Here is an 83400-nt window from a genome sequence, read left to right on the forward strand (position 1 = left end):
GCTTGCTGACTTCTTGAGGTGTATAAAACTCGCCGGCTTTTTTGCCTGATTCGCTGGCAAAGTTAGATATCATATATTCGTAGGCATCTCCTAGGATGTCTCCAGAATATTCTGCAAGGTTGATACCTGATATTTGTTTCATAACATTGGCTATTCTTTTGTTTTTGTCTTGTAAAGACTTGCCAAGTCTATTTGAGTATAGGTCGACATCATCAAAAAGCCCTGCAAAGTTTTCATCTGATCTTTCTATATCATTAAAAGCTTGCTTTAGATTATCTAGCTGAAAAGTTCCCTCATTTATTTCCTTGATTAGATTGGTAAAGGTGTACTGAGGTTTTATAATAAAACTATCTTGATATTTGAGTTCTTCTAAAAGTAAGTCAGCGTCCTTTGTTTGTAGATAATCTTCATAGGCTACTTGGATTTGCTCTAAAATATATATTATAACAGAGGCAGTATATCTATTTGATTGACTTCTTAATATAGCATTTATAATTCCCCAATATAGGCTCTTGCTAATAGCCCAACAGTTTCTAAACTTATTTTTTTTACTACATTCGCCTCTATCTAAGTCTCTAAGAAAAAGTAGGCATAAAAAAACTATCGTTTTCGTCTGAGAACGTAAACACGCAATAACTTAATAACATTTTAACTAGTAAATTTGTGATATATATTTTTTGAAATTAAAAAACCCCTAAATCCATATTATAGATTTTGGGGTTGAGGCAAGAAGAATTTGACACATTTTTCAATTTTTTAATCTAGACCTATGCTTCTTAAAGATTGGTGTTTGCTTGCTTCTTTAATAAGCCTATTGTAAGTATTTTAGAAATTATATATCTATTTTTCCCTTACTATTTCTTTGGCCATTTCTCTCATTTCTTTTGTCCACCCAAACATTCCTCCTGTATGGATAAATAAATGATTGCCTTTTTTGTCGAACTTGTTTTCAATATTAGAAATAAATCCTTCAAATGCTTTTCCTGTGTAACATGGATCAAATAATATGCCTGTTTTTCTCGCTATATCTAAATAAAATTCTATATCTTCTTTTCTATATTTAGCATAGCCAGGACCTATAAACTTGTCATTTATATAGATTTTTGAAGTATCAATTTCATCTTTGCTATCCTTTAAAATTTCTCTTACTTTTTTTATAAAAAATTCTTCGCTGTTATTAACAGATATGCCGTAGATTTTCTTTTTGCCAGCTGATAATTTTTCATTGGCATGATAAATACCTGCATATGTTCCAGCTGATCCAATTGCAAAAGTAATAGTATCGAACTTTATATTATTTTCATTTTCGTAAGATAAAATTTCTTTGTATTGATCAAAGTATCCTTTTGATCCTATATAATTGGATCCTCCCATAGGAATTATATATGGTTTTTTTCCTATGTCATAAAGCTTAGCTTCAATTTCCTCTATTGAATCTTTTACATTGCTTGTAAAAATAATTTTTGCTCCAAAGGCCTCATCCAGAAATAAATTGCCTTCAAATTCTTTTTCCGCACCTTCAAGTACTAAATAACAATCTAGTCCATACATGGCAGCAACTACAGCAGTAGCCCTGGCATGATTTGATTGAACTCCTCCACTTGTAATCAAAACATCACATTCTTTATCAATCGCATCATATACCAAATATTCCAATTTTCTTATTTTGTTTCCCGAAACTTCTAAACCAGAAAAATCATCTCTTTTTATATAAATATTTGTCCCATAATAATCAGACAAGCTATCTATTTTATAAACGGGTGTCGGAAAGTTTCCTATTTTCAATTTATTCATTTATAATTCACCTTTTTCTATCCAATCTTTTCCATAAGCTATTCTTGTAACCATCGTAGATGATGCAAGTATCTCCATATACATATATATTTAATAAAATAAGTTGACAAATTCTTAGAAATTTTAGAATCATATATATAAAGTCATCATTAGTATAATTATAACAAAAATGTTGTAAAATAAGCAATTAAATAGGGCTCGGATTAAATTTGATAGTATTAGAATATGATTAGATATATAAAAACAATTAATGAATTTAATAATTAAAACTTATATAGGATAAAATTGACTAGGTAAATATACTTTTTATTAGTATATTTGCCTAGTCGATATTTTTATCTTTCTTTCTTAAATATATAATAAAAGACTATAAAGGGTGATATTATAAAAATCACAGGCAATATCAATTTTGAAAAAGGTCCAGCAGATATACTGCAAGCCCTTTTATTTCGTAAGTTTTCAAATACTATTTTTCTATAATCTCAATTTGATATCCATCTGGATCTTTTACGAAAAAGTATTTGTCTGAATTGTCACTTAGACCTCTAAGTTCTGTAACTTCATAGCCTTTCTTGCTTAATTCTTCTCTAAAGGATTTAATATCTGGGTTAGAAATTGCTATATGTCCGTAGCCATTTCCTAGGTCATAGTCTTCTTCTTGGTCGTAATTATAGGTTAATTCCAATTCATAATCGGAAGATTCAGGAAGTTTTAGGTATACAAGGTCGAATTTCTTGTCTGGAAATTCCTTTCTTCTACTTTCAACAAATCCCAACTCTTCTGTATAAAACTTATAGGACTTATCAAGGTCCTTAACTCTAATCATTGTGTGTAAAAATTTCATATATCCTCCTAATTTATTTATAACCAATTGCATTTTTATTATTCACTTGGCTTATTTTTTGAATTTGCTTTAGATAAGTGGTTTTATCTCTTTTTTAATCCAGTTTGAGTCTTTGAAAACTGATCTGCCTATGCCAACTAAATCGCATACGTCACGATTTAAAATATCTTCTACATCTTGGCCAGTTTTTACTCCACCTGTAAGGATTACGGGTATATCTACCTCATCATAGATAGGCTTTGATAAGTAATCAAAAAATCCAGCTGATGTATCATCAATTGAAAATTTGCACATACCACCAGAAATATCTAGGACATCGACACCGGCTTTTTTAAAAGATTTTGCGGCATATACTGAGTCTTCTTTAGTAAGACCTCCATCCATATCATCACCTGCACCTAGTCTTAAAAATATTGGATAATCTTCTCCAACTTTTTCTCTAACTTTTTTTATAATTTCTAAATGAATTTTGATTCTGTTTTTGATATCTCCGCCATATTCATCAGTTCTTTTATTGGTAAGGGGTGATAAAAATTGATCTAGTAGATATCCATGAGCAGAATGAATCTCAACTCCATCAAAACCTGCTTTCTTGACTCTAAGGGCAGCATCTGCAAACTTATCTTCTATTTTTTTTATTTCTTCAATTGTAAGTTCTCTTGACTTTGAAGCTTTTGCATTAGAAGGATTTTTTATTGCAGATGGGGCAACTGGACTCTCACCTATGACATCTTCATTTGTAGAACTACCTGCATGAGAAATCTGCACTACTGCGTGGGAGCCATTATTTTTAATAATTTTTGCAAGTTTTTTTAACCCCTCTATAGAAGAATCATCTGCTATTGAAACTTGATTGTGACTTGCTTTTCCAAGTGGGTCGATAAAATTATGCTCTATGATAACTGTTGAAAAAAGTTTATCACAAGTTTTCTCTTGATAATAGTCAAGTATATCTTGGGACACATGACCCTTTTCATCAGCCTTGGCAGTTGCCATAGGCGGCATAATAATTCTATTTTTAAAGCTTATATTTTTAGCTTTTAGTTTTTCAAATAACTTCATTTGGATCTCCATTTATGTTTGTGATTTATAAAACAACCTCTTTATATTAGCATATATTATTTAAGGTTTTATTTCTATGAGTAATTATAATTTAATATTTTAGCAAAATTATTTGTCAGTATAATCAATATTTGGAAAGGCCTCGATATTATAATCTGGGAAGTGATGTTTTACATCCTCTATTACTTCCTTTAATACTTTAAGCCTATCCTTGGCATCAAGGCTGATGATAAGATCAAATCTTATTTCTTTGTCAATTTCATCAACATACAATCCATGGAGACCATTTATATATTCATGAGAATATATTATTTTTTTAATTTCATCTTTCACATTTATAATTTGACGGTCACTTGCATTTATAGGATAAACACCAATGGCGGTTAGTTCTATTTGGTATTTATAGTATATATCTAGTTGTATATCTCTAATTATTTCATCTAACTCCTCAGCTGTGTAATCATCTGGCACACCTATATCAATAGATCCATTCCAATCATTTGGCCCGTAATTATTTAGTACGAGAGCGCTTGCTCCCTCTACTCCTGGAAATGCTTCTACACTTGCTATGACTTTTTTTGCAAGTTCCGGATCAATTTTTTCGCCAAGAAGTTGTGAAATAGTTTTGTTAAGCATATCTATTGCTGATTTTATAATAATTATAGATATGATAGCACCAAGATAGGCTTCTAGGTATATACCAAGCCAGACATATAATCCTGCAGCTAGTAAGATAGATAGGGAAACAATAGAATCTAGTTTTGCATCCTTGCCTGAGTTTATTAAAGAATCAGAATCTACCTCATTACCAACCTTATTAAAATAATAAGCTATAGCTAATTTTACTATTACTGATAAAATAATTACTACAATTGTTATATAGCTATATGATGGTGTTGTAGGATTTATAATTTTTTTACCAGCTTCTACTAGCGAAGACACACCTACATATAAAATAATTACGGAAATTATCATAGCACTTAGGTACTCGATTCTTCCATAACCAAAGGGGTGGTCTTTATCAGGATCTTTTCCAGCAAGTTTTGTACCAACTATTGTAATAATAGAGCTAGCTGCATCTGATAAATTGTTGATTGCATCAACTAAGATTGCAATGGAGTTAGCACTCATGCCAATGATTATTTTAAGTAAAGCAAGCACACCATTTCCTATTATGCCAAAAATACTTGTTTTTATTATTTTATTTTCGCGCTCTTTTTGTAATTTGTCTAATTTTCTAAAATCTTCAAAATTTTTCAAATTTCTTACACTCTCTCCTTTATTTAACATTTAGACTTAATTTATAAAGTAAATTTTGCAGCTAAAAATCGCAGGATAGTTATCTGCGATTTTTAGCATAATTACATTTATATTTTCTAATGATTTTATAGATTAGCAAAATTTCTAAATATTTTTATGGTGAGCTAGATATACAACTCTTTTTTCTTTAAATCATTTACAAGTTTTCTAGCTACTGCCCTACCAGAAAATGGGTTTTGACCGGTGATTAGTCTACCACATTTTACTGCGTTTGGTGTATATGGGAGAGTTTTTAGGAAGTTTGCTCCACGTATTTTTGCTTCTTGCTCCGCACTAAAGGGAACTTTTTCTTTTTTACCGCCTAGGAATTCTTCTTGATCAGTAAAACCTGTTATATATCTACCATCGATTAGGTAGTTATCGTTGCTATCTTTTATATTTAGTAAACCTACTACACCATGGCATACTGAGCAAATATAGCCACCGCTATTGTAAATAGTTTCTGCAATTTTTATAAGCTCGCGATTTTTTGGAAAGTCCCATAATACGCCGTGGCCTCCTGTATAATAAATTGCAAAATAATCAGCTGGATTAATATCTGATGGTTTTAAAGAATTTTTTATAGCACGTGTTTTAAAATCAAGGGAGTTTAGAATATCAAAATCTTTTTTACTAGCATATGGTTTTTTCATAGACCTAGGGTCTAGGGGTACTTGTCCACCCTCTGGACTTACATAATCTACTTTTATTCCATTTCTTTTTACCTTATCTACAAATTCTGTTGCTTCTGCTAGCCACAATCCTGTTTTTTCACTATCATTTCCATAGTGGTCTGTATTTGTCATTACTACTAGTACTTTTACTTTTTTATCCATTATTTACCTCATTTCTTCTTAAGTAAATATTTACCCAATAAAGGAAATAAATAAAAAACCGCAAACTTATGTTTACGGTTTTTCTTTAAATATAGTTGATTTTTGTAAATAATTGTAAGGATATTTTTCTAGAAGTATTTTTAAATATTCTAGTACCTCTTCTTTTTCGATTATATCTTTTTGGTAGAAGTCTATGAGGGATAGAAACTTTTCTTTCTCTGCTGGACTTGCATCTTCTTTAAAGTAGCCCCAGATATGTTGGTAGGCATTTACCACATCTTTTTTATTTTCTGGCAAATCCAAAGCTTTATCTATCAATTTTTTTACACTAGCTACTTCTAGGTCTTCCCCTTTTAAATAGTCTCTTATAGATAAATAATATTTATGAGACTTGGATAAGACCAAGTATTTATTTTGCGCCCAGAGATTTTCTGCTTTTTTTCTTTCTTCTTTACTCATCTACCACTACCATATAAACTCTTATAATTGGCTGTTGTTGATGATATCTTTAAGTGTTTTTGCAGAGTGTTCTAATTTTTCTTTTTCTTCATCTGATAGTGGAACTTCGATGATGTGTTTTACACCTGTTTTACCAATTACTGTTGGTACACCGATGTGGATATCGCTTAATCCGTATTGACCATCTAGGTATGATGATGTTAAGTAAACTGCGTTTTCATCATTTAAGATAGCTCTAACGATAGCAGTAAGTGCTGTACCAATTCCGTAGAATGTAGCTCCTTTTCTGTTAATAATTTCATAAGCTGCATTTACAGTTTGATCGAAAGCTTTATCTAATGCTTCTTGTGTTACATTTGGATGTGTGCTTTTCCATTCTTCGATGCTTAGTCCACCTACATTTGCATTTGACCATACTGGGAATTCTGTATCACCGTGTTCTCCCATTATGTAAGCATTTACAGATCTGTAATCAACATCTAAAAGGTTTCCAATTTGTTTTTGGAATCTTGATGTATCTAGTGTTGTACCAGAACCGATTACTTTGTGAGCTGGGAAGCCAGAGAATTTCATTGTAGCGTATGTTGTAACGTCTACTGGGTTGGAAGCGATTACAAATATTCCATCAAAACCGCTGTCTACTACTTTACCAATCATATCTTTAAAGATTGCTAAGTTTTTGTCTACTAATTGTAAACGTGTTTCACCTGGTTTTTGTGGGATACCAGCTGTAATTACTACAACTTCTGCGTCTTTACAGTCTGAATAATCAGCTTTGTAAACCTTTTTTGGATAAGCGAAGCTTAGAGCATCTGTAAGGTCTAATACGTCTCCTTCTACTCTTTCTTCGTTAATGTCGATGATTCCTAATTCACGGCCTACTCCTAATAATGATGAAGAATAAGCAAATGATGATCCTACTGCACCATCACCAATTAAAATTACTTTACTATCTTTCATAGCAACTCCCTTCATAAGTGTTTAATTTATCGTTATAATTTTATAACTATGCTAACATTATAACACACAAGAAATTTTTTTAAAAGTTAAAATGATATCTTAAAAATAAGAGCTAGACTGGTAAGTATGATTGCTATAGGCACATAAATATATTTACCTAGTCTATACCATCTGTCACCATAATGGTTTTTACTACTCAGATTTATCTCATTTACTAGCATATCTTTTTTAAGAACATAAAACCAAGTAATAGCACCTATGGATGCTCCAATTGGAATTATATAAATAGAAATAATATCCATATATGGTCCAAAATCATCTATGCGTTCTAAATTAATTCCTATTAAAAATACCACTAACCCTAAGAAAATAAATACCATATTACGAGATAAATTTTTAAACCTATGGGTAAGTGATTCTGCTATTACCTCAAACATATTTTGTAAGGATGATATACCTGCAAATACAACTGCAAGGTATAAAAATATAGCAAAAATCCTGCCAAATTTTATATTATTTAAAATTTTAGGTAAAGTTACAAAAAGTAATGATGGTCCCCCTACTTGTTCCATATTATAAACACTTACTGCTGGGATAATTACAAATGATGCAAGTAGACCAGAAAGAGTATCTAATATACCTGTATGCACAGATGAACTAACTATATCTTCTTTTTTGCTGATATATGCACCTACTACAATCATTCCAGATCCAGTAATAGAAAGGGAGAAAAAAGCCTGTCCCATGGCAGTCACTATTGTATTAATGTTTAAAGTCGCTGGATTATATTTAAACATATTGTCATAACCTGCGATAGCATTTGGTAGGGTTGCTACTTTTATAGCAAGAATAACAAATAAAATAAAAAATGTAGGCATCATAATTTTATTTGATTTTTCTATGGAAGACGCACCTCCTAAGCAGGTAATGATAGTTAAGACTATGGCTATTAAATGATAGGAAATTACAGAATATTTTTCACCTGCAAAGCTATCAAACCAGATATCAGCATCTGTTGCAAATATTTGTCCAGTGAGTGAATCTACAAATCCTTTTAGCACGTAGGCAACTATTACACAATATCCGATAGCAATCAAAAATGTACCTATAAGAGGGATAAGTCCTAGTATTCTTCCAAGTTTTTTATTATTTTTACTGGTATCAAAGGCATACTCATAAGCTCCAAGAGTACCAGTTTTTGCCATACGACCTATGGCAAACTCTGATGAAAGTCCTACATAGGAAAAGAGGGCTGCAAATATTATGTAAAAAATTAAAAAAACAAGCCCTCCTGCTTGAAATTTATAAGGGAAACCCCATATATTGGCCATACCTACTGCAGAACCAACTGCAGATAGGACTATGCCTATTTTTGAAGAGAATTCTTTATTCATACTTTACTCCTTTAAAGCGAGATTAGTCATAGAAGAATTATATCATAATATAAATTTTTCGCAAATAAAGGAGGGTAAGATATACCCTCTGGTGTTATAAATTATAAAATATATCTAATTCTTGCAATTAAAATAATAAGCTATTTCAAGATATTATCTATCATCTCTTTTAATTCTGGTAGGGTTTCTTCTTCAAACCATGGATTTTTCTTAAGCCAACCAATATTCAAAGGACTAGGATGAACTATTGGAAAATATTCTGGCAAATATTCTTTGTAATTTTTTACAGTTTCAGTTAAATTTTTCTTACGATTTTTACCTAGATAATATTTTTGTGAATAAGCTCCTATAAGGATTGTAAGCTCTATATTTGGCATAAGTTCTAATATTTTTTTATGATAAGTATTTGCTATTTCTTTTCTAGGTGGTAAATCTCCTTGTTTGGCCTTACCTGGATAATAAAAATCCATTGGAAGTATGGCAATCTCTTTTGAGTAAAAAGTTTCTTTGTCAATTCCCATCCAAGTTCTAAGTTTATCTCCAGACTTATCATTAAAAGGAATCCCTGTTTCTTCTACAACCCTACCTGGAGCTTGACCTATCAAAAGTATTTTAGCATCCTTATCTACTTGAAAAATAGGATCTATACCGCGTTTTGTGTATTCTTCGTTTATTGGGTCATTTTTTATTTCTTCTATGATTTGTTCAAAGATCATTTTTCCTCCAAAAAAACCACCAATAATTGGTGGTTGTTTTATTTATATTTATCCTTAATCTCATCTAAAAATCTGCTATCAGCAAAATAATCTATGCCCATAGCTTCTTTTACTTGCTTTATTTTCGCTCTTCCTACTTCTCTAGCATCTTCTGTTCCGCGTTTTAAAATATCAATAACCTGGTCTAGGTTTTGCTCATAATACGCCCTACGTTCTCTAATAGGTTCTAGTTCTTCTTCTAAAACTTTTATTAGAAATTTTTTAACTTTTACATCACCTAGGCCACCTCTTTTATAGTGGTCTTTTAATTCATCTAAATTTTTATAATCTGACAGGTATTTTTCAAAGTGACTATCATTTGAAAATACATCTAAATAAGTAAATACTATATTGCCCTCTACTTTTCCAGGGTCATCTATATTAATATGGTCTGGGTCTGTGTACATGGACATTACTTTTTTCTTTAAAGTTTTTTTATCATCAGCAAGATAAATAGCATTGCCTAATGACTTACTCATTTTTGCTGCCCCATCTATACCCGGCATACGTTGAGCCTTTTTATTTTCTGAAAGAATTGCATGTGGTTCTGTAAATACATTTCCATAAATATTATTAAAACTTCTAGCTATTTCTCTAGCTTGCTCTAGCATTGGCTCTTGGTCTACACCAACTGGAATTATGTTTGCATCAAAAAGTAAAATATCTGCAGCTTGGCTTACAGGATAGATTAAAAATCCTGCAGGTAGGCTTGTTTCAAAACTTTTTTGTTTAATTTCAGTTTTTACTGTAGGATTTCTTTCAAGTCTTGAAAGGGTAACTAGGTTTAAAAAATAAAAGGTAAGTTCTGTTAACTCTTCAACTTGTGACTGAACAAAGATAGTTACTTTTTCTGGATCTATACCTAGACTTAAATAATCCAGTGCTACTTCTATTAGATTTTCACGAATTTTTTCTGGATTATCAAAATTATCTGTTAGGGCTTGGCTATCGGCAATCATGACATACATTTTTTCATAATTGCCCTCATTTTGCATTTTGACCCTATTTTTTAAACTACCTACATAATGGCCTAGGTGGAGTCTGCCAGTTGGCCTATCTCCTGTCAAAATTATATTTTTTTCTTCCAAAATATTCTCCTTTTAAAAAAGAGAGGATAAAATCCTCCCTGTTTAGTTTTCTTTATTACTTTCTGCAAGGTATGCATCTATAAAGGCCTGTATATCTCCATCCATTACTGCTTCTATGTTTCCTACTTCATAGTTTGTCCTATGGTCTTTTACAAGAGTGTAAGGTTGGAAAACATAGGATCTAATTTGACTACCCCATGCAATTTGGGTGTATTTACCTTGGATATCAGAAATCTTTTCTCTTTGTTCTTCTTCTTTTATTTGAATAAGCTTTGATAAAAGAAGTTTCATAGCTGTATCTCTATTTAATAATTGGCTACGTTCTGCTTGAGAACTTGCAACTACTCCTGTTGGAATGTGGGTGATTCGTACTGCAGAATCAGTTTTATTTACGTGTTGGCCACCTGCCCCACTAGCTCTGTAGGTATCAATCCTTAAATCATTTGGATCTATTTCTACATCTGTATTATCAGGTAGTTCTGGGAAAATATCTACAGAAACAAAAGAAGTATGGCGGCGCGCTCCACTATCAAAAGGAGATATACGAACAAGTCTATGAACTCCTTTTTCTCCTTTTAGATATCCATAAGCGTAAGGGCCACTTACTTTTAGAGTGGCAGACTTTATACCGCCTGCTTCTTCATTATTTAAGTCTGTAAGTTCATATTTGAAACCATTATGGTCAAAATATCTTGTATACATACGAAGAAGCATCTCTGCCCAGTCGGTTGCTTCAAGCCCACCTGCTCCGGCATTTATCGACATAAAGGCATTATTTTTATCATATTCACCATCTAATTGAGTTTTAAGTTTCATTGAAGAAGCTTCTTTTTTTAGATTTTCCAAATCAGATTCAATTTGATTAAGGGTAGAAGCTTCTGCATTTTCGCTCATTTCTACTAAATCAATGAGGTCAGTATTATCCTCTAAGGCAGTGATAATTTCTTGATATTTTTCAAGGTCTTCTCTTTTTGCTGCCAAATCTGCCATTATATTTTGTGCCTTGTCACTATCATCCCAAAAATCAGGAGCAAAGGTCTTTTTTTCAAGGTCTTTTACTTCATTTGAGAGATTTTCTGGGTCAAAGAGAGTCTCCGATAAGCTTCATAGTTTCTGTTAATTCTTCAATTGTTTCTCTTAATTGATATATTTCTGCCATATTATTTCTTTACGTTAGACTTTTTGCTTTCGCGTTCTAGTCTTCTGCGCTCAGCTCTATTTAAACCTTGCATCTCTTCGTCGCTAAGGCCATCAGCTGATTGAGCTCCCCCTTGATTGTCACCGTCAAGTTCTGGTCCCAATTCTGTTTGAGGAGTCATTACTTGTTTTCTTTCGATATTTTGTTTAATTTCTACATTCATCATGTATCTAACAGTTTCTTCTTGGATAGATCTTGTCATTTCTTCATACATGTTAAAACCGTCGTTTGTATATGCACGAACTGGGTCTTCGTTACCCATTGCACGAACACCGATTTCTTTTCTCATTTGATCCATGGCATCGATGTGGTCCATCCATTTTTGGTCAATTACTCTTAGCATAATTACACGTTCTACTTCTCTCATATTTTCTGAGCCAAATTGTGCTTCTTTATCTTCGTATTTTGCAAGTGCAGCTTCAGAAATATAATCAATTAGTTCTTGTTGGGTGTAATCATTTATATTTTCAAAGTGTAATTGAGTTACTGGCATGCCTAAGCTATTTAAGTGGTTTAGTAGGGCTACCATTTCCCAGTTTTCTGGTTTTACTTCTGGATTTGTAAATGTATATACGCTTTCAGCTATTACATCTTTAATCATTCCTACGATAGTTTCTTTCATGTCACGACCATAAAGAACATCTGCTCTTTCGTTATAGATAATGGTTCTTTGTTTGTTCATAACATCATCGTATTGTAGGACTCTTTTACGAGTTGCAAAGTTGTTTGCTTCTACTCTAGTTTGAGCTTTTTCTACTGACCTACTTACCATTTTTGAAACGATAGGTTCATTTTCATCAAAGTTTGAGTTTGCAATAAATTTTGCTACTTGTTCCCCACCATTTAATCTGATTAAGTCATCTTCAAGAGAGATAAAGAATCTAGAGTGTCCTGGGTCTCCTTGACGGCCTGAACGACCTCTTAACTGATTGTCTATACGGCGAGATTCGTGGCGTTCTGAACCGATGATATATAAACCACCTGCTTCTTTTACTTTTTCAGCTTCTTCTTTTACAGTTGGTCTGATTAAATCTTTATAATGTCTAAATTTCTTACGAGCATCTAGGATTTCTTGATCATCTGTTTCTGCATATGAGTCTACTTCTTCAAGTAATTCATCACTCATACCTTCTCTTTTTAATCTTTGTTTAGCCATATCATCAACATTACCACCAAGCATGATGTCTGTACCACGACCTGCCATGTTTGTTGCAATTGTAACTGCACCTAAACGTCCAGCTTCTGCAACTATTGCAGCTTCTCTTTCGTGGTTTTTGGCATTTAGTACGGTGTGTTTGATGCCAGCTTTTTTAAGAGCATTTGATAATCTTTCACTTGATTCGATTGAGATTGTACCAATAAGGATTGGTTGGCCTGTTGGGTGGATTCTATTTATTTCATCGATAATAGCGTTAAATTTACCATTTTCGTTGATATATACATAATCAACATCATCTACCCTTTGAATTGGTTTATTTGTTGGTATTTCTACAACGTCTAGGTTGTAAATTTCATCAAATTCTTCTTCTTCTGTTTTTGCTGTACCAGTCATACCAGAAAGCTTATCATACATTCTAAAGTAGTTTTGGAAAGTAATTGTAGCTAGAGTTTTACTTTCTGCTTTTACTTCTACTTCCTCTTTAGCTTCTATAGCTTGGTGAAGACCATCTGAGAATCTTCTACCTTGCATGATACGACCTGTAAACTCATCTACGATTTCTACTTCGCCATTATTTACAACATAGTCTATATCACGGTGCATAGTTGTATTTGCTTTTAGGGCATTGTTAATGTAGTGAGATAATTCTAGGTTTTCTGGATCTGATAAGTTTTCTATGTCAAAGTATCTTTCAGCTTTTTCTGTACCTTTTTCTGTAAGGTTTGATGTTTTTCTTTTTTCATCTACTAAGAAATCTACATCTTCTACTTTAAACTCACGGTCAAATGGATCGATGTCTGCATCTTCATTTGGATCTAGGATTCTACCTTCTAGAGTTTGGATAAAGGCATTTGCACTTGTATAAGTATCTGTAGATTCATCACCTTGACCAGAAATAATAAGTGGTGTACGAGCCTCATCGATTAAAATAGAGTCGACCTCATCGACAATGGCATAGTTTAGTCCACGTTGAACCATATCATCTTTGTAGATAACCATATTATCTCTTAGGTAATCAAATCCAAATTGGTTGTTGGTACCATAAGTAATATCTGCAGCATAGTTTTCTTGTCTTTCACTATTTGTAAGACCATAAACTATACAACCTACTGTCATACCAAGAAAAGTAAATATTTTACCCATCCACTCTTGGTCACGCTTTGCTAGGTAGTCGTTTACTGTAACTACGTGTACACCCTTGCCTGATAGAGCATTTAAGTATGCGGGACAAGTTTCTACTAGTGTTTTACCTTCACCAGTTCTCATTTCGGCAATTTGACCATTATGTAAAACAATACCACCAAGTAATTGGACTGGATAATGCTTCATACCTAAAACTCTATCACTTGCTTCACGTACTGTAGCAAAAGCTTCAGGTAATAGGTCATCTAATGTTTCGCCGTTTTTTAATCTTTCTCTAAATTCTACTGTTTTGTGTTGTAACTGTTCATCAGTTAATTGTTGCATAGACTCATCTAGGCTAAGGATTTTATCAACTAATTTTTGGTTGTTTTGTATTTCCTTTTCACTAAATGACTTGAATAAATTAAATAATGCCAAATCGTTCACTCTCCAATTCTCTTAATTATTAATGCATATCTTTAAAATAATTAAGTTTTACCATTCTTATATTAAAGGATAATAGTTAATTTGTAAACTGAAATATAAGCGGATTTTATTTTTAAATCTTATTTACTTAACATATAAAAAACGCAGTAGACTTAGTCACTTAAGACCCTGCGCTTTACTTAAGTATTTTTATAACATTCTTTAATTAATAGTACCTTTTTAATGGCAATTTTTCAAACAAAAAAGCTGGTGTAGGTTAAACAAATCATTTTAATATAATAAGTTTAACATACACCAGATATTTTACCTAGAAGGCACTATCAAACCATAGTCCCCCTTGCGTCTTTTATAAACTACTCTTACTTCTAAATCCTCTTGGTCATAATATACAAAAAAGTCATGGCCTAAAAGCTCCATTTGCATGATAGCTTCTTCTGTACTCATTGGTTTTAGGGAAATTTTCTTAGTCCTTGCAATATTTATTTCAGAATCATAAGAATCATCTATACTGTACTCGTCATCAAAAGACTCGTTAAAATTTTCAAATTTTATTGAATCTTCATGCCTATCCTTTATTAACCTTGTTTTATGTTTTCTAATTTGCCTTACCAAAGCATCTATAGTTTTATCAATAGCGTTTTGATAAGTTTCATCACTTGCCTCTGCCCTAAGGATAGGTCCTTTGTCAAGAAACATAGTAACCTCAGTCTTATAGCCATTACCCTCTTTGGAAATTAGAAGATTTACCTCTTTTTCATTAAAAAAATATTTGTCAAGTCTGTCATATTTTCTTTCTGCTTCATAGCGGATATCATCTGTGATATTGATATTTTTTCCCTTTAGATTAATCTTCATAATATCATCTCCCCTTTTCTTTTTATATAAATACCCTAATTTAGTTTGTGCAAACGTATTCAATTTCAAATCTTTCTAAAATATTGTATAATTAAACTAATATACATGGAGGAAATAATGAGTAAAACTAAATTAAAAGACATATTGGACTATGAGTTTTTATCAGATCTTGAAATTTCAAAAGATGGATCAAAGTTAGCTTATAAAAAAACCATAGCAAACTATGAAGATAACAAATACGACACTGACTTATGGGTTTACGATATAAATAAAGAGAATACATACCCAATTACAGATAATAACAGCATTTCTACTTATACATTTGATAAAGATTCAAATATTATCTACAAGGCAAAATCAAATGATAAAAAAGATAGCTTGTATATATATGATGGCTATGGCATAGGTAAAAAAGCCTTTGACTTTGACCTAGATGTAAAAAATATCAAATGGTTAGAAGATGAGCTTTACTTAATCCACGCATCTGATAAAAAGGATGAAAAAACTAAGAAAAAAGAAGAAGAAAATAAATACTTTGAAAAACTAGATACACTTCCATTTTGGTTTAATGGCCAAGGTTATTTAAAAAAAGAAAAAAGTGCCTATTATTTTTATAATGCAGCTGAAAATAACTTAGAAAAGATAGTAGATTCTAAGTTTCCAAGTGAAATTTATCAATTAACTCTTAACGATGACAATAATAAAGCTTTACTAATAAAAGCTAATTATGATGATAATAATGTAGCTGAAACTCGTGAAAATTTAGTACTTTTTGATATAAAAACTAAAACTGAAAAAGTAATAATTGAAAATAAATTTTCTTTCTACACAGCTGAATTTTTAGCAGATAAAATTATCTTTGTGGGAACTGATATGAAAAAAGGCGGTATCAATGAAGATTCTTTTATCTATACTTGTGATTTTGATGGTAATTATGAAAAGATTACAAATGATGACTTTGATATGTCCTTTGGTAACTCCCTAGGTACCGATGCTAGATTTGGCGGAGTAAAAAGTTTCTATAAAGCAAATGATAGACTATATTTTGTGGTCACTGAAAAAGAAACTACAAAACTTTATTCTATTGATATAAATGGTGATTTAAGGCTTGAAATAGATGATGAGGTAGAAGATTTTGCTATAAACAATAATGAAATCTACTATCTATCTATGGATAGGGATACTTTATCTCAACTAAAGAAAAAAGATGAGGATAAGATTTTAGTTGAAAATAAAATAGAATCAAAAGTTGGAGAAATTGAAACTTTTGAATTTGAATCAAATGAGGATACTTTAACAGGTTTTGTAGTTTTACCTCCAAAATTCAATAAAAATAAGAAATACCCTACACTTTTAAGCATCCACGGTGGACCAAAAACAGAATTTGGAGATATATTCCACCACGAACACCAAATGTTTGCTAGCAATGATTATATAGTAATTTATACAAATCCCCATGGGGCAAGCGGAAATGGTGTTAAGTTTTCAGATATCCGTGGTAAATATGGAGATATAGACTACAAAGACCTGATGACTTTTGTAGATGAAGCAATTAAAAAGTATCCGCAAATTGATACTGAAAATCTAGGAGTATACGGTGGATCCTATGGTGGTTTTATGACAAACTGGATTATAGGCCATAATGATAGGTTTAAGGCAGCATGTTCACAAAGATCTATTTCAAACTGGACAAGTTTTTATGGTGTAAGTGATATCGGATATTATTTTGGTTCTGATCAAACTAACTCAAATCCATGGGATAGTTTAGACAAAATGTGGGACCAATCTCCAATAAAATATGCAGATAAGGCAACAACTCCTACCTTATTTATCCATTCAGATGAAGACTACCGTTGCCCACTAGAACAAGGTTTACAAATATATACGAAACTAAAATTAAATGGTGTTGATACAAAAATGTATGTTTTCCACGGAGAAAACCACGAACTATCAAGATCTGGTAAACCTCACGGTAGAATAAAAAGACTAAAAGAAATAAAAAAATGGTTTGATGGGCATCTAAAATAATGAAAACATCGACAAAATTAAAGCTTAAAAAGACCCTAGTTGACCTGGCTAAAAGATTTAAAAATCATGATATTATCAATAATTCGGCAGCCCTATCTTTCTACTTTTTACAAGCATCCATCCCTTTATTGATGGTGCTTGTATCAGTAGTTTCAAGAATATTAAAAAATAATACAGAAGCAATTTATTCTCTAATAGAATTTTTACCAACTGCTGCTCAAGATATGGCAAAATGGGTTATAGATACTATGTTTGTCAATACAAGTTCAGCATCAGTTACTATAATTACGATTTTATTTGCACTTTGGTCAGCTACTAAGGGGATTAATAACCTAATGCTTTCTATAAACAAAGCATACGGTGTAGAAGATAATAGTAAATTTGTTAAACAAAGAATTTCATCATTACTTTATACAATTATATTTGTTGTTTTTATAGTATTTATCCTAGTGTCACAAATATATGGACCAAGCATCTTAACATTTATAAACAATCAGATTCTTACAAGGTTATCTGATGGAGCTTTTGGTGGAGTTTTTGATAAAGTCATAAAAACTTTATCATCACCTTTATTTAGAATAACTCTTACCCTAGTTCCCATATTTATAATATCAGTAGTCCTCGCTATATTTTATAAATTTGCACCCAATAATAAAGAAGACAGGGTACCATTTAAAGAATCACTTTTAGGCGGGATTTTTGCAACCCTTACTATATATATAGCAACATTTATTTACTCATTCTTTTTAACTAATTTTTCTAAGCAGTCTGTAGTATACGGAGCCTTGGCTGGTATCCTTGCCCTATTTATTTGGCTAAACTTAGTAGCTACTATCCTAATCCTAGGTGCGGAGCTAATCGATACTGTAAGAAAAAATTATAAAATAGAATCACATGATGAAATACAAAAATTTGAAAAAGAAAATAAAACTTTAAAAGAAACTGTAGAATCCACACTAATAGATCCTAATGAACTAGTTAATAAAAAGGAAACAGAAAAAATGGACAAAAAATCATTAAGAAAAAGATTTAGAGATATAAGGTATCGTATGGACTATGACCATAAAAATATGGTAGATTACAGTATATATACTAAATTTTTAAATTCACAATTATTTGCTGATGCTAAGACAATATTTATATATGTATCTGTAGCAGATGAAGTGGATACCTATGAAATAATTAAAAAAGCTTTAGACTTTGGTAAAGAAGTTTATGTACCTCATATCACCGATCCAGAAAATTTTCAAATGAAAGCTGTAAGAGTTTATTCCCTAGATGACTTAGGAATAGGTGAATTTAATATTCCTACATCAGGCACTTTAGAATATATTGAAAATCCAGATCTTACTGTAGTGCCAGGGCTAGGTTTTGATAGAAAAAAACATCGTGTAGGCTACGGTGGTGGCTACTATGACAGGTACTTAAGTAAAAATCAAACAACATCAATAGGATTTTTCGCCAGTGACTTTGAAGTAGAAGCCATAGATACTAACGAATATGATCAAAAACTTGATTATATCCTAACAGAAAAAGAAATATTTTAAACAAGGGGTCCATATGGACCCTTTTTTGGAGGCAAAATGAGAAAAATTTTTGCAATAATGCTCACACTTTTAAGCTTAAGTTCTTGTGCAAAAAAGAACGAAGCTGAATTACCAGAAAATGATGGGAATAAACTAGTTTATAGCAATCTGGTAACTAAAAAATCTAAAAATGATTTAAAAAGTATTATGAAAAACACTGATCTATATAAGAAAAATACTGATAGATTTTTTAAACAAGTAGATTTTTTTAATAAGCAAGTATATAAAAATTTGCTAGTTAATAAAGATTATGAAAAAGCAGATAAGATTAAAGACTATGATTTTTATGCTATCCAGGACGAGCTTTTTAAAAAACACCCAGACTTCACAGGTACAAATTGCAGGATAACTACCTTTGGATTGGTAGTTGATAAAATAAAAGTAGCAAATACAAATAATCCAAATCTTTCGGTAGTGGAGATAGATAATACAAGCTTTAATAGTAATCTAGTCCCAACTTTAAACAAAGAGGAAATTGAAAAATTTAATAAATTTTATTCAGCAATTCCAACAGAAAATAAGAATGATGAGAATTTTCAAATTAAGAAAATAAGAGAATTTTGGAAAAAAAATGGTATTACTTTTCCAAATAATAATGATTATAAGGTAATCTCAGTATTTGTATTCTCAAACATAGATGAAAAAACAAATGAGCTTTTTATAGGTCACACCGGTTTATTATTTAATATGAAAGACGGTAGATACATGCTAGTAGAAAAATTAGCCTTTACATCTCCCTATCAAACAGTAATATTTAAAAATAAGAATGATTTATATGATTACCTAATGGATCTATATGATTTTTCAAACGATGAGTATCCTATAAAACCTATAATATTTGAAGATGATAAAGTTTTAGAAAAAAAATAAAGGCCACCTTTTTATAAGGTGGTCTTTTTTAGCTTAATTTTTCTTTAAGTTTTAAAATATTATCTTCTATTACATTAATTGTTTTTCTAAAATCATCATCACTCTTCCCACTAGGATCCTCTAGTCCCCAGTCCTCGCGATAGTCACTTTCAATTATAGGACAAGTTACATTGCAACCCATAGTAATGAGAATATCTATTTTTGGTAAATCATCTATGGACTTAGGATATTGAGTTTTTTCCATATCGATGTTATATATATCTTTAATAAGCCTTACTGCATCTTGATTAATTTGATCAACTATTTCTGTGCCAGCAGAGTAACTTTCAAAAACATCACTTGCAAAAAGTTTGCCAAGAGCCTCAGCCATTTGCGACCTACATGAATTATGCACACATATAAAAGCTACTTTTGGTTTTTGTTTTTCCATTATAACCTCTATTTTATAATATTAACTTAAGGAGAATGCTTATATTTCTCTAATCGCAAAAGTTTCTTTGCTAAGCTTATCTAAGTATTTTTTCATTTTTAATTTTCTTTTGAAATTTAAATCTTGTTTATAAACAAGTGGGTTTGCCGAGTTTGCTTTTCTTGCTTCATTTTCAAAGTCTACTCTAAATTCAGGATCTAGATTATCGATTGTTTGACTTAAATCTAGGTTATAATATCTAAACTTTTTATCCCCTATAATCTCTTCTTGCTTATCAAAAACTAAATCATCTATGGCAAGTTTTGATGTATTTACTCCATTTAAAGTCGCAAAATAATGGCTGCGACCTTGACGTAGATTTACTTCAAAAGCATAGAACTTACCAGTTTTGGCATCTTTTTTAAAGTCAATATTAAACAATCCATAAATTCCTAAAGTTTCTACTATATCCCTTGCATAATCAAAGAGGATTTTTTCATCAGAATCAATTTTTGCAACAAAATTTCCTATCCATTCTACACGCTTGTCTAAAAGAATATTTTTTGACATAGCCAAAGATGTGCTCGATTTTGACCTATATCCTTCTACAGAATATTCTGATCCATCTCCTCCAGATAAAAATTCTTGGACTAAAACATTGTAGTCATAGCCATTTTCAAAAATAGTTTGTAATATTTCTAAAGTTTGCTCTCTGGATTTTGAGTGGTAGCCCTTTTGCCATCCATCAAAATCTAAAGTTTTATAAAAAACATCATTGTCTGGTTTTATAAAAACATCTGCTGGATAGTCTAAGTCTTTGTAATTTTTGCTATTTGCCACATAAGTTTTTGGTGCAAGATTTAAGTCTTTTATTTTTTCATAAAAATCATTTTTAGTGCCTAGTCCTTTTATAACTTCTTGGTCTGCATAAGGTATAAGAGGGTTAAAGTTTAATTTGTCTACGTTACTTAAAACAAAGGTCCTCATAACATCGTCTGGGGCAAAAATTATAAATTTTTCATGAGTATCTTTATAATCTTCATAGATTTTATCTAGTACCTCTTTAAAAACTGCTGGGTCTTTGGAAAAGTTTTCTTTTTTGTAAAAATCAATTATTTGCGAATTTATACAAGGTAATAAAATCATAGATGTAGCCACAACAGATTTTATGCCGTATGCCTCATGGATTTCCCTTGCTATTGAATATGTATTTAGGTCTGAGCCTAGAATTATTGGTAAAAATTTGTTCATTTTTCTCTCTCCTATTTGCTTAAAACGCTTGCTAATAGTGATAACTATTATATAATCGTATAATGTAAAAAGCAAATCCTATAAATAAGGAGAACTTTATGAAAAAATTAGGAATCTTAGGTGGTATGGGTCCCCTATGTACGGCTATGTTTTATCAAAAATTGGTAAAAAATACTAAGGCAAGTAAGGACCAAGATCATATACCCACAGTAATAATTTCAGATCCTCAAATCCCAGATAGGACCGAAGCAATCCTTACTGGAAAAAATGAGGAAATTTTACTTAAAAATATAAAAAAAGACTTAGAAAATTTAGAACAACAGGGTGTTTCAAATATTGCTATCCCCTGCAATACTATGCACTATTATTATGATACTTTTAAAGATTATACCAGTGTAAATATCATAAACATGGTAGAGAAAACTTTATTATATTGTAAGGAAAAAAATGCAAAAAATATTGCAGTTTTGGGCACTCTTGCTACTATGAATTGTGGCATATATGAAAAATATGCCACACATATAGGTATAAAGATCATACCTATGGAAGAAAAAGTTAAAAACTTCACTATGGATACCATATACCAAATAAAAGAGACCAATGAAACTTCTAATCAGGAATTTTTGGATATGGTAGAAAATTTAAAGAACACAAAGGTGGATGCTATCATCCTAGCTTGCACAGAACTATCGTTAATCGATGATATTTCTACTTATGATTTTGTTATTGATGCTATGGATGTCTTATCCTACGAAGCTATAAAAAAATCAGGTTTTGAAATTAAAGAATAATTATAAACTTCAAAATTTCTTAATAAAACCTTAACCCCATCTTTGTTATAATATGTATGTTAACGAGGTGGAATAATAAATGAGAAAAAGAAGAAAATTAAATAAAAAATATGATTACCTAACTATATTAAGAGCCATAGCCTTTTTTGGCGTATCACTCTTTCATACATATTCCCACTTTGTTCCAGGCGGATATCTTGCGGTAATCATATTTTTAGTCCTATCAGGGTTTTTGACATTAAGAACTGCTGATAGAAAAAATACTGATACCTTATCAAAGCTAAAGGCAAAATTTATCGGAATACTAAGTCCAGTTTACCTAATAATGGCCATTTCTTTAATAATTTCTTTTAAATTTGCAAGAAATATCTTTGATGATAGTATCAAGTCAGTATTGCCAGTTGCACTAAATTTTGAAAACTTAAGGCGTATAGCTGCTGGTGATGATTATTTTAACCAACTGGGAAACTTTAATATGTTTTTGCATATGTGGTATGTATCGCTTTATATGCAATTTATAGCCATATTTTTACTAATAGATCAGTACTTATTAAGTCCCAAAAAAAATAACAAAAGAATAGTAGTCTATGGGCTAATGACTATCATTAGCTTTATTTTAATTATAATCTTAGGAAAAAGTGCTGAAGATATAACTAGAATCTATTATGGAATAACTACTAGGTTTTCAGCTTTTGGTGTAGGTATCTTAGCATATATAATAAATGAAAAAATTGATAAAGATACTATTGACCTAAAAGTTGATTTACGAATAATACTATCGATACTAGGCCTTCTAGTAATTGTTCCATTTTTTGTAGTCAATGGAAAAAATATATCATCCTACCACGGTTTTTTTATTTTTTACACTTTAGCGGTTGGTATATTAATAGCATTTTTATATAACTACGAGGATAAAAATCGCTATCTTCCTAAGAAACATGGAATAGCATATAAAATACTTTTATATATTGGAGATAGGTCTTTTCACTTTTACCTATGGCAGTATATAGTGCAAATTTTTGCTCTATACTTCTTTCCTAGCCTAATGGATAATATAATCTTAAACTTATTTATACAATTTGTTTTTATTATAATTTTAGGAGAGATTAGCTATCAAATTTTAAAAATAAGAAAATTACGTAGATATATATTATTAACATCAATGATAATATTTGTAATATTTACGATTACTTCAAAAATAATTGGTAATAATAAAGATGATAAGATAAATGATTTAAGAAAAGATATAGCGCAAAGTCAAGAAGAAATTGACAAAGCTAATAAAGAAATAATAGAAAAGAATAAAATTAACAAAGATAAAAACGTTGAAAGGGATAAGGATAATAATAAATTAGAAGAAAATAGCCAAGCTAATAATAAAGTTCCTGAAACAAAAAAATTAGATGAAAAATTTGTAGAAAAGCCTTACGATGATTTCAATTTCACCGAAAATGAACTAGCTTATTTGAGTAATTTAGGAGTAACTGCTGTGGGTGATTCGGTTATCATAAATGCCGACTCCTACATTAGAAAATATATTCCAAATTTTTATTTAGATGGTGAAGTTGGTAGAGATATGGTTTCAGGACCAGATATCCTATCTTCCATTAAAAATAACTACGGCTTAGCTGATATAGTTTTAATTTCCCTAGGATCAAATGGATCAGCTAATGAATCTGACCTTGAAAAAATAATGCAAATAGCAGATGGACGTGATGTATATTTTATAAATACATCTCATACCCAATCATATATGGATGTTGTAAATAAATCTCTAGCAAGTTTTACAGAAAAAAATGATAAAGCTCATTTAGTAGATTGGAGAGAATTTGTAAAAGACAGACCAGACTTATTGGCACCAGATAGGACCCACCCAAATGTAGAGGGATCAGATGATTTTGCAAAACTAATTATGAGAAAAATTCTTAATGTAAATAAGGTTGCTGAATAAATAAAAAATCCAAGCTTAATTGCTTGGATTTTTTATTTACTTATTTTTCAACAGGCTCTAATTTTTCTTTACCACCCATATACATTCTAAGTGGTTCAGGGATTTTTACTGTGCCATCAGCTTGTAATAGATTTTCTAAAAATGCGATTAACATTCTTGGTGGGGCTACTACTGTATTATTTAATGTGTGAGCAAAGTATGTGCCATCTTCTCCACGTAATTTGATACCTAAACGTCTTGCTTGAGCATCGCCTAAATTTGAGCAGCTTCCTACTTCAAAGTATTTTTGTTGGCGTGGGCTCCACGCTTCAACATCTACAGATTTAACTTTTAAATCTGCTAGGTCACCTGAACAGCATTCTAGAGTTCTTACTGGAATTTCTAAGCTTCTAAAGAAATCTACTGTGTTATTCCATAACTCATCATAGAATTTTTTAGAATCTTCTGGTTTACATATTACAACCATTTCTTGTTTTTCAAATTGATGGATACGGTATACCCCACGTTCTTCTATACCGTGAGCTCCTACTTCTTTTCTAAAGCATGGAGAGTAGCTAGTCATTTTTAGTGGCATCTTAGATTCATCATTGATAGTGTTTATAAATTTACCTATCATTGAGTGCTCAGATGTACCGATTAAATATAGGTCTTCTCCCTCGATTTTATACATCATATTTTCCATTTCTTCAAAGCTCATAACTCCTGTTACTACTTCTGATCTAATCATAAATGGAGGAATATAATATGTGTATCCACGATCAATCATAAAGTCTCTAGCATAAGAAAGAATTGATGATTGTAATCTTGCTATGTCTCCTTTTAGATAGTAAAAACCTGATCCTGATGTTTCTCTTGCAGCATCTAGCTCAATACCATCAAAACTTTCCATAATATCAACATGGTATGGTACTTCAAAATCTGGCACTACTGGCTCGCCATATCTATCATTTTCCACATTTTCGCTATCATCTTTACCTAGAGGTACAGATTCGTCGATAATTTGTGGAATTTTTTGCATTCTAGTTTTGATTTCTTGTTCAAAATTTCTAGTTTCTTCTTCGATATGAGTCAATCTATCGTTGATTTCTCCTACATGGGCCTTTGCTTTTTCTGCTTCATCTTTCTTGCCTTGGCCCATTAGAGCACCAATTTCTTTTGAAACTTTGTTTCTTTCTGCTCTCAGATTATCTCCCTCAGTTTTTACTGCTCTTCCCTTTTCATCAAGTTCTAAAACTTCATCAACTAAGTGTAATTTTTCTTCTTGGAATTTCTTTTTGATATTCTCTTTTACTAGCTCAGGGTTTTCTCTTACTAATCTAATATCTAACATTTTTTCTCCTTTTTTTTGGCATAAAAATAGACCATCATCCTACATGGGACGAAGGTCTCGTGGTGCCACCCAATTTTTATGTATAACACATACTCAAATTTAAAAAGCTAAAGGTAGATTCACTACTTGCCACCAAAGATTTTCACCAACCATCTTCTCTCTAAAGGCTTTAAAATAGCTACTAGGTCTTATCATTGCTCATATTAAGTTATTTATAGTATACAATGAATATTTACTTTAATCAATCCCTTTTTTATTTTTTGTAAAAATAAGGCCAAGGATAAGGCAAAGTATAAACATAAATACAAAGGCAAATCCTGACTCTGCAAGTGGTAGCTTACTTATAGCATTGACATATAAGTTATTATCAAAGCCTAGGGCAGTTATGCTGTCAGCAAAACTAGTAAGACCTACACCTATAATTGTTATTTTATAGACTAAAGAATCTATATTACCTCTATCAATTAAATTTAAAATATAAAGACTAATAACTATTGGATATACAAATAGTAAAATAGGTATGGATATTTCCATTATTTTCTCTACACCTAGTATAGATAAAATAAAGCTAATTACAACTCCAAGCCTTACATAAAATTTATAAGAAAATCTAGGTAGACTTTCAGAAAATATTGTAGCAAAGGCCAATAACAAACCAACAGCTGTTGATAAACATGCAAAACCCACTATAAGGCTAAGGATTATTTGAACATCACGTCCTAGTATATTTTCTGCAATGCTTATAAATAAGTCTGTCCTTGTCATATCATAGCTAGCAAAAGCAATTGATTTAGCTCCTATATAGGTAAGTCCTGTATAAACTATAACCAGTCCCAGTACTGCAATCAGACAAGAATAAATTGTTGCTTTTATCAAGTCCTCATTTTCTTTAAATCCCTTATTTTCTAGATCTTTAAGAACCATGCTCGTTAAGAATATTGGGCCTAAAGAATCCATAGTTTGGTATCCCTCTATAAATCCTAGGGAAAATTTATTACCAGGTAATGACTCAAGATTGACATTAGGATATCTAATAGCTTTGATTATTAAAACCGCTAGAATTAAAAGTAGTGCAGGAGTGAGATATTTTCCTACCCTATCTATAACCTTAGATCCATTGATGGTTAGTATATAAACTATAGTAAAGAATAAAAAGGAAAATATTACCTTATTAAAATTAGGATAGAAAGGTATCATTCCGACTTCAAAAGTGGTCGCTCCAGTACGGGGTATGGATAAAAGCGGACCCACTAAAGTTATGGATATAAGGCTAATAATAGTACCAAAGTTTTTATTTACCTTACTTGCAAAGGCAGTCAAATTTGCTGACTTTAAACTAATTGCTAACGTCCCTAAAAGAATTAAGAAACTATCTGATAAATTAAAGCCGAGTGAAGCTAAAAACCAGCCGTCTCCAGCATTGAGCCCCAGAAAAGGGGGGAAAATCAAGCTACCCGCACCAAAAAATATGGCAAAAAGGGCTAAACCTGATATTAATATTTGTTTAGTATCTGATTTTTTTTTATTCATTAATATTACCTGCTTTTTTTGATATACTATATACTATACAAGTAAATTTTAAAAAGCACATATTATATATCATTATTTTTTTGATTTAGATTTTTTTCTATTTGGTCAAGGTGCTTATGAATGTCTCTTATAATTATTTCAGTTTTAAGATTTACTATATAATCATCCTCTGCCCTTTGCCTGTCTTTTTCTTCTTGACGGTTTTGGCTCATCATTATTAGAGGTGCTTGAATTGCTGCCACACAAGATAAAACTAGGTTTAAGAGGATAAATGGATATGGATCAAAAGCCTTATCTCCCATTTTACTATTTATTATCATCCATATGGCTAGAACAGTAATAAAAATAATAATAAAGGTCCAAGATCCAGCAAATTTTGCAATTTTATCTGCGGCTTTTGCCCCAAAAGAATAATCTTCCTTTGAATTTCTTTTTTGCTTAGATAAGCTATCCTTTATTAGCATTATAATTTCTTCATCATCTAGACCCAAGTCATTATCTAAAATAGACTTTAAAACTTCTTCTTCATTTTCAGTATAGTTTTGCATAATTAGCTCCTTAAATTTATATTTATCTTTATTCTATCCATTTTCTACAAAAATAAAAGATGGCTAATCTGCCATCTAAGATAAAATTTCGTTAATTGCTTTTTGAGGTATGCCTATATCTTCTACGACACATTTATTTTTATAAATAGACCTTTCAAAAACTCCTTGTTTCATTAACTGCATAGAAACTATCAGGTCACAATCTACAATCTCTCCCCAGCTATCACCACTTGTAGAATCAAGTCCTGAAGGGACATCTATAGATATAATATATTTTAAAGAACGATTTATGAGAGATATGACATAGGCATAGGTTCCAGAAATAGTTCGGTCAAGGCCTGTACCAAATATTCCTTCTATAATTGTAGTAACATTTGATAAATTTTCTTCCATAAACTCTAAATCAGCTATGGTATCTACCATGTAGATATTTTCCGTAAGATTTTTGATAGCTTCATAGTTTAAAATAAATTCATCACTAGCTTTTTCTAAGTTCCCAATTATATAAATATCTACATAAAAGTCTCTTGCCAAAAGATTTCTAGCAACTGCTAGGCCATCTGCCCCATTATTGCCAATGCCAACCACAATAGCAAAAGACTTTCTTACATCTAGATTTATATTTTTTATAACTGCAAGGGCAGCTCGCTCTACCAAACATAGGGCCGGTATTTTTAGCTCTTCTATGGCGTACTTATCGATTGCAATCATCTGGTCCTTATCTACAACTAGCATAATCACCTCAAAAATTTCTTGTTTTTAGCCTCAAATCTTCCCCAAATATTTCATATACTTCACTATTGCCAATTATTCTTGAAAATATCCTATCTCCGTAGGTTTCTGATAACATGGACTCATCAAAGTTTGTTGAAAAAATTATTGGTTTGCCAGCAATCATTCTATTATTTACAACTTCAAATAAGTTTGCAGAGTCATTTTTGCTGGATGGTTCGCTTCCTAAATCATCTATAATAAGTAAATCACAATCTAGGATAAAGTCAAATTGTTCTTGGTGTTTGGCACGAGCTTCTTCAAAGGCCCAGTTATAGTCGTTTAAAAATTTAAAGAGTTTTGATGATGTCATATAAAGAACTGAGTAATTGCGGTCTAGGATTTCTTTGGCAACTGCATTTAGAAGATAAGTCTTGCCACGGCCGACATCACCGAATATATATAAATTTTCAGTTTGCTTATCAAAATTATTTATAAAACTATATAAAGATTTTTTTATATGCTTTATATTTTGATAAGGAGTAATGGGATAATCCTGGTAGGGATTGTCAGAAAATAATGAATCATCAAAGTTTCTAAAGTTTTCTTTAGAAATTAAGCTTCTAATATTCGATTGGCTATAATTTTGATCAATTATAAGTTGCTTACGACAAGAGCAAACTTTAGTACCAACAAATCCTGTATCCTTACAAACTGGGTGATGATAACGGATTTCCATATAGTCTTTAGGAAAGCCATGCCTGTTTAACAAGTTTGCCTTTTGGTATCTTAATTTTTTAAGGTCATTTTCTTTTTTTTCTGTATCATAGCCCCTTAAACCCTCTTGGATTATAGAATAACCTAATTCTTTGATATTTTTTTCTAGAGATTTCATACTAGGAATTTTTTCATACACTTCATTGATACGATTTTGCTGGTCAATGAGATTTTGCTCACGTCTTTGAGCTAGGATACTTGTAACCTTGCTATTAGTTTCCATTATTATCATCTCCTAGCATCCTTCTAAAACGCTCTTCACGGGCTTTTTGGGCATAGTTTTTTACATCATCGTTTGTCCTAGCTTTTTTCCTATATTGTCTTGGAGAATTTTTCCTAGCTAATTTTTGACGTTCTTCCCTCATTTTTAAATCATTTAGAGTAAAAATTCCTTGGTCACGCCAGGTTTTTATATAACCTAAGACATATTTTACATCCATATTGCCATTAGCCTTACCTTGGCGAAAGGCTTCAGTAACTAGTTCTGGGTCTGAATCATAGTCCATTAGGGTTTCTTGGATACGGGTAATATCTGCTGGAGTTAAACTTCTATCTAATATTCTTTCAATGTTATCAAACATGATTGATTTTCTGCCAGCCTTATCAAAGCTAATTTCATTGGTTGATTTGCTATTATCCCCATAATACATTTGTCTTAGAGATACTATTTCTATATAATTTTCTCCAGATGGGTCTCTTTTTTCTCTAAAAACACCCATATTTATCCAAAATTCTATGCACTCATTAAATTTTTCTTCTGTAAATGATAGTTGCTTTTGAATTTTTTTGGTATCTACCAAGCCAATATTGTAGGCATCTTTATAGACTAAAAGAAAAACTTTAAGAGCGTCTCCGTCAGCCATTTGGACATAGGTATTTAAAAACATATTTTCAAAAGCCGTCATACCTAAATCTAGTTTAACATCTTGCATCTTAAAGTTCATAATAATCATCCTTTGTTAAATTCATTATTAGTATCTTAGAATATATAATATCTCTTTTTTCTTCAAAATATCTTTCATCACAGTCTATATTTTGATTTTCAAAAATTTCAGTTGTTTGCCCGCATTCTTTAAAGCCTAGTTTTTCATAAAGTCTTATGGCTCTTTCATTAAATAAATTGACTTCTAAAATCATTTCCCTAAATTTTAACTCGTTAAAATAATAATCTAAAAACTGGCCCATGGCTTCATAGCCGTAGCCAGCTGATACAAAGTTCGGGTCAAAAACTATACCTAGCTTTGCCTTTTTTATTAAGGGATTATAATTTTTTAGCCCCATAAAACCTATAAACCTATCATCATCAGTTCTTTTAACTGCAAAATATGTTTTGCGGGGTGTTGTTACAGAATTGTACCAAAAGTTTATTTCAAAATCTGATAGGTTTCCATAGTTATAACCTGCTAGCCTAGGGTCTTCAAACTCGCCCCAGTATTTGAAATCAAAGGCTGTTTCACGATTTATTTTCTCTATATAAACTCTAGGATTTTCTTGCATCTTATATATTTTCTTCCTTATAACTTAGGTCTCTAAAGGTAGTACAAGGTTTATTAAAAAATAAATCTAGTGTTCCTGTAGCCCCGTTTCTGTGTTTTGCTACTATAACCTTGGCTATATTTGGATTGTCTTCCTCATCATAATAATCTTCCCTATATAAAAGCATAACCACATCAGCATCTTGCTCGATTGCACCTGATTCTCTTAAATCTGATAATATCGGTTTGTGATCTGCTCTTTTATCAGCCTCACGGGATAATTGGGCAAGAGATAAAATAGGGCAATTTAGTTCTTTGGATAAAGTTTTTAATCCTCTTGATATAGAAGCAATCTCATTTTGCCTGTTTTCTTGGCGGCTATCTGCTTGCATTAGCTGTAAATAATCTATTACTACTAAGTCTACTCCTACTTCTGCCTTTAGCCTTTTAAGTTTAGATCTCATTTCTGATAGGGTAATGCCTGGGGTTTCGTCTACATAAAGGTCTTTATCAGCTATTTCTTTTGTAGCTCTAAATAATAATTCCCACTCATCATCCTTTATCCTACCATTCATAACCTGCTCTAAGTCTATCATACTTACCATGGATAATAATCTATAATTTAATTGTAAAACAGACATTTCAAGAGAAAAAAAGGCTACAGATTTGCCTTCTCTTGCTGCATTCCAAGCCATAGTTAGTCCTAGGGCAGTCTTTCCCATCGCAGGACGGGCTGCAAGTAAAATTAATTGAGATGGTTGTAAACCAGAAAGTTTTAGATCAATAGTTTCAAGTCCAGTGGTAACTCCTGTTATATCACCATCATTTAAGGATAATTCATTTATCACCTGAACAGTTTCATCTAGGGTATCTCCTATTTTTACCAAACCTTCGTTAAGTTTGCTTTGGGAAATATCAAAGATTTTACTTTCTGCCATTGATAGGATACTAGAGACATCATCATTTTGCCTGTAGCTTACATCCATAATATCTTCACTTGCCCCTATTAGACTTCTAAGCAATGATTTTTCTTTTACAGTTTTTGCATATGTATCGATATTTGGAGTATAAAATGAGGAGAGGGTAATCTCAGTGATAAACTCCTCCCCTCCAACTTCTTGTAATATATTTTCGTTTCTAAGTTGGGATAATAAACTTACTTCATCAATCTTGATATCTTTTTCTACCATAGTGATGATTGATTTATATATCCTCTGTGTCCTAGAATCATAAAAGTCTACAGGTTTTATTATTTGATTTACCTTATCGAAAGTTTCATTTCTTTTTAAAATACTTCCGATAATAGCTTTTTCTGCTAAGAAGTCGTATGGAAGAGGCCTATTTGCCTCTGTCACTATTCTACCTCAGCTACAACTTCCACTTTTAAGTTTGCGTTTACTTCTGGATAAAGTCTAACGTTTAGGTTAAATTCACCAGTACCTTCGATTTGTTCAACATCTTCGATTCTTTTTCTATCGATTTCGATTCCTTGTTCAGCTAATGCTTCTGCAAGGTCTTTGTTTGTTACAGAACCAAATAGTTTTCCATCTTCACCAACATTTACTTTTTGAGTAATTGTAAGTGCCTCGATTTTTTCTTTTAATTCTTCAGATTCTTTTCTGTTTTCTGCTTCTTCAGCTTTTAGTTGTGCTTGCATTTCTTCAAGCTCAGCCATATTTTTCTTTGTAGCTTCTACAGCTAGTCCTTGTGGGTTAAGGTAGTTTCTGAAGTATCCTGGTTTTACGTCTACTAGGTCTCCTTTTACACCAACTCTTACAATGTTATCTTTTAGTATTACTTTCATTTTCTTCTTCCTCTCTTAAATATTCATTTATTGCTTTTTTTAGCATATTTTCAGCATTTTCCATGCTCATGTCTAATTGGGTAGCAGCAGCTGTTAAGTGACCGCCCCCACCGATACGTTCTAGTATTAATTGTACCGATATATCGCCTAAGCTTCTACCAGAAATGTGGATTTTATTGTTAGCCTTTGTTAGTACAAATGATGCTTTTACACCCTTTATAGTTAGCAAATCATCAGCAGCCTGACTTGCAATTAAGCTTGATCCATCAATATCTCTATTAAAATGAGCTATGGCAATCATATCATTTACTATACTCGAATCTGCTATAACTTCCGACTTATATTTTACAATTTCAAAGTCATCTTTAAACATACGTTTAATGTAGACAGAATCAGCTCCCCAGCGTTTTAAGATACTGGCTGCCTCAAAGGTACGAACTCCTGTTTGATAAACAAAATTTTTGGTATCTACAGTTATTCCTGCAAGCAGACTTTCTGCTATAGATGTTCTTGCCTTAAAATCTTCATCAAGATAATTTAAAATCTCTGTTACTAGCTCAGATGCACTTGATGCATAAGGCTCGATGTAGGCAATTGTTGCTTTTTTGATATAGTCATTACCACGTCTATGGTGGTCGATAATAAATATTTGATCAGTTTTTTCAATTAAGCTTGGTGCTTCGGTTGAATTTTTCCTGTGATTATCTACTACAACTACCAGAGATGATGATTTTATGCGAGCTAGGGCTTGGTCTTCTGATAAAATATTATCTTTTAGTTCTTCTAAGCTCCCAGTTGTACTATTATACATATTTTCGATTTGTCTAGGTACTTCGTTTAAAACTATATAGGCATCTTTTTCTAAAAATCTGACGCCTTCATAAACTCCTAGAGATGATCCAAAAGAATCCATATCTGGGTTATTATGACCCATAATATATACATCGCTTGATGCATTTATCATTCTACGTAGGGCGCCGGATATTACCCTAGATTTTACCTTGCTCGTTTTTTCAGTTGCCTTTGATTTTCCACCAAAGTATTCGTAGTTATCATCTATCTTTACAACTGCTTGGTCCCCTCCACGGGATAGGGCAATATCAATAGCTACCCTTGAATCACCATATATTTCATAAGGATTTGCTCCAGATATACCAGCTCCTATTGATAGAGTAGGATTTATAGTATTTCCAACTTCTATTTCTCTTACATCATCTAGAATAGAAAACTTATCTTCATGGATATCCCTATAATCTTGGTATTCCATAACCACCATAAATCTGTCATTTTCATATTTTCTTACAACACCATTATGGTTTGTAAAATACTCATTTATCACCCTATCAACAGCTCCCAGCACTTGGGGACGATTAACAGACTCTGTAGAACTTCTTAAATCCTCATAGTTATCTAAAAATATTGTAAAAAATACTAGCCTTTTATCTTTAAATAACTGTTTTATAGACTCATCATAGGTGTTATCTATAGCATAGACAAAGTTTTCGTTTGTCTTTAAATCTTCATTATATACTGTAGAAAAATAAAACTGCATAGACTTATCATCTACTTCTATGGTAACAGGTTGGATAAAGTCTTTATCAGTAAAATCAATATCATCAAAGTTTGGTATTAGTTTTGCTATATCAACTCCAACTAAATCCTCTCCTGGAAAGAGATTTCTAAAATAACCATTGTGCCACTTAATATTTGCCCCATCAGTTAAAACTGCAATAGGAAAAGGCATTTCAAAAACCAGATTTTTTGTTATACTATCAAAACTTGAGTGTACATCATCCACATATCTTTGGATAGCACTTTGATTGTCATCTCTTACTCTTTGTAAGTAAAAAAACAAAACTCCACAGCCAAGTATAGCAATAGCTCCAAGTATTTGATTATAATAAAAAACTATTACAGATGTTATAACCGGTAGGATCATTGTATATAAAATGTGTTCATTATCCTTATTTGAATTACTTTGCATCTATCCTCCTTGGTTTACTTCTAAAGTCAACAAAAATATCAGCTAATCCTATAATAAAGAAAATTATCATAAAAAAGTAAAAGAAGATTATGATAAAAAACCACTGCATACCTCTAGATAGGATTCCACCAGATCTTGCCATATTTAAGTAATCATAGGTTAAAATACCATTTAAAATTACTAGCAAAATAACTATACTAATTAAATTTGTACTTATATATGTAGGCTCTATGCTAAGCACTGTACTTAGTATAAAGTATACCCCTCCTGCAATTATAAGAAGTATAACAAATTCTTTCTTATTAATCCTAAATTTACTAAGATTTTTTATATCAGCAGCTTTATTTTTATATGCCAAATAATTTCTAATTAATTTTAAAGAAAATAGACTATAAAGCATAGCCAAAGCTGATAATATAGAAGGATACATAGCAAAAGATGTTTTATAAACTTCATCTGGAATGTCATAATCAATGCTAGGCGCTAGAACTTCTTTAAGTTCATTTGCCATGTCATTTATAGTAAGGCCTTCTTCTAACATCTGATATTTATAAATAGCAACAAAAATAAAACTTGTAATAACAAAGTTTATTAAAATTTGCTTTTTATCGCTAAATTTTGACTTTATAAGTCCAATCTGGATTAAAGATAAGATTAATATCGGTAGATAAAATAAAGTAACTGATTTTATACTTTCAAATATCAACCCTATCAAAAATGAACCAAGCAATATTATAAAAAAATCCTTTGGCCCATAATCAAGCCCAATAGCAGCAAATAAAATAGGGATGGTAGCAAGCATTAAAAAGCTATCGCTAGCTGCTAAAGTTAATATACTAATCAAGCAAATAATAAATAATATATTTACTTTCTTATTTATATTTTCACTAATGTTCATAAATTTCCTTTCACTTAATATTATCATAAAGGCTAAAGTTGAACAATCTTTGCCCAAATTGACTTTATATATTTTACTCTTAACTTACTAAGTATCAATTTTAATATAAATAGTTAATATTAAATAATTGTTGTAAATCATGATAGTATAATTTTAAAATGGCATAACATGATTTTTGAAGTAATCGATGTAGAATTAAGTGAAAAATAAGTTTAAAAAATAAAAATAGCGATATAAAAAACGAGGAAATAAAATCCTCGTCTTTTTTATATATCCAAAGTATTTAGTAAGTCATTTCTATAGTCTGTAAATTCTTTGCTTGTTCTATTTCTAGGATATTCTAAATCTATAGGAACTACCTTTTTTATTCTACCAGGTCTAGGTTCCATAACTATAACTTTTGTTGACATATATACAGCTTCATCAACATCGTGAGTTACCATAATACTTAAGTTTTTTTCTTCATTCCAAAGCTTTAATATCTCATCTTGCATATTCATCCTTGTAAAGGCATCAAGAGCACCAAGTGGCTCATCTAATAGCAAGACTTCTGGCTTGTTGATAAGAGTTCTAATAAGAGAAACTCTTTGAGCCATACCACCAGATAAGTTTGATGGATAGGAATTTTTAAAATCAAGTAGCCCTACCTTTTTAAGCATCTTATCTACAGTAGCCTCATCAATTTTCTCTTCATTTTTAAGAGTTCCAGAAAATCCTACATTCTCCTTTACAGTTAGCCAAGGAAATAGAGTAGATTTTTGAAACACCATACCTCTAGAGCTAGATGGGCCTGTGATTTCTTTTCCATCTAAGCTAATATTTCCAGTAGTGGGAAATATTAGGCCTGCTATAAGTCTAAGTATAGTAGACTTACCGCAACCAGATGGTCCTACTATACTAATAAATTCTCCATCGTGGACTTCAAAGTTTATATCTGAAAGAGCATTAGTTATAGTGTCACTATCACTTCTAATAAAGGATTTAGATACATTATTAAATTCTAGTTTACTCATCTACTAACACCCCCAGTTCTCCATTTTAAAGCATTTGTACTGATTCTTTTTATTACACTATTAACTAATATAAAGGTAATAGCTAATAAAATGATAGCTCCATACATTGCTGAATAATTAGCCCATGAACTCTTCCAAGTTATATACCAACCTAATCCACTTTCTACACCAAGCATTTCAGCAACTATAAGAGCATTACAAGCTGCAGACATACCAGCTACCAAACCTTGGAATATGTTTGGAGAGGCAGATTTTATAGCAACTTTTCTTACTAGCTCTGAATTTGTAGCTCCTAATGTTTGTGCAGCTTCATAATAGGCAGGATCTACGTTGTGAATACCTGTTATAGTTGCAAGAGTAGTTGAAAACCATACACCAAGTGAAATTATAAATATTGCTCCTTGGAATAGGTTTATTGCTAGTACCATTACTACCGGTAACCATGTAGTTGTAGGAATTGGTCCAAGTAATTTTAAAAATGGATCAACCCAATAGTTTACTTTGTCAAAATATCCTGCAAGTATTCCTGTAATAATTCCAAGTCCTGCTCCTATAAAGTAACCAGTAAATAATAGCTTTAATGAACTTAAGACTGATTCTATCAAGAAACTCTGATCTTCTTTCATAGAATTAAATATCATATCTATCCATGGGAAATATGGTAAAGCAAGTTTGCCAGTCTTTAAAGTTAGAACATCATACAATATTAGTAGGATAAAGACAAAAGTATAAAAGGGAGACCTATAAACAAGTCTCTCCCTTAAACTTTCTTTCTTTGTAGAAACAACTAAGGCTATGCCATATATTCCTAGTAGAATCCACAAAAAACCATTGTATAAATTTGTCTTTTGGGCACTAGGATTATGGTCTGGTAGATATACATATTCAAATATAGCTATTAAACCAGCTAGGATTGGAAGAATCAGTCTAAATCTTTCACGGCCCTTATTCCTAGGCTTAGATTCAAGTTTTATTAATTCTTCTTTAGTAAGTTTCTTATTTTGATTGTTCTTACTAAAGCCATTAGATTTTTTACTTTCTTCCATTTATTTCTCCTTAGTTCTTTTTAATTACTTCAACTTCTCCATTTCCAAATGGTCTCCAGAATTCTTTTATTAAATCATCTGTTGATTTAGAAGCATCAATTAATCCAAGTTCTTTGTAATCATCAAAGTATCTTCTAAGTGTTTCTTCACCATCTTCATTTGTTAGTGAATAGTCATATGCAGCAAGTAGGTCAGTTGCAACTTCTGGATCACCTTCAGCCATGTTGTTTTCTTGAAGTAACTTGATTGATTCTTCAGGATTTTCAGCTGCATAGTCATTACCCATATCTATAGCTTCACCTAATAGTTCTGCAAGCATTGGGTTTTGTTCAGCAAAGTCTCTGTTAAATGCAGCTACACAGCATACTTCTTTACCAAAATCTTCATCAGTTGTAAGTGATCTGATTGGTCTAATAATTCCACTTTCTAGGAATTCTTGAGCAAATTGGTCATCAAGAACTGCACCTTGGATTTCTCCTTTTTGTAGAGATTGGATTACAGCTGATTTATCAACTGGTTTTACACTAACATCGTCTGGATTAACATCATCATGTAATAAGAATCTAAGTAGTGTGTTATGGCCACTTGCACCAATACCATTTGTTACTGCAACAGATTTACCTACTAAATCTGATGTTTCTTGGAACTCTTCGTTTTCATCAAGTACATATAGTGACTTACATCCGGAGTGAGAAGCTGTAGAGAATACATAGTTTAGACCTTGTGTTGCTGGCACTATCATTGAACCAAATTCTCCTGTAAGAACATCGATTTGTCCAGTTGATAGGGCATCTTTACCATTTTGTGTGTTTACAAATTCTACTTCTATACCTTTTTCTTTGTAGTAACCATTAATATCTGCAAGGTTTTGGCCTGCCATACATAAATCACCATCAAAACCTATTTTTATTGGTGTTCCGTATCTTGGTTCTTCTTCTATAGAAGCAGCTTTTACTACTGTATCTTCTGTTTTGCTTGTATCTGTGTTATCAGCAGTATCTTTTTCAGTTGTTTCTGTTTGTTCAGTTTGTTCTGTATCAGGAGCTGTATTTTCATCTGCATTGTTATTGTTGTTTACACAACCTGTTAGAGCTATACCTCCAACTAGTAATAAAGCTAAAAGTTTGTTATTTTTCATTTTGTTCTCCTATAAAATATATTGATTTTAACAAGAATTTAATCTTATTAATAAGATTAAATTTTATCATAAAGCCAACTTAGTTTAACCACAATATACATATAATGGCTAAATATTGTGATAATTTTTAATAAGTAGTTACTTTTACTAGTTATTTGCTTGATTATGTCATTGTATTTAGCTAGAATTCTGCTAGATAAAGATGATCAAGCATTTTTACACGGGCCAGTTAAAGTATTTTAGTTTTTACAATAATTATTACTTATCCTTTCTATATAATATTACATGAACATAAAAAAATCCTCGCCCAGATAAAGGACGAGGTAATCGTGGTTCCACCTTAATTTGTTTTAAGAAAATCTTAAAACCTTGGTGTGCTTAACGGGCACTAGCGTTATAGCCTACTATAATTTCGGTATAAAACTCAAAGATGCACTTCCATAAATAATTTAACGATTATTCTCAGCCAACAAATCTCTCTGTAGATAAATATAAATATGTACTCTTCTTCTCACTGTTATTCATGTAAGACAAATATACCATATATAAATTTCTGTGTCAATATTTTTTTGTAATATTTTGTCATTAGAATAATATTATAAAAAAATTTGTATTTGTTTAGTCTATGTTTAAGATTTTGCATTTGCTGGTATATTATTTATGATGAACGTTATGAGGAATATATGAATTTACAAAAAATAAATAATTTTGATATATCAATCATAAGTGATCCTCATGTGCTTGCTTATGATTTGATAGCAGATACAGAAGATTTTACAAAAGAAATAAAAATAGATAGAAAGCTTTTAGTAGAAAGCGAAGCTCTTTTAGATCAAGCTTTAAAGATGGTTGACAAAGTAAATAGTCAATTTCTATTTTTACCTGGTGACTTAGTAAAAGATGGTGAATACAAATCGCATGAAATAGTTAAAGATTATTTATGCGACTGGAAAAATAGCAAAGAAGGTCGTCAGATCTTTATGATACCGGGCAACCATGACTTAAATAATCATAAGTCCTATGATTTTAAAAATCATCAGAAAACAAAGAATATAAATCCAAAAGAATTTTATGATTTATATTCTTTTATTTATGAAAACCCCTATGTACTAGAGATGTACAAAGACTCAAATATTTTTAAAAATTATTTAAAAGAGGTAAATGAAAAATATGACAGAGAAGAAAAATACCAATATTATGCTCATGGATATTTTTCTTATGTATCCAGGATACCAAGTGAAACTAGCGATAGCGGTCTAACAATAATAAGCTTAGATACATCAATCTATTCAGCAGATACTGAACAATCACACAGAGATAATAGAGAAAATGTACCAGGCTCTATAACTTTAGAGCAAATAAGATGGTCTGTAGAAAAAATAGAAGAAGCAAAAAAGCGAAAAGATCTCATTTTTGTGATGGCCCACCATGCTCTTATGCCAAATTTTAGAAATCAAGAATTAGTCTTCTCCCCTTTTTTTATAAAAGAATGGAGAACAAAATTTATAGATGATGATCCTAGAATAAATAATAAAACTCCAATAGAAGTTTTGGCTGATAATGAAGTGAAATTTGTATTTACCGGTCACCTACACGAAAATGGAACAGCTAAATACGTTTCTGAAATGGGCAATGAAATCTATGATGTGCAAACAGGATCCACTGTAACATATCCCTTACCAATTAGGCATATAAAGATTATTAATAAGCTAGAAGAGAATAGTGGATATGAAGTTTATATAAAAACAGAACTTATAAAAGAATTCACCTATAGAAATCTAGCTGATGAAATTGAAGTTGTAGATGATGCTATAAATTATACAATTGAAAAACAGCTTTCATTAAAAGATGTATTGCACAATTATATAAGAATTCAGGCAAATAATCCAAAATATGCTCATATAAATTCTAAGGCTCTTTTAGTAGAAAAAGCTAGCGACTTTTTAGATCAGGATATACCAAATCATGGATACATGAATGACATAGTATTTCCAATGATTTATAAGTACTTCCCATTTAAAAAGAGATATGTAGGAAAAATTGATGTAGCCAGAATAAATGGAGAATTTGAGTTTCAAATTAAAGCAGCAAAAAATCTTTTGACTATAAAAGCTAGTAATCTTGAAGAAGCTATTGATATTATTCTTAAGCAATTTGATAATAAAATTTTGATTCCCTATCAAATTGTAGGATACTGGGATAAGATAATTAATAAGGCTTGGAAAATGCCAATAGATGATGACGGCCATACTTTCTACGATTTTGCAAATTATATCTACCAATATAAGCCACTTGGAGAAGATGAGCGTCCTGAATTTGTATCAAAAATGATTGATAATCTAAATAATCCTAGCTATAATATTACAAATATTTTAATAGACTATTGCAGGGAAGAAATAAATGAGGCTTTCAATAAATTTGCAGGATCAATAGAGCTTAAAAAAGATGGAAGTAAAGAAAAGTTTTTTAAAGACCTAGTCCAAACTAAGGGACGTCTTTCAGGATTTATTTATAAAAGTTTTATCAAAAGAGTGGATACTTTAAGAGACTTACTAGATTATTTCTCAATCTATATTACCCATGAAAAAGATTTGACTGGTGCTGGTTTTGCTAAAAAAATCTTAAATACAAAATCTGTAAGAGTTGCTAAAGAAAACTTTTCAAATCATATGTTTGGTCAATCAAGCCTAAGAAAATTTGTAATAGATTTGGTAAACTCTATGAGTGAAGAAATGGTAGAAATATATCAAAATGAAGACTTAAATGAATTAGAAAAATACTTTAACTATATCGAATATGATGATACAAGCTTAACTAATACAGATATAAAAAAGGACTTTTAGAAAATACTAAAAGTCTTTTTTATTTTAATATTGACTATCCTCACCAAAAACTGCATCTTGGGTAAAGTTTAATCCTAATTTTCTAAGATCTCTTTTCTCACTATCATTTAAAATAACTGTGCTGTGAGCATCTAAGTTTTTTAAATTCTTAATCTCCTCCATGGCCATGTGGGTCAATGGATTTGTAGTAGCTGAAATAGCTAGGGCTATTAGCATTTCATTTATAGAAAGAGAAGGTTCGTTTTCTCCTAGTGAATCTGTTTTTAACTTAGATACTGGTTCTATAATGTGAGGGCTAAGTAAAAGTATTTCATCATCTATTTTTCCTAATTTTTTAAGGGTATTTAAAATAGCTGCAGCAGGCGCAGAAAATAGGTTGGACTTTTTACCTGTAATCAATCTTCCATCCTCAAGTTCTATGGCAAAAGACTCCTTGCCTGTTAAATCTTGTTTTTTCTTTGCAGCTATAGCTACTTTCCTATCTTCTGGTTTTATATCCAAGTTACTCATCAAAGTTTGGATTTTTTCTACACTGGTATAGGATTCTTTAGCAAAACGAAAATCAACCAAAGAATTGTAATAACGTCTAATAATTTCTTCTTTGCTGGCTTCTATGGCAGCTTCTTCATCTACTATACAAAAGCCAACCATATTTACCCCCATATCTGTAGGTGACTTATAAGGGGCATCTCCCATTATTTTTTCTAACATCTTTTTAAGAACTGGGAAAGCTTCTACATCACGGTTATAATTTACTGCAGAAGTGCCATAGGCTTCTAAGTGATAAGGGTCTATCATATTTATATCATTTAGATTTGCAGTTGCTGCCTCATAAGCCATGTTTACAGGATGCATCAAACCTAGATTCCATATAGGAAAAGTTTCAAATTTTGAATAAGATGATCTTTGTCCTTGTTCATGGTCTAAGTACATTTGTGAAAGACAAGTTGCCATTTTTCCTGATCCTGGTCCTGGTCCTGTAACCACTACAAGTGGTCTTGTGGTTTTTACATAATCATTTTGACCAAATCCATCTTTTGATAATATATGGTCAATATCATTTGGGTATCCATTGATATTGTATGTTCTATAATGATTTATGGAAAGATTATCTAAATATTTTTCAAATCTGACAGCCTTATCTTGGTAGGAAAATTGGGTGATTACTATGCTATTTACTAAAAATCCTTTTTGTTCAAAGGCTTGTTTTAGCCTGATACTTTCTATATCATAGGAAATATCATTATCTCCCCTAATTTTGTTATTTTCTATATCATTTGCATTTATAGTTATAATTATCTCCGCCTTATCTTTGATACTATCTAGCATTCTTAATTTACTATCAGGTAAAAATCGTGGCAATACCCTAGAGGCGTGACCATCATCAAAAAGTTTGCCCCCAAATTCCAGATAAAGTTTATCAAAGTGGCTAATGCGTTCTAAGATTTTTTCAGATTGTAATTTTATATATTTATCATTATCAAAGGCTATCTTTTTCATAATCCCTCCATTTACTATTCTAATTATAACAGATAAATTTTAAAATAAAAAAATCGGAATAATTAATCTTCCGATTTTACTTCTAAATTTTCGTAGCCTTCTGTTTTATAAACATTATCATCATGGTCTATCCATAAGACTTCTGCATCAAATTCTTCGGCTACTTTTTTACCAGTATCAAGGTCTACTATAAATAAATAAGTGCTTAAAGCATCTGCTAGGGCTATATCAGGATGAACTACTGATACTGATTTAAAATACTTTGATGGATAATTAGTATCTGGATCTATGATATGGTGGTAGACCTTTCCATCAACCTTGTAAAATCTTTGGTAATCCCCACTTGTTACAACAGTTGTATTTTTTAAGTCTATGATACTGGAATAAGGATTTTCCTCATCCATATTAGGGTTTTGAATGGCTATTCTCCATAAACCATTTTTTTTAGCTGGATTTTCACCAATTATTACATCATCTCCACCTACTGATAAAATTCCATGGGATAGGCCTGCATCTTTTAAATCTTCTGCTATTTTTTTGATAGCATAACCCTTTCCTAAAGCTCCAATATCTATTTGTAAATTAGGATCTGCAATAAATACCGTATTATTTTCTTTATCAATTTCTATTTTATTTATATCTTTATTGCTAGCAGCTTTTTCTAGCTCTTCTGCACTTGGAATTTTGGCATTTTTTGGATTATCTAGACCAGCTTCTCTGTATTCATGCCATAAGCCTAAAAGATTTCCCAAAGCCATGTTTATTTTACCATCGGTTATATCATAAATATACTTACTATATTCCATTAGTTCGATTATAGCTGGGTCTACTTTTACTGGCTCTTTTCCTGCATTTTCATTTATAGTTTTTACGTTATTTACCCCTTCAAAGTTATTGTATGTATTAAATAACTGGTGGTATTTTTTTAGATCTTTTTCTAGAATTTCTTTGTATTTTTCAAATTCTTCTTCATCTTTAGCATAGACCAAAAAATCTGTAACCGTATCAAAATATTGGTAAATAACGGTATTATATTTTTTTAAATCTGTATTTGTTTCAGTAGTTTCTTTTACTTCAGCTCCTTGTTGTTGCTTAATATCATCTTGAACTTGGCAAGAAGTTAAAGCTAAAACTAAGGCTAGCGACATTAGTATTTTTTTATAATTCATATTTTATTTATATTAATTGTCTCCATATCTTTTTTTATGTGTATACCTGCATCATCTGCCCAATATAACAAAATATTACCAGCAGCTTTTGATCTAAAATCGTAATAGTTATTTTCAAGTCCAAGGGCATATACCGTATCTAAAAATTCTTCACTTGGTGAATAACCATCAAATTCGTCGATGAATTGATCTTTTTGAAACCTATCTAAAGTTTCTATAAAAGCTTCGCGAATATTTGCTCTATCAAATTCATCACGGCTAGGCATCAGTACATAATTTTCTATATCGTTTTCTATATCTAAATAATCTCTTATTATATCTTCTTCTGTTTGACCTTGGTTAATGCGGACAAAGTCTAAGCTTTCAGTATTTATCCAAATAGCTTTTAAATAAGAATCCTCATCTAAAAGAGTCCACTTTTCTACCAACCAAGATAAATTAATTGGTTTTTTCATTTTTTTCTCTTATTTCAAAAACTGCTGCTTCATATTCCCAAAGCTCCAGCTTTAAAACCTCTCCCTTTCTAATCTCCATCTCTCTATTTTCTTCCCTAGCACCCCCATAGGCACTAGCAAAGGTATTTAATTTTTCAATAAATATTAAATCTTCATCAAAAGCAAATTCATAAGCCTTGTGATAAACATTTGCCATATTTAAAACCACTAAAAATCTGGAATTATCTGCGATTCTTTCGTAGGCAAATACCGATGTTTTAGCATCATCTACCGCTATCCACTTAAAACCTTCTTCATCATAATCTCCAGCAAAAAATGCCGGATTATTTTTGTAAATATAATTTAAGTCTTTGATGTAGCGGTTAAAATCATCATGGACAGGATAATTTTTTATATCCCAATTTATAGATTCATTTTCATTCCACTCATCAAAAGTAGCTATTTCATTACCCATAAAGTTAAGTTTTTTGCCAGGATGAGTCATTTGATAGGTATTTAAAAGCTTTAATTGTTTAAACTTATCTTCATAAGACCCATTCATCTTATTAATCATAGGTTTTTTTAGATGAACAACCTCATCATGGCTTAGGGGTAATAAATATCTTTCGTTATAAAAATAATACATGGAAAAAGTTACTTTGTTATGGTACATAGACCTATTGTAAGAATCAACCTCAAAATATTTTATAGTATCATTCATCCAGCCCATATCCCACTTATAATCAAAACCTAAACCCTCATTAGAATTTTTATTAGTTACTAAAGGATATGATGAAGAGTCCTCTGCAATGAGCATAACATCAGGATAATTTGTAGCCAAAGTTTTATTTAAATCACTAATAAAATTTATATTATCCTTATGGACTCCACGATTTTCATTGCCATTATAATAAATCATATAAGAAACTGCATCTACCCTGATGCCATCTAAGTGAAAATTTTCTATCCAATATGAAAAACTTGATTTCATAAAACTTCTGACATGGCCTTTGGAATAATCAAAATTTATAGATCCCCACTCAGAATAAGTAAGGTCTTCATAGGCTGATTCATACAAATGAGTTCCATCAAAAGTTTTTAAACCGTAATAATCATTGGCAAAATGTACTGCAACCACATCTAGAATAACACCTATATCATTTTGGTGCATTAGGTCAACAAATTTTTTAAAATCTTCTGGTCTTCCATAACGAGATGATGTAGCAAAAAATCCTGTAGATTGATAACCCCAAGATGGATAAAATGGATATTCTGTAACTGGCATAATTTCTACATGGGTATAGTTCATTTCTTTTATATGGGCAATTAATTTATCCACTATATCTAAAAAATTAACATCTCTGCCATATCTAAGCCAGCTACCTATATGTATCTCGTAGATATTCATAGCTTTATCAAAATTTTTGCTGCGATTTTTTATAAAATTATCATCAGTGAAATTATAGTTTTCATCTACAATTAAAGATGCAAAGTCCCCCTCATAGTCCATAGCCCTTGCAAATGGATCAGTATGTTCTACCCAGTTTCCATCTTCCACAACAACTAGCTTATAAAAATCTCCTATTTTCGCCTTTAAAAATATATAAAAGTATCCGTATTCGGAATTTTTGCTCATTTCATGATTTTCCCAATTGGTAAAGTCACCCTTTATAAACATCTGATCAGCATTTGGAGCATAGACCCTAAAAATATATCCATCTTCATGGGGAATTGGACCAAATAATTCATGACCATTGCTGGCATGACCGGCTATATAATTTTCTATTTGCTTATGGTCAGTTTCAATAATATTTATTTCCATTATTGTTAATTATCCTCTATCATGTCAGTAATATGTCTTACTAATATTTCTATTCCTTTGGTATTTTTTGCCCCACGTGGGATAATGATATCTGCATATTTTTTGGTAGGTTCTACATATTTTTCATGCATTGGCTTTACTTGTTTGATAAATTGCTCTAAAACAGAATCAAGAGACCTGCCACGTTCTTTTGTGTCTCTTAAGATTCTTCTTTGAAGTCTCACATCACTATCTGCATCTATAAAAACTTTAGTATCAGTGATTTCTCTTATACGCTTATCTTCTAAAACTAGGATACCTTCTATAAGGATAATCTTTGTCGGATTTATTGTTATAGTTCCCTTGCTACGGGTGTGAACTGTATAATCATAGGTTGGCATTTCTATAGAATTGCCTTTTTGTAATTTTTTTAAGTCTTCATAAAATAAATCATTATCAAAGGCGCCCGGATAATCGTAATTTAGCTTTGCTCTCTCATCAAAACTTATATCATCATGAGCCTTGTAATAATTATCATGACCTATAACTATTAAATCATCTTTAAAGTACTCATCAATGTGTTTTACTATAGAAGACTTACCTGAAGCAGACCCTCCCGCAACGGCAATTATTTTTAAATGACTCATAGTTTTATCTCATTTATAACGTTGCCATTAAGGTATTCATAAATATTGTTAAATACTATTTCAGCGCGATTTGCCATAGCCTCTTTTGTATAAAATCCTACGTGATTAGTAAGAACAGTATTTTTTGCATTTCTTAGTGGATAATCTTCTGGAAGAGGTGGTTCCATATCAAAAACATCTATACCAGCGCGTAGTTTATCATCATTTAAAAGTTCTGCTAGGTAGTCATTATCTACAACTGGTCCTCTAGCACAATTTATAAGAATAGCATTTTCTTTAATCTTATCAAGTTCTTCTTTGCCTAAGAAATGTTTGGTTTCCTTATTATTTGGAATGTGGAGGGAAATAACATCAGACTCTTTTAAAAGTGTATCTAAATCAACATAGCTTACTCCAAGATCTTTAACTTCATCTTTTTGAGTACGAGAATAAGCTAATATTTCACAATCAAAGGCTTTTAATATTTTTATTAATTTTATACCAATATTACCAGTACCAATTACTCCAAATTTTTTACCCTGTATGGTTTCTCCCATTAGATTATAACTTTGCCCATCAAAAATATTTGCATTATTGGCATTGAATTTTCTCATAACAGCAATAGTTAGACCAATTACAAGTTCTGCTACAGAATCATCTGAGTAACCACTTGCATTTACTAGGGTAATACCATTTTCTTTTACTGCATCTAAATCTACATGGTCAACACCTGTAAAGGCAACATCAATTAGTTCTAGATTTTTTGAAGCATCAATAACTCTTGCTGATAGTGGTTTATTAGTGATAATAGCTATATCAGTATCCTTTAATCTTTCTATAAGCTCATCATCATCTTTGGCATTATCATCATAAGAAATAAACTCATGGCCCATTTCTTCCAATTTTTCTTTATGGTTATTAATTATTTTATCATCAACTTCTAATGGATTTACTAAAGATATTTTCATAGAACTCTCCTTAATTTTTCTTCTATTTTGATTATACTATAAAATTTTTAATTATCGGGATAAAAAAACTCCAACTACTGTTGGAGTCTAGCTTGTAAATTACTTTGAGATTTTTCTTTTAATTTATTTTCTTTATTTCTCGCTCTTAGCAGCTTAAAAAAGCTTTGAAGCTCAAATAAACATTCGTCTGCCATAAGTCCAAATTCTGCATCAACAAAATGAAGCTGGGACCTATCTCCTGTGATATTTGTATTAGATCCAGATGCTCCTCTTTTATAATCAGGAATACCAATTATTAATCTATCAATACGGGAATTTATAATGGCACCTGCACACATAGAGCAAGGCTCCATAGTTACATACATAGTACAATTTTCAAGTCTAAAATCATCGAAATACTCATTAGCCTGTTTTATAGCATTCATTTCCGCATGTAAGAGGGCAGATTTGCCTTTGTAGGTAAAATTGTGTCCACGCCCTATAATTTTCCCATCATAGACAATAACACAACCAACCGGCACTTCCTCTATAAATCGAGCAAGACGCGCCTCATAAAGTGCCTCATTCATAAAAAAATAATCAGCATCACTAAACTCTTTTTTATTAATCTCAGTCATAAAAATCCTTTAAAAATAAATACAAAAAAAATATCTTTTTAAAAAGATATTTCTTAATTAATTATAAATGGTGTTCCAGAGAGGATTCGAACCTCTGACACCCGCCTTAGGAGGGCGGTGCTCTATCCAGCTGAGCTACTGAAACAAAAGGTAGGCCTGTCCGGCCAGGAGATGACCCTCCATGGAATGGTCACAGGGCGCAGCCCGAGAATTTTATCCGGCTTCCTAAGAGGCCTCGTGCCATAAGCGCGAAACTACCGCAGGGAGCACGGCGACCGAGGACTAAGCCTCGCGGCACTTGAGCAGTCGGGCTGAAAGCCCGATATGTTGTTAATTAAAAATAAAAATGTGTAAGGTCCTCGAACTTCGCTCTGCGGTTTCTCATCGCCTATTGGGCGATGGTGCTCCCTAAGCCGCACGGGCTTCCTACCTAGCAATCAACACCTTTAGCAAAAAGTTAGCTGCTTCTTCACTAGTTCTCATAATTCTAGAAAATCTTGATGCTTTTTTTAAATCACTTTTGGCTTGAAGAGGTATGGCATATTCCTCGTTTTCATAGCTTATATAAGCTTCACCTAACTCATCTCCAGCCTTAATTGGTGCTTTTATATTATCCTTAATATTATACTTTATGGCAGCATGAGTTCCATCTTTTACTATAACATTTACATCTTCACTTGGATATAAATCTATATATCCTTGGGTAGTGGTATTATTTTTTATAGACTTTACCGCCACATTTTTATCTAGCACATTTTCAAGATTGTAATATCTACTTACATAATAAATTAAGTCGCTCATTACACTATCTCTAGTATCTTTTTGATCAGCTCCCATTACTACACCGATAGTTCTAAAATCATCTTTTTCATCGATTTTTTTCATATCAGCTGTACTTATTAGACACGCTCCAGCTTTATCTGTCGTTCCAGTTTTTAGTCCATCTACCCCTGGAATATCTCCTATAAGTGGTACTGTGGACTCTACATCTATATTGCGTCTATGATCTACAATTTCTCTAACGTCACCATATTCTAAAATTTCTGGATATTTTTCTATAATATGTTGAGTTAGTTTAAATAAATCACGAGCTGAGGATGAGTTCTCTTGTCCACTTTCTGTTTCTACTCCACTTGCATTATAGTAAATTTGACTATCTAGACCTAATTCTGATGCTTTCATAGTCATTTTTCTTGCAAATTCCGCTTCGGAATCAGCAACAGTTACTGCAAGTTGGTAGGCACAGTCATTTCCAGAAACTGCTATTAGTCCTTCTAATAATTCTTCTACTGTAAATACTTCTCCTTCTTCCAAACCAAGAGCAGAATATTCCCAGCTATTAAATTTTGCAGCTTCTTCGTCCACTACTACCTCTTGATCAAGGCTTATTTCTCCATCATCTATGGCTTCTTTGGTTAAAAGATAAGTCATCAGTTTACTGAGTGAAGCCATTGGCAAGGACTGGTCAGCATTTTTTTCGTAATAAATATCCCCTGTTTTTTCATTGCCTATTAGATAGCTTGTGACATTATCATCTAGGCCAACTACTTGTGTTTGGTCAGCAGCTAAAGATGGTAATGGAGCTAAAATTAAGATAAGTGATAAAAGCAAGGACAATACTTTTTTATTTTTCATATACTCCCCTAACTTAGGAATGACTCAAGTTTTTTGTAATTACTTCTTAAAACTTTAAGACTTTCAACATCTATTTCCCTTGGATAAGAATAACCTAATTCATTACATAGATTCATAGCAATCTTTCTAAATAAGACACAAGCCTTAAATAGAGAATTATAAATATCCATAAGATCTTCATGGTGGTAAGTTAAAAGAAAATCTTCTTTAGTATTCATATCTAAAGTACTCTTTAACTTTTGGCCATCATAACCCTTATCCATGGTGTAACCATACTTATTTTTTATATAGAAATCTATCATAGTTAGAAGATAATTTCTTACTTCCCCCATTTTTAGACTGGAAGCTATTTCATCCATTTCGTTAATATACAAAGAAACTTCCACAGCGCTTGCAAAAAAGTTTCTTATAGTAGATAAAAATTCGTATTCTTTTGGTACATCATATCTAAAGTTTTGATTTGCATCTAGTCTATCTGTGCCTATTTTTGTGTAGATAAATTCTATATCTTTTGGCAAAGTTTTTAGAAAAACATCAGCATAATCACTTGCTATGATACTTTCAGTAATTTTTGTATTATCTGTTTTATAAATATTTATGCTAGTAAAAGGCACATTAGCCTTATCAATAGTAAATTCTTCTTTTATTCTATTTACAAGGAATACATCATCAAATAAGCCCACTAATTCTTCTTCGAGTTTGCCAATTATAATATCATTTACAATGGTATAAAATTTATAAAAGGAGTCATAATTTTCATTTTTTATACAAAAAATAGACTCTATAGCATCATTAGTTTTGGCATAAGCAATGAGTTTGTTATTAATATCATTTCTCATATTAATCTAAGCTTTCTATATAATTTCTTAAAAAATTTGCAGTAATCCCCCATATTACTGGATCTGTATCATAAAAATATACATCATTAAAGGTTGTCCAAAAATCATAATCTCTGCCCTTATTAATTTTTTCAAAAGGGAAATCTTCAGGAAAATCCAATTTATATGGAGTGCGATAAAGTTTTGGTCTATTATTTTTTAAATAATCTATATCTACTGCAAAAACTCTTTCAACTTCTTCATTATACTTTATTTCTTCTATATTTTTATGTATTCTGCCATAAAAAGCTTTTATATGCATATAAGAAGCATTTAAAATCATAGAAGAATAGCCTTGATACTCTATATCTTCGTAATCAAGTAATAGCTCTTCCATAGTTTCCCTTACAGCAGCTTCTTCAAAAGTTTCACCCATTTCTACACGACCACCAGGAAAACTTACCTCTCCCGGTTGAGGAATATTTTGAGATCTTACTTCAAATAAAATGTGATCTCTTCCATTGACTTCTATTATAGGAATAAAGACTGCATAATTTCTAATTTTATCATAAAACTCGTCATCAACCAATAAATTTTTCATAATAACCTCTGTTACTTTATCTTATAAAAATATTAGCTGTTAGTCAAATAAAATAGTGTTTGTAATCTTACTATTCTGGTATAATATATAATGCATATAAAAAATATTTAAGAAAGGATTTATTATGTTTAAAGAATTTAAAGAATTTATTGCAAAAGGTAATGTCCTTGATATGGCAGTAGGTATTATCATGGGTACTGCTTTTACAGCAATAGTAAATTCAGTTGTAGAAGATTTATTAATGCCAATTATTACAGGACTTACAGCTGGAGTTGATTTTTCAGAATTAAATGTAAATATAGCAGGCGCTCAACTAAGATTTGGTAATTTAATTAACGCTATTATAACATTTTTAATCATATCTTTAGTTATGTTTTCTATAGTAAAAGCATTTAATAGAAACAATAAAGAAGAAAATGCTGAAGCAGAAAGCAAAGATTGCCCATACTGTAAAACTTCTATCCCAGTAGAAGCAACAAGATGCCCACACTGTACAAGTGAACTAGAAGGCTACCATAATGAACACACTCATGCTCACAATGACCGTGTAACAATTGTAGAATAATATTTTAAATTAAGGACCACTCATGTGGTTCTTTTTTTTGCCAAATTTTATTGACATTATAAATTTACCTGCTATAATTAAATTAAGATAGTTAGTTACTTAAGTAACTAACCGATAAGGAGGCTATATGAATGGATTCCAATAAGCTTATTTTTGAGCAAGTAGCAGAAATGGTAGAAAATCAAATTTTAGATGGAGTATTACAAGCTAATGACCAGTCACCTTCTACAACAGAATTCTCAAATGTATATGGGATTAATCCTGCAACAGCTAGGAAGGGACTAAATATTTTGGTAGATGAAGGAATACTTTATAAAAAAAGAGGAATGGGCATGTTTGTAACTGATAAAGCAAAAGATATTATTAAAGAAAAAAGAAGGCAAGAGTATCTAGATAACATACTTCCAGATTTAATTAAAAATATTAAGTTACTTGGAATAAGTAAAGATGAATTGATAAATGAAATTCAAAATATTTATAAAAAGGAGGATATGGATGATTGAGGTTAGAAATTTAAATAAATCATTTGATAATAAAGTCATATTTAAAAATGCAAACCTAAAGATAGAAGAAAATAGAATCTATGGATTATTTGCTAGAAATGGAGTTGGAAAAACTACTCTTCTTAAAATTCTAGCTGATCAACTAGTAAACTATGATGGGCAAATAACTTATAACCATAAGCCAATTAGAGAAAATAAAGACTATAAGAAAAGAGTATTACTAGTTGGAGAAAATCTTATAGCTGAAGGTTTAAAAGCCGAACGCCTAAATAAGATTATGGATTTAGTCTATATCCTTTTAGAAAACTTTAATAAAGAAAGATTTGAGGATTTAATTAATATATTTGATATTGATATGAAAACTAGGTATAGAAAGCTTTCATTTGGTAAGCAAAGTCTTTTTAGAAATGCTATAGGCCTTGCCAGTGGTGCTGATTTTCTATTTTTCGATGAACCAACCACAGGTCTAGATGAGATAAATAAAGATATTTTCTATAAAAAACTTATGGAATTTCAAGAAGTAGATGAATCTACTATAATTATATCCTCTCACAATGTAACTGATATAGAAAAAATGATTACTGATGTAATAATCTTAAAAAATAAAGATGTTATAGTAAATGAGCCTATATATGATATCGAAGAAAAATCGTATTCTATAACCCTTGACCCAAAAGATATAGATATCCTCGCTAATAAAAATATCCTAAGTAAAAAAACTTTTGCAAATCAAGTCATTGTTAATGTATACGATAAATTTAATGAAGAGGAAATAAATAATATTAAACAAAAAGCTAGAATTGATAGACTAGATTTACGAGACTTATTTATAGCAATAAATGAGGTGAATTAGTATGTATGGTGTAAAAAAATTACTAAAAACAGAAACAAAAGCCTATATTAGATATTTCTTAATATTTGCTGGAATCTCAATTGTCCTAGGAACTATTTTTGGCCTAATGGCTAAGGGTTCAAATACTACCTTAGAAAATATTAGAGCTACCATAGGAGGACTATTATTTATAAGTTGCCTATCTTTGCTACTGGCATCAGCAACAGAATCACTTGTAAAAACAAATAAATTAGGTCTGCAATTTGCAAATACTAGAAACGATATAATACTAGCAACATTTTTAAAGGATATAATAGGGATTATAATTTTTGGTCTTACTTCCTATGTAATATTATATTATTTAATGCCAAGACCTATGGATCAGAGTGGAGTATTTTTTATTACTAGAGCAGTATATGAAAAGTTTAATTTTACTAGCCTAGGTGAATTGCTCCTATATTTTACATTTTTAGTATCACTAATAAATAGTATTTCCATAATATTTTATATAGTAAATTTCAAAGACACTCTAATTTATGGATTGCAGGGAGCAGCGGGATATTTGGTTGTATTATTAGGTAATTTTATTCAGAATATACCTAACTATCCTATTATAATTATTATAATATTTGTGCTAGTGCAAATTATTAGAGCAATTATAATAAAAAAAGTCGACAGATATTAAGATTTGAATTGGAAACTAAAAAAATATTTTAAAAGACAGGAGATCTTATGAATCAAATCAACAAATTATTAAAAACTAATAGTAAGGATGATATAAAATCTTATTTAAAAGCTGTTTTAATAGCATTATTGGGTGGGGTTGCTCTAGCCCTTGCCACAAAAAAAGATTCGGCAAGCTTTACATCGGGTTATTTATTTTCTGCAGCAATCTTAATTATACTAGTAACAGCAGTATTTGCCTTTGTATCAGTGGTAGCATCATTAGATAAGACATATCCCCTAGCTAATAAACTAGGCATTACTAGAAAAGAAATATCGTATAGCTTAATATTAAAAGATATAATTTTACTAGTACTTACTAGTCTTATAATCTATGGGCTATCTTATGTATTTGTAGGACAAGTAGATGCTATGCCAAATTATGGTAGTCGCATATTAGAATTTTTTGCAAATGGTAGGCCAAGCTTTACTGCTATATTTACAGAAGTACTAATGGGTTTCAATTTTGCAATAATTGCCTCGGCTATAGCCTTCATAATTGGGTTTGCTCCTGGTCCTATTGGGATTATCCTATATGCAATATTTTCATCCCTTATAGGAAACCACACTTCAGCTAGCAATCCTATTTACTTACTAATAGGCTTTATAGTTTTTATCCTAGCAGTTGTATTTAGACACCTAGTAATATTAAAATTTGATCCAAAAAAATAAGAGATGAGTCAAACTCATCTCTTTTTTTCTTTTATATAGTCACAGTTAGCACATCTTATCTCGTCGACTTTTCTATTTTTCTTATGAACTAAGAGGTCGCCGCACTCTGGGCATTTTTCTCCTGTTGGTGGATCCCATACTGCATAGTCGCAGTCTGGATAATTATCGCAAGCATAAAATCTCTTGCCTTTTTTGCTAACTTTTTCTATTATCTCTCCAGTTTTACATTTTGGACAAGTCACTCCAGTTGTTTTTACAATTGATTTTGTAAAGTCACAGTCTGGAAAATTTGTACAACCTATAAATTTACCATTTCTACCGTGTTTAATAGCAAGGGCATGTCCGCATTTTGGACATTTTTCATCCAAAACCTTATCCTTTACTTTATAATCCGTAGAATCTTTTTTGACATTTGTCATATCTTTTTCAAAGTCTTTATAGAAGTTACCCAAAACATCTTTCCAATATATTTCATGTTCTGCGATTTTATCTAATTGATCTTCCATTTCTGCTGTAAATTCTACATTTATGATATCATCAAAGTTTTCTTGTAAAAAATTATTTACTGTTATTCCAAGCTCTGTTGGATAGATAGACCTACCTTCATATTCCACGTAATTTCTATTTACAATTTGATTTATGGTTGCAGAATATGTTGAAGGACGGCCTATACCAAATTCTTCTAAAACTTTTACTAGGCTTGCTTCTGTATATCTTGCTGGAGGATTTGTAAAGTGTTGGTCTTTTTTGATTTTTGTAGCAGATATTACATCTCCCTCATTTAGTTCTGGGAGGATATTTTCATTTTCCAATGCTCCACTTATTTTATTAAATCCTTCAAAGATAGTAATTTTACCATTTGACCTAAATATTAAACCACTGTTATCAAAATTAATAGTTGTTGATAGGTATTCATAATCTGTCATTTGTGATTGAACTACTCTGGTCCAGATTAATTTATAAAGCTTATATTGCTGGTCTGATAAGTATGGTTTTAAAGAAATGGGATCTCTATAAATTGATGTTGGACGGATGGCTTCGTGGGCATCTTGGCTGCCTTTTTTCTTTCCGCCGTGGTTATTTCCCTTAGATGCGTATTTCGCACCATATTTTTCATTTATATAGGTTAATGACTCATTTACAATCTCTTGGGAAATTCTTGTAGCATCTGTTCTCATATAAGAAATCAAACCAACTGACCCATCGCCTACATCGATACCCTCAAAAAGTTGCTGGGCAAGTTGCATGGTATATTTGGTTGAATAACCCAATTTATTTGAAGCATCTTGTTGGAGGGTTGAAGTTGTATAAGGTTTTGGTGGTTTACGAGATTTTTTGGTCTTTTTTACCTCTACTACCTTAAAATTATCTTTGTCTATGGCATCTAAAACCTTGTTTGCTCCAGCTTCATTAGAGATTTTCATCTTTTTGCTAGGTTTACCATAAAACTCTGATATAAATTTTGTATTATCATGCTTATGGTCAGCAGTTATAGTCCAGTATTCTTCTGGTACAAAGGCATCTATTTCTTTTTGTTTTTCTACAATGAGCATTAGAGCAACGGATTGTACGCGTCCTGCTGATAGGCCAGATTTTACTCTTTTCCATAAAATAGGGCTTATTTCATAACCTACTATCCTATCCATAACCCTTCTTGCCTGCTGGGCATCTACTAGGTTTTGGTCAATTTGCCTTGGGTTTTTGATGGCATTTTTTACATTATCTTTGGTAATTTCGTGAAATTCTACTCGGTTTTTATCTTTTGGATCAAGTCCTAAAAGATATTCTAAATGCCAGCTAATGGCCTCACCTTCCCTATCCGGGTCAGTCGCCAGATAAACTTTATCTGCCTTATCTGCTTCTTTTTTTAATTCATTTATAGTTTTTGCCCTGCCCCTAACTTTTATATATTCAGGTTCAAAGTTATTTTCTATATCTACACCAAATTTTGATTTTGGTAAATCGCGCAAGTGACCAATGGTTGCCATTACCTTGTAATTGCTCCCTAGCATCTTACCGATTGATCTTGCTTTTGTTGGAGATTCTACTATCACTAAATTTTTAGCCAAGCTTTTCACCTCTTTGTTGTAAATTCATTATTTCCAATATTTTCTATATAATATCTAAGTTCAAGTGATGTTAAAAGATAATTAATTTCTTCGATATTATATGATAAATTTGCTGCAAGTAAATCTGCACTTGTGTTTGGATTTTCTTCGATATATCTTACTATTTCTAGCTCATCTTTTGCAAGTGATGAGTAATCTATACTTGATTTTACTTGATTTATATCTAAAAGATAGTCTAGCTCTTCTAATATATCCTCAGCTGTAGTTATTAACTTGCTGCCTTCTTGAATAAGTTTATTGGTTCCTTTAGAATAAATAGAATTTATATTGCCAGGAACTGCAAAGACTTCCTTGCCTTGGTCTAAGGCACATCTTGTAGTTATCATAGTTCCAGATTTTTCTTTTGCTTCTATGACTACAGTTGCCAAAGATATACCAGATATTATTCTATTTCTACGAGGGAAATTATATGGTTTTGGTTCTGTCCCTAGGGGAAATTCTGATAAAATTAACCCATTATTTTCCAAGTCTTCGTATAGTTTACGATTTTGTTTTGGATATATCTTATCAATCCCACAACCAATTATTCCTATAGTCCTACCAGATACTTCTAGTGTAGATTTGTGGCAAACTGCATCTATACCATAAGCAAGGCCAGATACAGTTGTGATACCTGCAGTAGCTACGCCCTGACTTAAAGTTTTGCAAGCCCATTTACCATAGTCAGTGCATTTACGTGCGCCAACAAAGGCTATGGAGTTTTTATCTTTCTCATAATCAAGCATGCCTTTATAAAATAAAAGGGCTGGCCTATCTTCTATATATCGTAGATTTTCTGGATAATCATCATCTAAAATAGTCACAAAGTTATAGCCATATTTTATAACTTTTTCAAGATAAGCTTTAAAATTTTCCATAGACTTGTCATTAAAGATTTTTTCATAGGCCTTATCTGTCAAAAAATCTAAATCGATCCTAGATTTTTCAAAGAGCTTATCAAATCCTATATTTTCATGGATTCTTAAAATTATTCGATTATCTAAAAATATGTAGTTTAGGTAGAGAATTATTTCTCTATTTGTATACTTAGAATGCATTTTCAATATAATTTATCTTTCTACTTTCAATAAATACTTCTGCCACATCAAACCTCATTATATAATCTGTAAGATTATTTTCTATCAGGTAAGTTTGGCTTGCTTTTGCAATTCTTTGCTGCTTATGATAGTTTACAGCCTCTCTAGGATATCCATATTTTATATTTTTTCTTGCTTTTACTTCTACAAAGCAAACTATATTATTTTTAAGGGCAATAATATCTACTTCTCCATAAGGCTTTAAGTAATTTCTACCTAGGATTTCATAGCCATTTGCTATTAGAAAATTTGCAACTATTTCCTCTCCTAGGTCTCCTATTTTTCTTTTTTCACTCATAAAAAACTTTCCTGTTTGGCAAAATATTTTTTTAGAAAACTTAGCCTATGAATTGGGCTTATGCCTACATTATCTATGCCTTCATAGTGTTTTTTCGTTCCATAGCCCATATTTGTATCGAAGGAATACTCTGGATATATTTTTGAGAAATTAATCATAATATCATCCCTGCGGACTTTGGCTAGAATTGATGCACATGATATGGCATATTCGTTTAAATCACCCTTTACAATATTTAATTGAGGAATATCTGTAGCTATTTTTTCAGCATCTATAAGTAATATATCTGGTTTGGTTTCTAAATTTTCTACTGCATCTTTCATAGCAAGCAAAGTTGCTTGTCTGATATTTATATCATCTATGACTTTATTGTTAGCATAACCATAGGAAACAGCAAGGGCATCTTTTAGGATCTCATCTCTTAATTTTAGCATCTTAGTACGGCTAAGTTTTTTAGAATCAGTAACGCCCTCTATCTTAGAATTCTTTTTCATAATAACTGCACAGGTTACCACAGGACCAGCTAAGGGGCCTCGGCCCACTTCGTCAACTCCTGCTATATGGTTATATTTTTCATAAATTTCTTTTTTGATTTTTTCATTATATTCTGAATATCTCATGGGCGCTCTAAAGTTATTCTTCCAAGTTTTCCTGATCTAAAGTCAGTCAAAATAATATTTGCAGTTCTAGTGTAGTCAAAGTCTCCACCCCTAATTATTGCCCCGCGTTTTCTTGCGATATCTTCATAGATTTCTAGGGCTGGCTTTTGTGGATCTACTCCGTATCTTTCCGTTAAATTTTCTGGATAATCTTCTTTTATTTTTTCTAAAAATTTAAGGGTTAAATCTTCTATATTTAGCACCTCATCTTTTATGGCGTGGGTATAGGATAAGTTTAGACCAGTTTGTTCATCAAATTTTGGCCAAAGTACTCCTGGTGTATCTAAAAGTTCAATATTTGCTCCAGTCTTTATCCATTGCTTAGTTCTTGTCACCCCAGGCCTATTGCCAACATTAGCAGATTTTCTTTTGGCTACATTATTTATAAAGGTAGATTTCCCTGCATTTGGTATACCCACTATCATCATACGGATGACCTTATTTTCGATATTTTTTGCTTCTATTCTTTCAAATTTTTCAGAAAGTTCTGCCTTTGCTAGATCATAAATTCTAGAAACATTTATTTTTTCCTTTGAATTCATAAGTGTTGCAGGGATACCCTCCCCCTTAAATTTATTAATCCACATTTTATTTACCTTACTATCAGCAAGGTCTGATTTATTCATAATTATCAAACGTGGTTTATCTCCTAAAATTTCATCAAGCATAGGGTTTCTTGATGATTCTGGTATGCGGGCATCTATTATTTCTAGGACTATGTCTACTAATTTTAAATTGTTTTGGATCTCTTCCTTGGTCTTTTTCATATGACCAGGATACCAATTTATATTCATCGCCATAATATTCTCCTTATTTTCTAAATATATTATACATAATATGTTGTTTTTATCTAGAATCAGTTATTTATTGTACTTAAAAAGTGTACCAATTTATAGAACATAAAGCTATAATTTATGCTCTTAATTTACTTATTTAATAAATAAATCTTATAATAACTGAAAACTTCTCTTTTATATATTTATCCTTGTTTTTAGCCGAGCTTTGATATACAATTAATAAAACTTATTAATAAGTAGAAAAGAATAAAGAATGGAGAATAAAATGAGTAAGGAATTTTCTATTACAGGAAACAAGGCTATCTTAAACTTATCAGAACAATTTTTTAATGATATCAATGAACTTTTAAATAGTGATTCTTTCTTTGAACTAACAAAGTCATTTATAAACTATCATAAAGAAGAATCATCAAGGGTCTATACATACATAGAACAATTTTTTATTAATTCATCTGTTGACTCACTCTCACGAGAATTGGTTGATATCCTAAAGCTACTTACAGTTATGAATATAGATGAAGTTTCTTCAAAGATAAATAAATATCATAATCTAAATAAGGAAAAAGATGGACTATTAAAGATAGTTGAAGAATTTTATAATTATTGGAGAAATCTTGAAAGATACTCAATCATAGAACAAAAAGAAGATTCTCGTGGGGTTGGCGTTGTAAATTTTGTTGAAATCAATGAAAAATTAAAAAATATGATTCTTCAAGCCTACAGGAGAATTGAAATGTCTATCATCGGTGAATGGCCAAAGGTCTATAGGCAAGTACCGGCAGCAGCTGATGCTTCTATTATGATTAGATATTTTGATAAAGACTTTCCAGAAATTTATCAAGACTTAAATAAAATTCCTTTTATAACCCAAGTTATGATTGAAACTCCATATATTACCTATACTAAATCAAATAAGAGGGATGGAATATTTGAAGAAGTTTATGAAAACCCAATATTTGATACAGATATAAATTACGACCACTTTTTCTGCTTTCCAGCAAAAGTAGGAGATAACTTAATATTTATATATTTCCATAGAGACCTTCTTACCCATGGAGTTTCAGCATCAAACCTCTTTGAACTTGCTGATGTTAAAGATATTGAAGAAAAAACTCCAGATGCCATTTATATCTATGGTCCGAAAGATAAGGGAGATAGGAAAAATTCTTTCTACTACGATGAGGAAAATAAGTTATATGTGGGATATATCGCCTATAGCGATAAGATTGATTATTTTGGTTATCTTAAAAAAATGGTTCTAACCTTAAACAATGTAATCAACATTAAAAAAGGATATTTACCTATCCATGGTGCTGGTCTTTCAATAGTTTTACAAAACGATAAAACAGTAAATATAGTAATCCTTGGTGATAGCGGGGCTGGAAAAAGTGAATCAATAGAGGCCTTTAGGTCTCTTGCAAAAGACTATATAAAAGAAATGACCATAGTCTTTGATGATATGGGATCATTTAGAATAAAAGATGGAAAAGTTTATGCCTATGGTACAGAAATAGGAGCTTTTGTAAGGCTTGATGACCTTGATGCAGGATATGCCTTTAAGCAAATTGACAGGTCAATTTTTATGAATCCTGACAAAGTAAACTCAAGACTTATAATGCCTGTGGCAAGTTTTGAAGAAATAAATAAGGGCTATGAGGTTGACTTTTTCCTCTACGCTGATAACTACTCAGCAGTTTTAGACTATGAATCTTCAATAGATATACTTGATGATAAAAAAGAAGCCTTAAGAATCTTTAAAAGAGGCGGAAGACTTGCTAAGGGTACCACAACCGAAACTGGTCTAGTACAAACATATTTTGCAAATCCATTTGGCCCTGTTCAAAAAATGGAAGAATGTGATAAATTATTAGACCAATACTTTGAGACTTTATATAAAAATAAGGTTAAGGTCGGAACAATTAGAACTCAATTAGCGCTCGATAATATGCAATTTGCCGGCCCAAAAGCTGCTGCTATAGAGCTATTTGAACTAATTAAAAATATGTAAAATTAAAAAACTCAAGCAAAATAACCTGCTTGAGTTTTTATTTTATTTGCTTACTTCATCAATAGCTTCTTTTATAAGCTTTGGTGAAATTTTACATTTTTCTTCACTTACTGCACAAACTGCAAATCTTAGACCGTTTTTATTTGCGACTATATACATATCTTTTTCTTTTAATTTTTCGGCAACCTCTTTTGGATTATCGCATGGAATTGATATAAAAAATCCCCCAAAATATGGCAGATGAACAAGGCCTACTTCTCTTGCAATTTCTACAAAGGCGTCGGCTCTTTTTTCAACGAGCTTTCTATTTTCTTGAAGTTCATCCTCATAAGCTTTTTTCTTTTCTTCATCATTTTCTATATCAACTAAGATATTCATCCCAGCATGAGTTATATTTGACCAGATAGACCTATTTGAATGTTTCATCGAATCAAAAGCTCTGTTTGCTATATCTTCATTTGATGAAATGATTATACAAGCTCCTGTTCTGATTCCATAAGCTGTATACGATTTACTCATAGAGTAAGCAACTGTTGTTATGATATTTTCTGGTAAGGATGAGAATTTTTCAAAAAATTTCTTTTGTGATCCCTCACCTGCAAATTCTATATAAGCAACATCAAGAAGAATACAAATAAATTTGCCATCCACCGCTCTTTTTTTTATTACATCAAGTATCCTATCCCACATAGCATCATCTATGCTAAAACCTGTTGGGTTATTGGCAGGAGAATTAAACACACAAAGCACCCTATCTTTTTTTTCCAAGGCGAAATCTAAAGTTTTTGTAAATTCTTCTAGATTGAAATTAAAATCTTCATCCAAAAATTCATAAGTTTTAAATTCTCTATCAAATTCTTCGCACATGGTCTGATAAGCTGGCCAATACCAATTAGGACAAATGACATAATCGCCTGGGTTTAAAAATGTCCAAAAATTATGTCTAATTGCGCCAGTACCACCAGCAGTAGCAATAGCTTTAATATAAGCATCTGGTTTATAAGGGCCAAAACATTTATCAACTAATAGGTCAAGATATGCTTCATTGCCCTCAATAGCAGCATAGCTTGCTATTGATTTTTTATCCATATCTTTTAATGTATCATACACACTATCAAAAGCAATTAGATTTCCATCATCATCTATTAACGTACCAAGGGTTGAGTCTATAACCTTATCTCTTCCCTTTTCTTTTATAGCATCTTTACATTCCTTATTTACTTTAAAAATTTCATCTTCAAGCCTTGGCCATCTTGCATGGTCTGCTATAATATCTTTGCCCACAATATTACCCCTTTTTCAATATTTTAGATATTGTATCACTTTTTGATACTTTTTAAAAGAATAGTTTTCTAAAGCTAAAAACATCATTAGAAAAATTTATGAATTTATAAGTATTTTTACATATCAAAAAAGCAAGAATACTAGGTATCCTTGCTTAATATTAATAGTTTGTTTTTTCTTTTACTTTTGTAGCTTTACCTTGACGACCACGTAGGTAGTTAAGTTGTGCACGACGTACTTTACCGTGTCTTGTTACTACTAATTTTTCAATTCTTGGTGAGTTGTAAAGGAATGTTCTTTCAACACCAACACCGTAAGAAATTCTTCTTAGTGTAAATGATTTGTTGATTCCACCTTCTTTGATTTTAATAACTGTACCTTCAAAGTCTTGAAGTCTAGTTTTTTCACCCTCTTTAATTCTGTATGATATTCTAACTGTATCTCCTACGTTAAAGTCAAATTGGTCTTCACGTAAGTTTTCTTGTTCAATTTTTTTAATTAAGTCCATTTTCATTCTCCTCTCTTAGGAATTTTTCATATAAGTCTGGTCTGACTCTTTTTGTTTTTTCTATTGCTGATTTTTTATTCCAAGCAGCAATTTTTTTATGATCCCCGCTTAGTAGTTCTTGAGGTACCATATATCCATTAAACTCGCGTGGCTTGGTAAATTCATCTTGTTGCAATAATGTATTGTAATGCGAATCTGTAACTAGGGACTCTTCTTTACCAACTACTCCTTCTATAAATCTTGCCATAGAATCTATAACAACCATAGCTGGGATTTCTCCACCTGTTAGGACATAATCTCCAATTGAGATTTCATAATCTACATAGTGGTTGGTTATTCTTGCATCGATGCCTTCATAGTGGCCACAAATTAATATAAGATGTTTAATTTCTGCAAAGTCGATTGCTAATTTCTGATTGAATTGAGATCCTGCAGCAGACATATAGGCTACCTTGGATCCCGGTTTTTTTACAGACATTAAAGCATCATATATAGGTTGAGGTCTCATAAGCATTCCTGCTGCTCCACCATAGACTGTATCATCTACATGGTTGTGCTTATTGTTTGAAAAATCTCTTATATTTACAAATTCTAGTTCTAATAGTCCTTTTGAAATAGCCTTACCTATTACTCCATAAGTTTTTAAAAACTCAAAACTTTCTGGAAATAGGGTCAAAATGGTTATTTTATTCATAGTCACTAAAGTTTTCTACTTCTATAAATCCATTTTCTATATCAACATTTTTTACAGTAGCATTTAAGGCTGGAAAATAAATTTCATCCTTATCTGTTTTTATAACATAAACATCATTTGGATAGACACCTGTGATTACATCTGTGATTTCGCCTACTGTTTGCCCTTGGCTTTTCACTTCTAGTCCAATCAGACTGAAAACATAATACTCATCATCATCTAGCTTGCCTAAATCAGAATCTTCTATGGTTATATCTTTGCCCACAAATTTTAAAACATCATTTATATCATCATATTCTTCAAATTTGATAACCTTTAGCCCTTTTTGGTCAAAGGATGACTCTACAGTGACTTCTTCATCTCCGATAAGTAATTTTGCCCCGTTTTCAAATCTTTTGTCATAATCACTTAGGCTTTTTACTTTAAGATTTCCTCTTACTCCATGAGTTGTTACTATCTCTGCTACTGATATTCTCATATTTTTATATTTACCTTAACATTTTCTTTGATAGCTGCTGACCTTGCAATAGTACGGATAGAGTTTATAATATTTCCTCTTACTCCTATCACTCTGCCCTTATCAGATTCAGCTACATGGATTATAATGTTAACTTCGCCGTTGTTGCGGCTTTCTTCGATTTCTACTTGATCTTTTTCTTCTACAAGTTCTTTAACTATTGTTTCAACTAGTTCTTTCATAGTCTTAAGCTAAAACATCATTGTCATTGAATAATTTTTCAACGATAGATGTTGGTTTTGCACCAGTTCCAACCCAGTATTTTGCTCTTTCATTATCGATTTTAAATTCTTTTGGTTGGCTTACTGGATTGTAATATCCGATTTCTTCGATAAATTTACCATCTCTTGGGCTTCTGCTATCTGCTACTACAACTCTGTAGAATGGTTTTTTCTTTTGTCCCATTCTTTTTAATCTAATTTTAACTGCCATTTTTACTTCCTTTCATTTTAGCATTTGAAACAAATTTAATATTTATTAATAGCAACTAGCTATTAAAAAGGGAATTTTGGCATCTTTGGCATTCTCATGCCTCTACCTTTTTTGCCTTTGCCCTGCATATTTGAAACTTGTTTCATCATTTTTTTCAGTTCTTTAAACTGTTTTAAGAGTTTATTTAACTCTTTTACATCAACTCCAGATCCTTTTGATATACGATCTTTACGGCTTTTGCCAATCATTTCTGGTTTTGCTCTCTCTTCTGGTGTCATTGAGCTAATTAAAGCTTCAATTCTTTCAAAACCTAAATCATCCACATTGATTTGTTTTAGTATTTTGTTATTCACACCAGGTATCATTGCAAGTAAGTCTTCTAATGGACCCATATTTCTGATTTGGTTGATTTGTTCCATAAAATCATCTAAGGTATAGGTTTGATTTCTCATCTTTTCTTCAAGCTCTTTGGCATTTTGAAGATCGATTTGGGCTTCTGCTTTTTCTATTAAAGATAAAACATCTCCCATACCTAGAATCCTATTTGCCATCCTATCTGGATAAAATGGTTCTAGGTCTTCCAGTTTTTCTCCTACACCGACAAATTTTATTGGTTTACCAACTACTTGTCTAATGGATAAAGCTGCTCCACCTCTGGCATCACCGTCAAGCTTGGTGAGTATTACACCTGTGATGTCCAGATATTCATCAAATGTTTTTGCAACATTTACTGCTTCTTGCCCTGTCATAGCGTCTACTACTAGGAGGATTTCGTCAGGTTTGGTTGCTTCTTTGATTTCTTTTAGCTCTTCCATCAAATCAGTATCTATTTGAAGACGACCTGCGGTATCAAGGATAACCGTATCGTAGTTATTTGCTTTTGCATAATCTCTTGCTTCTTTTGCAGTAACTACTGGGTCTTGTTTACCTTGTTCAAAAACAGGAACTCCTGCCTTTTTACCAACTACTTTTAATTGGTCAATAGCTGCTGGCCTATATATATCTAGGGCAGCTAGCATTGGGTTTCTGTTTTCATTTTTAAGTTTATATACTAATTTACCTGAGTGAGTGGTTTTACCAGAACCTTGAAGACCTACCATCATAACCATATGTGGTGTGCTGCCTTTAAGATCTAGTTTGGAGTTTTCTTTTCCCATCAAATTGGTTAGCTCTTCATTTACGATTTTAACTACCATTTGACCTGGGCTTAGTGACTGCATAACATCTTCGCCTAGCGCGCGTTCTTTAACTGTTTTTACAAATTCTTTTACGACTTTGTAGTTTACATCAGCTTCAAGAAGTGAAAGTCTTATCTCTCTCATTGCACTATCGATGTCTTTTTCTGTTAATTTTCCTTTTCCGGTTAGCTTGCCAAGGGTTTCTTGGAGTCTATCGGATAGGCCTTCAAACACCATATTATCACTCCCTAAATTTTTTCAATTTCTTCTGTTATTTTTTCAATTGCTTGTTCATAATTTGAACTTTCCATCAGCTCTCTTATACTCATAAGAGCATCTTTGAGCCCCTCTTTTTTTTCTAGCAAAGAAAGCTCATCTTCAAACTCAAATAATTTGTCAACTGAACGAGTCATCATATCAGAAATTGCCTGCTTGGATTTGTTATTATTATCCGCAATCTCTTGTAAGGATAAATCCTCGTTATAATAGCAATTTATAACATCACGTTGTTTTTCATTTAGTAGCGGTCCATAAATGTCGAATAATTCGGCCACTTTAACAATTTTTTCCATAATGCTCCACTAACATTCTTGTAATTTTCAACAAATTACCTGGTCAAGAATTTTTCTTGACCTATGCATTATACATCGAATTTATAGGAGTGTCAAGGAAATTTCTTGACCATAAAACAATTAATTTTTATCAACAAAAAAGCCTACTATATTATATAGTAAGCTTTCTTTTTATTATGGCATATTTGAAAAAGGATTTAGACTTCCTCTATTATTTTCATCAGTTTCTACCTTATTTTCTGGACTAGCTTCTTTGTATTGATCAACATTTGAAGAATCTATACTAAAGGTAAAATCAAGTGTTTGTTCTTTACCATCTCTAATTATAGTAATTTTTGCACTCTCTCCTACTTGGTAGTCAAGTAAAACTTTTCTAAGGGAAGCCATATCAGTTACTTTTTTACCATCTATAGCCGTTATAACATCTCCTTTTTCAAAAACTCCATTTTCATCAAAGTCACTAAATACATAAACACCTTGAACATCTTCTAAGGCACCCATATTAGCTTGTGGGAATTGTCTAAAGTAGTCTAGTGATTGACCAGTTATACCAAGATAAACTGAGTTATATTCGCCATTTTCTATAATTTTATTTATTACATTTTTTACAGTATTTATTGGAATAGCAAAGCCAATTCCATCACTATTACCAGCTTTAGCAGAGTTTATACCTATTTGTTCTCCTTTTGAGTTTAGTAAAGCTCCACCTGAGTTACCAGAATTTATAGCAGCATCAGTTTGCATTAATCCATCCATTTGAGCACCGTTTTGGAAATTAACTGTACGGTTAAGACCTGAAATAATACCGCTAGTAACTGTTGATTGAAGTTCAAAACCTAGTGGATTACCAATAGCAACAACCCTATCACCAACACCTACATCATCACTATCAGCTAGTTTCATAGCTGGAAGATTATCCTTTTCTATTTTTAATATAGCTAAATCAAGGGTTGAGTCATTCCACACTAATTTTGCAGGTGTAGTTGTACCATCGTTAAATAAAACACTTATATCACTTGCCTCACCATTACTTACAACGTGAGAGTTAGTTAATATATATCCATCACTAGATACAATAGATCCTGAACCAATTCCTTCTACATAGCCAGATTGAGGACCAAAATATGTTTGTTGGGTAACTTCAGCTTTGGTAGTAATACCAACAACACTATCTATAGATTTTTTTACAACTTTAGACTCCATAGATTCATCAGTTTCTTTAGAATCTAGGTTACCTATACTCTTATCAATTTCTTTTTTAGAAGCATTAGCATCTTTATTTTGCTCAGCTTTTGAAGATTCAACTGGCTCAGAAGGAGTCGTTTCATTAGCCTTAGCCCCAAAACCACTAGTCAACAAAAACACCAAAAGTCCACCAATCAAAGCCCCAACAAGAGCGGATAAAAAAGATGAACCAGATCCATTACTATTTTCTCGTCTATTAGACATAAATAATTCCTTTCTATAAATATTAATATATTTTTGTATTTATATCATACTCTAATTAGTGTTAAGAGGGTATAAAGGAGCACGTAAATAATAAAAATTTGGAAAAAATAGCCACCTCCGTTTAGGAGGTGGAAGGGTAATCTCTTTGAGTGGGAAGACCGTACTGTGATTTCAATCCATACCTCCATATAGGAAGTGACTTAGCGGCGGTCGTAGGTATTTAAGCTATGAGCTTATTTCAATCCACACCTCCGTATGGGAGGTGACTGGCTTTAGGAAATACACCAGATAATAGGGGCTTTAATTTCAATCCACACCTCCGTATGGGAGGTGACGATACCAAATAATGCAAGACCTTGAGTTGGAAATGATTTCAATCCACACCTCCGTATGGGAGGTGACGGTAGGTCAGGACAAAGGCGTTATGTAGCTTATAATTTCAATCCACACCTCCGTATGGGAGGTGACAAGCCTAGCAAGAGTGTAAGGCTTGATACTAAGAATTTCAATCCACACCTCCGTATGGGAGGTGACTTATGTTTTATCTTAGCGATCCATTTGATACTATTATTTCAATCCACACCTCCGTATGGGAGGTGACAACTAACATTATACGGACGTCCTATTACGAAGAAATTTCAATCCACACCTCCGTATGGGAGGTGACTGTTCGCGACTTCCGATTATGTACAGTATCACAAATTTCAATCCACACCTCCGTATGGGAGGTGACACCCGAATGGGAAAATATCCAAGAGACAATAACCCTAATTTCAATCCACACCTCCGTATGGGAGGTGACATTTGCAGCAATAACACGCTGGTACGGCACTAACATTTCAATCCACACCTCCGTATGGGAGGTGACATAGTAGGTCTTGCAGCTTTTACATTTAAAAAGGGGATTTCAATCCACACCTCCGTATGGGAGGTGACGACGGAAGACGGAAGATAATGGAGACTAAAAAATGATTTCAATCCACACCTCCGTATGGGAGGTGACGACTTAACCCCTGATAATTTAATAGACTATAGCCTTATTTCAATCCACACCTCCGTATGGGAGGTGACCTTATTTTTTTTACTACGACAAAAAAATAAGTGACGATTTCAATCCACACCTCCGTATGGGAGGTGACTATATAATGATTGTTTTTTATGAAGAAACTATAAAAAATTTCAATCCACACCTCCGTATGGGAGGTGACTTTTGAGAAAATCAATTCATGTAGCTTTCTTTGGCATTTCAATCCACACCTCCGTATGGGAGGTGACTCGACTTTGTCAGTCCAAGATCCGTATCTCTTACCTAATTTCAATCCACACCTCCGTATGGGAGGTGACATTCTAATCCATTCTAGCCCTATATGTGTCCGTTAATTTCAATCCACACCTCCGTATGGGAGGTGACGATGGATTTGATTAAGAGTGCATGGTCTAGTGAAATTTCAATCCACACCTCCGTATGGGAGGTGACACCTTTGCTTGCTAACATTCTTTTCGACTTATGGAAAATTTCAATCCACACCTCCGTATGGGAGGTGACGCTAGATACTATATCAGAATATTACGGCTTAAAACTGATTTCAATCCACACCTCCGTATGGGAGGTGACAAATTTTCTCAAAAAATTTAAACAAGTGTTTAGATATTTCAATCCACACCTCCGTATGGGAGGTGACGCCCAAGGCGATAGCATGATAGATGCAGGTATCCACATTTCAATCCACACCTCCGTATGGGAGGTGACCAAAATTAACACGAGTTTAAGAAATAGGATTGTTAATTTCAATCCACACCTCCGTATGGGAGGTGACATACTAGATGTTGATTTTGAAGAGGTCAAAGAAGAATTTCAATCCACACCTCCGTATGGGAGGTGACTTTTACTATTAACGACAAATTAGACCAAGTAGTAGCGATTTCAATCCACACCTCCGTATGGGAGGTGACTCACGTTCATCTTTTTGACTTAAATCAACCGCATTAATTTCAATCCACACCTCCGTATGGGAGGTGACACGTCTATCTTTGTTTATTGTACCATAAACTAGAAAATTTCAATCCACACCTCCGTATGGGAGGTGACACGTAAAGAGATAAAAAATTACAACAAATAATATTATTTCAATCCACACCTCCGTATGGGAGGTGACTTAAGGCCTACCAAGTAAAAGGCCATATGGCGGCAAATTTCAATCCACACCTCCGTATGGGAGGTGACGATTTTATATATAGATTTGGAAATTGAGCGTAGGATTTCAATCCACACCTCCGTATGGGAGGTGACGACCATAAAAATTACACAAATTAAAAAAGATGAGATTTCAATCCACACCTCCGTATGGGAGGTGACTGGTATAAGTCAACTAGCTAAATTTTTTGGTTTTATTTCAATCCACACCTCCGTATGGGAGGTGACAAGCGCAAGTAATCAGGAAGAACTAGACGATTTGATATTTCAATCCACACCTCCGTATGGGAGGTGACTATAACATCAAAACCTAATTTACGATGTTGACTAAATTTCAATCCACACCTCCGTATGGGAGGTGACAGGACTTATATATAAAAATCTAGGTAAAAGTTATATTTCAATCCACACCTCCGTATGGGAGGTGACTTAATTTTGGTGATATAAAATATTATTTACCTAAAATTTCAATCCACACCTCCGTATGGGAGGTGACTTGGTATAAGTCAACTAGCTAAATTTTTTGGTTTTATTTCAATCCACACCTCCGTATGGGAGGTGACGGTAATGTTAAAATTGATGTACCTTATAATACTCTTATTTCAATCCACACCTCCGTATGGGAGGTGACATAATTATAAAATTAAAAATTATTTATCTGATGATATTTCAATCCACACCTCCGTATGGGAGGTGACATGCTGAAACTGGATTGCTTGATACACCAACACTATTTCAATCCACACCTCCGTATGGGAGGTGACATAGTGGGAAATGACCTTGCACTTGTAGGTGGCCAAATTTCAATCCACACCTCCGTATGGGAGGTGACAGAGAGAGTATCATTATTCTAAAACGCGATTGTATGATTTCAATCCACACCTCCGTATGGGAGGTGACACCTATATTTCTTGATGCAGTACAAGCTGAGGTTATTTCAATCCACACCTCCGTATGGGAGGTGACGTAACAGTAAATGGACAATACATTACTGGATTTTCCATTTCAATCCACACCTCCGTATGGGAGGTGACTTTTTGCAGCTATTACTCGTTGGTACGGCACAAATATTTCAATCCACACCTCCGTATGGGAGGTGACTTAGGACTTATATATAAAAATCTAGGTAAAAGTTATATTTCAATCCACACCTCCGTATGGGAGGTGACTCATCTATATAGATAGCACATTGATTTTCTTTGCCATTTCAATCCACACCTCCGTATGGGAGGTGACGTAAGGAGGATATATGACAAATTTAAAAATATTTATTTCAATCCACACCTCCGTATGGGAGGTGACCAATACTTTGAAGATGAGAAAGAATTTGAATGGTGATTTCAATCCACACCTCCGTATGGGAGGTGACCAAAGCCTACTACATTAGAGGTATCCACGCCGGATATTTCAATCCACACCTCCGTATGGGAGGTGACCTAAGACTATATATGATAATAAGCCGGCTGGAATTATTTCAATCCACACCTCCGTATGGGAGGTGACGAGCATGGGAATATTAGAAGGATACGAGTTTGATGCGATTTCAATCCACACCTCCGTATGGGAGGTGACTTATTTGCTACATCTATCTGATAGCAATAGTGATATTTCAATCCACACCTCCGTATGGGAGGTGACTTAAATATCATCGATAGTCTAGCAGACAAAGTATTAATTTCAATCCACACCTCCGTATGGGAGGTGACACTGCTTTGTCAGTAATAATCCCTCTAGCAATCCCAATTTCAATCCACACCTCCGTATGGGAGGTGACTGATAGGATGATAGATAGACAGATAAGAGCGCTTGTAATTTCAATCCACACCTCCGTATGGGAGGTGACTTTAATTTTGGTGATATAAAATATTATTTACCTAAAATTTCAATCCACACCTCCGTATGGGAGGTGACGATGAGGCGCAATTGATTTTTAATAGTAGGGACTGATTTCAATCCACACCTCCGTATGGGAGGTGACTTGATGATGAGGATGACTTTCTAGTTTATAGGAAAATTTCAATCCACACCTCCGTATGGGAGGTGACCTATCTTCTAATATTTGCATTTGTTCATCAATTGTTTATTTCAATCCACACCTCCGTATGGGAGGTGACTAGGGGGCTTGATTCTAGTCCTGATTGTTCTAATTAATTTCAATCCACACCTCCGTATGGGAGGTGACTATCACCTAAACCAATGTGAAATGTCAGGTTTGATTATTTCAATCCACACCTCCGTATGGGAGGTGACGGGCTATCTTACCATGACAATGGGGACAGCTATTAGATTTCAATCCACACCTCCGTATGGGAGGTGACCGCATTTTTTAGGGGTTTTTATATGAATTTTATTAGAAAAAAATACGAAAACTCATAAAATTCATCATATTATGCTGATATATAGCGCGAGTGCTCCGGTGTTTTATGGGTGATTGGGGTTGTCTATATTATGAGCAAATCTTTGTCGGGATCGTAGCTATCATCTTTTCCTATGGTTTCTACCCTATTTTGCCAATTTTTCCCTAAATTATAAAATCTTATACTATCATGGTCTTGATCAATTATTTCTAGTAATTTGATCTTTAGATTTACTAATTGAGCTGGGGTAAGGGAACATTCAAAAACAGAGTTTTGAACTCTCTGACCATAGTTGACACATTGCTTAGCTACTTTCCTTAATCTCTTTATACCCGATGCTGACTTTGTATTTACATCATAGGTAATTAGTACCATCATAATTATTATCCTTTCATCAAAAATGGCGGATAAGCTTCTAGATCCCCTCTTATATATCTATTTAAAAGCATGGCTTGGACATGAGGTATGAGTCCTATCTTTATTTTTTCATTTATAAAGGGATGGTTTATCTCATCTTGCTTTCTCTTTTGCCAATTTTCTAATACCTTTGCCCTGCCCTTATCATTTAATAATACTGCTCCTGTTTCTTTTTTCTCAAAATCTTTAGCAGTGATAATATTTTTATTGATCATGGTTAGAGCAAGTCTATCACACATATAGGCTCTTAATTCTTCTATCATATCTAAAGCCATGGAACTTCTGCCTGGTCTATCTACATGGAAAAATCCTACATAACTATCTATACCTACTCCTTCTAGGGCTGATTGCATCTCATATGTCAAAAGTGAATACATAAAAGATAGGAGGGCATTTGTATTATCTTCTGGCGGCCTTCTATTCCTATCTATAAAATAAAATTCATCTCTTTGGGATACTATCATTTCATCAAAGCAAGCGAAGTATCTGCTGGCTACATTACCCTCAATAGCTCTTAGGCTATCTTTATTATCTGTCTTCCATATATTTTTTAAAGCAAGGTCTATAAAGTCTATGGTTGATAAAAGTTTTTCTGAATTTATCTTTTCTTTGTGATCTCTAATTGCTCTTTTTAATACTTTTCTAGAATTAAATATTTTTGCATAGATAATATTTTGAACAAACTCTAAGCTATCATCACTATCGGCTAGCTGGTATTGACGTCTTCTTAGTAGAACATTGCCATTTGTCTTACCTATTACCCTACCACAAAATCTACCTTCTGGTGTAAAGAATGAAATGAGCAGATTATTTTCCATAGCAAATTTCATCAAAGCTGGACTTACTCCTGTGTAATTAAAACACATAATTCCATCTAATATATGGATAGGAAACCTTTTTAAAACTTTAGAATCCTTAATAATTACTACATTTTCCCCATCCTTTGATAGGTAGGCATCATCTATGGTTAGGTATAGGATATTTTGTAATTTCTTCATATTATTCACCTAGCAAATAATTTTGTACTGATTTTTTCTTTTTTGTAAGCCTTGGCATACATAAGTCATAAAGGGAGCACATAGTACAATTTTTAAAGTACTCTGCATCTGGTGTTAATCTATTTTCATACATGGTATGCATTTGAGCTGCTATGAGTCTAACTTCGTCTTTTAACTTATCGGTTATGGCTATAGTATCTCTTTTCTTGGTAGAAAAATAAAATAAATCGGCACTTTCTATCTTGATATTATATTTTTCTTCTAAACACATTACTTGTGCTACTAACTGTACTACATCCCTGTTATCTTTTTTGGCTTTTCCTCTCTTATACTCGACAATATTGGGCATCCACAATCCTTTTTTGTTGGCAATTTCTATGCCTTTGTCGCCTCTTATAAATTCTACAGTATCTAGGATACCTGATAAGCCTAGGTCTTTTGAGCTAACTGGTATGGCTCTTGAAATAATAACATCTCTTCTTTTTTCTTTTAAATAAGGGTCATCAGTTATTTCATGGAGCTTGTTACCTTCAGCTGTAAAGGAGTTGTCAGACCATACCTGTTCTATATGGATTAGGGCCCATTGTCTTTTACAAAAATAAAAGTGCTGGATGCCGCTTAGCATTAGGTAATCATCTGGGGTATTCATTTATATTCCTTCAATAATCTCGAGACTTAGTCCTTTATCTTTGTATTCGTTTAGCTTTTCTTCATCTAGTCTAAAGTTATAGTCTTCATAGGAAGGATTGGTATTATTTATGTCTAGTTCATTATAGTTTACTAGCTGTTTAATCTTAGCACTTGATACATTGCCTAGCTTGTTGCTGTGGGTAAACCAGTAAATCTCTTTTATTTCCATACTTCCATCTGGCCTAGCGCTTGATACATCATTTATAAATAAAGTTCTTAAAGCTTCTTTTAAAATTTCTAGGTCTTTTTCATCAAAACCAGTTCTTTCTGAGTAAAATGAGTTTACACTTCCTTGTACTAGATAAACTCCATAGTCTATAAAGTTTTTACTACCCATAGTATCAGATGATCTCTTTTCACCTGCATCTTGTCCATTTGTACTTCTTACTATTTGCATAGTTTCTGTAATTACTGGGTCTAGGGATTTTGAAATAGATATTGATACTGGGCCTCTAATACCTATTGATTTTTTGTTAAATGTTACTACTTGTCCAAATGATCTTACATCTATCCATTTTTGATTCATAGATTTTTCTATTACTTCGTTATCTTTTTCTTTATCAAAATAGGCCTTATATCTTTTTTCTAAGGATCTAAAATCGTCATCTATCCTATCATTTGCTTTTACAAAGATATCATAGCCTTCTCCCAAATCATTTTCCTTAAATTGGTCTTGCATCCTATTTCTAATTTTTCTTTTGATACAAACATCAGATATGATTCCATATCCTAGCGAGTCTATTCTCGGCATATTAGAAGTTAGTGGGTCACCATTCGGATTGGCATTTTTCACTTCAATAGTCATTAAAAAATCAACTTTATTATTTAGCATTTTCTATCTCCTTATTTACTTGATTTCTTAGTCCATATATAGAACTGTTTTGAGCGGTATATCCAAATAAAAATTTATAATCTAAAGGCATATTAAAACTTTTATCATCTAGCTTATAATTTTCACTTATTTTTGTAAGTAATTGTGACTTTATAGTATCTAGTCCCTTATACATCCTATAATCTGTTGTCTTTAGCTTATTTAAATAAGTATTGGTCTTTTTTTCTAATATAGTAATTGTTGTCGCTGGTCTATCTAGATAGTTACTCCAAAACTTCTCAGCATTTGTAAGTCTTTGTGGATAGTTTTCTTCATTTCCTGCATTTAAATCTTTGCTTGTATATGTGCTTAATTCAATATTGTGATAGACACTAAGTAATCTTCCAAGAAGATAAGACCTATCATTATTATCTTTATCAATCATTCTTGTAAAATCCTCTCCATTTGAGTTTTTAAGTACTGCTCTTGCTACAAATAACAAATTATTCCAGACCCTAGGCTCTTTATAACTGCTTCTTTTTCTAATATTTTGTTTAAATTTATTTTCTATATTTTTAGGTAAAGAACTTCCATTAAGTAGACTAGTTACTAAAGAAACGTACTGATTATTCATAAAATTTTTATTATCATAGTCTAAACTTCTGCCATTTTTTAAAGTTCTCTCTATGCCATAGGCATTTATAAAGATACTATAAAATGATGGAGTAAATGGATTAAAATCTTCAATACTTTCATTGTATCTTTCCCAATGGTATCTTTCTTCCCATTTTTCTAAATTATTTTGTAATTCTGAAACTTTTAGTTGGTTAAAGTATTTTATAACTACCCTACCAGGGTTAAATGAATCAATTATCATACAATAAAAGTTAGAATCATCACTATAATTTGCTTTTCCTAGCTTAAAAGACTGGCTTATATTTTCAGTATTTATATTGGCAGGACTTGTTTTGATACTAGTACTTGCAAGTTGGTTAAGAAAGTCCAAATTTTTCCCGCTTGATTTTTTGAAGGTTATATCTATATTTTGAGAGTTTTTGATATCTTCAGAAAACCATGTTATTAAGTACTGTTTTTCAGCTATCCTTATATGAGACTTATTATTTTCTATAAGGTAAGCAAGCATTAGGTGAATTTTTTCAGAAGTTTCTCTACCTACATTTAAGCTAGAAGTATCTTTATTAAGCCTACCCACATAGGCTTCTTTGTTATTACTTACACTTATAAGTTTTGCGTTGCCTAATAGTCCCCTATGTTTTTGAGTAATATATTCTTCTTTTCCAGAAATATTACATATACCATTTGGTCTATCCATGGAGTTTGTAAAGCTTATAAAAGACTTGTGCAATTCTTTATAAGAGCTTACGCTTATATCTTTATCCCCTAAAAATGAACTTATCTCAAACTCCAAAAAAGTATCTGATATATTTAACTTTTTATCTTCATATTCTATATCATAGCCACTTAGATTTTTAAAATCGCTAACTAAATTACTAGCTATATTTTTTAAAGTATCTTTTTTATCTAGAAAATCAAAAATAATCTTAAGAAATGTTTTAATATCTTGGTTCTCTTCAAATTCTATCCAGGCTAGTAGATTTTCCTTATAGTCGTTAAGTAAGTTTCCATCTTCATCAAAGATATACTTAACCTTATCCACTAGGGCGTGGGATGGGGCCTTTCTACCTGATCTTGATGCAGAATCCTTAGTTACTGGGAATAGTATTACATCACTTATATTATTATCTTCATCAGCTTTACTTTTATATTGGTCTAAGTAGGAAGCTTGATATAAACTTGAATCTTTTTTGAGTTCAACTTTTATAATATTTATCCCATTAGATTTTAGCTTACTATGGTAGATAGGTAACAATATAGGATAGTCGTTATTATCTACAAGTCCTATATCCTCAGCATAGTTATAGGAGTTAAGAAGAGCTTCTAGTGTGTTCATAGACCACCGTCCTCAAAATTTTCATATTCTTCATATTCCTTATCAGCAGATTTTATTTCATCTGGATATTTAAAACTATAGGTATCTAGAGTATTTTTTATCTCACAATCTTCACTATCTTTAAAGGTGATAACTCCGTCAACCATGCTAGTTTCTGTAAAACACGATACCAATTCCCCACCTGGCTGAGTAGGGTAGATAAATTCTGAAAACATGATACCAAAGGATAAACTTTGACCATCATAGAAGCTCTTGGCATTTTCATATTCTTCCTTATCTATATGGTCTATATATCCCACGCACTCTCTTGTACCCAAAAATATATCGCGCCTTCCGCCCTTTTTTAAAGATCTCTCCATGATAGCTTCATGTTTTTTTATATTTCTATCATGAGCTAAGTCTTCCCTATCTAGGTTCCACTCAAAGTGGAACTTGACTAGATAAGATACATCTTTCAAATAAGTGTAAGAGTTCAAATCATTAGACCCACCCATCATTAAAGTTCTAGCTCCCATAGCTTCTGTTTTTATTTCATTTAAAACTTTCACTTCTTCAATTATATTCTTGAAAGTTGGTTTAAAATAAATTTGGTCAACTATTCCACGTAAAGCTTCTTTTGTGAGAACTTGATAACTTGCTTTATCACCTGAACTTTTGGAAGATGGGGAACTGAAGAGCCCATAATCCCCATAAACCTTTACAAAAAAGGTTTTTGATTGATCCATATTACCTCCTATTTAATTCTATGTTTTATTTATACTTCTAGAATCTATATGTTTATAATATACTTTTAAAATAAAAAAGTCAAATGCTTTTATATAAATAAAAAGTATAATCTATGATACATCTAGTAACACTTACTAGCGGATTGAAAATATGTTTTATTTATACTCAAATAGAAAAGTTCATTTCTTTTCTATTTGGTATATCAAATCATAAAACTTTCTAGCTTAGATTCTTCAGTCAATCCAACTTTCTCATCATAGTTTGATTCGTTTAATATTTTTATTCCAAATATATCTAGTCCATCTATCTTTACTAACTTATCTTCAAAATCTTTGGAATTATAGATACTTATAGTGTAGGGTTGAAGTTTATTTAATAGAATTTTGATTTCATTAATTTTTTCTTTGTTACCATCATAACCTCTAAATTCTTCTATTGCTGCTAACAGTTCTTCTATCAAAGCGTAACTTTCATCATGGTAAACGATTACAGACTCACTATCATCCTCTATTAGGCTAAACTTATCAGAGGCTTCTTTTAGAGCTTGGGCATTTATTCCTTCAATATCCCCACTTTGTCTAATTTCTTTATTTAAAGAAAGTAAATCCAGTAGTGTTTTATTATCTACCACCTTTTTATCTAGGTCATCTAGGTTAGAAAATAGCTTAGCATAATATTTTTTATTTAAATCTTCTATATCAAAGTTTCCATCATAGTTGTCTAAAACTTTTTTTGTTATATTCTTTTTATTTTCAATAGATTTTAGATTACCTATCTTTTCATCATCCTTATCTAGATTTACTAAGTAGGCCTCGCCCTTATCATATTTTCCTTCTCTATTACACCTGCCCATGGCCTGGATAATAGAGTCAAAGCCTGCATATGACCTATATAATCTTCTAAAATCTAAATTCACCCCTGCTTCTATCAAGGAAGTGCTGATAACTATAACATCTATGTCATTATCTAACTTATCTTTTATCTCATTTATGATATCAAGCCTATGTTTTGGGCACATATTGGTAGTTAAATAATATAATTTGCTTTTATCATCCATAGCTTCTTCAAACATTTCATACAAGTTCATTACAGATTTTTTAGTATTTAATATTATAAGGGTAGATTTTTGATTATCATTTAATACAGAGTTATATATGTCAGCTAGCTTTGATTCTTTGCCATCATTTAGTAAACTTACCTCTACTCGGTCAAAGATTTGTTTTTGCCTATCATCTAGTTGTATCAGGTTATAATCTTCATTATTAGATCCACCATATATAATTTTATGATTAATAGAATCATGGTCTAAGCTAGGCTGAGTAGCTGAACATAGGATAATTACAGAATTCATCACCTTACTTATAAAATTGAGCATTAGGTTAAAGATATGGGTCATCTCATCTGGTAAAGATTGGACTTCATCTAAGATGATTACACTATTACTTAAATTATAAAATCTTCTAAGGTTTGATGATCTTGACTTAAATAAGGTATTGGAAAATTGTACCATAGTAGATAGGATTACTATTTGATCCCAAGATTCTTTTATATATTCTTTCATAGCAGATATACTATCATCATCATTATCTTCATTATCAAAAGGAATATTATCAACTACATTTGAGTGATGTTCTAATATATAATTATCATTTGCTAAAGTTTTTCTATATTCATATGCATTTTGCTCAAGAATTGATAAAAAAGGAGCTATATAAATCATCTTGCTTTTATGATTATTTTTCATTTGATGGAGGGAGTATAGCAATGATAGCTTGGTTTTCCCCGCCCCTGTAGGCAAATCTAATTTGTAAATTCCATTACTATCTGTATCGTATCTGGTGCGAATATCATCTACTATGCTTGCCCTTACCTTATTTATATCACTGATTGGCGGAGGATAAGACCCATACTCAGCTTCTATTCGCTTGTAGAAATATTCTATAATAGCTTGACTTTCATCATATGTTTTTTTATCAATAATCTTTTCATAGGCATTTATAGTGTCATAAATATCTACATTTTTTAGTATAGATAGGATAAGTCTAATTATACAGTGGTTATAATAATTAAAGTCTATATCTGGATTATCTGATTTTTCTAATTCTAGCTTTTCTATAATATTCTTATATTCTTCAAATCCTTTTGTAAATGTTTCCTCAATAGAAAGCTTATACTTTTTATTACAATATTCGTCTATAATACTATTTGCATAATTCCTTACTAAGTTATAACTATATTTTCTATTTAGAGTATAATTTTCAATTCTTTGGTATATACTATTGATAACTTGTTTATTATAAGTACCAATATCAAAAACTCCATGGTGGGCCTCTATAGCATACATTAGAATTTCTGCATACGACTGGCATATAGGGCTTTTAAAGTCCTCATTTTTCTCGCCTACTTTACAATAAATTTGATATAAATATTTTGCACCAGCTGAAGAGTGGTTTACACTGATATTTTTATTATTCATTATTTTATCTTGAAACAAGGGGTCTGCCTTACCAAGATCATGTAAAAGACCAACTAACAAGGATATATACTCAATATCTAGTTGCTTACCTAAATTAAAACTTCCATTACCTACATTTATTAAATGATTAAATAGTGATTGTTCTCTACCGTTTTCATCTTTGTGAGCTATAATCATAGTTCCTCCATTAATGATAAATTTATATCTAAGTACTATTTTAATATATTATATAAAATTAATATATTAATTTATATAGTTTTTAAAAATAAGCATAAAAAAAGCACCCTTATAAAGGTGCTTTAATTATGGCGTGCCATTGAGGATTCGAACCCCAGGCCTTCTGGTCCGTAGCCAGACGCTCTATCCAGCTGAGCTAATGGCACATATGGAGCGGGTGAAGGGAATCGAACCCTCGCAACCAGCTTGGAAGGCTGGGGCTCTACCACTGAGCTACACCCGCATATTAAAAAATCACCAAACCAAACATCTACTGTTCGGGATATCTGGTGATATTGTGGAGCGGATGACGAGATTCGAACTCGCGACCCTCGCCTTGGCAAGGCGATGCTCTACCACTGAGCCACATCCGCATAATTGTATTATTTAATTATAAATTTTATGGCGACCTGGATGGGATTCGAACCCACGACCTCCGCCGTGACAGGGCGGCATTCTAACCAGCTGAACTACCAGGCCATAAATAAACATGAAAGCTTCTAGCTTTAAGGCCCAAGCCATTCAAAGATTTAAACTTTACTTATTTAATAGGCTTATTATGGAGCTGATGATAGGACTTGAACCTACAACCTATTGATTACAAATCAATTGCTCTGCCAATTGAGCTACATCAGCGTGCCTATATGTAAAGGGTTGGGCTAGGGTAAAATTTACCCTAATATTTATTTTACTAGCTACGCAAAGTTTTATGCTGATATTAATGCTTCGATAATGCATTCATTAATAGATAGTTTTAGTATTCCAGCAACTAAATAAGCTAGTTATTTGGTGGAAGTAACAGGGCTCGAACCTGTGACCCCCTGCTTGTAAGGCAGATGCTCTCCCAACTGAGCTATACTTCCATATAGGATTATAGTTCTACATTTTAAATAGAAGCTATATAATCCGCGTCGGCTTGCTGACAAAGTTTCTTAGAAACTTTGAAACGCCGCGACGTCTGACCTATCACCATTTACTTTGTAAATGGTGATAGGTCATTATGGTGACCCTACCGGGATTCGAACCCGGGATACCACCGTGAAAGGGTGGTGTCTTAACCGCTTGACCATAGGGCCTTATAAAGATATTTTTTGGTGACCCCATCGGGATTCGAACCCGAGAACCCGCCGTGAGAGGGCGATGTCTTAACCGCTTGACCATGGGGCCAAAGATTAATAAGGATCACTCTGTTGAAAATCTCAACAGAGTAAAAGATATTAAAAAATGGTAGCGAAGGACGGACTTGAACCGCCGACACTCCGGGTATGAACCGAATGCTCTAGCCAGCTGAGCTACTTCGCCATATAAACAAATGTAATGTTGTCTAGGAATAGACTACTAACTATTAAGTTTATTTTAAAGAAAACTCCAAAACTTCAATAATTAAACTAATATTAAAATTGGTTGCGGGAGCAGGATTTGAACCTACGACCTTCGGGTTATGAGCCCGACGAGCTACCAAACTGCTCCATCCCGCGATAGTTAAAACTTGCTCTCATACATTATTGTATATTTGCTTAAAATACTTAGGATTTATACTTAGATATTTAGCACCAATCATATTTACTTAAAGCAAATTAAACCATATGCGCCAACTAAATATAGAAACTTTTCTATTTTGGCGCTCAGGGTGGGATTCGAACCCACGACCTGCCGGTTAACAGCCGGATGCTCTACCACTGAGCTACCTAAGCATATATATTTATACTTAATTTAAATTTCATTTTTTACATTTAATACTTTACTAGCCATATTGGCTAGTATGTATTAGATGTTTAGCAACTTCCTACTCTACCGGGAGGTCACCCTCCGAGTACCATCGGCGTTAATGAGCTTAACTTCTGTGTTCGGTATGGGAACAGGTGTATCCTCATTGCTATCGTCACTATATTCTTGACCTAACCCGAAAACTTGTTTTCGTTGGTAAGTCAAATGTCGCGAAATAGAAAACATGCTGTCCGCACGCTATAGGACTGATTTCGTTCTGAAGCCGACCTGCCAATTTTAAAGTTTAGGTTGGTATTTATGAACCTATTAAATAGCCGCTCAGTTAAACTTACCATCATATGGATTTATTGTCCATACGATTGGTTCGTAAGTGTCTGCCAAACTTAAGACCTTCGGCCTTAACCATTGGGACACTCTGAACGAGGACCTACAATCAATTTGCCTTGCAAATTGGGTTAGGTCTCTCAAACAATATTTCCAGTCAAGATTTAAAGT

72 protein-coding genes, 12 tRNA genes, 1 rRNA gene, 2 pseudogenes, 1 CRISPR repeat array and 2 other annotated features (1 of these 90 cut by a window edge) are annotated in these 83400 nt (G+C 32.1%); of the genes and pseudogenes, 12 read left to right on the plus strand and 75 right to left on the minus strand.

Features of this window, described 5'->3' with window-relative positions; translation table 11 throughout:
* The 15 genes and pseudogenes from ACCQ40_RS06430 to hpf all read right to left on the minus strand — a co-directional run.
* Positions 1–142, minus strand: partial view of an N-6 DNA methylase gene (locus ACCQ40_RS06430; protein WP_410033092.1) — the 5' end (the start) only. It extends 161 nt beyond the left edge of the window; 142 of the gene's 303 nt are visible here — the first part of the coding sequence; the start codon lies at positions 140–142; the stop codon falls past the left edge of the window.
* Positions 143–634: pseudogene (locus ACCQ40_RS06435) on the minus strand (type I restriction-modification system subunit M N-terminal domain-containing protein); the annotation flags it as partial. It abuts the gene before it with no gap.
* A 206-nt stretch (positions 635–840) separates the two neighbouring features.
* Entirely contained in the window at positions 841–1794 is a 954-nt protein-coding gene (locus ACCQ40_RS06440; RefSeq protein ID WP_410033093.1) for a 1-aminocyclopropane-1-carboxylate deaminase/D-cysteine desulfhydrase, read from the minus strand.
* A 466-nt stretch (positions 1795–2260) separates the two neighbouring features.
* Positions 2261–2638, minus strand: a complete 378-nt coding sequence (gene gloA, locus ACCQ40_RS06445) for a lactoylglutathione lyase (RefSeq protein ID WP_410033094.1) — start codon at positions 2636–2638, stop codon at positions 2261–2263.
* A 69-nt stretch (positions 2639–2707) separates the two neighbouring features.
* Positions 2708–3700: an NADH:flavin oxidoreductase gene (locus ACCQ40_RS06450; protein WP_410033095.1), complete on the minus strand. Its 993-nt coding sequence runs from the start codon at positions 3698–3700 to the stop codon at positions 2708–2710.
* Positions 3701–3808: 108 nt separating this feature from the next.
* Positions 3809–4960: a cation diffusion facilitator family transporter gene (locus ACCQ40_RS06455; protein ID WP_410033096.1), complete on the minus strand. Its 1152-nt coding sequence runs from the start codon at positions 4958–4960 to the stop codon at positions 3809–3811.
* 164 nt (positions 4961–5124) lie between these two features.
* Positions 5125–5835 (minus strand): type 1 glutamine amidotransferase domain-containing protein, encoded by a 711-nt coding sequence (locus ACCQ40_RS06460; protein ID WP_410033097.1) that lies wholly within the window; start codon positions 5833–5835, stop codon positions 5125–5127.
* A 72-nt stretch (positions 5836–5907) separates the two neighbouring features.
* Positions 5908–6294: a YbgA family protein gene (locus ACCQ40_RS06465; protein ID WP_410033098.1), complete on the minus strand. Its 387-nt coding sequence runs from the start codon at positions 6292–6294 to the stop codon at positions 5908–5910.
* Positions 6295–6315: 21 nt separating this feature from the next.
* Positions 6316–7254: an L-lactate dehydrogenase gene (locus tag ACCQ40_RS06470; protein ID WP_394011330.1), complete on the minus strand. Its 939-nt coding sequence runs from the start codon at positions 7252–7254 to the stop codon at positions 6316–6318.
* Between the two features lie 86 nt (positions 7255–7340).
* Complete coding sequence (locus ACCQ40_RS06475; RefSeq protein WP_410033099.1) at positions 7341–8648, minus strand: sodium-dependent transporter; 1308 nt, start codon at positions 8646–8648, stop codon at positions 7341–7343.
* A gap of 140 nt (positions 8649–8788) precedes the next feature.
* A complete protein-coding gene (locus ACCQ40_RS06480; protein ID WP_410033100.1) occupies positions 8789–9364 on the minus strand; it encodes a uracil-DNA glycosylase family protein in 576 nt (191 codons plus the stop codon).
* A 38-nt stretch (positions 9365–9402) separates the two neighbouring features.
* Positions 9403–10491 carry a tryptophan--tRNA ligase gene (gene trpS, locus ACCQ40_RS06485; RefSeq protein ID WP_410033101.1) on the minus strand — a complete coding sequence of 363 codons (1089 nt, stop codon included), beginning with the start codon at positions 10489–10491 and terminating at the stop codon, positions 9403–9405.
* A gap of 42 nt (positions 10492–10533) precedes the next feature.
* Positions 10534–11650 (minus strand): peptide chain release factor 2 gene (gene prfB / locus ACCQ40_RS06490; RefSeq protein WP_410033102.1). Its coding sequence is split into 2 segments (ribosomal slippage): positions 10534–11574 and positions 11576–11650, totalling 1116 coding nucleotides; the frame shifts between segments, so codons are not numbered across the junction.
* Between the two features lie 160 nt (positions 11651–11810).
* Positions 11811–14366 (minus strand): annotated as a pseudogene (gene secA, locus ACCQ40_RS06495) (preprotein translocase subunit SecA); the annotation flags it as partial.
* A 354-nt stretch (positions 14367–14720) separates the two neighbouring features.
* Positions 14721–15272: a ribosome hibernation-promoting factor, HPF/YfiA family gene (hpf, locus tag ACCQ40_RS06500; RefSeq protein ID WP_410033103.1), complete on the minus strand. Its 552-nt coding sequence runs from the start codon at positions 15270–15272 to the stop codon at positions 14721–14723.
* A 117-nt stretch (positions 15273–15389) separates the two neighbouring features.
* On the opposite strand from hpf, the gene ACCQ40_RS06505 reads away from it, so the two are divergent.
* The 3 genes from ACCQ40_RS06505 to ACCQ40_RS06515 are packed head-to-tail and all read left to right on the plus strand — an operon-like array spanning position 15390 to position 19756.
* Complete coding sequence (locus tag ACCQ40_RS06505) at positions 15390–17300, plus strand: alpha/beta hydrolase family protein (protein WP_410033104.1); 1911 nt, start codon at positions 15390–15392, stop codon at positions 17298–17300.
* Positions 17300–18847 carry a 5-formyltetrahydrofolate cyclo-ligase gene (locus ACCQ40_RS06510; protein WP_410033105.1) on the plus strand — a complete coding sequence of 516 codons (1548 nt, stop codon included), beginning with the start codon at positions 17300–17302 and terminating at the stop codon, positions 18845–18847. The genes ACCQ40_RS06505 and ACCQ40_RS06510 overlap by 1 nt, the downstream gene beginning before the upstream one ends.
* Positions 18848–18883: 36 nt before the next feature.
* Entirely contained in the window at positions 18884–19756 is an 873-nt protein-coding gene (locus ACCQ40_RS06515; RefSeq protein WP_410033106.1) for a DUF4300 family protein, read from the plus strand.
* Between the two features lie 28 nt (positions 19757–19784).
* Here ACCQ40_RS06515 and ACCQ40_RS06520 read toward each other — a convergent pair whose 3' ends face one another.
* Positions 19785–20186 carry an arsenate reductase ArsC gene (locus ACCQ40_RS06520; RefSeq protein WP_410033107.1) on the minus strand — a complete coding sequence of 134 codons (402 nt, stop codon included), beginning with the start codon at positions 20184–20186 and terminating at the stop codon, positions 19785–19787.
* Between the two features lie 39 nt (positions 20187–20225).
* Positions 20226–21416: a carboxylate--amine ligase gene (locus ACCQ40_RS06525; protein WP_410033108.1), complete on the minus strand. Its 1191-nt coding sequence runs from the start codon at positions 21414–21416 to the stop codon at positions 20226–20228.
* 98 nt (positions 21417–21514) lie between these two features.
* On the opposite strand from ACCQ40_RS06525, the gene cuyB reads away from it, so the two are divergent.
* The gene (cuyB, locus tag ACCQ40_RS06530) at positions 21515–22207 is read left to right on the plus strand and encodes a cysteate racemase (protein WP_410033109.1); all 693 of its coding nucleotides are present in this window, start codon (positions 21515–21517) and stop codon (positions 22205–22207) included.
* A 79-nt stretch (positions 22208–22286) separates the two neighbouring features.
* The gene (locus tag ACCQ40_RS06535; RefSeq protein ID WP_410033110.1) at positions 22287–24158 is read left to right on the plus strand and encodes an acyltransferase family protein; all 1872 of its coding nucleotides are present in this window, start codon (positions 22287–22289) and stop codon (positions 24156–24158) included.
* 40 nt (positions 24159–24198) lie between these two features.
* On the opposite strand, the gene serS is transcribed toward ACCQ40_RS06535, so the two are convergent.
* From serS to ACCQ40_RS06605, 14 genes are all read right to left on the minus strand, one after another.
* On the minus strand, positions 24199–25488 hold the full coding sequence (serS, locus tag ACCQ40_RS06540; RefSeq protein ID WP_410033111.1) for a serine--tRNA ligase: 1290 nt from the start codon (positions 25486–25488) through the stop codon (positions 24199–24201).
* A gap of 41 nt (positions 25489–25529) precedes the next feature.
* Positions 25530–25692 (minus strand) — a binding site (T-box leader).
* A gap of 33 nt (positions 25693–25725) precedes the next feature.
* A complete protein-coding gene (gene brnQ / locus ACCQ40_RS06545) occupies positions 25726–27018 on the minus strand; it encodes a branched-chain amino acid transport system II carrier protein (protein WP_410033112.1) in 1293 nt (430 codons plus the stop codon).
* 62 nt (positions 27019–27080) lie between these two features.
* The gene (locus tag ACCQ40_RS06550; RefSeq protein ID WP_394011315.1) at positions 27081–27566 is read right to left on the minus strand and encodes a DUF1003 domain-containing protein; all 486 of its coding nucleotides are present in this window, start codon (positions 27564–27566) and stop codon (positions 27081–27083) included.
* A 75-nt stretch (positions 27567–27641) separates the two neighbouring features.
* A complete protein-coding gene (locus ACCQ40_RS06555; protein ID WP_410033113.1) occupies positions 27642–28301 on the minus strand; it encodes an NAD(P)H-hydrate epimerase in 660 nt (219 codons plus the stop codon).
* 7 nt (positions 28302–28308) lie between these two features.
* Entirely contained in the window at positions 28309–29277 is a 969-nt protein-coding gene (locus tag ACCQ40_RS06560; RefSeq protein WP_410033114.1) for an ATP-binding protein, read from the minus strand.
* Positions 29267–29998 (minus strand): DnaD domain-containing protein, encoded by a 732-nt coding sequence (locus tag ACCQ40_RS06565; protein ID WP_394018560.1) that lies wholly within the window; start codon positions 29996–29998, stop codon positions 29267–29269. The genes ACCQ40_RS06560 and ACCQ40_RS06565 overlap by 11 nt, the downstream gene beginning before the upstream one ends.
* Positions 29988–30551: a GNAT family N-acetyltransferase gene (locus ACCQ40_RS06570; protein WP_410033115.1), complete on the minus strand. Its 564-nt coding sequence runs from the start codon at positions 30549–30551 to the stop codon at positions 29988–29990. Before ACCQ40_RS06570 ends, ACCQ40_RS06565 begins: the two co-directional genes overlap by 11 nt.
* 1 nt (position 30552) lies before the next feature.
* Positions 30553–31884, minus strand: a complete 1332-nt coding sequence (gene dnaB, locus ACCQ40_RS06575) for a replicative DNA helicase (RefSeq protein WP_410033116.1) — start codon at positions 31882–31884, stop codon at positions 30553–30555.
* The gene (rplI, locus tag ACCQ40_RS06580; protein ID WP_410033117.1) at positions 31884–32333 is read right to left on the minus strand and encodes a 50S ribosomal protein L9; all 450 of its coding nucleotides are present in this window, start codon (positions 32331–32333) and stop codon (positions 31884–31886) included. The genes dnaB and rplI overlap by 1 nt, the downstream gene beginning before the upstream one ends.
* Entirely contained in the window at positions 32311–34317 is a 2007-nt protein-coding gene (locus tag ACCQ40_RS06585) for a DHH family phosphoesterase (protein WP_410033118.1), read from the minus strand. Before ACCQ40_RS06585 ends, rplI begins: the two co-directional genes overlap by 23 nt.
* Positions 34307–35215 carry a hypothetical protein gene (locus tag ACCQ40_RS06590; RefSeq protein ID WP_410033119.1) on the minus strand — a complete coding sequence of 303 codons (909 nt, stop codon included), beginning with the start codon at positions 35213–35215 and terminating at the stop codon, positions 34307–34309. The genes ACCQ40_RS06585 and ACCQ40_RS06590 overlap by 11 nt, the downstream gene beginning before the upstream one ends.
* Before the next feature lie 266 nt (positions 35216–35481).
* On the minus strand, positions 35482–36228 hold the full coding sequence (locus ACCQ40_RS06595; RefSeq protein ID WP_410024394.1) for an ABC transporter ATP-binding protein: 747 nt from the start codon (positions 36226–36228) through the stop codon (positions 35482–35484).
* Positions 36225–37274, minus strand: a complete 1050-nt coding sequence (locus ACCQ40_RS06600) for an ABC transporter permease (RefSeq protein ID WP_410033120.1) — start codon at positions 37272–37274, stop codon at positions 36225–36227. Before ACCQ40_RS06600 ends, ACCQ40_RS06595 begins: the two co-directional genes overlap by 4 nt.
* Positions 37275–37284: 10 nt before the next feature.
* Positions 37285–38412, minus strand: coding sequence for an ABC transporter substrate-binding protein (locus tag ACCQ40_RS06605; RefSeq protein ID WP_410033121.1), 1128 nt, complete (start codon positions 38410–38412; stop codon positions 37285–37287).
* Between the two features lie 311 nt (positions 38413–38723).
* Positions 38724–38936, minus strand: a binding site (T-box leader).
* A gap of 159 nt (positions 38937–39095) precedes the next feature.
* Between ACCQ40_RS06605 and ACCQ40_RS06610 the strand changes: the two genes are divergently transcribed.
* Positions 39096–41255 carry a metallophosphoesterase family protein gene (locus ACCQ40_RS06610; RefSeq protein WP_410033122.1) on the plus strand — a complete coding sequence of 720 codons (2160 nt, stop codon included), beginning with the start codon at positions 39096–39098 and terminating at the stop codon, positions 41253–41255.
* A gap of 24 nt (positions 41256–41279) precedes the next feature.
* On the opposite strand, the gene ACCQ40_RS06615 is transcribed toward ACCQ40_RS06610, so the two are convergent.
* The 11 genes from ACCQ40_RS06615 to ACCQ40_RS06665 form a co-directional block, all read right to left on the minus strand.
* Positions 41280–42755, minus strand: coding sequence for a DUF1846 domain-containing protein (locus ACCQ40_RS06615; RefSeq protein ID WP_410033123.1), 1476 nt, complete (start codon positions 42753–42755; stop codon positions 41280–41282).
* A 62-nt stretch (positions 42756–42817) separates the two neighbouring features.
* On the minus strand, positions 42818–43924 hold the full coding sequence (locus ACCQ40_RS06620) for an FAD:protein FMN transferase (RefSeq protein WP_410033124.1): 1107 nt from the start codon (positions 43922–43924) through the stop codon (positions 42818–42820).
* Positions 43921–44379: an acyl carrier protein gene (locus ACCQ40_RS06625; RefSeq protein ID WP_410024400.1), complete on the minus strand. Its 459-nt coding sequence runs from the start codon at positions 44377–44379 to the stop codon at positions 43921–43923. Before ACCQ40_RS06625 ends, ACCQ40_RS06620 begins: the two co-directional genes overlap by 4 nt.
* Positions 44363–46180: a 1,4-alpha-glucan branching protein GlgB gene (gene glgB, locus ACCQ40_RS06630; RefSeq protein ID WP_410033125.1), complete on the minus strand. Its 1818-nt coding sequence runs from the start codon at positions 46178–46180 to the stop codon at positions 44363–44365. The genes ACCQ40_RS06625 and glgB overlap by 17 nt, the downstream gene beginning before the upstream one ends.
* Positions 46181–46185: 5 nt before the next feature.
* Positions 46186–46806, minus strand: a complete 621-nt coding sequence (gene udk, locus ACCQ40_RS06635) for a uridine kinase (RefSeq protein WP_410033126.1) — start codon at positions 46804–46806, stop codon at positions 46186–46188.
* Positions 46803–47753: an NAD(P)-dependent oxidoreductase gene (locus tag ACCQ40_RS06640; protein ID WP_410033127.1), complete on the minus strand. Its 951-nt coding sequence runs from the start codon at positions 47751–47753 to the stop codon at positions 46803–46805. Before ACCQ40_RS06640 ends, udk begins: the two co-directional genes overlap by 4 nt.
* A 74-nt stretch (positions 47754–47827) precedes the next feature.
* Positions 47828–48370, minus strand: coding sequence for a nucleoside deaminase (locus tag ACCQ40_RS06645; protein ID WP_410033128.1), 543 nt, complete (start codon positions 48368–48370; stop codon positions 47828–47830).
* A gap of 68 nt (positions 48371–48438) precedes the next feature.
* Positions 48439–48515 (minus strand) — tRNA-Arg (locus ACCQ40_RS06650).
* Positions 48516–48796: 281 nt separating this feature from the next.
* Positions 48797–50005, minus strand: coding sequence for a D-alanyl-D-alanine carboxypeptidase family protein (locus ACCQ40_RS06655; RefSeq protein WP_394011295.1), 1209 nt, complete (start codon positions 50003–50005; stop codon positions 48797–48799).
* Between the two features lie 8 nt (positions 50006–50013).
* Positions 50014–50844 (minus strand): aminoglycoside 6-adenylyltransferase, encoded by an 831-nt coding sequence (locus ACCQ40_RS06660; RefSeq protein WP_410033129.1) that lies wholly within the window; start codon positions 50842–50844, stop codon positions 50014–50016.
* Position 50845: 1 nt separating this feature from the next.
* Positions 50846–51424, minus strand: coding sequence for an NUDIX hydrolase (locus tag ACCQ40_RS06665; protein ID WP_394011293.1), 579 nt, complete (start codon positions 51422–51424; stop codon positions 50846–50848).
* A gap of 124 nt (positions 51425–51548) precedes the next feature.
* Between ACCQ40_RS06665 and mscL the strand changes: the two genes are divergently transcribed.
* From mscL to ACCQ40_RS06690, 5 genes are all read left to right on the plus strand, one after another.
* Complete coding sequence (mscL, locus tag ACCQ40_RS06670) at positions 51549–51989, plus strand: large conductance mechanosensitive channel protein MscL (protein WP_394011292.1); 441 nt, start codon at positions 51549–51551, stop codon at positions 51987–51989.
* Between the two features lie 131 nt (positions 51990–52120).
* Positions 52121–52492 carry a GntR family transcriptional regulator gene (locus ACCQ40_RS06675; protein WP_410033130.1) on the plus strand — a complete coding sequence of 124 codons (372 nt, stop codon included), beginning with the start codon at positions 52121–52123 and terminating at the stop codon, positions 52490–52492.
* Positions 52485–53345, plus strand: a complete 861-nt coding sequence (locus tag ACCQ40_RS06680) for an ATP-binding cassette domain-containing protein (RefSeq protein WP_394011290.1) — start codon at positions 52485–52487, stop codon at positions 53343–53345. The genes ACCQ40_RS06675 and ACCQ40_RS06680 overlap by 8 nt, the downstream gene beginning before the upstream one ends.
* A 1-nt stretch (position 53346) precedes the next feature.
* Positions 53347–54009 carry a hypothetical protein gene (locus ACCQ40_RS06685; protein ID WP_410033131.1) on the plus strand — a complete coding sequence of 221 codons (663 nt, stop codon included), beginning with the start codon at positions 53347–53349 and terminating at the stop codon, positions 54007–54009.
* A gap of 47 nt (positions 54010–54056) precedes the next feature.
* Positions 54057–54719: a hypothetical protein gene (locus ACCQ40_RS06690; protein ID WP_410033132.1), complete on the plus strand. Its 663-nt coding sequence runs from the start codon at positions 54057–54059 to the stop codon at positions 54717–54719.
* A 14-nt stretch (positions 54720–54733) separates the two neighbouring features.
* On the opposite strand, the gene topA is transcribed toward ACCQ40_RS06690, so the two are convergent.
* From topA to ylqF, 5 genes are read right to left on the minus strand one after another with little or no spacing between them, the layout of a single operon-like run.
* Entirely contained in the window at positions 54734–56788 is a 2055-nt protein-coding gene (gene topA / locus ACCQ40_RS06695; protein ID WP_410033133.1) for a type I DNA topoisomerase, read from the minus strand.
* A gap of 5 nt (positions 56789–56793) precedes the next feature.
* Complete coding sequence (dprA, locus tag ACCQ40_RS06700) at positions 56794–57885, minus strand: DNA-processing protein DprA (protein ID WP_410033134.1); 1092 nt, start codon at positions 57883–57885, stop codon at positions 56794–56796.
* Positions 57875–58222 carry a YraN family protein gene (locus ACCQ40_RS06705; RefSeq protein ID WP_410033135.1) on the minus strand — a complete coding sequence of 116 codons (348 nt, stop codon included), beginning with the start codon at positions 58220–58222 and terminating at the stop codon, positions 57875–57877. The genes dprA and ACCQ40_RS06705 overlap by 11 nt, the downstream gene beginning before the upstream one ends.
* Positions 58219–58842, minus strand: coding sequence for a ribonuclease HII (locus ACCQ40_RS06710; protein ID WP_410033136.1), 624 nt, complete (start codon positions 58840–58842; stop codon positions 58219–58221). Before ACCQ40_RS06710 ends, ACCQ40_RS06705 begins: the two co-directional genes overlap by 4 nt.
* Positions 58839–59675, minus strand: a complete 837-nt coding sequence (ylqF, locus tag ACCQ40_RS06715) for a ribosome biogenesis GTPase YlqF (protein WP_410033156.1) — start codon at positions 59673–59675, stop codon at positions 58839–58841. Before ylqF ends, ACCQ40_RS06710 begins: the two co-directional genes overlap by 4 nt.
* Positions 59676–59943: 268 nt before the next feature.
* Between ylqF and ACCQ40_RS06720 the strand changes: the two genes are divergently transcribed.
* The gene (locus ACCQ40_RS06720) at positions 59944–61686 is read left to right on the plus strand and encodes a phosphoenolpyruvate carboxykinase (RefSeq protein ID WP_410033137.1); all 1743 of its coding nucleotides are present in this window, start codon (positions 59944–59946) and stop codon (positions 61684–61686) included.
* Between the two features lie 42 nt (positions 61687–61728).
* Here ACCQ40_RS06720 and ACCQ40_RS06725 read toward each other — a convergent pair whose 3' ends face one another.
* The 28 genes from ACCQ40_RS06725 to rrf all read right to left on the minus strand — a co-directional run bounded on the left by ACCQ40_RS06725 (position 61729) and on the right by rrf (position 83067).
* Complete coding sequence (locus ACCQ40_RS06725; RefSeq protein ID WP_410033138.1) at positions 61729–62970, minus strand: aminotransferase class I/II-fold pyridoxal phosphate-dependent enzyme; 1242 nt, start codon at positions 62968–62970, stop codon at positions 61729–61731.
* Positions 62971–63130: 160 nt separating this feature from the next.
* The gene (gene rplS / locus ACCQ40_RS06730) at positions 63131–63478 is read right to left on the minus strand and encodes a 50S ribosomal protein L19 (RefSeq protein WP_410033139.1); all 348 of its coding nucleotides are present in this window, start codon (positions 63476–63478) and stop codon (positions 63131–63133) included.
* On the minus strand, positions 63465–64172 hold the full coding sequence (gene trmD / locus ACCQ40_RS06735; RefSeq protein ID WP_394018619.1) for a tRNA (guanosine(37)-N1)-methyltransferase TrmD: 708 nt from the start codon (positions 64170–64172) through the stop codon (positions 63465–63467). Before trmD ends, rplS begins: the two co-directional genes overlap by 14 nt.
* Positions 64165–64650: a ribosome maturation factor RimM gene (gene rimM, locus ACCQ40_RS06740; protein WP_410033140.1), complete on the minus strand. Its 486-nt coding sequence runs from the start codon at positions 64648–64650 to the stop codon at positions 64165–64167. The genes trmD and rimM overlap by 8 nt, the downstream gene beginning before the upstream one ends.
* A complete protein-coding gene (locus ACCQ40_RS06745; protein ID WP_394011278.1) occupies positions 64647–64871 on the minus strand; it encodes a KH domain-containing protein in 225 nt (74 codons plus the stop codon). Before ACCQ40_RS06745 ends, rimM begins: the two co-directional genes overlap by 4 nt.
* A gap of 4 nt (positions 64872–64875) precedes the next feature.
* Positions 64876–65121 carry a 30S ribosomal protein S16 gene (rpsP, locus tag ACCQ40_RS06750; protein WP_394011277.1) on the minus strand — a complete coding sequence of 82 codons (246 nt, stop codon included), beginning with the start codon at positions 65119–65121 and terminating at the stop codon, positions 64876–64878.
* 62 nt (positions 65122–65183) lie between these two features.
* The gene (gene ffh / locus ACCQ40_RS06755) at positions 65184–66536 is read right to left on the minus strand and encodes a signal recognition particle protein (protein ID WP_410033141.1); all 1353 of its coding nucleotides are present in this window, start codon (positions 66534–66536) and stop codon (positions 65184–65186) included.
* A gap of 11 nt (positions 66537–66547) precedes the next feature.
* A complete protein-coding gene (gene ylxM / locus ACCQ40_RS06760) occupies positions 66548–66871 on the minus strand; it encodes a YlxM family DNA-binding protein (protein ID WP_115594946.1) in 324 nt (107 codons plus the stop codon).
* 174 nt (positions 66872–67045) lie between these two features.
* Positions 67046–68320 carry a S1C family serine protease gene (locus ACCQ40_RS06765; RefSeq protein ID WP_410033142.1) on the minus strand — a complete coding sequence of 425 codons (1275 nt, stop codon included), beginning with the start codon at positions 68318–68320 and terminating at the stop codon, positions 67046–67048.
* Positions 68321–68488: 168 nt separating this feature from the next.
* Positions 68489–72832: direct repeats of the CRISPR family, unit length 32 nt; unit sequence ATTTCAATCCACACCTCCGTATGGGAGGTGAC.
* Positions 72833–72955: 123 nt separating this feature from the next.
* The gene (gene cas2, locus ACCQ40_RS06770) at positions 72956–73249 is read right to left on the minus strand and encodes a CRISPR-associated endonuclease Cas2 (RefSeq protein ID WP_410033143.1); all 294 of its coding nucleotides are present in this window, start codon (positions 73247–73249) and stop codon (positions 72956–72958) included.
* Positions 73250–73254: 5 nt separating this feature from the next.
* Complete coding sequence (gene cas1c, locus ACCQ40_RS06775; RefSeq protein ID WP_410033144.1) at positions 73255–74286, minus strand: type I-C CRISPR-associated endonuclease Cas1c; 1032 nt, start codon at positions 74284–74286, stop codon at positions 73255–73257.
* A gap of 1 nt (position 74287) precedes the next feature.
* Positions 74288–74935 (minus strand): CRISPR-associated protein Cas4, encoded by a 648-nt coding sequence (gene cas4 / locus ACCQ40_RS06780; protein WP_410033145.1) that lies wholly within the window; start codon positions 74933–74935, stop codon positions 74288–74290.
* Positions 74936–75808 carry a type I-C CRISPR-associated protein Cas7/Csd2 gene (cas7c, locus tag ACCQ40_RS06785; RefSeq protein ID WP_394018637.1) on the minus strand — a complete coding sequence of 291 codons (873 nt, stop codon included), beginning with the start codon at positions 75806–75808 and terminating at the stop codon, positions 74936–74938. It lies immediately after the preceding gene.
* The gene (gene cas8c / locus ACCQ40_RS06790; RefSeq protein WP_394018639.1) at positions 75798–77759 is read right to left on the minus strand and encodes a type I-C CRISPR-associated protein Cas8c/Csd1; all 1962 of its coding nucleotides are present in this window, start codon (positions 77757–77759) and stop codon (positions 75798–75800) included. Before cas8c ends, cas7c begins: the two co-directional genes overlap by 11 nt.
* Entirely contained in the window at positions 77756–78484 is a 729-nt protein-coding gene (cas5c, locus tag ACCQ40_RS06795) for a type I-C CRISPR-associated protein Cas5c (RefSeq protein ID WP_410033146.1), read from the minus strand. The genes cas8c and cas5c overlap by 4 nt, the downstream gene beginning before the upstream one ends.
* A 203-nt stretch (positions 78485–78687) precedes the next feature.
* The gene (cas3, locus tag ACCQ40_RS06800; RefSeq protein ID WP_394018643.1) at positions 78688–81138 is read right to left on the minus strand and encodes a CRISPR-associated helicase Cas3'; all 2451 of its coding nucleotides are present in this window, start codon (positions 81136–81138) and stop codon (positions 78688–78690) included.
* 129 nt (positions 81139–81267) lie between these two features.
* Positions 81268–81344: transfer RNA gene (locus tag ACCQ40_RS06805), tRNA-Arg, on the minus strand.
* Between the two features lie 3 nt (positions 81345–81347).
* Positions 81348–81421 (minus strand) — tRNA-Gly (locus ACCQ40_RS06810).
* Between the two features lie 55 nt (positions 81422–81476).
* Positions 81477–81551, minus strand: a tRNA-Gly gene (locus ACCQ40_RS06815).
* Between the two features lie 29 nt (positions 81552–81580).
* Positions 81581–81657, minus strand: a tRNA-Asp gene (locus ACCQ40_RS06820).
* An 80-nt stretch (positions 81658–81737) separates the two neighbouring features.
* A tRNA-Thr gene (locus ACCQ40_RS06825) sits at positions 81738–81813 on the minus strand.
* A 151-nt stretch (positions 81814–81964) separates the two neighbouring features.
* Positions 81965–82040: transfer RNA gene (locus ACCQ40_RS06830), tRNA-Val, on the minus strand.
* A gap of 138 nt (positions 82041–82178) precedes the next feature.
* A tRNA-Glu gene (locus tag ACCQ40_RS06835) sits at positions 82179–82253 on the minus strand.
* Between the two features lie 16 nt (positions 82254–82269).
* A tRNA-Glu gene (locus tag ACCQ40_RS06840) sits at positions 82270–82344 on the minus strand.
* A 58-nt stretch (positions 82345–82402) separates the two neighbouring features.
* A tRNA-Met gene (locus ACCQ40_RS06845) sits at positions 82403–82479 on the minus strand.
* Positions 82480–82578: 99 nt separating this feature from the next.
* Positions 82579–82655 (minus strand) — tRNA-Met (locus ACCQ40_RS06850).
* A 141-nt stretch (positions 82656–82796) separates the two neighbouring features.
* A tRNA-Asn gene (locus ACCQ40_RS06855) sits at positions 82797–82871 on the minus strand.
* Positions 82872–82950: 79 nt separating this feature from the next.
* A 5S ribosomal RNA gene (rrf, locus tag ACCQ40_RS06860) occupies positions 82951–83067 on the minus strand.
* Positions 83068–83400 lie beyond the last annotated feature (333 nt).

The organism is Anaerococcus cruorum (assembly GCF_046365495.1).
Taxonomy (GTDB): domain Bacteria; phylum Bacillota; class Clostridia; order Tissierellales; family Peptoniphilaceae; genus Anaerococcus; species Anaerococcus cruorum.

What these genes read in the sequence shown, in the direction of transcription:
- ACCQ40_RS06440 (WP_410033093.1), bottom strand. Translation starts at nt 1,794, where the DNA reads ATGAATAAATTGAAAATAGGAAACTTTCCGACACCCGTTTATAAAATA.
- gloA (WP_410033094.1), bottom strand. Translation starts at nt 2,638, where the DNA reads ATGAAATTTTTACACACAATGATTAGAGTTAAGGACCTTGATAAGTCC.
- ACCQ40_RS06450 (WP_410033095.1), bottom strand. Translation starts at nt 3,700, where the DNA reads ATGAAGTTATTTGAAAAACTAAAAGCTAAAAATATAAGCTTTAAAAAT.
- ACCQ40_RS06460 (WP_410033097.1), bottom strand. Translation starts at nt 5,835, where the DNA reads ATGGATAAAAAAGTAAAAGTACTAGTAGTAATGACAAATACAGACCAC.
- ACCQ40_RS06465 (WP_410033098.1), bottom strand. Translation starts at nt 6,294, where the DNA reads ATGAGTAAAGAAGAAAGAAAAAAAGCAGAAAATCTCTGGGCGCAAAAT.
- ACCQ40_RS06470 (WP_394011330.1), bottom strand. Translation starts at nt 7,254, where the DNA reads ATGAAAGATAGTAAAGTAATTTTAATTGGTGATGGTGCAGTAGGATCA.
- ACCQ40_RS06475 (WP_410033099.1), bottom strand. Translation starts at nt 8,648, where the DNA reads ATGAATAAAGAATTCTCTTCAAAAATAGGCATAGTCCTATCTGCAGTT.
- ACCQ40_RS06480 (WP_410033100.1), bottom strand. Translation starts at nt 9,364, where the DNA reads ATGATCTTTGAACAAATCATAGAAGAAATAAAAAATGACCCAATAAAC.
- hpf (WP_410033103.1), bottom strand. Translation starts at nt 15,272, where the DNA reads ATGAAGATTAATCTAAAGGGAAAAAATATCAATATCACAGATGATATC.
- ACCQ40_RS06505 (WP_410033104.1), top strand. Translation starts at nt 15,390, where the DNA reads ATGAGTAAAACTAAATTAAAAGACATATTGGACTATGAGTTTTTATCA.
- ACCQ40_RS06510 (WP_410033105.1), top strand. Translation starts at nt 17,300, where the DNA reads ATGAAAACATCGACAAAATTAAAGCTTAAAAAGACCCTAGTTGACCTG.
- ACCQ40_RS06515 (WP_410033106.1), top strand. Translation starts at nt 18,884, where the DNA reads ATGAGAAAAATTTTTGCAATAATGCTCACACTTTTAAGCTTAAGTTCT.
- ACCQ40_RS06520 (WP_410033107.1), bottom strand. Translation starts at nt 20,186, where the DNA reads ATGGAAAAACAAAAACCAAAAGTAGCTTTTATATGTGTGCATAATTCA.
- ACCQ40_RS06525 (WP_410033108.1), bottom strand. Translation starts at nt 21,416, where the DNA reads ATGAACAAATTTTTACCAATAATTCTAGGCTCAGACCTAAATACATAT.
- cuyB (WP_410033109.1), top strand. Translation starts at nt 21,515, where the DNA reads ATGAAAAAATTAGGAATCTTAGGTGGTATGGGTCCCCTATGTACGGCT.
- ACCQ40_RS06535 (WP_410033110.1), top strand. Translation starts at nt 22,287, where the DNA reads ATGAGAAAAAGAAGAAAATTAAATAAAAAATATGATTACCTAACTATA.
- serS (WP_410033111.1), bottom strand. Translation starts at nt 25,488, where the DNA reads ATGTTAGATATTAGATTAGTAAGAGAAAACCCTGAGCTAGTAAAAGAG.
- brnQ (WP_410033112.1), bottom strand. Translation starts at nt 27,018, where the DNA reads ATGAATAAAAAAAAATCAGATACTAAACAAATATTAATATCAGGTTTA.
- ACCQ40_RS06550 (WP_394011315.1), bottom strand. Translation starts at nt 27,566, where the DNA reads ATGCAAAACTATACTGAAAATGAAGAAGAAGTTTTAAAGTCTATTTTA.
- ACCQ40_RS06555 (WP_410033113.1), bottom strand. Translation starts at nt 28,301, where the DNA reads ATGCTAGTTGTAGATAAGGACCAGATGATTGCAATCGATAAGTACGCC.
- ACCQ40_RS06560 (WP_410033114.1), bottom strand. Translation starts at nt 29,277, where the DNA reads ATGGAAACTAATAGCAAGGTTACAAGTATCCTAGCTCAAAGACGTGAG.
- ACCQ40_RS06565 (WP_394018560.1), bottom strand. Translation starts at nt 29,998, where the DNA reads ATGAACTTTAAGATGCAAGATGTTAAACTAGATTTAGGTATGACGGCT.
- ACCQ40_RS06570 (WP_410033115.1), bottom strand. Translation starts at nt 30,551, where the DNA reads ATGCAAGAAAATCCTAGAGTTTATATAGAGAAAATAAATCGTGAAACA.
- rplI (WP_410033117.1), bottom strand. Translation starts at nt 32,333, where the DNA reads ATGAAAGTAATACTAAAAGATAACATTGTAAGAGTTGGTGTAAAAGGA.
- ACCQ40_RS06585 (WP_410033118.1), bottom strand. Translation starts at nt 34,317, where the DNA reads ATGCAAAGTAATTCAAATAAGGATAATGAACACATTTTATATACAATG.
- ACCQ40_RS06590 (WP_410033119.1), bottom strand. Translation starts at nt 35,215, where the DNA reads ATGAACATTAGTGAAAATATAAATAAGAAAGTAAATATATTATTTATT.
- ACCQ40_RS06595 (WP_410024394.1), bottom strand. Translation starts at nt 36,228, where the DNA reads ATGAGTAAACTAGAATTTAATAATGTATCTAAATCCTTTATTAGAAGT.
- ACCQ40_RS06600 (WP_410033120.1), bottom strand. Translation starts at nt 37,274, where the DNA reads ATGGAAGAAAGTAAAAAATCTAATGGCTTTAGTAAGAACAATCAAAAT.
- ACCQ40_RS06605 (WP_410033121.1), bottom strand. Translation starts at nt 38,412, where the DNA reads ATGAAAAATAACAAACTTTTAGCTTTATTACTAGTTGGAGGTATAGCT.
- ACCQ40_RS06610 (WP_410033122.1), top strand. Translation starts at nt 39,096, where the DNA reads ATGAATTTACAAAAAATAAATAATTTTGATATATCAATCATAAGTGAT.
- ACCQ40_RS06615 (WP_410033123.1), bottom strand. Translation starts at nt 42,755, where the DNA reads ATGAAAAAGATAGCCTTTGATAATGATAAATATATAAAATTACAATCT.
- ACCQ40_RS06620 (WP_410033124.1), bottom strand. Translation starts at nt 43,924, where the DNA reads ATGAATTATAAAAAAATACTAATGTCGCTAGCCTTAGTTTTAGCTTTA.
- ACCQ40_RS06625 (WP_410024400.1), bottom strand. Translation starts at nt 44,379, where the DNA reads ATGAAAAAACCAATTAATTTATCTTGGTTGGTAGAAAAGTGGACTCTT.
- glgB (WP_410033125.1), bottom strand. Translation starts at nt 46,180, where the DNA reads ATGGAAATAAATATTATTGAAACTGACCATAAGCAAATAGAAAATTAT.
- udk (WP_410033126.1), bottom strand. Translation starts at nt 46,806, where the DNA reads ATGAGTCATTTAAAAATAATTGCCGTTGCGGGAGGGTCTGCTTCAGGT.
- ACCQ40_RS06640 (WP_410033127.1), bottom strand. Translation starts at nt 47,753, where the DNA reads ATGAAAATATCTTTAGTAAATCCATTAGAAGTTGATGATAAAATAATT.
- ACCQ40_RS06645 (WP_410033128.1), bottom strand. Translation starts at nt 48,370, where the DNA reads ATGACTGAGATTAATAAAAAAGAGTTTAGTGATGCTGATTATTTTTTT.
- ACCQ40_RS06655 (WP_394011295.1), bottom strand. Translation starts at nt 50,005, where the DNA reads ATGAAAAATAAAAAAGTATTGTCCTTGCTTTTATCACTTATCTTAATT.
- ACCQ40_RS06660 (WP_410033129.1), bottom strand. Translation starts at nt 50,844, where the DNA reads ATGAGAAATGATATTAATAACAAACTCATTGCTTATGCCAAAACTAAT.
- ACCQ40_RS06665 (WP_394011293.1), bottom strand. Translation starts at nt 51,424, where the DNA reads ATGAAAAATTTATTGGTTGATGACGAGTTTTATGATAAAATTAGAAAT.
- mscL (WP_394011292.1), top strand. Translation starts at nt 51,549, where the DNA reads ATGTTTAAAGAATTTAAAGAATTTATTGCAAAAGGTAATGTCCTTGAT.
- ACCQ40_RS06675 (WP_410033130.1), top strand. Translation starts at nt 52,121, where the DNA reads ATGGATTCCAATAAGCTTATTTTTGAGCAAGTAGCAGAAATGGTAGAA.
- ACCQ40_RS06680 (WP_394011290.1), top strand. Translation starts at nt 52,485, where the DNA reads ATGATTGAGGTTAGAAATTTAAATAAATCATTTGATAATAAAGTCATA.
- ACCQ40_RS06685 (WP_410033131.1), top strand. Translation starts at nt 53,347, where the DNA reads ATGTATGGTGTAAAAAAATTACTAAAAACAGAAACAAAAGCCTATATT.
- ACCQ40_RS06690 (WP_410033132.1), top strand. Translation starts at nt 54,057, where the DNA reads ATGAATCAAATCAACAAATTATTAAAAACTAATAGTAAGGATGATATA.
- dprA (WP_410033134.1), bottom strand. Translation starts at nt 57,885, where the DNA reads ATGCATTCTAAGTATACAAATAGAGAAATAATTCTCTACCTAAACTAC.
- ACCQ40_RS06705 (WP_410033135.1), bottom strand. Translation starts at nt 58,222, where the DNA reads ATGAGTGAAAAAAGAAAAATAGGAGACCTAGGAGAGGAAATAGTTGCA.
- ACCQ40_RS06710 (WP_410033136.1), bottom strand. Translation starts at nt 58,842, where the DNA reads ATGAGATATTCAGAATATAATGAAAAAATCAAAAAAGAAATTTATGAA.
- ylqF (WP_410033156.1), bottom strand. Translation starts at nt 59,675, where the DNA reads ATGAATATAAATTGGTATCCTGGTCATATGAAAAAGACCAAGGAAGAG.
- ACCQ40_RS06720 (WP_410033137.1), top strand. Translation starts at nt 59,944, where the DNA reads ATGAGTAAGGAATTTTCTATTACAGGAAACAAGGCTATCTTAAACTTA.
- rplS (WP_410033139.1), bottom strand. Translation starts at nt 63,478, where the DNA reads ATGGACTTAATTAAAAAAATTGAACAAGAAAACTTACGTGAAGACCAA.
- trmD (WP_394018619.1), bottom strand. Translation starts at nt 64,172, where the DNA reads ATGAATAAAATAACCATTTTGACCCTATTTCCAGAAAGTTTTGAGTTT.
- rimM (WP_410033140.1), bottom strand. Translation starts at nt 64,650, where the DNA reads ATGAGAATATCAGTAGCAGAGATAGTAACAACTCATGGAGTAAGAGGA.
- ACCQ40_RS06745 (WP_394011278.1), bottom strand. Translation starts at nt 64,871, where the DNA reads ATGAAAGAACTAGTTGAAACAATAGTTAAAGAACTTGTAGAAGAAAAA.
- rpsP (WP_394011277.1), bottom strand. Translation starts at nt 65,121, where the DNA reads ATGGCAGTTAAAATTAGATTAAAAAGAATGGGACAAAAGAAAAAACCA.
- ffh (WP_410033141.1), bottom strand. Translation starts at nt 66,536, where the DNA reads ATGGTGTTTGAAGGCCTATCCGATAGACTCCAAGAAACCCTTGGCAAG.
- ylxM (WP_115594946.1), bottom strand. Translation starts at nt 66,871, where the DNA reads ATGGAAAAAATTGTTAAAGTGGCCGAATTATTCGACATTTATGGACCG.
- ACCQ40_RS06765 (WP_410033142.1), bottom strand. Translation starts at nt 68,320, where the DNA reads ATGTCTAATAGACGAGAAAATAGTAATGGATCTGGTTCATCTTTTTTA.
- cas2 (WP_410033143.1), bottom strand. Translation starts at nt 73,249, where the DNA reads ATGATGGTACTAATTACCTATGATGTAAATACAAAGTCAGCATCGGGT.
- cas1c (WP_410033144.1), bottom strand. Translation starts at nt 74,286, where the DNA reads ATGAAGAAATTACAAAATATCCTATACCTAACCATAGATGATGCCTAC.
- cas4 (WP_410033145.1), bottom strand. Translation starts at nt 74,935, where the DNA reads ATGAATACCCCAGATGATTACCTAATGCTAAGCGGCATCCAGCACTTT.
- cas7c (WP_394018637.1), bottom strand. Translation starts at nt 75,808, where the DNA reads ATGCTAAATAATAAAGTTGATTTTTTAATGACTATTGAAGTGAAAAAT.
- cas8c (WP_394018639.1), bottom strand. Translation starts at nt 77,759, where the DNA reads ATGAACACACTAGAAGCTCTTCTTAACTCCTATAACTATGCTGAGGAT.
- cas5c (WP_410033146.1), bottom strand. Translation starts at nt 78,484, where the DNA reads ATGGATCAATCAAAAACCTTTTTTGTAAAGGTTTATGGGGATTATGGG.
- cas3 (WP_394018643.1), bottom strand. Translation starts at nt 81,138, where the DNA reads ATGATTATAGCTCACAAAGATGAAAACGGTAGAGAACAATCACTATTT.